Origin of the sequence: Marivita lacus (genome assembly GCF_014637725.1) — a bacterium.
Lineage (GTDB): Bacteria > Pseudomonadota > Alphaproteobacteria > Rhodobacterales > Rhodobacteraceae > Marivita > Marivita lacus.
Genome location: NZ_BMFC01000008.1, coordinates 1 through 114,883 on the forward strand (window position 1 = coordinate 1; position 114,883 = coordinate 114,883).

The 114,883-nt window shown below is 59.7% G+C and carries 109 protein-coding genes, 4 pseudogenes and 1 riboswitch (1 of these 114 cut by a window edge); of the genes and pseudogenes, 63 read left to right on the plus strand and 50 right to left on the minus strand.

Features of this window, described 5'->3' with window-relative positions:
- Positions 1-206 precede the first annotated feature (206 nt).
- The gene (locus IEV82_RS14550) at positions 207-482 is read right to left on the minus strand and encodes a hypothetical protein (RefSeq protein ID WP_229747823.1); all 276 of its coding nucleotides are present in this window, start codon (positions 480-482) and stop codon (positions 207-209) included.
- A gap of 519 nt (positions 483-1,001) precedes the next feature.
- On the opposite strand from IEV82_RS14550, the gene IEV82_RS14555 reads away from it, so the two are divergent.
- The 3 genes from IEV82_RS14555 (at position 1,002) to IEV82_RS14565 (ending at position 6,179) form a co-directional block, all read left to right on the plus strand.
- Positions 1,002-1,952, plus strand: a complete 951-nt coding sequence (locus tag IEV82_RS14555; RefSeq protein WP_188482771.1) for an extracellular catalytic domain type 1 short-chain-length polyhydroxyalkanoate depolymerase — start codon at positions 1,002-1,004, stop codon at positions 1,950-1,952.
- 992 nt (positions 1,953-2,944) lie between these two features.
- Positions 2,945-4,279, plus strand: coding sequence for a DUF2254 domain-containing protein (locus tag IEV82_RS14560; protein WP_229747824.1), 1,335 nt, complete (start codon positions 2,945-2,947; stop codon positions 4,277-4,279).
- Positions 4,280-4,916: 637 nt separating this feature from the next.
- Positions 4,917-6,179, plus strand: coding sequence for a cation:proton antiporter (locus tag IEV82_RS14565; RefSeq protein ID WP_188482773.1), 1,263 nt, complete (start codon positions 4,917-4,919; stop codon positions 6,177-6,179).
- A gap of 75 nt (positions 6,180-6,254) precedes the next feature.
- On the opposite strand, the gene IEV82_RS24035 is transcribed toward IEV82_RS14565, so the two are convergent.
- On the minus strand, positions 6,255-6,539 hold the full coding sequence (locus tag IEV82_RS24035; RefSeq protein ID WP_188482774.1) for a hypothetical protein: 285 nt from the start codon (positions 6,537-6,539) through the stop codon (positions 6,255-6,257).
- Positions 6,540-6,713: 174 nt separating this feature from the next.
- Here IEV82_RS24035 and IEV82_RS24040 point away from each other — a divergent pair, with 174 nt between their 5' ends.
- Complete coding sequence (locus IEV82_RS24040) at positions 6,714-6,989, plus strand: PRC-barrel domain-containing protein (RefSeq protein WP_373285236.1); 276 nt, start codon at positions 6,714-6,716, stop codon at positions 6,987-6,989.
- Here IEV82_RS24040 and IEV82_RS14580 read toward each other — a convergent pair.
- The 4 genes from IEV82_RS14580 to IEV82_RS14595 form a co-directional block, all read right to left on the minus strand.
- Positions 6,911-8,158 (minus strand): IS256 family transposase, encoded by a 1,248-nt coding sequence (locus IEV82_RS14580; RefSeq protein WP_188482776.1) that lies wholly within the window; start codon positions 8,156-8,158, stop codon positions 6,911-6,913. The two genes, IEV82_RS24040 and IEV82_RS14580, sit on opposite strands and share 79 nt — an antisense overlap.
- Before the next feature lie 668 nt (positions 8,159-8,826).
- Positions 8,827-9,558, minus strand: coding sequence for a Crp/Fnr family transcriptional regulator (locus tag IEV82_RS14585; protein ID WP_188482777.1), 732 nt, complete (start codon positions 9,556-9,558; stop codon positions 8,827-8,829).
- A 329-nt stretch (positions 9,559-9,887) separates the two neighbouring features.
- The gene (locus IEV82_RS14590) at positions 9,888-10,079 is read right to left on the minus strand and encodes a hypothetical protein (RefSeq protein ID WP_229747826.1); all 192 of its coding nucleotides are present in this window, start codon (positions 10,077-10,079) and stop codon (positions 9,888-9,890) included.
- 181 nt (positions 10,080-10,260) lie between these two features.
- Complete coding sequence (locus IEV82_RS14595) at positions 10,261-10,953, minus strand: L,D-transpeptidase (protein WP_308420442.1); 693 nt, start codon at positions 10,951-10,953, stop codon at positions 10,261-10,263.
- 527 nt (positions 10,954-11,480) lie between these two features.
- Here IEV82_RS14595 and IEV82_RS14600 point away from each other — a divergent pair.
- Positions 11,481-11,939 (plus strand): PIN domain-containing protein, encoded by a 459-nt coding sequence (locus tag IEV82_RS14600; protein ID WP_188482779.1) that lies wholly within the window; start codon positions 11,481-11,483, stop codon positions 11,937-11,939.
- A gap of 211 nt (positions 11,940-12,150) precedes the next feature.
- Here the strand turns inward: IEV82_RS14600 and IEV82_RS14605 are convergent, their stop codons facing one another.
- Entirely contained in the window at positions 12,151-12,564 is a 414-nt protein-coding gene (locus IEV82_RS14605) for a BLUF domain-containing protein (protein ID WP_188482780.1), read from the minus strand.
- A gap of 722 nt (positions 12,565-13,286) precedes the next feature.
- On the opposite strand from IEV82_RS14605, the gene IEV82_RS14610 reads away from it, so the two are divergent.
- Positions 13,287-14,108 carry a cobalamin B12-binding domain-containing protein gene (locus IEV82_RS14610; protein ID WP_188482781.1) on the plus strand — a complete coding sequence of 274 codons (822 nt, stop codon included), beginning with the start codon at positions 13,287-13,289 and terminating at the stop codon, positions 14,106-14,108.
- 250 nt (positions 14,109-14,358) lie between these two features.
- On the opposite strand, the gene IEV82_RS23920 is transcribed toward IEV82_RS14610, so the two are convergent.
- The 3 genes from IEV82_RS23920 to IEV82_RS14620 form a co-directional block, all read right to left on the minus strand.
- Positions 14,359-14,493: a hypothetical protein gene (locus IEV82_RS23920; protein ID WP_268236123.1), complete on the minus strand. Its 135-nt coding sequence runs from the start codon at positions 14,491-14,493 to the stop codon at positions 14,359-14,361.
- Between the two features lie 94 nt (positions 14,494-14,587).
- Positions 14,588-15,193, minus strand: a complete 606-nt coding sequence (locus IEV82_RS14615; RefSeq protein ID WP_229747827.1) for a hypothetical protein — start codon at positions 15,191-15,193, stop codon at positions 14,588-14,590.
- A gap of 197 nt (positions 15,194-15,390) precedes the next feature.
- Positions 15,391-16,389, minus strand: coding sequence for a sensor histidine kinase (locus IEV82_RS14620; protein WP_229747828.1), 999 nt, complete (start codon positions 16,387-16,389; stop codon positions 15,391-15,393).
- A gap of 219 nt (positions 16,390-16,608) precedes the next feature.
- Between IEV82_RS14620 and IEV82_RS14625 the strand changes: the two genes are divergently transcribed.
- Positions 16,609-16,977, plus strand: a complete 369-nt coding sequence (locus tag IEV82_RS14625; RefSeq protein WP_188482782.1) for a response regulator — start codon at positions 16,609-16,611, stop codon at positions 16,975-16,977.
- A gap of 85 nt (positions 16,978-17,062) precedes the next feature.
- Positions 17,063-17,326: pseudogene (locus IEV82_RS23640) on the plus strand (IS66 family transposase); the annotation flags it as partial.
- Positions 17,327-17,776: 450 nt separating this feature from the next.
- Here IEV82_RS23640 and IEV82_RS14635 read toward each other — a convergent pair.
- On the minus strand, positions 17,777-18,916 hold the full coding sequence (locus IEV82_RS14635; protein ID WP_188482783.1) for a helix-turn-helix transcriptional regulator: 1,140 nt from the start codon (positions 18,914-18,916) through the stop codon (positions 17,777-17,779).
- Positions 18,917-19,026: 110 nt separating this feature from the next.
- Between IEV82_RS14635 and IEV82_RS14640 the strand changes: the two genes are divergently transcribed.
- Entirely contained in the window at positions 19,027-19,341 is a 315-nt protein-coding gene (locus IEV82_RS14640; protein WP_188482784.1) for a DUF3303 domain-containing protein, read from the plus strand.
- Positions 19,342-19,667: 326 nt separating this feature from the next.
- Positions 19,668-21,512, plus strand: coding sequence for an SLC13 family permease (locus tag IEV82_RS14645; RefSeq protein ID WP_188482785.1), 1,845 nt, complete (start codon positions 19,668-19,670; stop codon positions 21,510-21,512).
- Between the two features lie 60 nt (positions 21,513-21,572).
- On the opposite strand, the pseudogene IEV82_RS14650 reads toward IEV82_RS14645, so the two are convergent.
- Both IEV82_RS14650 and IEV82_RS14655 read right to left on the minus strand, forming a co-directional pair.
- Positions 21,573-21,737: pseudogene (locus IEV82_RS14650) on the minus strand (transposase); the annotation flags it as partial.
- A 22-nt stretch (positions 21,738-21,759) separates the two neighbouring features.
- The gene (locus tag IEV82_RS14655; protein ID WP_188482786.1) at positions 21,760-22,446 is read right to left on the minus strand and encodes a TDT family transporter; all 687 of its coding nucleotides are present in this window, start codon (positions 22,444-22,446) and stop codon (positions 21,760-21,762) included.
- Positions 22,447-22,537: 91 nt separating this feature from the next.
- On the opposite strand from IEV82_RS14655, the gene IEV82_RS14660 reads away from it, so the two are divergent.
- The 4 genes from IEV82_RS14660 (at position 22,538) to IEV82_RS14675 (ending at position 24,443) form a co-directional block, all read left to right on the plus strand.
- On the plus strand, positions 22,538-22,741 hold the full coding sequence (locus IEV82_RS14660; RefSeq protein ID WP_188482787.1) for a hypothetical protein: 204 nt from the start codon (positions 22,538-22,540) through the stop codon (positions 22,739-22,741).
- 156 nt (positions 22,742-22,897) lie between these two features.
- Entirely contained in the window at positions 22,898-23,422 is a 525-nt protein-coding gene (locus IEV82_RS14665) for a molybdopterin cofactor-binding domain-containing protein (RefSeq protein ID WP_229747829.1), read from the plus strand.
- 100 nt (positions 23,423-23,522) lie between these two features.
- Positions 23,523-23,732, plus strand: a complete 210-nt coding sequence (locus IEV82_RS14670; RefSeq protein WP_188482789.1) for a hypothetical protein — start codon at positions 23,523-23,525, stop codon at positions 23,730-23,732.
- A 75-nt stretch (positions 23,733-23,807) separates the two neighbouring features.
- Positions 23,808-24,443 carry a helix-turn-helix transcriptional regulator gene (locus tag IEV82_RS14675; RefSeq protein WP_188482790.1) on the plus strand — a complete coding sequence of 212 codons (636 nt, stop codon included), beginning with the start codon at positions 23,808-23,810 and terminating at the stop codon, positions 24,441-24,443.
- Positions 24,444-24,840: 397 nt separating this feature from the next.
- Here the strand turns inward: IEV82_RS14675 and IEV82_RS14680 are convergent, their stop codons facing one another.
- The gene (locus tag IEV82_RS14680; protein WP_188482791.1) at positions 24,841-26,274 is read right to left on the minus strand and encodes an alkaline phosphatase D family protein; all 1,434 of its coding nucleotides are present in this window, start codon (positions 26,272-26,274) and stop codon (positions 24,841-24,843) included.
- A gap of 225 nt (positions 26,275-26,499) precedes the next feature.
- On the opposite strand from IEV82_RS14680, the gene IEV82_RS14685 reads away from it, so the two are divergent.
- A complete protein-coding gene (locus IEV82_RS14685; protein WP_188482792.1) occupies positions 26,500-27,336 on the plus strand; it encodes a DUF6635 family protein in 837 nt (278 codons plus the stop codon).
- A gap of 38 nt (positions 27,337-27,374) precedes the next feature.
- On the opposite strand, the gene IEV82_RS14690 is transcribed toward IEV82_RS14685, so the two are convergent.
- Complete coding sequence (locus IEV82_RS14690; RefSeq protein ID WP_188482793.1) at positions 27,375-28,334, minus strand: calcium/sodium antiporter; 960 nt, start codon at positions 28,332-28,334, stop codon at positions 27,375-27,377.
- 192 nt (positions 28,335-28,526) lie between these two features.
- Here IEV82_RS14690 and IEV82_RS14695 point away from each other — a divergent pair, with 192 nt between their 5' ends.
- The 10 genes from IEV82_RS14695 (at position 28,527) to IEV82_RS14740 (ending at position 39,682) form a co-directional block, all read left to right on the plus strand.
- On the plus strand, positions 28,527-28,832 hold the full coding sequence (locus tag IEV82_RS14695) for an exopolysaccharide biosynthesis protein (RefSeq protein ID WP_229747830.1): 306 nt from the start codon (positions 28,527-28,529) through the stop codon (positions 28,830-28,832).
- Positions 28,833-29,120: 288 nt separating this feature from the next.
- A complete protein-coding gene (locus IEV82_RS14700) occupies positions 29,121-29,348 on the plus strand; it encodes a hypothetical protein (protein WP_229747831.1) in 228 nt (75 codons plus the stop codon).
- A 407-nt stretch (positions 29,349-29,755) separates the two neighbouring features.
- Positions 29,756-30,163, plus strand: coding sequence for a hypothetical protein (locus IEV82_RS14705; protein ID WP_188482795.1), 408 nt, complete (start codon positions 29,756-29,758; stop codon positions 30,161-30,163).
- A gap of 159 nt (positions 30,164-30,322) precedes the next feature.
- Positions 30,323-32,677 carry an efflux RND transporter periplasmic adaptor subunit gene (locus IEV82_RS14710; RefSeq protein WP_308420443.1) on the plus strand — a complete coding sequence of 785 codons (2,355 nt, stop codon included), beginning with the start codon at positions 30,323-30,325 and terminating at the stop codon, positions 32,675-32,677.
- A complete protein-coding gene (locus IEV82_RS14715) occupies positions 32,674-35,865 on the plus strand; it encodes an efflux RND transporter permease subunit (protein WP_188482797.1) in 3,192 nt (1,063 codons plus the stop codon). The genes IEV82_RS14710 and IEV82_RS14715 overlap by 4 nt, the downstream gene beginning before the upstream one ends.
- Before the next feature lie 35 nt (positions 35,866-35,900).
- Positions 35,901-36,245 carry a copper-binding protein gene (locus IEV82_RS14720; RefSeq protein WP_188482798.1) on the plus strand — a complete coding sequence of 115 codons (345 nt, stop codon included), beginning with the start codon at positions 35,901-35,903 and terminating at the stop codon, positions 36,243-36,245.
- Between the two features lie 223 nt (positions 36,246-36,468).
- Entirely contained in the window at positions 36,469-36,756 is a 288-nt protein-coding gene (locus IEV82_RS14725) for a c-type cytochrome (RefSeq protein WP_444543191.1), read from the plus strand.
- A gap of 23 nt (positions 36,757-36,779) precedes the next feature.
- Positions 36,780-37,139 (plus strand): copper resistance CopC family protein, encoded by a 360-nt coding sequence (locus tag IEV82_RS14730; protein ID WP_188482799.1) that lies wholly within the window; start codon positions 36,780-36,782, stop codon positions 37,137-37,139.
- Between the two features lie 9 nt (positions 37,140-37,148).
- A complete protein-coding gene (locus tag IEV82_RS14735; RefSeq protein WP_229747832.1) occupies positions 37,149-38,024 on the plus strand; it encodes a CopD family protein in 876 nt (291 codons plus the stop codon).
- A 293-nt stretch (positions 38,025-38,317) separates the two neighbouring features.
- Positions 38,318-39,682 (plus strand): multicopper oxidase family protein, encoded by a 1,365-nt coding sequence (locus tag IEV82_RS14740; protein WP_229747833.1) that lies wholly within the window; start codon positions 38,318-38,320, stop codon positions 39,680-39,682.
- Positions 39,683-39,881: 199 nt separating this feature from the next.
- On the opposite strand, the gene IEV82_RS14745 is transcribed toward IEV82_RS14740, so the two are convergent.
- Positions 39,882-41,201, minus strand: coding sequence for an MFS transporter (locus IEV82_RS14745; RefSeq protein WP_188482802.1), 1,320 nt, complete (start codon positions 41,199-41,201; stop codon positions 39,882-39,884).
- 8 nt (positions 41,202-41,209) lie between these two features.
- On the minus strand, positions 41,210-41,470 hold the full coding sequence (locus IEV82_RS14750) for a metal-sensing transcriptional repressor (RefSeq protein WP_188482803.1): 261 nt from the start codon (positions 41,468-41,470) through the stop codon (positions 41,210-41,212).
- A gap of 74 nt (positions 41,471-41,544) precedes the next feature.
- Here IEV82_RS14750 and IEV82_RS14755 point away from each other — a divergent pair, with 74 nt between their 5' ends.
- The 3 genes from IEV82_RS14755 to IEV82_RS14765 all read left to right on the plus strand — a co-directional run bounded on the left by IEV82_RS14755 (position 41,545) and on the right by IEV82_RS14765 (position 43,321).
- Positions 41,545-41,901 (plus strand): hypothetical protein, encoded by a 357-nt coding sequence (locus tag IEV82_RS14755; RefSeq protein WP_188482804.1) that lies wholly within the window; start codon positions 41,545-41,547, stop codon positions 41,899-41,901.
- 61 nt (positions 41,902-41,962) lie between these two features.
- Complete coding sequence (locus tag IEV82_RS14760) at positions 41,963-42,691, plus strand: HupE/UreJ family protein (RefSeq protein WP_188482805.1); 729 nt, start codon at positions 41,963-41,965, stop codon at positions 42,689-42,691.
- 18 nt (positions 42,692-42,709) lie between these two features.
- Positions 42,710-43,321 carry a transmembrane anchor protein gene (locus IEV82_RS14765; protein WP_188482806.1) on the plus strand — a complete coding sequence of 204 codons (612 nt, stop codon included), beginning with the start codon at positions 42,710-42,712 and terminating at the stop codon, positions 43,319-43,321.
- An 812-nt stretch (positions 43,322-44,133) separates the two neighbouring features.
- Here the strand turns inward: IEV82_RS14765 and IEV82_RS14770 are convergent.
- From IEV82_RS14770 to IEV82_RS14795, 6 genes are read right to left on the minus strand one after another with little or no spacing between them, the layout of a single operon-like run.
- Entirely contained in the window at positions 44,134-44,313 is a 180-nt protein-coding gene (locus IEV82_RS14770; protein ID WP_188482807.1) for a hypothetical protein, read from the minus strand.
- Positions 44,313-45,224 (minus strand): MBL fold metallo-hydrolase, encoded by a 912-nt coding sequence (locus tag IEV82_RS14775; protein WP_188482808.1) that lies wholly within the window; start codon positions 45,222-45,224, stop codon positions 44,313-44,315. The genes IEV82_RS14770 and IEV82_RS14775 overlap by 1 nt, the downstream gene beginning before the upstream one ends.
- A complete protein-coding gene (locus tag IEV82_RS14780) occupies positions 45,221-45,457 on the minus strand; it encodes a thioredoxin family protein (RefSeq protein ID WP_188482809.1) in 237 nt (78 codons plus the stop codon). Before IEV82_RS14780 ends, IEV82_RS14775 begins: the two co-directional genes overlap by 4 nt.
- Positions 45,454-46,086, minus strand: coding sequence for a class I SAM-dependent methyltransferase (locus tag IEV82_RS14785; protein WP_188482810.1), 633 nt, complete (start codon positions 46,084-46,086; stop codon positions 45,454-45,456). Before IEV82_RS14785 ends, IEV82_RS14780 begins: the two co-directional genes overlap by 4 nt.
- A 19-nt stretch (positions 46,087-46,105) precedes the next feature.
- The gene (locus IEV82_RS14790; protein ID WP_188482811.1) at positions 46,106-47,164 is read right to left on the minus strand and encodes a permease; all 1,059 of its coding nucleotides are present in this window, start codon (positions 47,162-47,164) and stop codon (positions 46,106-46,108) included.
- Positions 47,161-47,448 carry an ArsR/SmtB family transcription factor gene (locus tag IEV82_RS14795; protein WP_188482812.1) on the minus strand — a complete coding sequence of 96 codons (288 nt, stop codon included), beginning with the start codon at positions 47,446-47,448 and terminating at the stop codon, positions 47,161-47,163. Before IEV82_RS14795 ends, IEV82_RS14790 begins: the two co-directional genes overlap by 4 nt.
- Positions 47,449-47,529: 81 nt before the next feature.
- Here IEV82_RS14795 and IEV82_RS23645 point away from each other — a divergent pair.
- Positions 47,530-48,021: pseudogene (locus tag IEV82_RS23645) on the plus strand (transposase); the annotation flags it as partial.
- Positions 48,022-48,532: 511 nt separating this feature from the next.
- Here IEV82_RS23645 and IEV82_RS14810 read toward each other — a convergent pair.
- Entirely contained in the window at positions 48,533-49,372 is an 840-nt protein-coding gene (locus IEV82_RS14810; RefSeq protein WP_308420444.1) for an ABC transporter permease, read from the minus strand.
- Between IEV82_RS14810 and IEV82_RS14815 the strand changes: the two genes are divergently transcribed.
- Entirely contained in the window at positions 49,371-51,482 is a 2,112-nt protein-coding gene (locus IEV82_RS14815) for a 4Fe-4S binding protein (RefSeq protein ID WP_188482814.1), read from the plus strand. The two genes, IEV82_RS14810 and IEV82_RS14815, sit on opposite strands and share 2 nt — an antisense overlap.
- Positions 51,479-52,351, plus strand: a complete 873-nt coding sequence (locus IEV82_RS14820) for an FAD:protein FMN transferase (protein ID WP_188482815.1) — start codon at positions 51,479-51,481, stop codon at positions 52,349-52,351. The genes IEV82_RS14815 and IEV82_RS14820 overlap by 4 nt, the downstream gene beginning before the upstream one ends.
- 233 nt (positions 52,352-52,584) lie before the next feature.
- On the opposite strand, the gene IEV82_RS14825 is transcribed toward IEV82_RS14820, so the two are convergent.
- Together IEV82_RS14825 and pedF are read right to left on the minus strand one after the other, a co-directional pair.
- Positions 52,585-53,481 (minus strand): substrate-binding periplasmic protein, encoded by an 897-nt coding sequence (locus IEV82_RS14825; RefSeq protein ID WP_229747835.1) that lies wholly within the window; start codon positions 53,479-53,481, stop codon positions 52,585-52,587.
- A gap of 5 nt (positions 53,482-53,486) precedes the next feature.
- The gene (gene pedF, locus IEV82_RS14830; RefSeq protein ID WP_188482816.1) at positions 53,487-54,185 is read right to left on the minus strand and encodes a cytochrome c-550 PedF; all 699 of its coding nucleotides are present in this window, start codon (positions 54,183-54,185) and stop codon (positions 53,487-53,489) included.
- Positions 54,186-54,362: 177 nt separating this feature from the next.
- On the opposite strand from pedF, the gene pedA1 reads away from it, so the two are divergent.
- The 6 genes from pedA1 (at position 54,363) to IEV82_RS14860 (ending at position 59,366) form a co-directional block, all read left to right on the plus strand.
- Positions 54,363-55,541 (plus strand): lanthanide ABC transporter ABC transporter substrate-binding protein PedA1, encoded by a 1,179-nt coding sequence (pedA1, locus tag IEV82_RS14835; RefSeq protein WP_188482817.1) that lies wholly within the window; start codon positions 54,363-54,365, stop codon positions 55,539-55,541.
- A 79-nt stretch (positions 55,542-55,620) separates the two neighbouring features.
- Positions 55,621-56,589, plus strand: coding sequence for a YVTN family beta-propeller repeat protein (locus tag IEV82_RS14840; protein ID WP_188482818.1), 969 nt, complete (start codon positions 55,621-55,623; stop codon positions 56,587-56,589).
- A gap of 66 nt (positions 56,590-56,655) precedes the next feature.
- Positions 56,656-57,102, plus strand: a complete 447-nt coding sequence (locus tag IEV82_RS14845) for a hypothetical protein (RefSeq protein WP_188482819.1) — start codon at positions 56,656-56,658, stop codon at positions 57,100-57,102.
- Between the two features lie 142 nt (positions 57,103-57,244).
- Positions 57,245-57,961 carry a lanthanide ABC transporter ATP-binding protein PedB/LutE gene (gene pedB, locus IEV82_RS14850; RefSeq protein ID WP_188482820.1) on the plus strand — a complete coding sequence of 239 codons (717 nt, stop codon included), beginning with the start codon at positions 57,245-57,247 and terminating at the stop codon, positions 57,959-57,961.
- Positions 57,958-58,758, plus strand: coding sequence for a lanthanide ABC transporter permease protein PedC (pedC, locus tag IEV82_RS14855; RefSeq protein ID WP_188482821.1), 801 nt, complete (start codon positions 57,958-57,960; stop codon positions 58,756-58,758). The genes pedB and pedC overlap by 4 nt, the downstream gene beginning before the upstream one ends.
- 53 nt (positions 58,759-58,811) lie before the next feature.
- The gene (locus tag IEV82_RS14860; RefSeq protein ID WP_188482822.1) at positions 58,812-59,366 is read left to right on the plus strand and encodes a tetratricopeptide repeat protein; all 555 of its coding nucleotides are present in this window, start codon (positions 58,812-58,814) and stop codon (positions 59,364-59,366) included.
- On the opposite strand, the gene IEV82_RS14865 is transcribed toward IEV82_RS14860, so the two are convergent.
- The gene (locus IEV82_RS14865) at positions 59,363-60,004 is read right to left on the minus strand and encodes an ABC transporter ATP-binding protein (protein WP_229747836.1); all 642 of its coding nucleotides are present in this window, start codon (positions 60,002-60,004) and stop codon (positions 59,363-59,365) included. The two genes, IEV82_RS14860 and IEV82_RS14865, sit on opposite strands and share 4 nt — an antisense overlap.
- 28 nt (positions 60,005-60,032) lie before the next feature.
- Entirely contained in the window at positions 60,033-61,010 is a 978-nt protein-coding gene (locus tag IEV82_RS14870) for an ABC transporter substrate-binding protein (protein WP_229747837.1), read from the minus strand.
- A gap of 154 nt (positions 61,011-61,164) precedes the next feature.
- Here IEV82_RS14870 and IEV82_RS23650 point away from each other — a divergent pair, with 154 nt between their 5' ends.
- The 3 genes from IEV82_RS23650 to IEV82_RS24175 all read left to right on the plus strand — a co-directional run bounded on the left by IEV82_RS23650 (position 61,165) and on the right by IEV82_RS24175 (position 64,442).
- Positions 61,165-61,377, plus strand: a complete 213-nt coding sequence (locus IEV82_RS23650; RefSeq protein WP_229747838.1) for a c-type cytochrome — start codon at positions 61,165-61,167, stop codon at positions 61,375-61,377.
- 457 nt (positions 61,378-61,834) lie between these two features.
- Positions 61,835-63,604 (plus strand): PQQ-dependent methanol/ethanol family dehydrogenase, encoded by a 1,770-nt coding sequence (locus IEV82_RS14880; protein ID WP_188482824.1) that lies wholly within the window; start codon positions 61,835-61,837, stop codon positions 63,602-63,604.
- Positions 63,605-64,307: 703 nt separating this feature from the next.
- Entirely contained in the window at positions 64,308-64,442 is a 135-nt protein-coding gene (locus IEV82_RS24175; RefSeq protein ID WP_444543190.1) for a hypothetical protein, read from the plus strand.
- A 177-nt stretch (positions 64,443-64,619) separates the two neighbouring features.
- Here the strand turns inward: IEV82_RS24175 and IEV82_RS14890 are convergent, their stop codons facing one another.
- From IEV82_RS14890 to IEV82_RS14900, 3 genes are read right to left on the minus strand one after another with little or no spacing between them, the layout of a single operon-like run.
- Complete coding sequence (locus IEV82_RS14890) at positions 64,620-65,480, minus strand: 3-oxoadipate:acetyl-CoA acetyltransferase (RefSeq protein ID WP_188482825.1); 861 nt, start codon at positions 65,478-65,480, stop codon at positions 64,620-64,622.
- Between the two features lie 2 nt (positions 65,481-65,482).
- Positions 65,483-66,340: an alpha/beta fold hydrolase gene (locus IEV82_RS14895; protein ID WP_188482826.1), complete on the minus strand. Its 858-nt coding sequence runs from the start codon at positions 66,338-66,340 to the stop codon at positions 65,483-65,485.
- Entirely contained in the window at positions 66,337-66,759 is a 423-nt protein-coding gene (locus IEV82_RS14900; RefSeq protein WP_373285237.1) for a hypothetical protein, read from the minus strand. Before IEV82_RS14900 ends, IEV82_RS14895 begins: the two co-directional genes overlap by 4 nt.
- A 244-nt stretch (positions 66,760-67,003) precedes the next feature.
- On the opposite strand from IEV82_RS14900, the gene IEV82_RS14905 reads away from it, so the two are divergent.
- Positions 67,004-67,879, plus strand: coding sequence for a dioxygenase family protein (locus IEV82_RS14905; protein ID WP_188482927.1), 876 nt, complete (start codon positions 67,004-67,006; stop codon positions 67,877-67,879).
- A 98-nt stretch (positions 67,880-67,977) separates the two neighbouring features.
- Entirely contained in the window at positions 67,978-68,868 is an 891-nt protein-coding gene (locus IEV82_RS14910) for a LysR family transcriptional regulator (RefSeq protein ID WP_188482828.1), read from the plus strand.
- 30 nt (positions 68,869-68,898) lie between these two features.
- Here the strand turns inward: IEV82_RS14910 and IEV82_RS14915 are convergent, their stop codons facing one another.
- The 12 genes from IEV82_RS14915 to IEV82_RS14970 form a co-directional block, all read right to left on the minus strand.
- Positions 68,899-69,597: an ABC transporter ATP-binding protein gene (locus tag IEV82_RS14915; RefSeq protein ID WP_188482829.1), complete on the minus strand. Its 699-nt coding sequence runs from the start codon at positions 69,595-69,597 to the stop codon at positions 68,899-68,901.
- Positions 69,590-70,333: an ABC transporter ATP-binding protein gene (locus IEV82_RS14920; RefSeq protein ID WP_188482830.1), complete on the minus strand. Its 744-nt coding sequence runs from the start codon at positions 70,331-70,333 to the stop codon at positions 69,590-69,592. Before IEV82_RS14920 ends, IEV82_RS14915 begins: the two co-directional genes overlap by 8 nt.
- Complete coding sequence (locus tag IEV82_RS14925; RefSeq protein WP_188482831.1) at positions 70,326-71,330, minus strand: branched-chain amino acid ABC transporter permease; 1,005 nt, start codon at positions 71,328-71,330, stop codon at positions 70,326-70,328. Before IEV82_RS14925 ends, IEV82_RS14920 begins: the two co-directional genes overlap by 8 nt.
- Positions 71,331-71,334: 4 nt before the next feature.
- Complete coding sequence (locus tag IEV82_RS14930) at positions 71,335-72,204, minus strand: branched-chain amino acid ABC transporter permease (protein WP_188482832.1); 870 nt, start codon at positions 72,202-72,204, stop codon at positions 71,335-71,337.
- A gap of 56 nt (positions 72,205-72,260) precedes the next feature.
- On the minus strand, positions 72,261-73,433 hold the full coding sequence (locus IEV82_RS14935; RefSeq protein WP_188482833.1) for an ABC transporter substrate-binding protein: 1,173 nt from the start codon (positions 73,431-73,433) through the stop codon (positions 72,261-72,263).
- Between the two features lie 42 nt (positions 73,434-73,475).
- The gene (benD, locus tag IEV82_RS14940) at positions 73,476-74,255 is read right to left on the minus strand and encodes a benzoate diol dehydrogenase BenD (protein ID WP_188482834.1); all 780 of its coding nucleotides are present in this window, start codon (positions 74,253-74,255) and stop codon (positions 73,476-73,478) included.
- Positions 74,252-75,274, minus strand: a complete 1,023-nt coding sequence (gene benC, locus IEV82_RS14945) for a benzoate 1,2-dioxygenase electron transfer component BenC (protein WP_188482835.1) — start codon at positions 75,272-75,274, stop codon at positions 74,252-74,254. Before benC ends, benD begins: the two co-directional genes overlap by 4 nt.
- Positions 75,275-75,343: 69 nt before the next feature.
- The gene (gene benB, locus IEV82_RS14950; RefSeq protein ID WP_188482836.1) at positions 75,344-75,871 is read right to left on the minus strand and encodes a benzoate 1,2-dioxygenase small subunit; all 528 of its coding nucleotides are present in this window, start codon (positions 75,869-75,871) and stop codon (positions 75,344-75,346) included.
- A 12-nt stretch (positions 75,872-75,883) separates the two neighbouring features.
- On the minus strand, positions 75,884-77,272 hold the full coding sequence (benA, locus tag IEV82_RS14955; protein ID WP_188482837.1) for a benzoate 1,2-dioxygenase large subunit: 1,389 nt from the start codon (positions 77,270-77,272) through the stop codon (positions 75,884-75,886).
- A 64-nt stretch (positions 77,273-77,336) separates the two neighbouring features.
- Complete coding sequence (locus IEV82_RS14960; protein ID WP_308420445.1) at positions 77,337-78,485, minus strand: muconate cycloisomerase family protein; 1,149 nt, start codon at positions 78,483-78,485, stop codon at positions 77,337-77,339.
- A gap of 185 nt (positions 78,486-78,670) precedes the next feature.
- Positions 78,671-79,954, minus strand: a complete 1,284-nt coding sequence (locus IEV82_RS14965; protein ID WP_188482839.1) for a D-amino acid dehydrogenase — start codon at positions 79,952-79,954, stop codon at positions 78,671-78,673.
- A gap of 100 nt (positions 79,955-80,054) precedes the next feature.
- Positions 80,055-80,140, minus strand: a riboswitch (glycine riboswitch).
- A 50-nt stretch (positions 80,141-80,190) separates the two neighbouring features.
- Positions 80,191-80,673: a MarR family winged helix-turn-helix transcriptional regulator gene (locus tag IEV82_RS14970; RefSeq protein WP_188482840.1), complete on the minus strand. Its 483-nt coding sequence runs from the start codon at positions 80,671-80,673 to the stop codon at positions 80,191-80,193.
- Positions 80,674-80,826: 153 nt separating this feature from the next.
- Here IEV82_RS14970 and IEV82_RS14975 point away from each other — a divergent pair, with 153 nt between their 5' ends.
- The 6 genes and pseudogenes from IEV82_RS14975 (at position 80,827) to IEV82_RS15000 (ending at position 86,302) form a co-directional block, all read left to right on the plus strand.
- A complete protein-coding gene (locus tag IEV82_RS14975; RefSeq protein WP_188482841.1) occupies positions 80,827-82,017 on the plus strand; it encodes an amidohydrolase in 1,191 nt (396 codons plus the stop codon).
- A 29-nt stretch (positions 82,018-82,046) separates the two neighbouring features.
- Positions 82,047-83,105, plus strand: a complete 1,059-nt coding sequence (locus tag IEV82_RS14980; protein WP_188482842.1) for a TRAP transporter substrate-binding protein — start codon at positions 82,047-82,049, stop codon at positions 83,103-83,105.
- Between the two features lie 56 nt (positions 83,106-83,161).
- Positions 83,162-83,662, plus strand: a complete 501-nt coding sequence (locus tag IEV82_RS14985) for a TRAP transporter small permease (protein WP_188482843.1) — start codon at positions 83,162-83,164, stop codon at positions 83,660-83,662.
- Positions 83,659-84,951 (plus strand): TRAP transporter large permease, encoded by a 1,293-nt coding sequence (locus IEV82_RS14990; protein ID WP_188482844.1) that lies wholly within the window; start codon positions 83,659-83,661, stop codon positions 84,949-84,951. The genes IEV82_RS14985 and IEV82_RS14990 overlap by 4 nt, the downstream gene beginning before the upstream one ends.
- A gap of 192 nt (positions 84,952-85,143) precedes the next feature.
- A pseudogene (locus IEV82_RS14995) lies at positions 85,144-85,668 on the plus strand (type II toxin-antitoxin system HipA family toxin); the annotation flags it as partial.
- 304 nt (positions 85,669-85,972) lie between these two features.
- Complete coding sequence (locus tag IEV82_RS15000) at positions 85,973-86,302, plus strand: M14 family metallopeptidase (protein ID WP_229747840.1); 330 nt, start codon at positions 85,973-85,975, stop codon at positions 86,300-86,302.
- 336 nt (positions 86,303-86,638) lie between these two features.
- Here IEV82_RS15000 and IEV82_RS15005 read toward each other — a convergent pair whose 3' ends face one another.
- On the minus strand, positions 86,639-86,794 hold the full coding sequence (locus tag IEV82_RS15005; RefSeq protein ID WP_188482933.1) for a hypothetical protein: 156 nt from the start codon (positions 86,792-86,794) through the stop codon (positions 86,639-86,641).
- Positions 86,795-86,970: 176 nt separating this feature from the next.
- The gene (locus IEV82_RS15010; RefSeq protein WP_188482845.1) at positions 86,971-87,225 is read right to left on the minus strand and encodes a hypothetical protein; all 255 of its coding nucleotides are present in this window, start codon (positions 87,223-87,225) and stop codon (positions 86,971-86,973) included.
- Between the two features lie 781 nt (positions 87,226-88,006).
- Between IEV82_RS15010 and IEV82_RS15015 the strand changes: the two genes are divergently transcribed.
- Positions 88,007-88,882, plus strand: coding sequence for a hypothetical protein (locus IEV82_RS15015; protein WP_188482846.1), 876 nt, complete (start codon positions 88,007-88,009; stop codon positions 88,880-88,882).
- Positions 88,883-89,039: 157 nt separating this feature from the next.
- On the opposite strand, the gene IEV82_RS15020 is transcribed toward IEV82_RS15015, so the two are convergent.
- Positions 89,040-89,348 carry a hypothetical protein gene (locus tag IEV82_RS15020; RefSeq protein WP_188482847.1) on the minus strand — a complete coding sequence of 103 codons (309 nt, stop codon included), beginning with the start codon at positions 89,346-89,348 and terminating at the stop codon, positions 89,040-89,042.
- A 789-nt stretch (positions 89,349-90,137) separates the two neighbouring features.
- Positions 90,138-92,663 carry a calcium-binding protein gene (locus IEV82_RS15025; protein WP_188482848.1) on the minus strand — a complete coding sequence of 842 codons (2,526 nt, stop codon included), beginning with the start codon at positions 92,661-92,663 and terminating at the stop codon, positions 90,138-90,140.
- A 1,025-nt stretch (positions 92,664-93,688) separates the two neighbouring features.
- Between IEV82_RS15025 and IEV82_RS15030 the strand changes: the two genes are divergently transcribed.
- From IEV82_RS15030 to IEV82_RS15090, 13 genes are all read left to right on the plus strand, one after another.
- The gene (locus tag IEV82_RS15030; protein ID WP_229747860.1) at positions 93,689-94,378 is read left to right on the plus strand and encodes a response regulator transcription factor; all 690 of its coding nucleotides are present in this window, start codon (positions 93,689-93,691) and stop codon (positions 94,376-94,378) included.
- A 193-nt stretch (positions 94,379-94,571) separates the two neighbouring features.
- Positions 94,572-95,891: a nucleotide sugar dehydrogenase gene (locus tag IEV82_RS15035; RefSeq protein WP_188482850.1), complete on the plus strand. Its 1,320-nt coding sequence runs from the start codon at positions 94,572-94,574 to the stop codon at positions 95,889-95,891.
- Position 95,892: 1 nt separating this feature from the next.
- Positions 95,893-97,356 carry a glycosyltransferase gene (locus IEV82_RS15040; protein ID WP_229747841.1) on the plus strand — a complete coding sequence of 488 codons (1,464 nt, stop codon included), beginning with the start codon at positions 95,893-95,895 and terminating at the stop codon, positions 97,354-97,356.
- A gap of 96 nt (positions 97,357-97,452) precedes the next feature.
- Positions 97,453-98,532 carry a hypothetical protein gene (locus IEV82_RS15045; RefSeq protein WP_188482851.1) on the plus strand — a complete coding sequence of 360 codons (1,080 nt, stop codon included), beginning with the start codon at positions 97,453-97,455 and terminating at the stop codon, positions 98,530-98,532.
- A gap of 4 nt (positions 98,533-98,536) precedes the next feature.
- Positions 98,537-99,973 (plus strand): mannose-1-phosphate guanylyltransferase, encoded by a 1,437-nt coding sequence (locus tag IEV82_RS15050; protein ID WP_268236126.1) that lies wholly within the window; start codon positions 98,537-98,539, stop codon positions 99,971-99,973.
- On the plus strand, positions 99,966-101,459 hold the full coding sequence (locus IEV82_RS15055) for a right-handed parallel beta-helix repeat-containing protein (RefSeq protein WP_188482853.1): 1,494 nt from the start codon (positions 99,966-99,968) through the stop codon (positions 101,457-101,459). Before IEV82_RS15050 ends, IEV82_RS15055 begins: the two co-directional genes overlap by 8 nt.
- Positions 101,459-102,880, plus strand: a complete 1,422-nt coding sequence (locus IEV82_RS15060) for an MBOAT family O-acyltransferase (protein ID WP_188482854.1) — start codon at positions 101,459-101,461, stop codon at positions 102,878-102,880. Before IEV82_RS15055 ends, IEV82_RS15060 begins: the two co-directional genes overlap by 1 nt.
- Positions 102,881-102,888: 8 nt before the next feature.
- On the plus strand, positions 102,889-103,995 hold the full coding sequence (locus IEV82_RS15065; RefSeq protein WP_188482855.1) for an alginate O-acetyltransferase AlgX-related protein: 1,107 nt from the start codon (positions 102,889-102,891) through the stop codon (positions 103,993-103,995).
- Positions 103,988-104,764 carry a hypothetical protein gene (locus IEV82_RS15070; protein ID WP_188482856.1) on the plus strand — a complete coding sequence of 259 codons (777 nt, stop codon included), beginning with the start codon at positions 103,988-103,990 and terminating at the stop codon, positions 104,762-104,764. The genes IEV82_RS15065 and IEV82_RS15070 overlap by 8 nt, the downstream gene beginning before the upstream one ends.
- The gene (locus tag IEV82_RS15075) at positions 104,761-106,068 is read left to right on the plus strand and encodes an alginate O-acetyltransferase AlgX-related protein (RefSeq protein WP_188482857.1); all 1,308 of its coding nucleotides are present in this window, start codon (positions 104,761-104,763) and stop codon (positions 106,066-106,068) included. Before IEV82_RS15070 ends, IEV82_RS15075 begins: the two co-directional genes overlap by 4 nt.
- A 14-nt stretch (positions 106,069-106,082) precedes the next feature.
- Positions 106,083-106,706, plus strand: a complete 624-nt coding sequence (locus IEV82_RS15080; RefSeq protein WP_188482858.1) for an alginate O-acetyltransferase AlgF — start codon at positions 106,083-106,085, stop codon at positions 106,704-106,706.
- Between the two features lie 19 nt (positions 106,707-106,725).
- Positions 106,726-109,470, plus strand: a complete 2,745-nt coding sequence (locus IEV82_RS15085; RefSeq protein WP_188482859.1) for an SEL1-like repeat protein — start codon at positions 106,726-106,728, stop codon at positions 109,468-109,470.
- On the plus strand, positions 109,470-110,501 hold the full coding sequence (locus tag IEV82_RS15090; protein ID WP_188482860.1) for an alginate lyase family protein: 1,032 nt from the start codon (positions 109,470-109,472) through the stop codon (positions 110,499-110,501). Before IEV82_RS15085 ends, IEV82_RS15090 begins: the two co-directional genes overlap by 1 nt.
- Before the next feature lie 166 nt (positions 110,502-110,667).
- Here IEV82_RS15090 and IEV82_RS15095 read toward each other — a convergent pair whose 3' ends face one another.
- The gene (locus IEV82_RS15095; protein ID WP_188482861.1) at positions 110,668-111,048 is read right to left on the minus strand and encodes a hypothetical protein; all 381 of its coding nucleotides are present in this window, start codon (positions 111,046-111,048) and stop codon (positions 110,668-110,670) included.
- A 157-nt stretch (positions 111,049-111,205) separates the two neighbouring features.
- The gene (locus IEV82_RS15100; RefSeq protein WP_188482862.1) at positions 111,206-111,970 is read right to left on the minus strand and encodes a YciE/YciF ferroxidase family protein; all 765 of its coding nucleotides are present in this window, start codon (positions 111,968-111,970) and stop codon (positions 111,206-111,208) included.
- Between the two features lie 498 nt (positions 111,971-112,468).
- Between IEV82_RS15100 and IEV82_RS15105 the strand changes: the two genes are divergently transcribed.
- The gene (locus IEV82_RS15105) at positions 112,469-114,157 is read left to right on the plus strand and encodes a mechanosensitive ion channel family protein (protein ID WP_188482863.1); all 1,689 of its coding nucleotides are present in this window, start codon (positions 112,469-112,471) and stop codon (positions 114,155-114,157) included.
- A gap of 276 nt (positions 114,158-114,433) precedes the next feature.
- On the opposite strand, the gene ctaD is transcribed toward IEV82_RS15105, so the two are convergent.
- On the minus strand, positions 114,434-114,883 hold the 3' end of the coding sequence (ctaD, locus tag IEV82_RS15110) for a cytochrome c oxidase subunit I (RefSeq protein WP_188482864.1). 2,061 nt of this gene lie beyond the right edge of the window; only the last 450 of its 2,511 coding nucleotides appear in the window; its start codon lies beyond the right edge, outside the window; the stop codon is at positions 114,434-114,436.

Sequence of the window (114,883 nt, forward strand, 5' to 3'; positions counted from 1 at the left end):
TGCCGACGGCGAACGCCATCGGCGGCAGAGAGAACTTCGATTTGAGGTCGGTGGATGAAATCGGACATAAGGTCGGACTTATCATCGGATCGTAGCCAAAGTCAGACGGCCCCCACCGTAGCCTTACAGAGAGGACCGGGTTCAGAACGAAACGGCGAGATCAAGGGGACGCTACCCGCGTTCGGGTACCATCGGCTGGTCAAGCTTTATGGTCGTCGTACCGAATTGCCACCATCGATGATCCGGTTGATCAGGTCGGCGACCGCCGAATGCAGCTCCCTCTGCCCGTCTTCGCCCGGATCGTTTGAATGAGCCGCCGCTGCATCGCGCAGGACACCGACGATCTGGTGCTCGGGCAAGATGTCTCGATCATTTAGAGCGAGCAAAAGAGATTCGCAGATTGTGAGCGCGGCGACCGCCGTCACTTCTGCTCCAGGCGGTGTTCCCAAAGTCACTGGATTTACAGGTATTTGCGTTGTCATGGAGTGTTTCTTTCTGGTTGTGGCCGAGGCATGTTCAGTCCCGGAGAACTTGATCACAACTGTCGCACATCGCGCGTGCTGTGAACTGATCCACGGCAGGATTGCCGGCAGTGATGCTCGATAATCGAGAATTGTCAGAACCTGTCCCCGTCGTGGGACTGGCCGTCCTGGGCAAGGAGGATCGGTCACGCGTGAAGCGATGTTTGGTCATTTTTTCCTGTGCAGGAAGGGTAAAGATACGATGGTTGCAACCGTCAGGTGTCTGGCTGCACATGAAAGGTCCTGCATTTATGGGTGCCGGGACTAACCTGCATCGGTGCAAGTGGACCGGAAAGCCTGCAAGATGCAGCCTGATCACCGAGACTTTTGGCGCATCCGCATGATGGATCTCGTCTGCCGCGGCCGACAGAAGTCTCTTCGTGTCCACCTTGAACCGTGGACAGTCATATCGCGCCCGGCCCGGAAATTCGGGTCTGAGCGTCTTACGTGGCCAGTACCGGCTCACTCAAAAAGGTTAATATGCCAGCATTTTCAACTATCGCCAATCGTCTCTCCGCTCTGGAGGAATTCGGGACTGACCCCGGGTCGCTGAGCGCGGACATCTATATTCCGGAGAATTTCCCGAAGAACGGCCCTCTTGTCGTCGTGCTGCATGGCAGCACCCAATCGGCAGAGAGCTACGACACCGGATCAGGCTGGTCCACTCTTGCTGACGAATGCGGGATTGCACTCCTGTTCCCGGGACAGAAGAAGGCCAACAATCTCATCGGGAGCTTCAACTGGTTCCAGACCGGCGACAGCCAACGTGGCGGCGGCGAACCGCTCTCTATTCGGCAGATGATCACACGGGTCGTTGACGATCACGCAATCGACCCGTCGCAAGTCTTCATCACGGGGATGTCCTCGGGTGGTGCCATGACATCCGTGATGCTGGCGACCTATCCGGACGTGTTTGCAGGAGGGGCGATCATCGCGGGGCTGCCCTATCGCAGCGCGGACAACATGATGGAGGCGATCATACGGATGAACGGCTATGGCAGTCCTTCGGACAGCCAACTCGACGCGCTTGTGCGTGGAGCCTCCAAATTCTCGGGTCCATGGCCGACAATCTCGGTCTGGCATGGCGACAGAGATACAACCGTCGACAATTCCAACGCCAGCTCGATCGTCCGGCAGTGGCAGAAGATCCACAAGGTCGAAGGGCCGCCGACACGTGTCGAGATGGTTGACGGCGTCCCTCGGGAAGTCTGGTGCAACCCTGACGGGCAGGTGGTGATCGAGCAGTATATCATCAGTGAGATGGGCCACGGCACGCCGATCAGTGCCGAGGGCGACGAGGGCTTGGGTCAAGCAGGCGAGTACATGCTGGAGGTTGGCATCTCCTCCACCCGCCATATCGCGGATTTCTGGGGTTTGACGCGGTCCGGCTCAGCGCACCGGGCAGATCAGCAAACGGCTGCAGCTTCCTGACGCAGTCGGGCGGAATCTTGTAAAGATACCCCTGCTCCCGCTGGCTCCCCTCAGACGAAGGGGGGTGCCAAGAACAGGCTCCCCAACACTTTCGCGGCCCAAGGCAAATTAAAGGTTTCTGGGCTGCTCCAGGTTAGGGCGCGCGTGTGTATTCGGGCGCAATGTGAGGCAAGTGTCGATCGTGCGAGACGCATTGCTCATCCCGAGCTGCGGTTGCCGCGAAAGCACTTATTGGAGACTTTCATGGATGTGACCACAATCCTCATCATAGTTCTTGTCGTTGCCCTGCTCGGCGGAGGCGGTTGGTATGGCCGCGGGCGTTGGTTCTGATCGCGAGCTGCAGCGTTCAGATTGCGACGGGCCGGTAAACGCCGGCCCCGCCTTTTTGCAGTATCCTGGCATCGCGCAGCAGAGATGCCTGCAAGAGATTCCGCAATAGAAGGAAGACACCTTTGCATGCAGATCGACCACCATTGATCAGAATGCCAAAGCCAGCCTTGGACAAACCGGCCTAGCTGATTGCGCGCCGAGACAAGCGCTGCGTAGGACCGGTTTTCGCAATGGCGTCCGGGTGGCACTGGCGCTCGAAAAAGGAACGAAGAGGGTCATATTCCCATGCTTGCCGGGGATCGGTTCCAGATGCCCTGCGCCGCAGCTTTCTGTGTTTCATTTTAGCCGTGCTTGGTTTGATGGGGATGGCCTTCTGGCTCGGTGGTCTCTGGCGACCCGGGCGGTGCTCTGGGTGTGTTCATCCTCACAGGGGCACCCTGCCCGCCATGGTCAAGTGATCGGGTCGGGATTGACGCGCGCAACACCGGTTTGAGTGGTCGCGCTCCGTGCGCATCTCGGACTCTCTGCGAAACGGGAGGCATGGGTTGGCACGGCAGTGGCGACAATCTGCGCGATGCCGCCTTTGCATTCGCAACTGGCATCGTCGCCGAATGGAAACTTTTTGCAAGCCCCGGACTGCTTGTGACGGAATGGAGCAATATTTGGCGAAGTCAATTTCTATCACGCGCGTTTCCGCGTCCTGGGGACGCCTGAACTCGAGTTTCTGGTTTGTGCCCACCATGATGTGCGCGGTTGCAGTCGGCCTATCGTTCCTGCTGATCGAGGTTGATACCCGGCTTGGCGTCGGGACTGTGAGCGATTTCGGCTTGCTCTATACGTTCGGACCTGAAGGTGCCCGGGCAATCCTGTCGGTCATCGCGAGTTCGATGATCACGGTGGCAAGCCTGATCTTCTCTATCACGATGCTTTCACTACAACTCGCCTCCTCCCAGTTCGGGCCGCGGGTTCTTGAAAACTTCATGCGTGACCGCAGCAACCAGATCGTGCTTGGAACTTTCGTCTCAACGTTCCTGTATTGCCTGGTCGTTCTGCGTGCGGTTAGGGGTACGGAGGATTCCATCTTCGTTCCACATCTGACGGTCGCATTTGCGGTGGTTCTCGCCGCTGTGGGTGTCGCGGTTCTTATCTATTTCATCCATCATATCGCCACTTCAATCCGCATCGAAACGCTGCTCGCGCAACTGGCTGCCGACGGATGCACCTCCGTCGATCGGCTCTTTCCGGAGCGGCTCGACCTCGACCTTGGTCCCTTGCATTGCAAGGACAAACCTGCTGCGCATTGGCTCCCAAATGACTTTGAGGCAGGCTCCAAGCGGGTCAGTGCCGATGCGAGCGGATACGTGCAGAATGTCGGTATTGAAGCTCTGATGCGAATTGCCAAAAGACATGATGTCGTCTTGCGGATCGAGACCCCACCCGGTCGTTTTGTCACCGCAGGGGAATGCGTGATCACGGCCTATCCGCGTGACCGGGTGTCGGACGAGATTGCCGACAGCCTGCGCGGCGCGCTCGTTATCGGCCGAGATCGGTCAGTCAATCAGGATCTCGAGTTTGCGATCCGGCGGATTGTCGAACTGGCACAGCGATCCTTGTCGCCTGGCCTGAACGACCCCACAACCGCACTTTACTGCATCGACCGGCTGGGAGAGGTGTTCGGTCGATTGTCCGGCCGGGAACTCCCATCGCCCATCCGCTACGACGAGAAAGGGCAGTTGCGCATTCTGACTGAAGTCCTCGTCATCGAGGAACTGGCACGAAGCGCCTTTTCGTCGATCGCCCGCTATGGCACCTCCGATGTCGATGTCGTCACGCGGCTGGTCGACACAATGGGCAAGTTGAGCCGATCATTTCCGCCCGCTGCGCGTGACGCCATGCTGACGCTGACCGAACAGGTGCTCATCGCGAGCGAGCACAACGCGTCATTGAGTTTTGATCGGAAAGCGCTTCAAGAATTGCTGAGGGGTCAGACCGTTTGATGCGCTGTCGTCGGTGGCATTCCTTGGGTTATGCCCTCGATACAAGGCAATGCAGTCTTGTCTGATCAAGAAGGAACAGACTGGCTTTGCATTGCAAGGCGATCTCAAATCCCCGTTCGACCCAGCTGGAACAATGCCTGATCAGGGACCACCGCACACCAGCGCGTGGTACCCGCGGCTGTACTGGAGGTGCGGCGGTCATCTCCCGAGGCAGCCGACTTCAGACGAGGTCGTCGCGCAGGCGCTCCGCCAGGTCGTCGCGAGACCGAGCGCGACGTGCTGCCTGCGACCACCCCTTGGTTTGCATTGGTCGCTATCACTCCCATGCCTGACAGCCCCAGTCGCAGAATCCCGGTGGACATCTGGGATACCTTGATGGAGGCTTCACAGCGCGCGGATGCCGAAAGTGCCATAGTCCGCGCAGCGACGAAGCCAGCAGCGATCACATCGTCAGTACCGGCTCAGTGCAAAATCAGGCCGTGTTCTCAGTTATGTCGATTGGCTCCAGCCTTCGATTGCACATTTCAAATGTATCGAGGCGGCCGCCAGATCTGCAGCCGCTGATTAACGAGTTCTGGTTGTTCGAACGCAAAACTAGGTCGATGGCTCCATTCCATGACCATAGAGAGAGGTCACGATGTCTGAAGCCGAGCCATTCTTCGGGTTGTCCCCGACACATGTTCTGATGGCCGCGATCGGCGGAGCGGTGTTCATCGCCTATCTCTTGCCAAGGTTTGCCATCCTGCGCGCGACATCTTCTTCGGCAATCCTCATGATCCTCGGCTTGTTGACCTTCGCCTTTGTTCCGGGGATGCCGGCGGCACTCGACCCGACGACTTCACCGCGCATCTGGGAGATCACGAGTGAGATCGCTGTGATCGTGGTGTTGTTCGCCACCGGCCTCAGGATCGACGATGTCAGCAGCTGGAGCCGTTGGCGTCCCACAGTGCGCTTGCTGCTGATCGCGATGCCGCTGACGATTGCAGCACTTGCGCTTCTGAGCTGGGCCTTGGCAGGCATGACGATCGCCGGCGCGATCCTTCTGGGCGCAGTGCTGTCGCCCACTGATCCAGTTTTGGCCGGGGACGTGCAGGTCGGACCACCGCTTGAGGGAAACGAACATCCCGTCCGCTTTACGCTGACTGCAGAGGCTGGGCTGAACGACGGCCTTGCCTTTCCTTTCGTCTACCTCGGTCTGATCATAGCCGCGCAGGGGACCGATCCATCTGCCTGGCTTGTCGAATGGGTGCTGCGCGACGTTCTATACCGTATCGCGGTTGGCGCGGCAGTCGGTGCGCTTATCGGCTGGCTCCTCGGTCGCAGCCTTTTTTCCACGTGGGGCAGCAGCGCGATCGAGAAGAGCGGACCCGGCGTCATCGCCCTCGGGGCGGTTCTTCTGTGCTACGGTATGGTGGAGCTTGCCGAAGGCTACGGCTTCATCGGCGCGTTTACCGCCGGCCTCATCTGCCGCCGTGTGCAGGAGACGCACCACTTCCACAAGCGCCTGCATGCCTTCAGCGAAGCTGTCGAGCATGCACTTACGGCGATCCTGTTGGTGCTGTTGGGCGGCGTCCTGCCTGCTCTGTGGCCCGTACTGGACTGGAAGCACACGCTGATCGGCTTCGGGCTGCTTTTGGTCATTCGGCCGCTGGTCGGCTGGCTGTCGCTGCTGCGCACCGGGATGACGTCACGCGACCGACTGATCGTTGGATTTTTCGGCGTGCGCGGGATCGGTTCGATCTATTACGTCGGCTATGCGTCGGGACACATGGAGTTTGTCAACGAAGAGCAGATATGGGCGTTGGTCGCCTACACCATTTTCGCGTCCGCCCTGATCCATGGGGCGACGAGCATCCTGATCGACCGCTTCACATCTCCTTGGACAGAGCATGGTCCGTAGGACCGCGTTGCCCGCCAAGGGATGCCCAGCCAGACGCTGATTAATCTCCCGGTAACAGGTTCCATCGGAGGGCCGTCACATCATGCGGCGCGGTTCAAATGCGTTTTCCGGCCATCGGGTTGCTGGAGGGTTCGTTGCAGGCATGCGGTCATAGGCGGGTGCATCCCTCAGCATCTCCGGCGAACCGTTCAATATAACGAACATCTGCGACCGGTCGTCGACGTCCTGTTCGCCCATGCCCAGGAAACCGAAGACGCCGATCACGAGCGCACGGGCCTGCCCGTCACCGGACAACACGATCTCTTTGATCTGGCCAATGTTGTCCATCTGTTCCAGATCGACTCGGTTGATCATCACCATCTCACGCTGTCCGAGCCCAGCCTCCGGAGCGTTGGTTGCTTCGGTGCGGGCCGTACATCGGCTGCAGTCAGTGTTGAAACCCTTGCCGAGAACCGCAGGACCTTTGCAGCCCCCGAGATGGAGCGTGAAGGCTACAACAGGGTCAAAATGACAGATGTGTCGACCGAGATCCTGATGGGAAAAACTGTCCACGACACGAAAAACAGTGACGTCGGTACGGTCACGGACATTCTGCTCGATGGGGATGGCCAGATCACGGATGTCATCATCGATTTTGATTGCTTCCTCGGAGTTGGCAGCAACCCAGCTTCGCTCGAATACGAGGAACTGACATTTTGGAGTTATTGTCAAATCTGGTGTCCAAGCGATCATCATGCGGCGGTTAGCTGCTGGTTTATTGGCTTGATGCCGTTGACGAAATCGACGCCCTGGATGACGTCGGCGAGATGAACGAAGCCGCGCAGCTTGCGCCAGCTTTGCTCAGCGCATTGTCCGAGTTTGAACATCATGTGAAGCATGCCGTCCCGGCTGAGACAGCCTTTGGTGCGCTTGGTCCGGTGCCGGATCGTGGCGAACGCGCTTTCGATCGGGTTTGACGTCCGGATGCTCTGCCAATGCTGGGCTGGGAAGTCGTAGAATGTCAGCAGTTCATCCCGATCCTTGATCAGGCATTCGGTCGCCTTCGGATATTTCGCCTCGAAGGTTTCGATGAACAGATCGAACGCAGCATGGGCATCCTCGCGGGTCTCGGCCTGCCAGATGTCGTGAAGCATCTTCTTAGCCTTGGGCTGGGTGCGCTTGGGGAGGTAATTGAGCACATTGCCCGTTTTATGCATCCAGCAGCGCTGTTGGCGCGTGGTTGGAAGAACCTCTTCCAATGCCGCCCAGAACCCCATGGCCCCGTCACCGGTGGCCAGCTTCGGAGCAGCGAGCCCACGGGCTTTGAGGCCGAGAAGCACCTCGCGCCAGCTTTGCGTGCTTTCCCGGACGCCATCTTCAATGGCCAGAAAGTGCTTCTCGCCACGGGCGTTGACCCCGATCACAACGAGCACGCAGAGCCGATCATCAGTGTCACGGAGCCCGCTGTAGATGCCGTCCGCCCAGATATAGACCCACTCGTCACGGCTCAGATCGGCCTTGCGCCAATCATTGTATTCCGCCGCCCACTGGCCTTTCAAACGTGAAATTGTCTTGGCAGAGAAACCGGTTGCCTCCGGGCCCAAGAGCATCTTCAGAGCCGCGCCCATTTCGCCTGTCGAGATACCCTTGAGATAGAGCCAGGGCAGCGCGGCTTCGATAGTTTTGGCCTTTCGGACGTAGGGCGGCACAAGCGCCGAGCGGAATGTCACGGGCTTGCCGTCCTTCGCCCGTACCTTCGGCACTTTCACCGCGACCGGCCCGATCCCCGTCTGCACCGCGCGCTCTGGATGATATCCGCTGCGAACAACCGCAGCACGGCCTTCTGCTGTCCGGCGTTCAGCAAACGCGGCGAGAAAGGCGTCTCTCTCAGCTTCAACAGCGGCCTGAAGCAATTCCCGGGCTCCTTTTCGCAGAAGGTCTGTCAGCGGGTCCGTGATGGCGTCTCGACCCGCAAAATCAATGATGGTAGCGTCGTCCATGATGGTGGTGCTCCTTTGGATGGTGGCTTGTGTCGCAACAACAAACCAACCAGATGCACCGCCGTCATTCAAACCGCCCAGACACCAGATTCAGCCATAACTCCGATTTTGGCGACCGGGGATTACGCGGATTTGCGCATCTATGTTGATGCGTCAAAGGAACAGATCCAGAAACTGCCGCGCTACATGCCGTTGAAATGAAGTCAGGGCAGTTTCGGCATGAACATTTCCGCGCCGCAGCATCGACATGCCCGTCACCACCCGAAACGAGATCCGCAACAACAGGCTGCAGAAGTGATTCTACAGCCTTCTGTTGCGGGCAATCTGTCTTGATCACTTTGTGATGCAGCATCGCCTCGCATATTTATTTTCTGGCTTCAAGATGCACACGCAGGTCGGTTCCTTCGGCTTCGCGTAGATCGGTCAGCGCGCTGAACGACAACAGCACGGAATGTTCCCTAAACCCTAATCCGGCCATCAGACTGCAATGGACCGCTTAACGCAGACCGAAATATCCAAGACCGAAGAGGACGATGACAACGAGTCCGACAAGGTAGATGATTTGGTTCATGGGGGGCGTCTTTTGGATGACCCGCAAATGGTCATCTCTGCGATGGACGTAAACGGGTGAGCAATCTCTTCTACGGCAGATGGTGCCTTGAATGACCTCAGCGCAGGAGCGGTCCGTCCTGATCGAGATAGGCTTCGTCGAATTGCGCGAGCTCCGTGAGTCGTCTGAAATTTTCGAAGCAAACGCGCCCCTTCTGGAAGGTGACCAGCCTCTCTTCGCGCAGATGGCGCAAGACCCGGTTCACATGAACCGCGCTCAATCCAAGAGCATCGGCGAGGTGATACTGAGTCAACGGACAATCGTATCCCGTCCTGTCGCCCAACTCCAAATGGGCTAGTCGTGCGCCGAGTTCCAGCAGGCAATGAGCCACACGTTCCTCGGCTGAGCGGCAGCCGAGATTGACCAGATGCTCTACCACCATGGCCTCATCTCGCGAAGCCGCCCAAAGGACAGCTGTCGCGAGACGCGGCGCCTGCGCAAAGGACTTGAGAATGTCCGAGGTCAGCACCTCGGAAGCCTCGATGCGGGTTATCGCCTCAATACTGTGGTCGGAGGTGCGGAAAAGAACACTGCGCAAGCCGAGGAAATCGCCGGGGAGATGGAACCCCACGATCTGTCGCTCGCCGTCGGGGAGCAGTTTGTAGGAAAAGGCCCAGCCTTTTGCAAGTACGAAGGCCGATGAGCCTGACTGGCCTTCATGGATCATTTGATGCCCCGGCGTAAAGCTCCGGCGGCGTAGGTCAAAGCGAGTCAGTGTTGCGACGTCAGCGTCGGACAAGGCGACGAACGCCGAGAGCTTGCGCGTGAGCGGGCTCAGCTCAGTCAACATAGGTATTCCAATCGGGACGTTGGGCGGCGGCTAAAAATACCAAGATATCGGGAAAAGAGTTTTGCAATGCCGCTCTGTTCAAGTTCTGTAGAACGATAAACGCACGTGATTGCGAATTGTTCCGACTGACGTTCAGGGGGATTTCATTCCTCAACGCGAGGGCACGGTTGATGATTTATTGATGGCGTGGATACTCCTTTCGAGAGAGCAGCGCACTGTCCCAAGGTCGATGTGTGTTGCAGACATCACGGAAGGAGATGGCATCCCTGCCATCAACAATCTTGGTCAAATATCGTCAAAGCTCAATCGGCCAAGAAATTCACGACAGCTCAAAAAGGTGACCAGTGAACATCCTGCTCCCCGACCACGATCACATCCGGGTCCATTTCGAACCTGCCATCCATCGGATTGCCACGTAAGCCGTCATGCGCGTCTTTGGACCCCATGAACGCAACGGTCGTCGCTTTCGGAGCTTTTGGCAAAGAGGGAAGATTCTGGGCCTGCGCTGCCAGTGCAAGCATGAAGTGGGTTGCAGATGACATCGAAGCCGGGTTTCGTTTTGTAAAGCCGCATGTCTATTTGAGCGCTTCTTGCCGTTTCTCGGAAGCGCGGATGGGCCCAAGCGTTACGGAAGATTGGCCAAAACAGGCGTTCCGGCGTCATCACCCCCGTCCGGATCGAAAGATGAGAGCCACCGCGCCGCTAGCCTTGAGTATAGGTGTCAGCAGCCGTCTTGGGATAAAGGAAAACCGTGGAGTCCATTGGAACGCGGTCATAGAGATGACGGATATGGTCGTTGGTCAGACCTGCGCAACCGTTTGACACGGCGCGCCCGATGGTCGCGGGGTCGTTCGTACCGTGGATCCTGAGGAAGGTGTCGCCCCTTCCCTCCTGAAACAGATAGAGGGCCCGCGCGCCGAGCGGATTGTTCAGGCCGCCTTCCATCCCGTCCTTGTGCTGTTCATACTTTTCCGGCTCGCGCGCAATCATGTCCGGGGTCGGGGTCCAGGACGGCCATTCCTTCTTTGCCCCAATGTAAAATCTACCGGATTCATAAAGTCCTTCCCGGCCGACGCGAATCTTGTACAGCCAAGCCTGCGCACCCGGCAGTGTCCAGTAAAGCTCGAAACGGTCTGGGACGACATGGATCTCGCCTGGCGGCACTTCCACATCCATTGGCACGAGTCTGGGCTCCATCGGTAAAGGCAGGGTCTCAGGCGGTGCGACGTCGCGCTCATGAGCCGCACCCGCATCCGCCATCCCTAGACCCAGCGCCGACGCGCCAAGGATCAGGGCATGGCGGCGAGTCAACATCGGAGCTGCCGCGCCCGGGACGCGCCACGAAGGAAGTACGGTCGGCATATTGGAGATGGGTCGGGTGTTCGTTCTGGACATCAGAATTCTCCGTTCGTGAGGGGTGAATGAATAAAGAGTAATTCCAAGCGCCTTAAGTGCGCCGGAATAAGCACTTTCCGTTTCCATTGAACGGGGGTCGGGCAGTCAGGTTCTAATGTGCGCAACTTCGGCTCCGGGTTGATCTCATCGTGATCTGTCATCCTGTCCGAGTGCCACGCGCCTTTCAGGCACAAGCACACGGCTCGATACAAATACAACCACGTGAGATGGGAAATGGATCCTTGTCGCGGTTGACAACATAAAGTGAAGTCGTGCCTTCGACGGTCCCTCACGACACGGCTGGCTCCGGCAACAACCACGCAGACCACTTCGATCCACCCAACCCTGAACCCAAACATGCGGCCCCTCCCGGCGACCGCGAATACACCCCTGCCAGAGCCTCACGTAGCCTCCTGCTCCACCGGATTGGCCCGTCTTCACAGGCGTATTCATAGGCGTAAAGGATCGTTGTGGATCGAATTCGCCTTGGGACGCATAAGCTCTTCGATCACCATCCGGGTCTTTGCATGGAACTCTCGCAGCGCGACCTTCAGAAAGGGCTCCGGCTCGATCCCAAGAGTCTATGCAAGGGCCGGAATGCGCGCGATCGGAACCTTGCATTCGCCGGTTTTCATCATCGACAGCACATTCGGGTGGGCCAGGCCCGCGTCCCGGGCGATCTCTTTCTGGGTCTTGTGGCTTTGCTCGATGGTATTTCGCAGAAATGCGGATCTCGGGGAAACGGGAGTGGGCTTGGCGTCGGGGCACCATACACCTTGGAAATGGCCGCCCTGTCCGGTGAGATGGACTGGTCCCACAAGCACCTGTTCGACCGGATGATCGCAGCGACGGCGGTAAAGCTTGCTTGTCCGCTGATTTCCAAAAATCCTGCCTTTGATCAGCTTGCAGGCTCTCCCGGCTGGGTCGGACGTATCTGGAGCGAGGTGCCTCCGGATGCATCATCGCGAAACGTTGGAAATCCATGAAACGCGCCAAAATCCGCGCGTGTTGTCCATAACCCCGATAAGCCGCATCAGGAATTCGCCACTGTCCTGGTTAAGAGCCTGCTGGTAGTCGGCGTCGATCACAGCCACGGCCTGCCCCGGGCCTTGCGGGTCCTGCGCGCTCTTGGGCACGTGATCGCGAACCGGGGCATCTTGCGTTTTGACAAAAGCTCGCTGCGGAGCAAGGGAGATGTCATTCAGGGTCGGGCGCGTTGCTGGCTGTGCGGAGCTGTGTGAAAAACGCCGTGACCTCTTGTGCCGTCGCGCGCTCGACCGCATGTGCGGCAACCTCGTCCCGTGACCAGATCCAGGTCGCGGCGGGATCGTGAAGCATGGCCCAATGCGCGAACACGCGTTCTGTCGCGGGCTCTGCCACGTGCAGTGTCACCTCCACATGGCGGTCGTCGCGCGAAATGCGGGCAAGGGTGTTCCCGACCTGCGCCTCCGGACCTTCGAGCCACTGCAGGTAGATGTCGGCACGACAGATCAGGGCGCCGGTGATGTCGTCCCTGAGATTTGCGCGACGGGCATCCATGAGAATGCCGTTCAGCATCCCCGCGTCAAAGCCGAATGGGCGCGAACTGTAGATGGCCCGGAACAGACCCATGATATCATCCTTTTCCGTTTGGCCCCCTGAGGGACCCTGTGTGAGGCATATGCCGTGAGCGCGTCTGGTCAGGTCCGGTATGCGATCAGACGCCGCTTGGACAGACACCAAGTCGCTGTGGTTTGCATTTCAGCCTTTGGGGATCGACCCGCAGAACTCAAGTTACCGTAATACGTGTAGAAAATCCCGAAAAACCGGGTTTCGTGTTTCATATTGTTGTTAAATTGTTAAAGGACCTTGCACGACGGGCAGCATGGCGACTGAAGAAATCTGCCGTCTGGCACTGCCACGACCCTGCAAGTTTGGTTTTGCGCGGGGCTGGGCAAGGGCAAACGTCGCAGCCAGCCAAGCCCATCCGTGTATGGGCCAGAGCGCCGGGTCTACACGACCCTTCGAGGACGCAGGTCTCCCGGTGACGCTCATTTCCATGCACGACCGCAGGACGTCCGGTGGCTCTGTGCTCGCCCCCTCGTCAGAGGTGGCTGCGTCGATGACCCGCACACCACCCCTACATGGCTATGCCCGGAGACGCCCACAGCCTCCCGCTGAGCGCGTTGATCAACATTTACTGGGGGAGAGAGTTGCAACCAAGAGTATCAACGGCGCTCACGGCGGCGTTTGACACCACCGGGGGCCGGATGTCGATGTCACCACCCCAGAACACCGACACCCTTGACTAAACGGTATGCAGTAGCATTCTTTGCGTCAGGGGGACCAAATCGATGGATAGACTGCACGTTTCGTTCGACCCGGAGATATTTTCACGCACTGCAACGCTATTCGCATCGAAACGCAATGCCCTTGCCACGGGTGCCGTCGAAGCTCTTGCAAGTGACATCGTGCAACGGCTTTCGGGCAGGAGAGCGTCCGGGCCCAGATTTGACGCCGCCGATATCAGCGAAGACAGCATCGCCGACTTTTGTGACGTCTTGGTCCAGACAAAGCCAGAAGCTGCCCTGCGCTTCATCGAGGACCGCCGCGCCGAGGGCGTGACGCGCCACGGTGTATACCTCGGCTACATCACCGGCGCCGCACGTCAGCTTGGCGCCAGTTGGGACGCAAATCACCTTTCTCTCGCCCAGGTAGCGATTGGCACAGGCCATCTCTATGCCCTTATGCGGGCCCTGCGAGCCGAAGACCTTCCATCCACCGGCGCCTTCGACCGGCGCCGCTACGCCCTCTTCGCAACGGTTCCAGGCGAAGATCACGGCATAGGCATCACTATTGCAGCCGACATGTTCAGGGATGAAGGCTGGGAAATAGACTTGCAGGTGGGAACCAATCACGACCGCCTTGTTGCCCGTGTTGAAAATACTGAGCCACAAATCATCGGTCTGTCGCTCAGCACCGAGCAGCGCCTCGAGGCTTTGGTCAGACTGGTTGTCGCCATGCGCATCATGGTGCCACACGCGATCATCGGTGTTGCCCCGGCATCAGACGTCGACCCCAAACACCTCCGCAACCTTGTGGACATCGACCTGGTTTTCGATGACGCCCGCTCTGCATGTCGCGAGCTGGATCGCCTGATCGCAATCCGGGCGTGACACAGCGACCGTGCGTATCTCATTCAGAAGGGGATTTGGGCAAAACTGTCTTGAATGCTCAGCAAGAGCCCTGTGAGCATCCCAGGCTGCGATCTCGGGGCTTCGTCATGAGGGAGCTCAAAACAAACACGCCCATGTAGAGCTTCGACAACCGCGATCGGTCTTTCCAAGCCTGCCCTGCCCTCGAAAAGCCCGTACATGCGTCGATGCCCGGCCTGTAGCGCTTGTTCGTCGTCATATACTTGTGTGTCTAGCCGACATCCTCAATGGAGAAACTCGCTGCGACTTCGGGTCGGTTCATGGTAACGGCCACTGGCTCGCGAAGCGCAGCCTCAAGAACCTGTCCGAAGGAGTTCTTCGCCTCGACAGCGGTCATGGTCTTCATCATCCGGCTCCCGCATCGACGTTCATCACAGACAATCCCACAAATCCAAGGTTCATCGACGGGTGTTTCGGTGTGTTATGCTCACCGGAATCGGTCAGAGCGGCTTGATCGAGTAGGTAGCGACGTGTCCGAAGGTCAGGTTCGGGATATAGAACTGCGTCCCACCGCCCGGAAGCTTCGTACTGCCACTCGCCTCGACAGCAACGTCTCGTTTGCTCGGCCCTCCGCTTGAGCGACTCATCCCCTTGAAACCGCCGAACCATCCATAGACCTCGCAGGACAGCTCAATCTCGAGGATGAAAGCAAGCGAGTTCCACTCTTCCTTTATGACGGAGGTCAGTCGCCCCCATTCGCGGGCAGATACTCCGTTGGCCTTGGCGATCTTCAGCTTTTGGATCAGGCCGCCATCGTGCTTGTAGGGAAGCGAAGGTGTCCACCATGGGCTCATCGGCAAATCCACTGGTGGGATACCACTATCCGGCATCAATTTCGCATAGCTGTTGAATTTGTAAAGCTTCATGCCCTTTGGGAGCAACTCCTTCGTCGGCGGTCCAAACATCAATTGAAAGGCATCCGCAACTTTCGCACGCGAGACTGTATCAGTCACGATCGCACCAACCTTGGTCCAATCAAGATCGCCATTCAAAGCCATTTTCAGCACACTTTCTTTGTTGACACCGGTGAGATCTGTAGGAGTCACATCCGGCTCGATGAGTTTCGATCAATTTGGAACGGAAACAAGTAAACGCAAAGGTAAAGTTTAACCGACATTCCCCAAATTGGCTGACGTAGGAAACCAAGATTGTCTCAAACGACTGACAGCGTTAGAATTATCGAGAATCAAAGATCGGCAGCTGCGTCTTCGAGCGTTCTTCCAAAACGGCTTCATGGGTCCCGTTATTCGTGCGGAAAGCTCAGTGTCACGACCAAGCCATCGGGCTTGTAATCTTGCTCCAAGCGACCGCCAAGTTCCTGCTCAACCGTGAACTTAATCAGACGCGTGCCGAAGCCATTCGCGGCTGATGGGGTGACTTCGGGTCCGTTGCTTTCCCGCCAGCGCAGGTTCACTGTTGAAGTTCCGCGCCCTTCATCGTCGATGGTCCAGACAATTGTGACCCGCCCATCAGGTACCGACAGAGCGCCGTATTTGACAGCGTTCGTCGCAAGTTCGTGCAGCATCATGCCAAGGCCCATAGCCTGGCTGGTCGACAGCGATACCATCGGTCCCTTTTCAAGAACCACCGGTCCGTCATCCCCGATGTAGGGCTCCAGCACCTTGTGCACCAGCGCGGGCAACTCCGCTTTTTCTTCGTTGGTCGTCACTTCCAAGGCTTTGCCAAGTGCATTGAGGCGCGCGAGAAGATCATCGCGGTATTCTTTCGCCGTGCGACCTTCGGTCTTGGTTTGCCTGGCCAGTGATTGCGCAACAGCCAGGATGTTCTTGATGCGATGGTCAAGCTCGCCAATCAGGACATCCTTCCTGTCCGACTCCTGACATCGTTCAGTTGCATCCGCGATTGTCAGCACCAACAAGCGGCTCCCACTGTCGGGTTGCAGAATGCGCTGCGCGTTGAGCAGCATGGTCCGGTGTCCGATCACGGGAAAGTCCGCCGTGATCTCGTAGTCACTGACCGAGGCGGCCCTCGGGATCACCTGTTCAAAAAGATGACGCAGGTCATCGATATTCCACTGCCCATCACCCAACTCATGAAACGGTCGGTCGATGGTGTCGTCCCGACTGGTCTTGAATGTCGTGAAAAAAGCGAGGTTGGCATCGACGATGGTGAGATCGCTGTCGAGCACCAGAAGGGGGACCGGGATTGTATCCAGCACGCCCTGTGCCTGAACATGTGACGTTCGCAGAAGACGGTAGAGACCACCGAGGTCCAACGGCATAATGCAACTCCATCGGCTATTTCCATCTCTATGGTGCACGCCTCATGTCGAATATGCAAGAAGCGGCCCCTTTTCATGAAAGGCAGCGACGTGAACCAAGTCCGCGTGACGCCGATCATACTGACGAATCTGGTCATGCAGGAGCCGTGAACACATTGGGGCATGCAAGGGAACAAGGGCGGGTCATGCTTGGTTGACTACCAGAGGATGACTTTCGAAATGAACGCCAAAACTGTCGCCATCATTGAAGACGAGCCCATCATTGCGCTCGAACTTGAATCCATCTGCATGGAAGCGGGTCTTCAGGTGGCAGGGTTTGCCGCGACGGCCAGCAAGGCTTGGGAGAAGTTCTCCGACCTGCGTCCGGACGTGGTGATCTCCGACATGGAACTGGCCGATGGATCTGACGGCGTGGAGGCGGTCTTGAGGCTCCGGGAACTCCGACCCGATATGGTTGTCATCTTCGTCACGGCGGCGACGACGTCGGACACATTGGGTCGCATTGCAAAGAGCAAACCGGATCATGTGTTGAACAAGCCATTCGATGTTGCTGAACTCCGCAAGGCTCTTGCCGAAACAGTGTCGTAGCCGCTTCCAGTTCTGATGGCACTGTTCGCTATCTGGATGCTTTCGGCGGCAACGATGGCGGGTAGCGTCCGTCAGGCCGAGCCGTGATCACCTTCCGCGCTATCGTCAGTCCGAAATCTATGCCCCTGAAAAGGTCGACCTGCACCGTTCCATGCTGACCGATTGGGTGGGACGATCAACGGCACTTCTAGAACAACTGACGGCTCGTATCGGCAAACTGGTCCGGGCAGGGTCAGCCCTGTTCGCCGATGACACGCCCGTCAAGATGCAGGCCAAAGGCAAGGCGTAAACAGCGCGCCGGTGGAGTTATGTGCGCGATGAGCGTCCGTGGTGCGTGCAAGCCCCGCCCTGAGTCTGTTATCAGTTCAGTGTGGACCGGAAAGGCGAACACCCTTCATACCACCTTGTCTTATGACTTCAGAGGCTCCCGCGTCAGCAGGGAACCGCAGCCCGGCAGCTCAAATATGCCGTGGAGAAAGAAGCGCGCCATCAACCCATTGATGCGCGTTGTCCTGCGACAGGCACATCGGGCGGAAGTGACCAGATAAGAAATTTACGATCCACATTCGCGCCTGAGGACGGCCGGTATATCTACCTTTTTGAAGGCAAGGACGCCGAGCAGGTTCGGCGGCTGAATGATACGGCGGAGCTCCCCTATATCCGAGTGGGAGAGGCAATGGACCTGACGCCCTGATAGCCAGTGTGTTTGCTGTCGAGGCGTCCCTTGTCGAGCTGGTTTTGATCTCGTCAGCCAGGACCCGTCATCGCAAAGTTACTCCAAGAAGACGCGCACAATGGATCATCGGGTCACGATACGAAGAAGCGGGTTGGCCCTGATCTCCGCGACCAAGTCCACCTGTCGGCTGAAGCCGGTCCGGGAGAAGATCGAGGCAAGCTGGGTCTTGGCCGTGTTGACACTGACGCCGACCTCGGCTGCGGCTTGGGTCAGGGTTTTACCCTCGGCGAGAATGCGGGCAAGGCGTCCCTCGGCGGGGCTCAGACCATAGGCGGCAGAGATCATGTTTTCCGGTGCACTGTTCTGTCTGGCCGGGTCGTGAAACAAGATGGCCGCCGTCGGATGGCTGTTGCCCCAAGCCTCATCGTGGTTCCGGAACGGCGAGATCAGGATTGGTAGGACGGCGCCTTCAATGTCCCGGAGGCGCAGCACTGTTCCCGTATCGAGCCCGCGCCCAGCACCCGTCCTCGCCGCGGCCGCGATCCGCCACGAGAGGACGCCGAGGCTGCCGTAATGAACCGTACGCAACCGGCCGCCCACGACGGTAAGCCAGCGACGAAGTCCCAGAATGCGCGCTGCGACCGCATTTGCCTGAATTATCTTGCGATCCTCCGTCACAAGGATCACGCCAAGGTTCAGCGCCTCCACGATGTCGGCACTAATGGTGGACGCCGTGGCGTGAAGGCCCAGGTCCATCGACACGCCCACCGCCCGCGCGAAGTGCTCCATGAGAAGTGCGTAGAGGCGCTTGTCCCCATCAGAGAAAGACCCCTGTCGGCGAGAGCGGTGAACCCCACTGCCGCCAACGAGACCGTGCCCCAGCGGGTAGGTGCAGCCGATCATGTGGAAGATTTCGACCCGCGAACACCAATCGGCGCAGAACTCGGTCTTGAGGAAGTCCTCCGGGTCGATCAGCTCCTCACCGAGCCGGACGATAGGTGGGGGTTGCGGAAGCGCACGCTCGAACCAGACGTTACGGGCGTGGTAATAATCGGCATAATCACGCCGCGCGTCATCGTCGAAGTTTTCCGAAGCCGATAGCAGACGGGTCATCTTTCCACCGTGCGCTTCCGAGACGAAATGAATGGAGCTTCCGATCCCGAGCGCCTCTTCAATGACTTGTCCTGCGATAGCCGCACGGGCCGGATCGAGAACGCGGGCGTAGATCTCTCCGATCGCGGTGTGAAGTTGCGCTTCCTCCATCGCACCCCTGCCAAGGTCTCAAAACATGTCCATCATCACCCGAACGGGTGATTTCGGTCAATCTGCTGCTGCGCATACTCTCCTCACCAAGATCAGGAGAACGATAGGAAATGAAATACGTACTCATCTGGCGCGAGCGCCCCTATGGAAGCGCCGCGGATGCCGAGGCCGCGCAGGAACGCGTACTTGAGATAATGCAGCTCTGGCAGGCACCAGAGACGGTCGCCATACACCATTTCCTTGTCAGGGTCGGGGAGTACGGTGGCTTCGCAGTCATCGAAACTGACGATTTAGAGGCACTGCACCAAATGACCTCGACCTTCGCGGTCTTTGAGTTCGTTGTTCATCCGGTCATCGACGTCGGCTCGGCTCTCGCCGCCGAAGGCGCGGCGGTCGCATGGCGCCAGAGCATGGGTGCAGATTGACCAGTCGCTGTCGAAGCTGGCCTCTTGAATGACCCGGGTCTGCCCGGCAAGGTATTTCCGAGGGCACCCATCGTGCAGGAAACACTTCAGCGTGGCGCTCAGAGGCTCTGGGGAACGATCCAAATCTCGTCTTGCCCAACGGTGCAGGGCGTGTGCATCAGCGCAGCATTCACGTAACCGGCCGTTCGAGCCTTGCGCAGCGTTTTCACGGGCTTGATGACCGCAGGTACGCATGGGACATTCGCTGGGACAATAAATTAGTGCTTGTTCTTGTGTATAGCGTGTTTGACAAGCGCGACATGTTTCAGTCCACAGGTTGGAGAGCGATGACCACCGACCAGCTTTTGATTTTCTGTATTTTGGTCGCGACGATGGGGCTGTTTCTTTGGGCGCGGTTTCGACACGATGTCGTGGCCTTGGCAGCCCTTATTGCATGCGTGATCGCGGGTCTGATCCCGGCAGCCGATGCCTTTCTGGGGTTCGGTCATCCGGCGGTCATCACCGTGGCTTGCGTTCTCATCCTGAGCCAGGGCTTGCAGAATACCGGTGCCGTTGACTGGCTCGCGCGCAGTGTCTTACCGCGTGATGCTGGACGAGTGACAAGCATGGTCGCGCTGATGGGGTTGGGTGCGGTACTGTCAGGGTTCATGAACAATGTCGGCGCTATGGCACTGTTGATGCCAATCGCGGTGCAACTGTCGGACCGATTGGACCTGACACCGGGACAAGTGCTGATGCCACTGGCGTTTGGCACCATTCTGGGGGGAATGACAACGCTGATCGGCACCCCTCCAAACCTGATTGTTTCGGGCTTTCGGGCCGAGGCGGGGTTTGGCCATTTTGCGATCTTCGATTTTGCACCTGTCGGTGCGGCTGTCGCGATTGTCGGGGTGCTTTTCGTGGCAGCGATCGGCTGGACGCTGGTGCCGGTGCGCAAATCGGTAATGGCGGATGGTTTTGATACAGGCGCCTATTTCACGGAACTGCGCGTTCCTGAATCCAGCAAGGCCGTCGGTCTGACCTTGCGCGCCTTCGAGCGCGAGATAGAAAACAGCGATGTTCAGATCGTAGGTCTTGTTCGTAATGACGTTCGCCTGACCGCACCACACGGGGGGCGACGCATCCGCGCTGACGATGTCCTTGTGCTCGAGGCGGATGTGGATGCACTGGCAGAGGCGCTTTCCGTTTTCGACATAAAGCTCGAACAATCCATCGTTGCGCCCGATCAGGTTGATGACACCGGAGCTGATGATGCCCAAGTCGACGCAGAGGATGACGCCGATGGCGAGGAGGACACCGAGCAAAAGACCAAGAGCGATATCGTGCTGCGTGAACTTGCGGTGCTTCCGGGGTCAAGCCTCGTCGGGCGTTCGGCCCACGAGATGCATCTGCGCGCGCGCTATGGCCTGAACCTGCTTGCCGTGTCGCGGGAAGGGCATCCGCCCCGATCCGGATTGAGAAAAATAAAACTGAACTCTGGCGACCTACTTCTCGTTCAGGGTCCTGTGGATGCTGTGACCGAGTTCATCAATGACACAGGCTGCGTCCCCTTGGGCGCGCGCGAATTGCGTATCCCCGACAAGCGTATGGCCATTATCGCCGCCGCGATCATGCTGGGCGCGATTGGTCTGGTGACACTGGGCTTGCTTCCGGCCGCTGTTGCGTTTGCGCTTGGCGTTCTGATGTCGATGGTGTTGTGCACGGTGCCTCTGCAACAGGTATATACATCCATCGACTGGCCGGTGATCGTCTTGCTGGCGGCGCTGATCCCGGTCGCAGGCGCGATGCAAAGTACCGGCGCCGCCGAAATGCTGGCGCGGTTCCTGGTCGACACCGTTGCTCAGGGCAATGCGGTCGCGGCGCTCGTCGTGGTTCTGGTCACAACCATGTTCCTGTCTGACGTAATGAACAACGCGGCCACCGCAGCGGTTCTGTGCCCGATCGCGCTTGGCATCTCCTCAACACTGGGCGTCAACCCCGACAGTTTCCTGATGGCTGTTGCAATCGGGGCGTCCTGTGCCTTTCTCACGCCAATCGGCCATCAGAACAACACCCTGATCCTGGGGCCGGGCGGGTTCCGCTTTGGCGATTACTGGAAGCTCGGCCTGCCGTTGGAAGTGATTGTGGTTGTCGTCAGCGTGCCGTTGCTGCTGCTTGTCTGGCCTTTGTGACAATTCGGGACATCACGTGCCGAATGCGTTTGAGGCACCACCGAAAACCGGTTTGGTCTCTCACATGTAATCGTCCCCGTTCAACCGCTGTGCTAGGACGTACAGCCGCACGAACAACATCCTCAGATAGCGGCTGCCGCGTTTGGTGATCCTGCCGAAAATGGTGCGACCGCCGGTGCTGAATTGTCGGGGCACGAGATCAACCCATGCCGCGAAATCGCGACCGTCGCCATCGAAATCATCGGCCCTAGGCTGACTTGTCGTTCGAAATGGGGGCCAGCTGTCCCGTTATCCACTGCCGGAACACCAGGACGAGGATGAGCGGTATTACCAGGGTTGCCCCGATCAGCACCCCCAAGCCCGCGATCTCAAAAATCTTGCGTCCGTCCTGCACCAGCAGTGCCGATGCGCTCGCCGCCAACGGAAACGTGAAGGCGCTCCAGAGTGGTGAAAAACCGGTTGCAGTAAGCCAAGGGCCAGCAATGAGAAAACTCGTCAGGAGCGCCAAGGTCAGAACTGCAAAGCCGGTGGCGAACACCTGCAGCCCTGTCGCCGCCGCAACGATCGCAAAGAGCGCGGCTGGCGCAAGGTGCATCGCCAATAGCGGTCGCAATGACGGGGGCAACGTCGCGCGTCTGAGCTGCCTGGCAGATAGCACCCAGATCGCGACAGCCACGGGAACCATCGCAACGAAAAGCCCCCGCGCAAGACCCGTCATGTCCAGCGCTGCGGCCGGTGTCGCTGCCATGATAAACCCAACGAATGTCACATGCCAGGAAGGCGTAGGCTGCATACCCTCGGGTTGTCCACCACGAAGAATGTAGATCACGATCAGGGCAAACGCCGTGTGAAGTGCAAGCCCAACCAGCAAAAGCGCTATTGCAAGCGATCTCGAATACGGCACGGCAATCATCGCCAACAGGAAGATCGACAAGGACCCGACCGCCAGTCCCGCGCGGCCAGCCAGTGTCTTAAGGTCCTCCCCCAAACAGGTCGCCTGCACCGAGCTCGGGGCCCACTGGGACGTGGTTGATGTGGTGCTGCACGCAACCGACATGCCGCGCGTCAAGGCGACGGTTGGCAGTGAATCGGCAATGCTTTTCTCCGAGCCCCTGGCACAGGCCTGCGCCGCCCTGCGCGATGCCTTGGCAGCGGGACAGATCGCGGGTCAGGTCCGCGTCACCCCCGTCCTCCTTTGGAGTTGCGCAGCCTTCGCACCGCTGGCCTGATCGGGTCCAGCCCTGCAATCGTCCAAGGGCGAGGGATCGTCACCGGCGCGCCGCTTTACGCCGCCGATGTGCGCCTGCCTCGCATGCTTTACGGTCGCGTGCTGCGGGCCCCCACCTCTGTCGAGGGACAGACCCGTCCCTTGCGCTGGAAACTGGATGCCGCGCGCGGTGCCGGGTTTTGTCGCCCTGAGGGAGATTGCATCTTGGGGCCGACCGCCTTCGCCCGTCGATGGCCTGCGGCTGGGGCGCGGTATCGCTTGCGGCACTTACAAAGACACAAGCCATGCGGCCGCCGTGGCCGATGTGGCCGTCGACAGCCAAGGGCGGGTGCGTGTCACGCGGCTGTGGTGTGTGCATGACTGCGGGATCGTCCTCAACCCCGATCAGGTCCGCGCCCAATGCGAAGGCAATCTGGTCTGGAGCCTTGGCATGGTGCTGACCGACAATCTGCCCACGGCAGTCGGGCATGTCACGGCACAGAGCTTTTGCGATGCCCCGATCCCGCGCATGACCGATGTTCCAGCCATCACCGTGGATCTGATCCAGAGCGACCGTCCGCCGCAAGGGGCAGGAGAGACTGCAATGGTCGCCGGTCCCGGCGCCATCGCCAATGCGATCCGTGCGGCGACAGGTCAGCGCACCACGCGCTTTCCAGTTCGGGCCGAGGATCTGAGGGCATGAAGACGCTCCGTCTCGGTCTGGTCATGCAGCGCCGAACCTACGTTTCTTTGAATATTCCGCCAGCTTCAGCCTATGCTGTTTTCCGCAAGGAGCCGAGCACATGACGAGAACATCAGACGAAACCGATTTTGCTTCGACCGCGATGATGCGCCTTGTCGCGGCGGGGCTGTCCCGGCAACGTATCTCCATCCCGGTGCCGACATCCGCGACCGCGCATGTTTCACGCATGGCCAAGCGTGATGTGCTCGGTGATGTTCTGGCACACCATGGCCCGTTGGCCATCCTGTCCATCGCAGACGCCGCACGGTAGATGGCACCAGAGCCTGTCGTGCAGGCCCTCACTTGTGCGAAGGACATCCCTGACCTCATGAACCGGGGGCATCGCTTGGAACGCTTCAGCCATGGACGACATACAATCGCGGTGGAGCAGCTTGGCCCGGACAGTTTTCGCCTGAATCACCGCGCGCGCGACGCGCGACCGCCGCCATCCTTCGTTGAAAGCCTCCTGGTGCTGGGGCTCCTCACGATCCTGGCCGAGATGACCGGATCGACGGATGTGACATTGAAAACTGCAGCGGGCGAGGTCTGGCGTCGTCATGGGAAATGGCACATCCCGGGCCCGTCAAGCAGCATTGCCAGCGTCGTCCTTACGACAGCAACGGTGCGCGGAACGGCTGAGTTGCATGATGCAAATCTGGTTTCTGACCCGGTTTCGGGTCTGCGGAACCGGCTTGTCGCTGACCCGGTGCGCCGCTGGACGGTTGCACACCTGGCCGCCGAATGCAGCACTTCGTCCCGGACATTGCAACGTCGCCTGACCGAAAGATCGCTGTCGTTTTCCCGCCTTGTCACGGACGCGCGGGTCGAAGTCGCGGCAAGCCATCTTTGCAAGGCAAATGGCCCGGCGCTCGCAGAGATTGCCTTCATCGCTGGATATGCAGATCAGGCTCATTTTGCGCGCACATTCAGCCGAGCTGTCGGCAGGACGCCCAGCGGTTACCGTGCAGACTTCGGCCAGTAGCTGATCTTAGATCTGCTCATCTTTCTGTTCTGATCGCCTCTTTGGAGAATCCACCATTCATGGCACGCGCGGTGATTCAAGAAAGCCTTCGCCGCGCAGACATTTATGGCTTTTTTCCAAACCTGGCTTGACCGATGTTCACAGCGCTGGTCTCGAGCTCGTAGGGTGCGGGACTTTGCTTCAGATGGGTTTGCAGACACGACTGCACGCGCGCAGCCCGTCGCGCCCTGACTGAATCCACGAAATGGTCCGAACCTTTAGAAGCACCCATATTTGCTCAATGGGTCGGCTCTGACCGCAAACGGATGAAGAAACCCGTCAAAAGACATCTTTGGGATCATCGGCGCGAGCAGGATCGATGACGTCCCGGAAGTAGGTTTTCTTTTTCAGTCGCTCGTCACAAATCCAACGCTTTGGTCATGCCGCTCGTTTCCAAATCCCACCGAGCCGTCCAGTCCTTGTCGTCCCGCTGGAGGATAAGGTAGTTCCGCTCGGCGATGTACCTGTCGGCTTGCCCTGGCAGTCGCGCCACGCGGATAGGATGTTCGGGCACAGGATCCTCGCCCAGCCAGGACAGTGCGCCAAGGAAACGCGCCCATGCCCTGGGCGGAGCTCGATGCGCGATGCCAGAGGCTACAAGCTGGTTGAGGTGCAGACCACCACCGAGATCCATGACCGCGCGGGTTGCCAGGTGGATTTCGCCCGAGACCGCCGTTATGTCGTGCCCGTCCCGACGCGCAAGGTCCCGGACCAGCCGCAGCATCCGCCGCCACTCGTCGCGGTGTGCGCGGCTTTGCCATTGGTCGCGCAGGTCGTCCTCGTATTTCTGCATCCGCGGTATCACGACCATGAGCGCTTCCAACAGCGACAGCCGGGGGCCGAGCAACGGTACGCTGGACATCAGCAGGGTGTGGCCCCGCACCTGCCTCTGCGTCTCGGCCTCCATCATTGCCCAACCACCCAACCCCATGATCTGGCGACGTGTCCGCTCGGACCGCAGATCGGGGGCAAGAATACGCAGGTCGGGAGCGTGGATGACCCAACCCAGATGCTGCCCAGTTGGATCGGCGAAACGCGCTGGTAGATCGCCATGGGTTGTCGCCTGTTGAAAGACCAGGAAGCTTTCACGCGCGACTTCGAACAGCGTTTGACCGACCGGGGAATAGGTGCGCGATCGGCGCAGAGAACCCCAGCCGTCACAGATGTCGTGATCGTCCCACTGCATCAGTGAGGGCACCCGCGCGCCGAGCCACGCGAATTGCGGCGCAGCGTAGAGAGCAGCGTAGCGTTCGAGGAAGCGCTCGCGCAGGTGATGGCGAAGATCGTCCAGCGCCGCGCGCGATGGATCGCGCGGGATGCGCTCGGGCCAGTCATGGCTGAGGTCGTTTCCCTCCGTCACCTCGTCTGCATAGACTTGGTCGCCGCCGTGCAGCATCAGCGCGAAGGGCCGCCGTCGGTGTTCGCCCCGCAACCGTTCCCACATGGCGTTCCGCTCGGCCTCCTCGCGGTCCATATCCCCCACTTCCTCACCATTGCAGGATACGTAGGCCAACCGCAGATCGCCCGTGAGGTCACCCATGACCTCGTAGGTCGTGCCGTTCCAGCGATATTCCGACGGACGGTCAGCCGGGAGCGTGAACCGCGCGCGCCAGACGGTCGCATCGTTGTAATCGGCCAGCCGCACCGGGTCGACCTTGCCATCCGGCAGTTCGACGGGCGCAACGGCCTCTCTTCTCGCGGCGATGAAGAGGGCGGACAGATGCAACTTCTGATCCACGACAGTGTCGAGAATCAGGATTGGGCCAAGGGTGGAGTTGCACTGGAAGCTCATGGCCTCCAGCTATTGCAGCCATCTTGGCAACGCAATTCTGGAAGCGAGACCTCGAGCGAAAGTATTTTTGGTTCAGCCGTGACCGCAGTGATGATAGGGCTGATTTCCGCGCACGTATCGTGCCACAGCGCCGTCTTGAGCAAGTGACAGGCGCGCCCCATCTGTAGATGGCAACCCGGGCTCGCGGCTCAGGCAGCTTTCAAGTTCACGAGCGAGGCAAGCGACATGTCTGATACGGCCAAACGAAGCGAGCCCTTCGAGAGCAATGACCGGGACGCGGCCCTGGTGCATGCGTTCGTTGAAAGGCACTTCACCTGGCCTGGCACCTTGCGGTTGCATCGCGCCTCTCTGGGGCTCGACCTGCTGCGCGCGCCCGTAAACTTGGCCCTCGCGCCGGTCTTTCTGATCGTCAGGCTCATGGCGCTGGTGCTGATGGGGTTGCGTCTTCGACGGGCCGGCCGTTGGCTGGCGGCGCGCCGCATCCTTCTGCGCTCCGATGCGGCGTGCGTGATCGAGCGTGCCGTCATGGATGAGCTTCTGCGCCAGCGGTCACCCCAAGGCAATCATGACACCGCCAACTGGGCGCAGGTGGTCCAGGACTATGTCGGCATCCGAAATGCTGTTGCCGAGATCGCGACGACTGTACTGGTGCTTGGCGTGGGTTTGATCGCCTTCCGGGCGGCCACGCCCGGCGTGCTGTCGCTTGCGCCGTTCGTGTCCGACCGGACTGCCTTGCACACCGCAGTCGCCCGGTTTCCGCTCGGCGAGACTTTGGGGCATGCCTGGTACGGCTTGTTTCCAGTGGACTTATCGGCCTGGTACATGGCGGGTGTCGGCGTGCTTCTTCTTGTGTCTGCGTCGGTCGTGACAACGTTTGCCGGCATCATTGCCGACCCTTTCCAGGCCGCTCTGGGCATTCATCAACGGCGCCTTTTGCGGCTCCTTGCGCGGATCGATGCGGCAAAGGCACCAGGCACCGAAATCGCCCGCGAACATTTGTTGGCTCGGCTCGCCGATCTGTCGGACGCCGCCTTAGCCTTTCTGCGGATGCTGCGCCCCTGATTTCAGCAAGTGACGAAAACCGAGGGGCGGCAGCCTCTCTACATCCCGTTCGTGAACAGGAAGGTCATGTAACCTGCATAGAAGGTCAGCATGAGAGCGCCCCAAGCGCGCCCGATCTTCTTCGACGCGAACAGCAAGGCGAGCAGCAGGAGCGCCGCACCGAGCATGACCGGCGTGTCGATCGCGCGGAAGCGTGCGCTGACCTCGATCGGCTGGATCACCACCGTCACGCCGAGGATCGCGAGGATGTTGAAGATATTCGAGCCGATCACGTTGCCGAGGACCACATCCGAGTGACGCCGGATGGCGGCGACGATGGCGGTGGCAAGCTCGGGCAGCGAGGTGCCAATGGCCACGAGCGACAGGCCAATCACGGCATCTGGCACACCGAAATCGCGGGCGATGTTCACCGCCCCCTCGACCAGCATGTCAGCCCCGAACACCAGGGCTGCGGTGCCGCCGAGTGCGAGAACCGGTGCGAGCCAGGGTCGCGGCAGGGGAATGTCCTTGAACTCCTCCGCTTCGTGCTGGAACGTTTTCGCGTCGCGATCGCGTTTTTCCAACCAGTAGCTGGAGAAGAGGTACCCCGTAAGGACCACGAGCATCGCGATGCCCTCGATACGCGTGATGATCTCGCCCTGCACCAGCGCGAAAGCCGCGAGAGATACGAGCGTCGCAACAAGCGCCTCTCGCACAGCAGTGCGGTCCCATCCGAGGATCGGCGCGATGATGGCAGCCACACCGACAATCAGCAGGATATTTGCGATGTTGGAGCCAACGACGTTGCCTAGGGCGATTTCAGGCGCGCCGTCGAGCGCCGCGTTGACCGAGACGAGCAGCTCGGGCGTCGAGGTACCGAAACCGACGATGACCAGCCCGATCAGAAGCTTCGATATGCCGAGGCGCTCGGCGATCGCAACGGAACCTCGCACCAGCCCCTCACCGCCGAGGAACAGCAAAACGAGGCCTGCGGCCACGAGGAGGAGATCATGATGCATTCTTGTTCCTGTCCAAAAGTTCCAGCCGCAAATGCACAGCCGCCGCTGGCAGATAGTGCGACCTATCGCGAAAAGGAACAGCCGGTACTGAATTGCGTTTCTGTTTTGAAAATTTCACCGGTTTGCAGGACCTGCGATTGCAATGACCCTCCGTCGATCTGATATCCACGGCGCGCAACGCAAGAGGATCAGATGCAACGCGAGACCGCAAAAAGGCGAAGACCTTCGCTGTCGTTGCCCATCCTTCGGACATCCCGAAACCAGCACAGGGCCGGGACGCTGATCCTCGGCAACCTTTTGACTGCGCTCGGCGAGGCATCTTTTGGCTGGACGATCGTGGTCTTTTCGTTGCTCACCTTGCTGCCGTTGCCGCCCGGATCGTCCCTGATCACAGCCCTGCCGCTTCTGGTAACGACCAGTCAGATGGTGCTTGGCTATCCGCATGTGAACCTGCCCGGACCGCTTGCGCGGTTGCCGCGTGACGCATCCAAGCTGTGACGATTTCGGGACAGTCCGCAATCCGATCCCGTTTTGACCTCGAGGACCTGGAGCCCCAATAGCCCGTGCATCGCTGCGTGACTGTTAAGGGGGGTCGGTTTACCAGACAGAAAGACCGTTCGGGCGGTTCCCGTTCCCCAGCAAATGATGACAGTCATGGAGATTGCTTCACGGTTTGCTCTCGAAGTCTTTCAATGAAACGCCTATTTCCCGAGCATGTTGCAGCTAAGAACCCTCTGGCGGGGCGATTACGCCCTTTCCGACGCCTTCTGGACATGGGCACTCACCGTGGGCCTTCTGGTCAACGTCGTGACGAGCGTACTCTTCCTGTTCCTGATCACGCAGGATCTGGCATGGGCCGCGTTGCTCGTCGGGTATGGGGTTTCACTCCCCTACAATGTCGTTGCGGTAATCGGTGTATGGCGCGCCGCGGCACGGTACGATGGACCGACCATCCATGCCGATCTCGCCCGTGGCGCGACGGTGGTGCTGATGACGGTATTGAGCCTAACCTGAAGGTGCAGGCAGATGGCATGTTCATGTCCATCTTGGATCAGGCGCAGATCGACTTCTGCTCACATCGTCGAGGAATGTTCCTGCCTCCGCCAGGCAAGCTTGCGCAGGGTTTTCGGTCGGCGATGCGGGTCTGGAGATCGGCTCGGTCAGCGAGGCTCAGGTAAAGGCGGATCTCCTGGCGTCTCATGCCCCGACACTGACACGGCTGGCCGTTAGATCGGAATCCTCCGTCGGGTGCAGGCCACGGGCTTCTAGATGCCATGACAGCGGTAGACTTGGCTGCCCAACTCAAAGCTGGACGTCTCATATGAGGCGCCAGAAACACACACACCGCTACCGCGGCTCGTTTTGATGCGAATCACACGTATTTGATATTTGTTCCCAAATTTCCCCGCTAATTCTTTCTGATGATCGGTCGGAAAGCACGATTCGCCTCTTTGGCGACGATACGCATTGTGGGGGCACTGCTCCTGCTCACTGCTTTCGCGTTTCAGTCGCTGAGTTATGCGTCCGGTCCTGCTGATCTGCTGACGCAGGAACAGCATCACGAACAAGATCATGCATTGGCTGATCACCCGATCGAGTGCCCGATGGCGGCACAAGACATGATCGCTTCAGCGCTTGTCGATCAATGCCCAGATCATTTTGCATCTGGACATTGCTCTGTCACACAATGGTGTTTGCAAATCACCGGCGGTTTGACAAAAATAGACTTCCACGGAGTTCTGACGGCTCAAAGCCTCCGCTTCGAAGACGAACGCGCCTTGAAATCGCGCCCCTCCAGTCCCCAAGACCGCCCTCCCCGCCTCGTCTGATCGTTCTTCGATGAGCTGTTGCACCTCTGCTTCAGCCCGCTTTGACCGTTTGGAAATGACCCGCCTTTGCGCTGGTCCAGACCGAGGCATACCATGCGTGGACGATATTCAGCCCTGAGCATTCTTGCGCTAGCCGCAGGTGTTGCTGGGGGCATCTACTTGGAACGATTGTATTTGAACCCGGAAGACATGTCCGACGATGACGGGCCAGAGGTGCTCTACTGGGTGGCTCCGATGGATCCGAATTTCCGCCAACCCGGTCCGGGAAAATCTCCAATGGGGATGGATCTGATCCCGGTCTATGCGGGGCAGGAACCCTCTGGGGATCCCGCCGAGGTGACGCTGTCAGCCGCCGAGATCAACGCCATCGGAGTCCGCACGGCCCTGGCGCAGGTTTCGGAGATTTCACACCGCATCGAGACGGTTGGGTTTGTAGGCTACGACGAACATCTGACCAGTCACGTCCACACCCGTGTCGATGGGTGGATCGAAGTCCTGAACGTACGTGCGGTGGGCGACCAGGTCCGCAAGGGCGACGTGCTTTTCGAATTGTTCTCTCCCGAGTTCGGCATTGCAAGTTTTGACTTCCTTCGAGCCAGCAAAGAAGGGATCGGCATTTCCCTCGAAGCGGCGCGCAACAAATTGCGCAGCCATGGTGCGACGGACAGTCAGATCGCAGAGATCGAGGAGACCGGTGAAATGGCGCGGCGCATCCGTGTCGAAGCTCCGCGCGATGGCGTGGTGATCGGCCTTGCTGCAGCGGACGGCATGTTTCTGCAGCCAGGCACTCAAGCTGTCTCGATCACCGACCTCAGCGAAGTTTGGCTGATCGTCGATGTGTTTGAACGCGACATTGCTCGCATGACAGACGACATGCGCGCCATCGCACGGTTCGAGCATTTGCCGGGGCGGACCTTTGAAGGTGAGATCGATTATGTTTATCCCGAGCTTGACCCGCAGACCCGAACACTCCCGGTGCGCCTGAGTTTCGACAACACGGAAGGTCTCTTGAGGCCCAACATGTTCGGCACCGTCAGTCTTGTTCCGGGCCACTCCCGGACCGCTCTCACCGTGCCGACAGAAGCGATCATCCGTACGGGGACAGCGGAACGCGTGATCCTGAAAAGCGGCGAAGGCACGTTCATGCCGCGCCTGATCACAACCGGACTGCGCGACAATTTTGGTGAAGGTGGGCGCACGGAAGTGGTCCAGGGACTCGCGCCGGGTGAGGAGGTGGTTGCCTCGGCCCAATTCCTGATCGACAGCGAAAGCGCGCTCAGCGCCGGACTGATGCGCATGGCTCCAACCGATGAAGCGCCTGCGCGCGGCACCGGCGAACTTATTGCTTTGGACCACTCGGCACGTATGGCGACCATTCAGCATGGCGAGCTCGAGAGTCTCGATTGGCCTGCCATGACGTCTCGCTTTCCGGTTCGTTCAGATGTGTCGCTGGATCGCATTGCGCCGGGCATGCAGGTCGCTTTTCGCGCAGCGCGTGGAGCGGATGGGCTACTTGGCTTGCTGGATCTCGGGAGCGATGATGGCATTGCAGCGACCGGCAACGGGAAAATCTTGGCGGTCACGGCAGATGGCACGCTGACACTGACACACGACCCAATCCCGGAACTGGGTTGGCCCGCGATGCAGATGGATATGCCCGTCATTGGGTTCGATCCGTCCACAGTGCCGCTGGATGCTCCTGTCGAATTCGACCTCAGCAAGGGTGACGATGGTCTCTTTACCATTGTTGCCGTCCGCGCCGACGGAATGACGACAGCAGAGGCGGGGGCAGAGGTGGCATCGATGGCCACCGAAGCGCCACCGATCATGGTATCGGGCATCATCGATGTGCTGAACCAGACTGCGGGCACAGCAACCATTTCGCATGGTCCGATTTCCGAGATCGGGATGCCCGGCATGACCATGGACTTTGCAATCGCGGACACGGTGGACCTGTCGGCCCTTCCTGTTGGTTCTGAAACCATGCTGACCTTCGCTCGTCCTGACGGGATGACGATGGTCCTCGCAGCAGCTGAACCTGTCGCTCCGCCGATTGTCGTGTCGGGAACGATCGATGCGATTGATGCGGAGGTCCGCCAGGCGACCATCAGCCATGGTCCGATTGTCGAGATCGGAATGCCTGGAATGACCATGGACTTTGCCATCGACGAGGCGCTCGACCCGACGGCACTGCCTATCGGTATCGAGGTCGAAATGACTTTTGCACGACCAGACGGGATGACCATGATCCTCCGGCAGGCTGAACCGATGGCGGCCCCGATGGAAGTCCGTGGTACCATCAACGCTGTCGATCTTGACACGGGCATGGCCAACATCAGTCACGGCCCGATGACCGAGATCGGGATGCCCGGCATGACCATGGACTTTGCCCTCGATGCTGCACTTGATCCCGGTTCCCTTCCCGTGGGGAACGAGATCGTGCTTCAGCTGCATCGCAACGCGGACTTCTCGATGACGCTGGTCGGCACACGCGCACAGGAGGTCATTCAATGATCCCTGCCATCATTCGCGCTTCCATCGCCAACCGGGTCATCGTCGTTGCGCTGGCAATCATGATGGGCGTTGTCGGTATCTGGGCGATCCGAGAAACTCCCGTGGATGCGATCCCGGATTTGTCCGACGTGCAGGTGATCGTTCGCACACCTTTTGCAGGCCAAGCACCCCAGGTGGTCGAAGACCAGGTAACCTATCCTATCGCAACCGCCATGCTGGCCGTTCCCGGTGCCAGCGATGTCCGCGGGTTCTCGTTTTTTGGCGACAGCTACGTTTATGTCGTGTTCGAGGACGGCACGGATCTCTACTGGGCCCGGACGCGTGTCTTGGAATATCTCGGCCAGATCACGGCAAACCTGCCGGAAGGTGTGTCGCCCCAGCTTGGGCCGGATGCCACGGGTGTGGGCTGGATCTATCAATACGCCCTGATCGACCGCACCGGCGGTCATGATCTGGCGCAGCTGCGCACGCTACAGGACTGGTTCCTGAAATATGAATTGCAGACCGTCGACGGCGTGTCCGAAGTCGCCACCATCGGCGGCATGGTCAAGCAGTACCAGGTGGTCGTCGATCCGAACAAGCTGCGCGCCTTTGACGTGACCCTGGCGCAGATCCGGACTGCCATCCAGAATGCCAACCGCGAAACCGGCGGATCGGTGATCGAGATGGGCGAGGCTGAATTCATGGTCCGCTCCACCGGCTATGTCAACGATCTTGCCGATCTGGCCAAGGCGCCCCTCATGGTGAACCAGCGGGGCGCGGCACTGACGCTGGGAGATGTGGCCGACATCCGTCTTGGTCCCGAGATGCGGCGCGGCGTTGGGGAATTGAATGGCGAGGGTGACGCCGTTGGAGGCGTCGTGATCCTGCGTTGGGGTGGCAATGCATTGGCAACCATCCAGGCGGTCGAGACCCGGATCGAGGAATTGCGCGCATCTCTTCCCGAGGGCGTCGAGATCGTCACCACCTATAATCGTGCGGGAGTGATCGAGCGCGCAATCGAGAACCTGCAGAAGAAACTGACCGAGGAATTCATCGTTGTCATCCTGGTCTGCGCGGCTTTTCTTCTACACATCCGGTCTTCCCTGGTGATCCTGCTGTCGCTTCCCTTGGGCATCTTTGCAGCCTTCATCATCATGAAATTCCAAGGCGTGAATGCCAACATCATGTCCTTGGGCGGCATTGCCATCGCGATCGGGGCGATGGTGGATGCGGCTATCGTGATGATCGAAGCGATGCACCGACGGTTGGAAGAGGAAAAACTGAACAATGAGAACCGGTGGCGCATCGTCACCGAATGCGCAACAGAGGTCGGACCTGCGCTGTTCTTTTCGCTGGCGATCATCACGGTCAGCTTCCTGCCCGTCTTCGTGCTGGAAAGCCAGGAAGGGCGCCTTTTCAAGCCGCTGGCCTTTACCAAGACATACGCGATGGCAGCGGCCGCCATGCTGTCGATCACACTTGTGCCGGTCCTGATGGGATATTTCGTGCGGGGACGAATCCTGCCGGAACGGAAGAACCCGCTGAACCGGATCGTGATCTGGATTTACCGTCCGTTCCTGGATGCCGCCGTCGCCTGGCCTTGGGCGACCACCCTGCTGGCTGGTGTCCTCGTGGCCTCCATGTGGTGGCCTCTGCAGCGCATCGGAACGGAGTTCATGCCCGAACTCAACGAGGGTGATTTCCTCTATATGCCGACCCTCTATCCCGGTGTGTCCATCGGCAAGGCGCGCGAAGTCCTGCAGCAATCCGACAGGCTGATCGCGACAGTACCGGAGGTGTTGACCGTCCATGGCAAGCTTGGTCGTGCGGAGACTGCCACCGACCCGGCACCACTGACCATGATCGAGACGACCATCCAGTTGCGCCCAGAAGAGGAATGGCGCGACGGCATGACCATGGAGATGATCCGCAACGAACTGGACCGTGTCGTGCAGATCCCTGGTGTGACGAACGTCTGGATCCAGCCGATCAAGAACCGCATCGACATGCTGGCGACCGGCATCAAGACCCCCGTGGGCGTCAAGATATCGGGTGCGGATTTGAGCGTGATCGAGCAAATCGGGATCGAGGTCGAGCGTGTCGTGGCGGGCATCGAGGGCACATCGTCGGCTTATGCGGAGCGCCCCATTGGGGGTCGCTTTGTCGAAATCGACGTCAACCGCGATGCCGCCGCCCGTTACATGATGACCGTGCGCGACGTGCAGGACGTGGTACAGACCGCCATCGGAGGCATGCAGGTCTCGGAGTCGGTTGAGGGGTTGGAGCGTTTCCCGATCAACCTGCGTTATCCTCAGGAATGGCGCAACAGTCCGGAGCGCTTGCGCGATCTGCCCGTGGTGACGCCATCGGGTGCTCATATCCCTCTGGGAGCGATGGCAGAGATCAAGGTGGTTGACGGTCCGGGAATGATCCGGTCGGAAAACGCACGTCGCACGGGGTTCGTATTCATCGACATTTCTGGACGCGATCTGGGTGGATACGTCACGGAAGCACGCGAGGTCGTCGCCCGCGAAGTGACCCTTCCACCCGGATACTCCATCGCGTGGTCTGGGCAGTACGAATACATCGAGCGCATGCAGGAGCGACTAAAGCTCGTCGCTCCCGCAACCTTGCTGATCATTACGCTGATGCTCTTCATGGCCTTCAATCGAGTGATCGAGGTGGGCATCATCCTTGCCGCCCTGCCGGTGGCTTTGGCAGGCGGCGTCTGGTTTCTGTGGTATCTGAACTTTGACATTTCTGTCGCGGTCCTGGTCGGATTCATCGCTCTGGCTGGCGTGGCGGTGGAGACCGCCATCGTGATGCTGCTCTACCTCAACCTCGCCTGGGAGAAACGAAAGAAGCTGGTAATCGCAGAGGCACGCAAGATGACATCCCAGGATGTGGAGGACGTCGTGTTCGAGGGCGCTCTGCTCCGGGTGCGGCCCAAGGTGATGACCGTCGCAACGATCTTCGCCGGTCTGATCCCGATCATGTATGGCACAGGTACTGGATCGGAAATCATGCAGCGTATTGCAGCCCCAATGGTCGGTGGCATGGCCACAGCGACCCTTCTGACCCTTTTCGTGATCCCCTCGATCTTCGTGATCTGGAAACGGCTCGCGTTGAAACGAGTCAATCGTGAATTGCAACAGTCCGCCATCACGAGGCCGCCATCTCCTCCCAGCGCGGTTCCCGCGGAATGACTTCGAAAGCTTTACCTCAACCAGAAAGGCAACACATGAACCACCTGACTTTGATCACAGCTGCAGTCTTGCTCACGGCACCTGCGGCGTTTGCCCAAATGAACCATGGCAACATGGACCATTCCAACATGCCGATGACAGGCGCACAGATGGAAGGTGCGGTGCATACCAAGGCCGTCGTGAATTCTATTGCGGACGGTACTGCCAACGTCAGCCATGATCCGATCCCGGAAATCGGTTGGCCGGCCATGACCATGGACCTCGCTCTGGCTCCGGAGGCACAGATGATGGGTGAGGTCTCTGCGGGTGACAGCGTTACCCTGATGCTGATCAAGGGTGATGACGGCATGTACATGATCGGCGCGATGATGCCCGAGTGATCTGGCTCGATGAAAAACGCATCACAGGCAATGTCATCCAGACTTTGCCTGTGACTGACGAAGGGAAGGAAAATTCTTGCGAAAGAGCTTCATACTTGGCGCGCTTGGCCTTGCCGTTCTGTTGGCCCTCGGATGGAACGCGTTCATTGAAGCGCCCGAACAACGGGCCGCAACGACAGGTGGCATCGGTGACGCATTGGTTGCCGTCTCTCTCCCTGACGCCTTGACTGGCAAGCAACAAATCGGTGCCCGGGCATTCGAGACCAATTGTGCCACGTGTCACGGTGTCAACGCGGCTGGGCGCTATGGCATTGGCCCGCCCCTTGTGCACATCATTTACGAGCCCAGCCACCATGGTGATCAGTCTTTTCACCTTGCCGTCATGAATGGTGTGCGAAGTCATCACTGGCCATACGGCAACATGCCCCCTGTTGACGGTCTGACAACAGGCGACGTGGATATGATCGTGGACTATGTTCGCGCGTTGCAACGGTCCAACGGTATCAACTGAAGCAGTCTCAACAGGAAGTCGTCATGGCTCTTTCTCACCGCACATTCCTCGCAGCTTTTTTTGCCATTGCACTGGTGTCGCAAGCAGCAGTTGCACATTCGACAAAAGAAGGCACAACTCCGCCCGATGGCGAAGTCCTGTCCACATCACCCGAAACCATCGGCATGACCTTCGACATGCCCATGCGCGTCACGATGATCTCGCTCACGGATCAGGACGGCGCAGAACACGGGTTGACGCGGCAAGACAATATGCAGCCGGTAACGGTGTTCGATGCAAAGCCGCCAGTCCTTGCTGGCGGAAAATACAAGGTTCAGTGGCGCGGGTTGGCTGAGGATGGACATCCGATGCAGGGAACGTTTTCTTTTGAAGTGACTGACTAAGCGGCCATGATGGCAGCGCTGGCATCAGCAGATGCAGTCACTTGGCTGTCCATCTGTATCAAGGCGATGGTCTATGCGACCACGCTGCTGGCTGCAGGCTTGGTATTGATTTTGCTTTCCGTGCGGACGCTTCCAGAGGATGAAGATCGGCGTCTGAGGCGTATCGCGGTTCTGATGGCCATCGCTTCGGCCGTTTTTTCGGTTCTACGGCTGCCCATCAGGGCAAGTTTCCTTATGGGTGGTACATGGGCTGGTGCTCTGGACCCAATGATCTTCGGCATTGTCTTGGAAAGCCCTTTGGGCACCGCCGTCGCACTACGTCTCGTCGGACTGGGCCTGATCCTCGGAATCGTGTCGCGCAACCGGTTTGGGCGGAATTCCGCAGCGCTCGGAACGATTTTCGTCGCTGCGTCCTTTGCCATGCGCGGCCATGCCCTGGAAGACCCCCGGTTTCTTCTTGGGGTGTTGGTGACCGTTCACATGCTAGGGCTGGCCTTCTGGCTCGGAGCGGTCTTGGCGCTTCTGCGTCTTTCTTGGTACTCCAGTCCGCAGGCCACTGGCGCTTTTGCTGCAGAATTTGGACGCAAGGCGCTGTTGGTCGTGCCCGTATTGGTCTTGGCGGGGGTTGTAACCCTTTTGGTTCTCACTGGGTGGGGTGTTGCGCTGCTCTCCTCGGCTTACTCCCAGTTCTTCGCCTTCAAACTTGCGCTGGTCGCTGGCATCCTGGGATTTGCGGCATGGAACAAGCTGCGACTGACACCTGCATTGCATAGCGGCGCGCCCGCAGCGGCAGCACAGATGCGTGTCTCGTTGCAGATTGAGGCTGGACTGATTGCCGCTGTTCTGATGGTCACGGCAGCGCTCAGCACCGTCAGCGCACCCTAGCGCGTACCGATGCGAATGCTGTTAATGACTTTCACCTCGGCGATGACCTCCGCCGCGTATCACAAATGCAGGGTCGCTCCAACTCTACCCTTCAATCCGCTCGCCACCGCGCGCTGTCTGCCGCACGCGATCCACTTTGAAATAAGGGCCATAATGCATAGTCTCATGGCATGTGCTTTGTGGACACCCACCACCACACCTTCGGAAACCCCGTGAAGAGGAAAGCAATCATGCGCGCATTGTCCCGACGTTCTGTTTTGAAGGGGGCAGTGGCTCTCGGAGGTTCGGCCTTTGTGGCACCACCTGTTTTTGGCGATCAGAGCTTCCCGGTCTTGCGAGCGTCTCCCGCCTCGGCCCAACTCGCGCCTTTGGGGTACCCTGCGACACCCGTCTGGGCCTATTCAACCGACAAGGCCGGCACCGTGCCCGGCCCTGAAATCCGGCTCACCGCCGGAGAGCGTGTCCGCTATCGATTTGTGAACGACCTGCCGCAACCAACCGCCGTTCACTGGCACGGCATCCGGATTGAAAATGCGATGGATGGTGCCGCCCCTCTGACTCAGGCCGTTGTGCCGCCTGGCGAGAGCTTTGACTATGATTTCGTCGCCCCTGATCCCGGCACCTATTGGTATCATTCTCACAACAGGAGCTGGGAACAGGTCGCGCGTGGTCTCGCTGGCCCGCTGATCGTGGAAGATCGAGAGCCTTGGCTTGGTGAAGACGGGGCTGCGACGCGTGAGATGGTGCTCGTTCTTGACGACTGGCTGCTGAATGCCGATGCGGCCCTTGTCGAAGGAAGATGGGACGATCTGCACGCGGCTTCCCATGGCGGTCGCATGGGCAACAGTGTCACGGTGAACGGTTCAGCCTATCCCGATCTCGATATCCGACCCGGCGAACGCGTGCGCTTGCGGATCATCAACGTTGCAACCGACCGGATCATGCCAATTGCACTGCCGGGCATGTCGTCGCGACTGATTGCACTGGACGGCCACCCAGTGGCCCCTCGCGAAATTGAAACACTCGTTCTTGGCCCGGCGCAGAGGGCGGACGTGGTGATCGACGGGCAGCTGGACGGCGAAAAACGCGCCAGCCTGCTGCTGGATCCCGGCAATCGGGAATGGGTGGAAATTGCCGCATTCGTCCATTCCGGAGAGCCCATGACCGCATCAGGACCAGACGTGCGACCACTGCCGGCTTGGAACTCGTTGAAGGCACCAGAGCTCTTGGATCCACAACGCGAAACATTGGTGATGGATGGCGGCGCAATGCGTGGCATGAGTGAGGCCGTTTTCAAAGGCCGAACCATGGACTTCCGGGAACTGGCCTCGAACGGAATGGTCTGGGCCTTCAATGGGGTTGCCCACAAGATGGACAGCCCGATGTTCCGCACCGATCTTGGCCGGACGGTGCATCTGGAAATGTCCAACCACTCGATGTTTCCGCATGCCATTCATCTGCATGGTCATCATTTCGAAGTTCTGACGCGCAGCGGCACATTGAACCGAAGAGGTGATGTTCGTGATACAGTCGTGATCGGAGCTGACGAAACCATCGAGATCGCTTTCGTTGCCGACAATCCAGGCGTCTGGATGCTCCATTGCCACATGCTGTCCCACCAGAAATCAGGAATGATGGGCTGGTTCGAAGTCGCCTGATATCTTTGCATGCATAAAGGACTTTGAACGCTCCAAGACCTGGCTGATCCCGCTCTCGCTTGTTCGACATTGGCTGTTCCGCTCGGAACCTCACGGCGTTTTTTTCACCCAAGACAAGATGATGGCGTATATTCCAAATTTGTTTCAGACAGATTCTGCCGTCTGTGCCGGGCCTTCTACCGAGATGCCGGATGGCTCTTTAGAGCTGTGACGCCCATCGGGGGTGTTCGTCATCCACGACGAAAGCGTGCGCATGATGCCGCTCGCCCTTGAGATGCGGGTGATCGAGCGGCAGGTTTTCGTGGGTGTGCTCGAGAACCTCCGGGTCTTCTTTTGGCCAAAGTCGCAGGGCCGTCAGCGCCCCGAAGCAAGCCAGCGCCGCCAGCACACCGAGGGCCATCACAGGGCCAAACCGGGTCATCAGCCAGCCCGAGAGCGGATAGGTCGCAAGCCAGCAGGCATGGGAGAGCGCGAACTGGGCGGCAAACAGCGCAGGTCGGTCCTCGACATGGGCAGAGCGGCGCAGGAGGCGACCAGACGGTGTCAGCACTGCTGAATAGCCCAAACCCACCAGAAGCCATGCGCCCAGAAGGAACAACCAGTCCAGACCGAGCATGGCAATCTCTGCGGCCAGCGCCAACAGAACAATCACCATGAGCGCCGCACCTGCAACCATGACCGGTCGATCGGCCATGCGGTCAAGCACTTTCGGCAGCACCAGCGCCGCCAGCATCGAGCCTGCGCCGAAGGCGAACATGGTCCAGGCAAGTGCGGCCTCATTCAGTCCCAGCGTGCCACGCACCAGCACAACCGAGTTGACCAGCACCATCGCACCGGCCGCCGCGGCGGCAAGGTTCAGTGCCAGAAGCCCGCGCAGGCGCGGCGTGGCGAGATAAATGCGGATGCCCCGCGTGGTCCGGTCATATATGCCGCGTGGTGCGGAGGCCTTGGGGCTTGGCAGCAACACGGACACGACCAGAAGCGCTGAGGCCGCGAAGCCCACAACTGTCCCGAGAAACAGAGACTGGTAGCTCATCACCGCCAGAAACAGCGCGGCAAGGGTCGGGCTGACGATATTCTCCAGATCATAGGCCAGTCGTGACAGAGAGAGTGCGCGGGTATAGCGGGCCTCCTCGGGCAGGATATCCGGAATGGTTGCCTGAAAGGTCGGCGTGAAGGCGGCCGAGGCTGATTGGAGCAAGAAGATCAGCACATAGACCTGCCATATCTCGGTGACAAACGGCAGGCAGAGCGCTGCCCCCGCCCGAACGACATCCAGCCCCACCAGAAATGCGCGTCGGTTCACGCGCAGAGCGAAGGCGCCGGCGATCGGCGCGATGCCGACATAGGCAACCATCTTGATGGTGAAGACAGTGCCAAGCACCATCCCCGCATCGTCACCCGCCAGATCATAAGCCAGAAGCCCGAGCGCAACGGTTGCAAGCCCCGTGCCCAGCAGGGCCACGACCTGTGCGAGGAACAGGTGGCGATAGGTACGGTCGGCGAGAATGCTAAGCATGTCAGACCCTATAGGTAACGGGCGATGCTCTTGAGGTCGGACCGATCCTCGGGCACATGTTCTGTATCGAGACAGTGATCCATGTGGTCGTGAATCAGGGCGCGCTTGGCGTTGACCACGGCCTTTTCGACCGCATAGAGTTGCTGCGCGATCTGCAGGCAGGGCTTGCCGTCCTCGATCATGGCGATGACAGAGCGCAGGTGCCCGTCGGCCCGTTTCAGCCGAGCAACCAAAGCCGGATGGCTTGCGTGGATATGCGGTTTTGTCATAGAACAACGGTATCCTCCCCTGGGGGATAAAGCAAGACGACCTCGCTTTGGATCGCAGGAACGGGCAGGCAAGAATGATGAAAGCCTTGGCGACATTTGGACGGCAGGCGTTTGCGACCCTGCTCTGCCTGTCGCTGATCGTCTGGTCGGTTCTGCCAGCCGCGACCCATGCTCCAGCAGTCCTGGAGACGATCGAGGATCATCTCGAGGTGATCGTCGTGCATGGCCATTCGCATGGTTTTGCAGAGGATCTGGCATGGGTGTTGCACGGCCACAGCCACGACTCGGCCGATCACGATCACAATCAGCCTTTCCTCGCCACTGACTCTGGTTCGGATGCCGCGACCATCGAGCGGTCTTCGTGGCGGTTGTGGGTGTCGCTCGGCGGTCCCGCCCAGAGCTTCAGGATCGACCGACCTCCACGTGCGTGACCGGTGCCACACCCCTGAGTGGCCTCACCGATCTTCCAATTGCACATAACGGAGACCATCCATGACCTCGATCTCACGGGGCTTGAACGCGCTGGCATCACGCCGCGCGACGGCCCTGACACTCACGGTGCTTGCCCTTTATGCCTCAAGCGTGGCGCAAGCGCTGGCCCACAACGTTACCCCGGGTGACGCGGGCTACATTCAGGAAATATGGGGAGTGCATATCATTCCCTTCATTTATCTCGGCGCCAAGCACATGGTGACGGGCTACGACCACATCCTGTTCCTCTTTGGCGTCGTCTTCTTCCTTTACCGGATGAAGGATGTGGCCGTTTATGTCAGCATCTTCGCCATCGGACATTCGGTCACGATGCTGCTGGGCGTCTGGTATGGCTGGGGCATCAACGCCTATATCATTGACGCGATCATCGGCCTGTCGGTGGTTTACAAGGCGCTGGACAACCTTGGGGCCTATCAGAAATGGTTCGGGTTTCAGCCTGATACCAAGGCTGCGACGCTGATCTTCGGACTGTTCCATGGCACGGGTCTGGCCACCAAGATTCTCGAATACCAGATCGCCGAAGACGGGTTGCTTGCCAACTTGCTGGCTTTCAACGTCGGTGTCGAGATCGGCCAGCTTCTCGCCCTTTCGGTCATCCTGATCGTGATGGGCTATTGGCGGCGCAGCCCCAACTTCATGCGGCAGGCCACCGTCGCCAACATCATCATGATCGTCCTCGGCGTTATCCTGACTGGACAGCAAATCGCCGGTTACATCGCCTCGACATGACATCTCGGAGAAAAACAAATGCATAATGCCCCCGACCCCCGCCTCGAAGACCTGCCCAGCAAGGCGCAACTCTTCCGCTCCTCCATCCTTGCGGCCATTGGCGCCGCGGTGATCCTCGTCACTGCCTACCTGCCCGCCGAACACGCGATCGACCCGACGGGCGTGGGTCGCGTTCTGGGCTTGACCGAGATGGGCGAGATCAAGCGCGAACTGGCCGAAGAAGCCGCACACGATGCCGAGATCCACGCAGAGGGATCGTCGAGCGTCATCGACGATATCTTTGGCCTCTTCGTCGGCATGGCCAACGCGCAAGGCGTCTGGACCGATACCGTGACATTCACTCTGGCCCCCGACGCCTCGGCCGAGATCAAGCTGGTGATGGCTGAGGGGGATGTCGCGGAATACATGTGGGTCGCGTCAGGCGGCCGGATCAACTTTGACCTGCACGCCCATGGTGACGGCCAGTCAATCGACTGCGACCGGGGCCGCGGGGCAACCGACGGAGAGGGCCTGATCGAGGCGCCTTTCGCGGGTGAACACGGCTGGTTCTGGCGCAACCGCGACGGCACGGACATCACCGTGACTTTGCAAGTGCGGGGCAGTTACAGCGACCTGAAGCAAACCAACTGACAACACAGCAGCCATTCGTGCCTTGTGCGGCGAATGGTTGCTTTCCTGAACGTTTTTCGATGCACCTTGCGGCGTGACGGTTGCTGCCACGAGACGCCGGCTCGCCTTGCAAACTTTCAGGAACTCAGACCGTTTTCTGCCAGTTCGTGATGTTATTTTCGCTGGCGCAGAGCCCCGGGCGATGAGGGGAAGGTTGAGCTTCATCCCAGGTGGATCAGTGCGGCAAGTATGTCTGATCGGTGGACCAGCCCCAAAACGTTACCCCTGCGGCACACCTTTTTGTTTTTGTTGTAATAATCTACGAGGCGGTGGGACTTTTTTCTTTCACCATGTTTATTGGATTTTTTCGGATTTGGGTCCCACTTTTCCGGAGGGGATTGAGGCCGGAAAGCACCGCTTGCTTCGGTGACGCATCGCCCCGGTGCCTGAACATGCCAGCGGCGATCCTTACCTATGGTCTCTATAAAATGGATCAATCTGAAAGAGTGTGACTGACCCGCGCCTCACCTGCCCGATCTGCATGCACGTGAGGCCGGATTGATCCCCTCCCCTCGGCATGTGTCCACGTGGGATGACCTGACCGGCCCGGAACAGATGACGATGTTGGCCGAAGTGAGCGCTGCATTGGGTCGTGGCACGGCTGGTTTCGTTGCCTCATCCGATCACGGCCATTTCCGCCTGCGGGAAGCCTGTGGCGCACGTCTGACAACTGGCGGTCGAGATCCGCTCTTGCCGCTGCTCGCCGAGCGGCTGGAAAAGCCCGGTCGCCTTCGAACGGAAAGTGGCTTAAACGAGCACTTGGGGCGGCACAATTACGCGACAGGTCCATCAGTGAGTGTGTTCGAAATCGTGCCGTATTTGCGGAGGTTGCGGTGCAGCAGGTCAAGTCGTTGGTCGGTTTCATCGGTGTTCAGAACGATCCTCGCCGCCTTGGCACTGGCCTCTGATCCATGGCTGTCGATGCGACGGGCGGTGACATGGTATTCCAGCATCACTCCCATTCCATTTCTTCATAGGCCGCCTGTGCGTTGCGGCCTGCAAGGCTGTCGAACTGTTCCAGATAGCTCCAGGCCGATTGGTCAATCGCGGGGGCATCCATGATGTCTCCACCCTCGTCGATCAGCGCGCCGATCTGCGTGCGCAGGTTGACAAGGTAGTCGTGTGTGTCGCGCGTGGCTGTGGCCAGATCGGTGGCGCGGCCGTGGCCCGGCACGATATGTGTGGGCTCAAAGGCAGCCATTTCCGAGAACACCGCGATCCAGCTTTTGACATTGCGCGCGGGGCCGTTGCCCAGAATGCGGTCGACATAGACGATATCGCCGGTGAACATTACATCGCGCTCCTCCAGCCAGACAAAGCTGTCGCCGGGCGTGTGGGCCGGGCCGCGGTGCATGATCTCGAAACTGAAGCCCCCGAAGTCGAGCGTATGATCCGTTGCAAAGGTCACGTGTGCATAAGCGGGTTCGGTTCCGTCCAGCCCACCGCCCAGAAACTGCGCAAGCGCGCTCATGTGCTGGGATGCGCGGTCCCTGTGATCCGTCACGGCAGCCTCGCTTGCGATCACCACAGCGCCCTGCGCCTGCCAGTAGCCGTTACCGAGCCAGCGATGATCCTGCCCACCGGTATTGATCACATAGACCACCGGCTGATCGGTGACCGTGCGCACCGCGTCATGCAGCATCTCGGCGCCCTTGTACGATCCGCCCGGGTCCATCAGCACCGCGCCCTCGGGCGTGACGACCAGACCGAACGTGGCGTTGTTGGCCAGATTGGCCTCGCTGCGTTGCTCGGTCTCGCCAACGATGGCCCAGACATTGTCTGTCACCGGCTGAACCTCCAGCATTTGCGCCTGCGCAAGCACTGGCACCACCATCAACACCGCTGCAATACCCGCGCGGATCATGTGGTGATCCAAGCCTCAAGCTTTGCCGCATCAGGCAAGCCACCCGTGTGCACCAGCTTGCCGTCCACCGAGATGCCCGGCGTCGACATGACACCCGCCATGGCAATGGATTTTGCGTCGGTGATCTTTTCAACGGTTACCTCGACACCCAGCCTGGTTGCGGCGTCCTTGACCATTTGTTCGGTGGTGGCGCAGCGCGCACAGCCGGGGCCGTAGACCTTGACGTTTTTCATGATGTCTGTTCCTTCTTTCTGAAAACCGAGATCTGGAAATCCTGCACCGCCCCTTTCGGCGTTTGGTGCGCCAGCAGTTCGGACTGCACTGGTGCCAGCAGGCCAGGGGCAAGCTCTTCCAAGGTGTCCGCCAGTTCAGACGGTGCATAGCGTTGCACTTGCAGGCCCGAGCAGGTGCTGGGGCCCGTTGAAGCGAAGGTGGCAATGATCGCCACGCCGCCGGCGCGCAGCGCCGCATCAAGCGTATGCAGATAGCGCTGGCGATCTTCCATATCTGTCAGGAAATGGAATGCGGCGCGGTCGTGCCACAGATCATAGGATCGGTCTGGCGTCCAATCGCGCACATCGCCCACGATCAGGTTTGCGCTGTCCGCGCGATTGCCCAGCCGAGCGCGGGTGATGGCCAGTGCCTCTGCGGACAGATCCAGAACGGTGACCGGCCCGATCCCCTCGTCAAGGCAATGGTCAACCAATGCAGAAGATCCCCCGCCGATATCGACCAGCGCCCCGCCTGCATGCATGCACTGACGCACAAGCCGGATCGAGGCTTCGGGCGTTGCTTCGAACCACGTCAGTGCGGTTGCATCGCGGGCGGTATAGGCCCGATCCCAATGTTGGTTGCTGGACATGATTCAGAACCTTTCAGGATCACAAAATGGCATTGAACAGAAACCCGGTGGCGAGGATGCCCCCGGCGACGACCCCGATGAAGATCGCGATCAGCCGTCCTGTCAGCACCTGCTTGAGGATGATCATCTCGGGCAGCGACAGCGCGATCACCGACATCATGAAGGCCAGCGTCGTGCCAAGCGCCGCCCCTTTGCCCAGCAGCGCTTCGACGATCGGGATCACGCCTGCCGCATTGGTGTACATCGGCACGCCCACAACGACCGCTGCCGGGACCGACCACCACGCCTCGCCGCCCATGATCCGCAGCATCATCTCTTCTGGGACGTAGCCGTGGATCAGCGCACCGATACCGATGCCGACGAGCACCCAGATCCAGATCTTGCCGACGATCTCGCGCACCTGTTCCGCGCCGATCTTCAGCCGGTCGACAAGGGTCTGCCGTTCCTCCGGCAGATCGCCCACGGGGCCAGCGTTCAGTTCGCGCACCCAGTCCTGCAAATACCGCTCCAGCCCCATGCGTCCGAGGACAAATCCCGCAACCGTGGCGATTGTGAAACCAAAGACGAGGTAGATCGTGGCGATCTGCCAGCCAACGAGCCCGTAGAGCAGGCCGAGCCCCACCGGCCCCACCATCGGCCCGGCAATCAGAAAGGAAAACGTGACGCCCAGCGGGATGCCCGCCGAGACGAAGCCGATGAAGAGCGGCACCGAGGAGCACGAGCAGAACGGTGTCAGCACACCCAGAAGCGAGGCCAGAGGGTAGCCCCAGATCTGGTTCTTGCCCGCCAGCATCGCGCGGGTCTTCTCCGGGCTGAACCAGCTGCGCAACACGCCGGTGACAAAGACAATTCCGGTCAAAAGCAGCAGCACCTTGGGCACGTCATAGACGAAAAAGGCGATCGCCTCACCGGTATGGCTGTCGCGTGCCACCGGAAACAGCGCCGTCACCCATTCCGAGATCGGGATCAGCTGACCATACAGGAGGTAGAGGACCGCACCCATGGCGGGCACGCCGATATACCAAGCCCAGTCGGGTGTATCGCGATGTGGGACGGGATCATGAGTTTGAACCGTCATGCGACTTCCTCTCGAGCTCGGTATTCGGCGGCCAGAACCGCGTCGATGACGGCGGCATATTCGGGTGCAAGATCAGTGTTCTGGCGATAGCGCACCCATTGTGCGTCCCGCCGTGCAACCACCAGCCCGGCCTGCGACAGGATTTTCATGTGCCGCGACATTCTGCTTTGGCTGGCGTCAAGCCGTGCCATCAATTCGCAAACGCAATGCTCACCCCCGTCCCAAAGAAGGGCGAGAGCTGCGCGGCGGGTCGGGTCGCAAAGGGCGGTCAGGATATTCTGCATATAAGACTTGCTATGCGTTCCGACGCATATGCGCATTGATCCATATCAATATGATCAGACGATGAATCAAATGTCGCTCGATCCGCCCTCCATGCCGCACTTTGTGGGTTGTTTGCAGCACGTGAAGCCATTCTGGCGGCCGTTGCTGCAATTGATGGTGATATCAAGAAGATGACCCCGAGATCCAAAGTCTGTCAGCGCCTGATGACAATACCTGGCGCCGGTCCGATCACGGCATTGGCCTTTGCCGCAGCAATTGATGATCCGCATCGATTTTGAAAATCTCGCGATGTGGCGGCCTCTCTCGGGCTGGTGCCATAACGACATCAATCTGGCGAGATCGACTACACTGGGAGAATCTCGAAACGAGGTGATGTCAAAGTTCGGACGCTCCATTGCGAGGCAGCAAATGTCATGCTGACCAGATGTGCCGCGCCGCTCTCGGTGAAATCATGGGCGCTGGCAATCGCTGCCCGGTCTACGATGCGAAAGGCGCGCGTGGCTTTGGCCAGACGTCCCGCAATCATTCTTCATGCCATCATGCGAGACCAGACGAACTTCAAAGCGGGCTGAAATTGCAAAGTTCAAAGCGAGGATTCCAAACACCGGTTCCCAGCGGGACCGATGCCCGAGGGAGGGCGCAGGACACGGCGTGTATTCTGTAGCAGCGGCTTCGGCCAGTTGCGGTTTCAACCTTGCCGACCCATCGCCAGCCGACCCCATCCTAAGCCCCCGAGATCAAAGAGAACGAAGGCAACCTCAGACATCGACAGCAATTGGAAAAGCGCATTGACAGATCAGAGAACAAAATATGATCCCTCCGGATCACATCCGTGATCACCTCGGAAACCGAGCTTGTGCGGCCAACGACAGGAAGGTTCGCACAGCTGACTTTTCGGTGACGAAACCGCCCCCGCAGATTTCTGCAAGGGCGTTCGCCTATTGAGCGCCGTCTTTCGCTCGGGTCATGCGTGGTTCTACAAGACATTCGGTAAGGGGCTTGAACCTGCCAAGAGCAGCCTTTTCCCAACGGCAGTCGCGTTTACGCACAGAATTAGGGGGCTTCATTCTGCGAGGTCTCGGATCACGCCCGCCGCCATGCGCAGGACCGCCTCTCCCACCGTTGCACAAGCCCGTACTCGATGCTGAGCATCACGCCGGTGAAGGCCAGCGCGTAGGCCATGACACTCGCAGTGTCGAAAAGCTGGAAATAGAGGTGGATCTGGAAGCCAACGCCATTGGAGCGCCCTAGAAACTCGACCACCAGCACAATTTTCCAGATCACGGCAAGCCCGTTGCGGGTGCTGGTGGCCACGAATGGCCCAAGCTGTGGCCAGATCACGTGGCGAAGGCGGGTCATCGGACTGAGCCTATAGACCTGTGCCATGTCGCGGACGCTCCGGTCCAGCGTGCGGACGCCTTCGCGGATCGTGACGGTGACCATGGCGGTCTTGTTGAGTGCAACGGCGATTATGGCCGCGACCTCGTTCAGCCCGATCCAGAGGTAGCAGAGCACGATGATCACCAGCGCGGGCAGGTTCAGAAAGACCGTGACCCAAGGGTCGAGCCACATGTTGAGCCGCTCGGACCGGCCCATGAGGATGCCGAGGGTCGTGCCCACGGTCATCGCAAGGGTGAAGGCCAGTGCCACGCGGCGCAGGGTGCTGGCCATGTGATACCAGAGTGCGCCTGACGCACTTTCTTCGGCGATCTCGTGCCAGACGGCAAGCGGCGTGGGCAGGATGTCCGCATCCTGCATGACCCAGGCACCGAGCGTCCAGGCGGCGATCAGCAGAGCAAGCGAGATCAGGGTGACATGGGGCGGTGCGCGCATGGTTGCACCATAGGGGATGTCGGGCCTGCGTGGCTCTTGGACGAAGGTCCAATAGGGCGGCGCGGGTGGTGCTTTTACTATCGCAGTCATGGCAGGTCTTCGTTTCATTTTCGCCGCGGTTTTGTGGTGTGTGAGCGCAGTTAGCGCAGTGGGGGAGGTTTTAGCCGAGGAGGAGCTCGCAGCCCGGATTTTCGCGCCGATGAGCCTGGGGGAGTTGATTTCCGAGAACGGGGTTTATGAGCTGCTGAATTCGGGCGGGGCGCATGCCGGTTACGTATTCCAGACTGAGCCGATGGCCCCTCTGCCCGGCTTTTCCGGCGCACCGGTGAATGTGTTGGTGGTGCTGGATCTGGACGGTCGGTTCCTCGATGTGCAGCTGCTCGATCATAACGAGCCGATCTTCGTGTCGGGGCTGGGTCAGGCGCCGTTCCACGCATTCTTCGAGCAGTATCGTGGGCATTCGATCAGTGATTCCCTCGTCGTCGGCTCGCCATATGGTGCGGCAGATGGCGGTGGGCAGCTGATCTATCTCGACGGGGTGACCAAGGCGACGGCCTCGGTGCGGATCGCGCACGAGTCGGTGCTGGCGGCGGCGTTGCAGGTGGCGCGCGAAAAGATGCAGGGGATCGCGTCTGGGCCACCGGCCTACCCGGATCCTGCCTATACCGAAGTGCTGACCTGGGATGATCTGGTGACACAGGGCTTGATCACACGGCGCGTGGCAAGCAATGCCGAAGTGCAGGCACTGTTCGCGGGCACCGTTTGGGAGGATGACGACGCCGACGCGTTGGATGATCCTGATGCGCCCTATCTTGACCTGTGGATCGCAGATGTCGGGCCAAAGTCGATCGCGCGCGTGCTCTTGGACGAGGACACGATCGAGGAACTGGACAGGTTCATGTCGATCTCGACCTTCGATGAGCCGATCCTCGTGATCGACAGCGGTAGACACGGGTTGGTGTCGGAGACGTTCGTGCGCAACACTGCGCCCGACTGGATCGGGGCAGAACAGGGAGGGTTCCCTGTTGCCCTGCGCGATGCGGATCTCTTTGTTGAATTGAGCGACACGGTGCCGGACGCTCTGCATCACGGGGTGGCAATGATCCTGCGCACCGACCGACGGCTGGGCTTCGATCCGACACGCGAGTGGACCTTGATCGTCGAGGCGGTTCGCGAGCATGGCATGTTCCAGCCGGAGATCGGGTCAGTGCAATTGGCCGCAACCCATGTGACGGACGAAAGGTTCTTTGCTCGGCCGGTGAAGGTGGAGAAGCTGCCCCCCTGGAAAGAGGCGATCTACAACCGGCAAAACGATCTCACCGTGCTGGCGGTATTTCTGACGGTGCTCGTGGCGGTGCTTTGGGGCGCGCAGAGCCGGCTGGCCGGGCTCGCCGCATTCACGCCGGTGCGGCTGGGCATACTTGCCGTGGTGCTGGGATTCATCGGCTGGTGGGGACAGGGGCAGCTCTCCATCGTCACGCCTCTGGCCGGGCTCCAGACGGCAATGGCGGGCGGGTCATTTGCGTTCCTGCTCTACGATCCCTTCTCCCTGCTGATCTGGGGTGTGGCGCTCCTTGGCTTCGTGCTGTGGGGGCGCGGCCTCTTCTGTGGTTGGCTCTGCCCGTTCGGCGCGATGCAGGAATTTGCGCATCACCTGGGGCGGCTCTTGCGATTGCCCAAGATCGAGCCAAGCGCGCGCTGGGATGCCCAGCTGAAATCGCTGAAATACGTGGCGCTCGCCGGGCTGGTTGCGGTGACTATCTTTGCCCCATCCTACATGGACAAGGCCGCCGAGATCGAACCGTTCAAGACCGCGATCACCACGTTTTTCGTGCGGGAATGGTACTATGCTGCCTATGCCGCGCTTTGGCTGGTGCTTGGTATGGTTGTCTTCAAGGGCTTCTGTCGCTACCTCTGTCCCTTGGGAGCGCTGATGGCGATTGGCGGCGCGCTGCGCCTGCGGAGGTGGATTCCACGCCGGATAGAATGCGGATCGCCCTGCCAGCTTTGCAAGGTCAATTGCAGTTATGGAGCGATCACAAATAAAGGTGCGATCCAGTATTCCGAATGCTTTCAATGCCTTGATTGCGTGACCATTCATGACGATGCGGATCAATGCGTACCGCTTATCCTCAAGGCGCGCGCCGGACGGCGCGCACCACGCGAACTGGGTCACCCAAACACGGTGCCTGCCGAATGAACCGACGCCGCTTCCTGACCCTGTCTGCCGCCTTTGCCTGTGCCCCTGCCTTTGCGCGTGCCGACACATGGTCGGGCCAGGCGCTGGGAGCGGATGTGACGGTCACTCTTTATGGCCCGCGAGAGTTGACGGAGCCCGCCTTGCTGGATGTGCCAAAGGTGCTGGACAAGGTGGAGCAAACATTCAGCCTGTTTCGAGATACCTCTGATCTGTCACTGCTGAACCGCACGGGGAGGCTTCGCACACCGAATGCGCTGATGCTGAACCTGATGGCGCAGGTGGAGATCGCGCATCGCCTGTCGAACGGGCTCTTTGATCCCACGATCCAGCCACTGTGGCGCGCTTTGGCCCTTGAACGTGATCCGGAGCCTGCACGCAGAGCAATGGGCTGGCACAGGCTGCGCTGGTCGAACCGGATGATCGAATTGCAAAAGGATCAGGCGCTCACCTTCAACGGCATCGCCCAAGGGTTCGCAACGGACGCGATGCGCGAAATGCTTGTTCGGCATGGAGCCACACAAGCGCTGTTGAACATCGGAGAACAGGTGGCGATCGGTGGACCGTTCACACTTGGGTTCGAAGACCCGACCCTCGGCCATCTTGGAAGCCGCCAACTGCGCGATATGGCAATTGCCACCTCCAGCCCTGCGGCGATGGTGTTGGGCAATCAAACCCACATCCTTGGCCCGCGCGGGGAAATGCCGATCTGGTCTACTGTCAGCATCGAGGCGCAGTCAGCCACGATGGCGGATGCCTTGTCAACGGCGGCGGTTTTCATGGACCGCGACGCACTTGAGCAGCTGAAAAACGCGGCGCATCTGCACCGCATCACCGTGGTCGATGCGTATGGGAACATCAGGTCCATCTGATTGTCCTCATGCTCAAGACAGGTCCGACAGGGTGCTGCCATCATCACCAACTCGAAAAAAGGTATGCGCGAGGACCATGTACAGACCAGCAATCCCGTTTCCAAGACCGGAGTTTTGCGCCTGGCCATCTTTGGCCTTGGCGCATCGGCGGGGTCACCTTGGTTCTGTTCAGGACACTCGATCATGTCCTGAAAGATATTGAGGAACTATGCGACCGGGAGCCTGAGCAAAGGCTATCTTTCCGGGTTGTGATGGGTCAGCCCGTAGCTTTCAAAAATCGCCTCGATCCGGCCGTCGGACAGGGCAGCAAAGATGGCATCGTCCACCGTGTAACTTAAGCCGCGATAGGCGTAATGGCTGCCGGTACCAAGGGTCCATTTCGATTTGGCAAAGCCGGGCAACGGCGGTTGATGCACGGCGATCCCTTCAGCCGCACCGAATTCAAGCTGGGCCAAAGGTCCCATCGCAGCCATCACGTCTCCGCTTGCAAGCGCCTCCATTGCAGCCTGCATGCTCGGATACCGACGGATGCCAGCCGACAGCTGACCTCCTGCAAAACTGGTCAGGTAGAAATCGGCAATCGAGTCATTTTCGACGGCAACCGTGTCAAAACGGAAATAGGCCGGGACCGGACCGCCATCGGGATACGTGTCCTGAACATATGCGATAGCGATGCTTTCGGTCATGTATTGACCCGTGAACACAACCTGTTCAACGCGACAGCTGAAGGCGCTGTCATAGGGCACGCGCATCATGACGTTCGAAACCGCACCGCCGATCACCGGCCCCTGCCAGATGTTGTTGCGCAAATCCGCTTCAAGATTTTCGCCCGCATTGACGAACTTGAACCGCGCCTCAACGCCGATGTCTTCGGCGATGATCCGTGCGATGTCTATATCGATGCCCCGCGGTTTTCCTGCCTCTGTCCAACTGTAAGGCGGATAATCGTCATAGACCGCAAAGGTCATGAATCCCCGGTCCATGATCTGGTCGATATCCTGCCCGACAATATCCCGGCTCGCGTTCTGCGGTTTGGGTTGCGGAATGAAATCGGCGCAAGGATCGCTGGCCAGCACAGGACTGGAGCCGGCCAGCGCGAGAACGATGAGGGTCGCACGAACATGCATCATTGGGCTCAGTTTGCAGCAGACAGACCGATCGTCAGGGCCTCGGCGGCACGGGCATAGGCCTCTTGCGTGCCATCGATCAGATTGGCGGCGCGATAGGCTGCGCTGTCGGCAACCGGTGCACCTGACACCGTCTCGATACCGGCGGCAATCTCGGACAGGCGGGACTTGAGCGCATCGGCATCAGCCGCAGAAGGGTCCCCGGCATAGCCCACGATCTGATCCCGCAGCTCTTTGAGTTCCTCAGCCACTTCTTCCAACGAGGCGTCATCGGGGCGGGTTTCGATATAGGTGCGGATCGCCCAGGCGGCTTCCTGCCCCAGCAAATCGCCGAATTCCGGCATCTTGGTGATGCCGTTCTGGGTGTAGCCGAACCGGAAGCGTTCCATGTACCATTCATCACCGTATTCTTCGGCTTCGAGGAAGCGTACATCGGGCGCCAGACCACCCGAAATCGCCTCGAGCCCGTGGCAGCGCGCACAGTTCTGGTTGTACCCCGAAGCGCCGATTTCGACCGCGCGCGCCCAGACCTCTTCACCGACGAGTTCGGCGCGATACGGATTCTCGGTCAACCATTCATCACCAACTGCAGGCAACCCGGTGGTGTCTACCGCTTGCGGGGCAACATCGCCATGCGCGTATACAAGGCTTGCAGCGGCAGTGAGCGCCAGCGCGGCACATGTAGATTTGATAAATGTCGCAGTCATGGGGTCCTCCTCAGGCACAATCCGTGTCTCGCCATATGTGTACCGGCAGGCGAGGGGGTGCGGGTATTGGACTTTCGTGTAGCGGAGCGACGTTTTGAGGCCGTTCGATACGGGACAATGGTCGTATTTTCCGATCTTTCGCACTGCGACTACCGTACCCATGGGAGGATCGAGTCAATGAGATCAGTGCGTTTTGTGTGTGTTTTTGCGTCCGTGGTCGCTTTTGGTCTCACAACCAGCGCCAACGCGCAGATCGAGATCGACATTCAGTACATCAAGCAGCTTGTTGACGCTCCGCCAACCCTGTCCAATCTCGACCCTATCCCCGAAGACCTTGGAACGCACGGCGCCGAACTGGGTCTGCAGGACAACGCCACGACCGGGCGGTTCCTCGGGCAAACCTACAGCCTGACCGTGACCGAAGTTGACGTGGGTGGGGATTTCGCAGAAGCCGTACGCTCTGCCTTGAGCAGCAGCGACTTGCTCGTGCTGGATGCACCGCAAGAGCAGGTTCTGATGGCAGCCGATATGCCCGAAACGGCAGGCGCGCTTTTGTTCAACACGCGTGCAGCCGATGTCGCGCTGCGCAGCGATGCGTGTCGGGCAAATTTGCTACACACCTTGCCCTCCTACGCAATGAAGGCGGATGCGCTGATGCAGTTCTTCGTGCAACGGCGCTGGGAAGACATCGCATTGATCGCCGGAGAGCGCCCCGATGACCAGGCCTGGGCGGATACGCTGGAAAACTCGGCGCGCAAGTTCGGGCTGAAATTCGGTGCGCGCAAGACATGGGTCTTTGATGCCGACATGCGACGCAACGCGTCCCAGGAAGTACCGCTTTTCACTCAGGAGCTTGGCGATTACGACGTGCTTCTTGTGGCCGACGCTGCGGATGATTTCGCGCGCTACATTCCGTACAACACGTGGCGACCGCGCCCGGTGGCCGGCTCTGCAGGGTTGCGCCCGGTGACGTGGCACCGCGTGGTAGAACAATGGGGCGCGGCACAGCTTCAGTCGCGTTTCGATACGCTGGCCGACCGCCCTATGCAGGACCGCGACTATGCCGCTTGGGCAGCGGTGCGCGCGATCGGCGAAGCGGTGACCCGCACCGGTGCCGCGGATGCCGAAACGCTGCGGGCCTTCATGTTGTCGCAAGAGTTCGAACTGGCCGGCTTCAAGGGCGCGCCCCTCACATTCCGAACATGGAACGGCCAACTGCGCCAACCGATCCCGATTGTCCACGAACGCGCGCTGGTGGCACAGGCACCACTTGAAGGCTTCCTGCACCAGCGCACCGAGTTGGACACGCTTGGCCTCGATCAGCCTGAGAGCCGTTGTACAGCCTTCGATAACTGACCTTCATCTTGCTCCGTATGCATCCTGTGAACCAGAGCAGCGCCCCCCGTTCCAATTCCACCAGAAAGGACCGACATCGATGAAACTGCCGATCCTCACCGCCCTGACTGCCGCCTTGTTGTCGACCACGGCACTGGCAGACGAGATCTGGGTGACCAATGAAAAAGACGATACGATCAGCGTGATCGACGTTGAAACGCTGGACGTCATCCGCACGATCGAGACAGGGGAGCGCCCCCGCGGGATCACCTTCTCCAAGGATTTCTCGGTGGTTTATATCTGCGCCTCCGACAGCGATGCGGTGCAGGTCATGGACCCGAACACCGGCGAGATCCTCCATGATCTTCCGTCGGGTGAAGACCCCGAACAGTTCGTGCTGCATCCGGACAACCGGCATCTCTACATCGCCAACGAGGACGATGCGATCACCACCGTGGTGGATACCGAAACCCGTACCGTGGTGGCCCAGATCGATGTGGGGATTGAACCCGAGGGCATGGCGGTCTCGCCCGATGGCAAAATCGCCATCACCACGTCCGAGACCACCAACATGGCGCATTGGATCGACACCGAAACCCAGCAGCTCTTCGCCAACACGCTGGTCGACTCGCGCCCGCGGCATGCCGAGTTCATCAAGGAGGGTACCGAGCTTTGGGTCAGCGCCGAAATTGGCGGCACGATTTCCGTATTTGACGTGGCAACCCAGACCGAAAAGACAAAGATCGACTTCGAGTTGCCCAATATCCATCCAGACAGGGTGCAACCCGTGGGCTTCGAGTTCACCACTGGCGACCGCCATGCCTTCGTGGCGCTGGGGCCGTCGAACCATGTGGCGGTGGTGAATGCCGAGACCTATGAGGTCGAGGAGTACATCCTTGTCGGTCGCCGGGTCTGGCACATGGATTTCAACCGGGATCGGACGCTGCTTTTCACCACGAACGGAGTGTCCGGCGATGTCACCGTGATCGATGTGGCCAGCCGCAAGGCGATCAAGAGCATCAAGGTGGGCCGCTTTCCGTGGGGGGCCGCATTCCGGCCCACGGACTGACCCTCAGGGTATACCCGCCTCTCACGCGGTTCCCTTAATCAGGTTTTCCAAATAATGGAGTTTTCGATGAAAAAAACTGTGACCGCAATTGCCTTTGCCCTGCTGTCCCCCACGCTTGCGCTTGCCGATGGCGCACCCCGCGAAGACTGGGGACGCGCCGGAATCCTGTCCTCGGCCAACAAGGCCGAGTTGCCGCCAATCACCCTCAGCTCTGGCATGCCTTTGGCGGAAGCCCCTTGGGTTCTTACCTCGGGCACGTATTACGAATTCGAGATCGAAGGTGACGGCTCGGCGGAACTGGCGCTGGAGGGATCGGAGTTCTTTCGCGCCATCTGGATTGACGAAATCGTGGTGAACGATCTGGAAATCCGGCCTCTCGGTTTGAACTCGATCGAGTTCGATGACGCCGGGACGATGGAGATCGGCTTCGTGGCGATCAAGCCGGGTGCATATTTCCTGCGCATCCCGGGCTCGAGCGGCGAGACGCAGCGGATAGAGATCATCATTGAATAGCCAGTTGCTTGTTGCCGTGCAGCCACGATGCGTCGACGCATCGTTGATTTACCGGTAACCAAAAACCTGGGCGCGCTGCCGCCGCGCTATTGGCGCCTCCGCGAGATGAGTTTGAACCAGAGAAGCAGGCAGAACAGCGCGGATGAGTTTGCAGGTCACTGATTTGTCGTTTTCCTACGGGGCGAAGACGGCGCTGGAGCGCGTATCCTTCGGCGTGGAGCGCGGCCGGTTTGCGGCGCTCCTTGGTCCAAATGGAGCGGGCAAATCAACCTTGTTTTCGCTGATGACACGTCTTTTCGGAACACAGGGTGGGTCGATTTCGATCGCCGGGCATGATCTTCGGGTCGCCCCTCTGGCGGCGATGGCGGATCTGGGGGTGGTGTTTCAGCAGACGACTCTCGATCTGGACCTGACGGTACAGCAAAACTTGCGCTATTTTGCGGCTTTGCACGGGATTTCTGGACGCGCGGCGGACAGGCGGATCGACGTGGCGTTGGATCGGCTTGGAATGGCCGAGCGCGCAGGAGAAAAGGCGCGCGGGTTGAATGGCGGACACAAGCGGAGGACCGAGATCGCACGGGCTTTGTTGCATGAACCCAAGGTCTTGTTGCTGGACGAGCCTACAGTGGGGTTGGATGCGGTGACGCGCACAGGGCTGACGCGGCACATTCATGACCTGTGTCTTGAAACCGGTGTGACGGTGTTGTGGGCCACACATCTGACGGACGAGGTGTCAGACGCGGATCAGGTGATCCTGCTGCATCGTGGACGCCTTCTGGCGGATGGGCGCTGTGGGGACCTTCGGGGCTCAGCTTCCTTGTCGGAGTATTTCGCGCAGATGACGGGGGTTTCGGAATGAGTGGCCTTGGCCACGCGCTGATCGCAATGCGCGCCATCGTCACCCGAGAAGCCTTGCGCTTTGTGCATCAACGCGAGCGGTTCATTGCAGCGTTGGTGCGCCCGCTTGTTTGGCTTTTGGTCTTTGCCGCGGGATTCCGGGCCGCATTGGGTCTGTCGATCACTCCGCCCTACCAGACCTACATCACCTACGAGACGTATATCGTGCCCGGGCTGTGCGGGATGATCCTGCTGTTCAACGGAATGCAATCGTCGCTCAGCCTGGTCTATGACCGCGAGATGGGATCGATGCGCTTGTTGTTGACAGCACCCCTGTCACGGGCGTGGCTCTTGTTCAGCAAGCTTCTGGGCAGCACGATCATTTCGATCTTTCAGGTCTACGCGTTCTTGCTGGTGGCATGGCTGTTCGATATCACCTTGCCGCCACTGGGCTACGTTGCCGCCCTACCCGCTCTGGTGCTTGCGGGGTTGATGCTGGGGGCGTTGGGGTTGGCGTTGTCGAGTTTCATCAAGCAGTTGGAAAATTTTGCCGGCGTCATGAATTTCGTCATCTTCCCGATGTTTTTCCTGTCCTCCGCACTCTACCCATTGTGGAAAATGGCGGAAAGCTCGGAGCTCTTGCACGACATTTGTGCGGCCAATCCGTTCACCCATGCGGTCGAGTTGATCCGCTTTGCGCTATACGTCGATTTCAATGGCACGGCGCTGGTCTGGACGGGCCTCGCAACACTGGTGTTCATGGGGTTCGCTGTTTGGGGATACGACCCGGCACGCGGGATGATGACGCGCAAGGGGTGATCTACGACCATAGCAAGGGTGATTTGCCGCGCGTTTTGCGGTACGCCTGTGGGATGAGACATTTTCTGATCCCCTTAAGCTGCGCTGTTGCGCTGAACGCCACCGCCCTGTGGGCCGAACCGGAAGATGATGATCCCGGAGGCGTGCTGAATCCCGACGAGATGACCTGGCAATCCATGCTGGACCGGGCCGAAAAAGGCGAGACCGGAATGGTGCTGTGTTCCACCGGCTACATGATGACCAAGTCGGGTGATCATGCAACGGCACGGGCGTTGTTCAAGAATTGCGCCGAGGCAGGCTATACCGGGGCGATGACCTGGATGAGCCAATTGGACAACAACGGGCTTGGCGGCGAATACGACCCCGACGCAAGTGCGGCATGGGATCAACAGGCTGCCGAGCTTGGTGACCGGGTCGGCAAGTTCAACCACGGTCTGAACCTGATGCGCGGGCATGGCATTGCCAAGGACGAGGCTTTGGGCCGCCGATATGTCGATGAGGCTGCCGCCGAAGGCTTGCCCGTGGCCAAGCGCTTGCAGGGCGCGGACTATGATCTCGACGAGGTCACCCCTGATGCCGACAACTGGAAATACGCGCCGGTGTTCTAGGAACCGCGCGGTTTGAGTTGCGCGGGCTGGCCCGACAATTCAAGGATACGTGTGGCAAGACGCTCGGCCTCGGGGATGGCGTGGGTGACCATGAGCGTGGCGACGGGGTGATTATCGCGAAGGCGCTCAAAAAGGGTCATCATCTCGTCGCTGAGTTGGGCGTCGAGGCTGACGAAGGGTTCGTCCATCAACAGCAGTTGAGGTTTTCCAGCAAAGGCACGGGCCAGGGACAGGCGGCGTTGTTGGCCCAGCGAGAGTTGATCGGGAAAGGCGCTGCCTCGGCCGACAAGGCCCACCTCCTCGAGCGCGATCTCGATCTGTGGCAAGGTGAGGCCAAGAGTTATGGCAAGATTTTCGGCAACGGTGCGCCATCGCATGAGCGTGGGTTCCTGAAACACCATTGCCAACTTTTCTGGGCGCCGCACATGGCCAAGAAAGCGATGCTCCAAACCGGCGATGATGCGCATCAGGGTGGTCTTTCCGACACCTGACGGGCCGGTGATAGCGACGGTTTCGCGCGGCGCCAGCTTCAGGTCGATCGCCCCGAGCACCGTCTTGTCACCAAAGTGCATCGCGTCCAGCGAGACAGTGAGAACCGGCAGACCCACCGCCGGTTCTCGCGTGATCTCAGCGCTCACCAATTTGAGTTTCGGTGTCGCTGTCACATCAACTTCCAGGTTGGACAAACACACCGTCGGGCAGTGTCGTCGCCGCGCCGATCAGATCTTTCCCACCAAGATCGGCCATCAAGGCCAACATGCGCGCAGCTGCATCGATATCGACGGGTTGATCGGCGGGAATACCTTCGATGAAGCCGGCCTTCAGAGCCACGAACTCGGCGTCGGAATTGGCGTTCATGATGGGACGCAAGCGGTCCCATGCCGCATCCGAACTGGCCAGCAGGTCTTTGGTGGCGCGGCTGGCTGCGGCCAGGCCCTTCACCAGATCAGGGTGATCGCGCAGCATTTCACCACGCAGCACGTAACCCAGTAGCGGCGTTTCGGGATCTAGGCCCAGTTCACGTGCAGCGTCATCCACGGTGATGAGGGGTGTCATGCCGCCCGCTTCCATCTTGGCGAGGAAATGCCAGAAGTTGATCGCGCCGTCCAATTCCCCCTGAAGCCCGGTCTTGTAGATCAGGGGCGGCGCGCCGAAGATCTGTTCGGTCTCGGTCACGAGATCCAGACCGTGCATCTTTTCAGCATAGGCGCGCAGGATCAGCCAGCTCTTGTCGAGCGGACCTCCGGCAATGCCGATCTTGCCGCCCCTGAGGTCGGCCAACGATTTGGCAGTGCTGCCTTCAGGGACAAGAAGTGCGCCCACGGCCTTGGAATAGGGGATGAAGATATAATCTCTGCCCTCGGCCCGTTGGCGGGCGACCCAGAGCCAGTCGGAGACGATGACATCGACCTCTTCGCCCTGGAACGCAACTTGCGCAGCAGAGCCACTAGCCACCCCCAGCAAAGACAGTTCAAAGCCGTTTGCCGTGTCGAAGCCGTTGTGTTTGAGCGTGTCCAGTTCCCAGTTCACGGTCCCCGTCTGAAGCACGGCAGCTCGCAGCACAGGGGTCTCGGCACTGGCTGCACCGGCGCAGACCAGCAGCGCCGCAGAGGCCGCACGGATGGTGGAGATAAAGCTCATCATGTCCTCCCAGAATGGCTGTCCTCACAGTAACAGCGGCTTTTCTTGCGAAAATACGACCAAAGGATGTGGCCATTGGTCGTATGTGTTGATGTGGAGCCAATTGGCGGGTCTGTCGCGTTCCTAAGTTGGTGTTCATTTGCAGGAGACGTTCCTCATGACACGCTTTGCCCTGATTGCCGCAGTCAGGTTCCGCGCCGTTCCCGCCATTGCCAGCACCACCATGTTCCAGAAGGTCAAAATCGAAGCAGGACAAGCCCTGTTCGAGACCGCGTGCCGACGCTGTCATGCAGTGGAGGCGACGGATGCCTCATACGATCCGCCGCTTGAGAACGTCGTCGGTCTCAGGACGGGAACATACGAGACCTAAGACTGTTCCATCGCCTTGGAAGCATCGGTCGTCGTCTGGGCGCCGGCAGCCTTGTGCGCGTGGATGGTGGATAATGACGGGTTCATGCCCGGCACCAAGATACGCCAAGTCGGCATCGAGGACCGAACGGTCCAGGACTTTGGTCCCGCCCAACTCGCGTCGATGCCCACGCAGGACGAGTCGGTGATGTCGAAGGGATCGAGCATCACATAGGCAACAGGGAAGTCGACGCGTAAGGCCGAACCGGGCTCGGGTCTCCTGCACAAGGGCAAGCCGTTGCCCATCATATGCGAATCGGTGGTGCTTTGAGCATAATGAGCAGCTGTCAACCTCCCAAAGGTCTTACGACCCAAGTCTCGTACAACAAAATTTCGTCATGCCTATACTGCTCGGTAATTTCCATTTGCGCCGGTGTGCAACTGGAGTTCTGCAACTGAAGTTCATGGGAGGAATACGGATGAACAGATTTGTTGCCACCGTCACAGCCAGCATACTCGCCGCGACAGGCGCGTTTGCCCAAGGTGTGACCGAGGAGATGCTGGCCAATGACCAGACGATGACCCATCAGGTTGTCACCAACGGAATGGGGCGGCATTTGCAGCGCTATTCGCCGCTGGACATCGTAAACAAGGACAACGTCAAGAATCTCGTTCCGGCCTGGGCATTCAGCCTTGGCGGAGAGAAGCAGCGTGGGCAAGAGACCCAGCCGCTGATTTATGACGGGATCATGTATATCACCGGGTCGTATTCGCGGCTCTACGCGCTGGACGTAAACACCGGTAGAGAGCTTTGGCAGTACGACGCCCGTCTGCCAGAAGGCATCCTGCCGTGCTGTGACGTGATCAACCGTGGCGCCGCCCTGGCAGGCGACAAGGTAATTTTCGGCACGCTGGACGCGCGGATCGTGGCTCTTGACGCCAAGACCGGGGATGTTGTCTGGCGTGACCAGATCGACGATTACAAAGCGGGATATTCCTACACGGCGGCGCCGCTGGTCGTGGGCGATCTGGTCATTACCGGCAATTCGGGTGGTGAATTCGGGATCGTCGGCACGGTGCAGGCACGCAATGTCGACAACGGTGATCTTGTCTGGGAACGCCCGGTGATCGAAGGCCACATGGGCATGCTCAATGGCGAAGAAAGCACCATGACCGGCACGCTGAACGCAACTTGGCCGGGCGACATGTGGAAGACCGGCGGCGGAGCCACTTGGCTGGGCGGATCATATGACGCGGACACCGACACGCTGGTCTTCGGCACCGGCAATCCGGCGCCGTGGAACAGCCACCTGCGCAATGCGGGCGCCCCGACTGAGGGCAATACCGGCGACAACCTTTATGCCGCAAGCCGTATCGGCATCGACCCGGCCACTGGAGAGATCAAGTGGCACTACCAAACCACGCCGCGCGAAGGCTGGGATTATGACGGCGTCAACGAAGTGGTCTCCTATACCGACCGGGCTGGCAACATGCGTTACGCCACGGCTGATCGCAACGGCTTCTTCTATGTTCTGAACCGTGAAGACGGAGCGTTCGTCGATGCCTACCCGTTCGTCAAGGACATCTCCTGGGCGTCTGATATCGACGACAATGGGCGACCGATCTTTGTCGAAGAGAACCGCCCCGGTGATCCTACAGCCTCTACGGATGGCAAGAAAGGTGATGTGGTGTTCTCATCACCCGGCTTCCTTGGTGGCAAGAACTGGATGCCAATGGCGTTTTCGCAGCGGACCGGCAATTTCTACGTGCCGTCCAACGAATGGGGCATGGACATCTGGAACGAGCCGATCACCTACAAGAAAGGTGCTGCGTACCTCGGGTCCGGCTTTACGATAAAGCCAAACTACGAGGACCATATCGGGTCACTCAAGGCGATCGACCCCGACACTGGTGAATGGAAGTGGGAATACAAGAACGAAGCCCCACTCTGGTCAGGTGTCATGACCACGGCAGGTGGACTTGTGTTTTTCGGCACGCCCGAAGGTGAGTTCCTTGCGCTGGATGACGAGACCGGCGAGGTTCTCTGGTCGTTCCAGACCGGATCGGGCATCGTGGGCCAGCCGATCACGTGGGATCAGGATGGCGAGCAGTATGTCTCGGTCATCTCGGGCTGGGGTGGAGCGGTCCCGCTCTGGGGTGGTGAAGTGGCCAAGAAGGTCAGCTACCTGAACCAGGGTGGATTGCTCTGGACTTTCCGACTGCCCAAGGAACTTGCTTCCGCCAACTGAAACTGACCGCAAGAAATATAAAGGAGCGGCGCGCGGTATGGTGCGCCGTTTCCGTTTGATGATACAGCATGCAATCAAATGTGCTCATCTTTTCGGGATTTGCCTCAACCTGTAGGGCGCACCTATCCTGAAACTGGAAAATTCAGGCGGGCTAGCCGTGCATTCGAAGAAGCACCGCGCGCCCGGGAGCCATGTTTCAGCTCAAAGCGTTGAGCAAGCGATACCGGCGGGTGGCTTGTATCACGCGCTCTGACAAAGAGCGCATCTGCCCGGACTGTCGGTTGCATTCTCCAAGCCGTCACCGATGGTGGCATCGGCGGCTGCAGGATTTTCCCGCGCATGGAGACGGTGTGACAGTGGCACTCCAGGTTTGCCGCTGCCAATGTTGGTGTCCGCTTGCCCGCACCGGACGTTTTCAGTTGGTCAGCAGGGACCGTTGCGGCCTTTATGCAAAGGCCGCTCACGAAGGCGCGCCGCAGGCTCTGCAAGCCGCTGACAGGGTCCGTCTTGTGCAAGATCTGCGACATGCCATCGAAGAACAGATGAACCTGCATGGCCGCGCAGCCGGCTGCGCGCTTCTGTCAGACTCGAGCCCGTGCGGAATCCGCAAACGGGCCATACCATATCGCCCGTCATAACGGCGGCTCGCTGTATCAAACCACGAGTTGCACTGACATCAGACCCGGGCCGAAAGGTAGACACGTTGAAGACCGGATCACCCGGCTTTGCCACGATGCGGAGCCTCGCGATGCGCTTCAAGGGCATCCTGAGCGGGCGACAGTCTGACCCGCTGGACGAATTGATCGACAACGGTACGTATCGAACACCCTCCCGATGATGCGCTTTGTCCGAACGCTGAACAATGCCATCAAACTGCCCTGGAGCAATGGCCAGGCCGAGATACAGGTCAACCGGCTGAAGACCCTCAAGCGCACGATGTATGGTGAGCCGGTCCGGAGCTGCTCAGGGCCCGAATGCTGTCTCTCTGCCACACGGATTGAGGCAGAACCCTTTTTCATGCGGCTTGTCCTTTTGTCGAGGTCTCTGGCATTCGCAGCCCAAGGATACGGCGTGCCTCTTGCCAGGTTGCGACCGAACGGTTGTTCTGTTCACAGATGTCGACAGTACGGCGCACCAGCGCGGCGTTGCTGGGGGCCAGCCTGTCACGGTCAAGACGGACATTGTCCTCAAGCCCCGTGCGCGCGTGGCCTCCGGCGGCAATGGCCCATTCGTTCAGCGTCAGCTGGTTCGATCCGATGCCCGCCGCACACCATGGGGCGTCCTCACCGAACAGGCGCTTTACCGTGTGGATGTAGTAATCGAACACGTCCCGGTCGACGGGCATCGCGTTCTTCACCCCCATCACGAACTGGATATACGGCGTGCCCACCAACTGGCCCTTGTCGGCCATGTCCTTGGCCTTGAGGATGTGGCTCAGGTCGAACGCCTCGATCTCGGGCTTGATGTTGTAGGTCAGCATTTCCGAAGCCAGCCAATCCACCAGATCGGGCGGATTCTCGTAGACACGGGTCGGAAAGTTGTTCGACCCCACCGAAAGCGATGCCATGTCCGGCCGCAGCGGCAGCATCCCGCCGCGCGTCTCGCCCGCGCCGGAACGCCCCCCGGTCGAGAACTGGAGGATCATGCCGGGGCAGTGTTTTTCGATCCCTTTTTTCAGCGCCGCGAATTTTTCGAAGTCCGAAGACGGGGTCTCATCGTCATTGCGCACATGGGCGTGCACGATGCTGGCACCCGCTTCAAAGGCTTCGTGGGTGGACTCGATCTGTTCTGAAATAGTGATCGGAACTGCCGGATTGTTCTCTTTTCTAGGAAGACTTCCGGTGATCGCCACGCAGATGATGCAAGGAGTGGTCATGGTCATGCGGCCTTTGCTGCGGTGACGGGCATCCGCGCCAACGCGTCTGCAAAGAAAGGCCGGAAGCCGTCGGGATGTTCGCTCATCGGGAAATGGCCAAGCTCGTCCATCACGGCAAGCGTGGCACCGGGAATGGCATCAGCCGTCCGTTTCGCGTCTTCAGGCGTACAGGTCAGATCATAGGCCCCGACTATGATGTGCACCGGTGTCTTGCTTGTGTCGATGTTTGGCAACCGCGCGATCAGGCTGTCGTCCTTGGTGTAGAAACTCAGATCGCCCCGGAACACGCCGGGGCCGCTTTGCATGAACATCCACAGGGTGTTCCAACGCTCGGCATTTGGCGCATAGGGCGAGATATTGGCCGAAACCAGCGCCGCCCCCATCTCTCCGCCATGGGCGTCGGGGCGGTGGAACCAGTCGATATCGTACCACGCGGGCTGAAAATCAGATGCCTCGATGGCGATGAAGCCGCTGAACTTGTGGCCATGCAGCGCCGCGAGTTGCAGCGCGATCCGCCCGCCCATGGAGCACCCCGCCAAAACGGGACGATCCAGTCCAAGCCCGTCGATGACCGCCAGAACGGTCTCGATATAGGCCTCGGTGGTCAACAGATATTCTTCGGTCTCGAACCCTTCGGGCGGCAGGGATTTGCCGTGCCACGGCATGTCAAAGGCAATCAGGCGGTTCGAGGCGGTGATCTCGGCGTCATTCAGAAGGTGCCGCCACTGACGCGTGTCGGCGCCAGCAGTGTGCAGGCAGAGGACCGGACGCCCTTGGCCTGCTTCCTCGAAATAGACGCGGCGCGGGGTGCCTTGGACTGTGACGGTCAGGTAGCGACCCGTGATCGGTTCGATGCTCATGCGGCTACCTCCTCATTTGCGCGGGCAAGTCCCATGACCTCTTTGAAGAACCTCAGGTTCTTGACGAGGCTCAGGATGTCCCCGTCGATCCGGCCGCGCCCGATTTTCACCAGTCCAAAAATGTCGTGGAACCCCGGCTCGGGTCGTGCCTGCCAGAATTTCTCGAGCGCCTCGGCATCCGTGCGCAGGGCAAACCGCCAGGGGATCTTGCGACTGGGTCCTTCAGCAAGGTTGACAAGGTGGCCTTTGTCGAAGGTCAGGTAATATTCATGGCGATCCACTTGGATCAGAACCGTTTCCGCAAACAGGCGGCCAAGCCGCAACAAATGCGGTGTCGATTCCAGTGTGAATTGGATGTGCTTGAATGTCTCGATCACACGAGCCTCCCCTGCATTACTGTGATATCTCCCTGCTGCCATGAGTGTCCGTGCCTGGGCTATGCCACCTTTGGTATGAGGCAATACTCTTGGCGTGATGCAGCAATCCTGACCGCACGCGGCCCGCATGTTTTAAAGTCAAACCCCGTGAAGAGAGGACATGGTATCACCCGATACCGCTCGAGGCATTGGGCTGAGCGACAGTTTCGAGGAAGTCTGGCGGTCGATGGGGGACGGTGGAGCGCCCCTTGCAACAACCACAGACTGCCAGGAGGAGGATTTACCCATGGGCATCGTCAACCAAGATAACATCACCGACGTCGTGATCGCGAGCCTCGGCAAGCACGGTGACATCACCAACCGCGAGCGCGAAATCGCAACCGGCCTGATCACGCACCTGCACGCTTTCATCAAAGACGTGAAACTTCAGCACAGCGAATTTCTGGCCGCCTGCACCTACCTCGCGCGGGCCGGCAAGCTCTGCAATGAGAACCGCCAAGAGTTCATCCTGCTTGGAGACATTCTCGGCGTCGAAGTTCTGGTCGACATGATGACCAACCCGATTGAAGGCAACGAGAGCGAATCCACCGTGCTTGGCCCATTCTACCGCGAGAACCCGCCGGTTCTGCCCAAGGGGGCCTCGACCATCCAGAAGCATTTCGACAACGAGGAAACCGCTTATTTCGAAGGCTACATCAAGGACGATGCTGGCCGTGGCATCGCCGGTGTGATACTGGATGTGTGGGAAGACGCGCCGAACGGCATCTACGAGAATCTCGATCCAGATCAGCCGGAATACAATCTTCGCGGCCGGTTCGAGACCGACGAGAACGGCCATTATGCCTTCGTCGCCGTGCGCCCCGTGCCCTACCCTATCCCCGACGATGAAACCGCAGGCGAGCTGCTGCGCTTCATGGGTCATCACCCGAACCGTCCGGGCCACATGCACTTCATCATCTCCAAGGACGGCTACCGTCCGCTGATCAGCCAGATTTATGACGCCGACAGCGCATGGCTTGAAGAGGACAGCGTGTTCGCCGTCAAGGAAAGCCTGATCGGCAAGTTCAAACCGGCAGCCGCCGATCTGGGCACCGACCTGCATTTCGAGTTCGACTTCACACTCAAGGCGCAAGCCGCAGTTCAGGCTGTCGCGGCCGAGTGACCCTCTACGACCTCCCTGATGACTGGCCCCCCTCTTTTGGGGGGCTTTTTTTGTGTCGCGCGATCCCCTAGCCTGAGCTACCGGTGGAAGGGTTAAAGATGAATTTCAGACAATTGACCTATTTCATTGCCGTTGCGGAAGAAATGCACTTCGGCCGCGCGGCCGAACGGCTCGACATGGCGCAACCGCCGCTCAGCCGCCAGATCAAGCAGCTCGAGGAGGAACTTGGCGCAACGCTGTTCAATCGTGGGCGCAATGCGATCACACTGACGCAAGCGGGGGAACGGTTGCTGGAGCGGGGTAAAACAATCCTGTCGCAACTTGAGGATACACGTCTGGAGTTGCGCCGCCTGGGCCAGGGTGCAGAAGGACGCCTGCGGGTCGGCTTCGTGGGCTCGGCCACATTCGGAATCCTGCCCAACATCATCCGGTCGTACCGCGCAAATTACCCGGAGGTGAACCTTAGCCTCATTCCAATGAACAATGCTGACCTGCACCGGGCCCTGGTGTCGCGAGAGCTGGATGTGGTCTTCGCCCGCCCGACACTCAAGGATCCGGAATTCCTGTCAAAACATCTGGTTGAGGAGAAACTCATTCTCGCCCTGCCCGATATCGTCGACACCGGCGGGCGCACCGTTGCCAAACTGGAACGGCTGATGACGCACAACCTCATCCTCTATCCAGAGCGACCCAGACCCAGCTTTGCGGACATGGTTCTCAAGGCAGTCCATGATGCTGGTTTCGAGGCGCCGCTTCGCATCTGGTGCATGGATTTGCAAACGGCGCTCAGTCTGGTGGCTGTTGGTGAAGGGGTGTGCATCGTGCCTGAATCCGTCGCCAACGCGCCGCGCAAAGGCATGAAGTTTCTCAAGATCGACCCGGAAATCGCCCGGACAGAGCTGTCACTGAATTACCGCCTTGATGAGCAAGGCGTGCATGTGAAGAACTTTGTCACCATCGCCCAGAAGGTGGCACGCAAGATGTTCTAGGTGGATCGACCCGGAGTCCGGGCCGATCCGTCACACGCCAAGCCAGGTGTGCTGCGCGTCCTCGTCGGCTTTGATGTCATCGGCGCTGCCGGTCCAGACGACCTGACCCTTGCCGACCACCACCACGTCATCGGCAAGCGACGTGGCAAAGCCGAAATTCTGTTCGACAATGATCATCGACAGGCCTGCTTCCTTGAGGTCCTGCAACTTGTCATGGATCAACTTGACGATGATCGGGGCAAGCCCCTCGGTCGGTTCATCCAGGATCAGCAGCTTGGGATTCATCAACAAGCCCCGCGCTATGGCCAGCATCTGCTGTTCGCCGCCCGACAATTGCGTGCCGCCATTGTCCATGCGTTCCCCCAGACGCGGGAAGAGATCAAGCACCCGCTCCATCGTCCAGTCGGCCCCATCGCGGGAAAACCGTTTCGCCGCGATTTCAAGGTTCTCGCGTACGGTCAGCGACGGAAAGACGTCCCGCGTTTCCGGCACATAGGCGATGCCGCTTTTGGCGATATCAAAGGGCTGTGCGGCAATCCGTTTGCCCTCGAACAGGATTTCACCGGATTTGAGCGGCAAAAGCCCCATGATCGTCTTGAGCGTCGTCGATTTGCCTGCGCCGTTGCGGCCAAGGATGGCCAGCACCCGGCCCGCCTGTGCCTCGAGCGACAGGCCATATAGCACCTGCGTTTCGCCATAGCCGGATTCGATTGCATTCAGTTCAAGCATCTTCCCAGCTCCCCAGATAGATTTCCTTGAGCAGCTTCGATCCGCGTGCCGCGTCCGGCAGGCCATCGAAGACCACTTCGCCGTAGTTCAGGACAGTGATCGTGTCGGCCACGTCAAAGGCCAGATCCATGTCATGCTCGATGATCAGCATGGTCAGATCACGTGGCAGGTTGTTCAGAAGGTCGTGAAACCCCTTGGACATTTCCGGCCCGACCCCGCTGGTCGGTTCGTCCATCAGCAGCACCAAAGGCCGTGTGGCCAAGGCAACACCAACCTCCAGCTGACGCCGCACGCCGTAGCTGATTTCGGACACTTTCGCGTGGATGTAAGGCATCAGGTTCACCTGCTCGGCCACCTCGTCCACGATCTCGCGCACTTCGGGTTTGACAAGGCTGTCGGACCAAAGCTTGGTCGCGTTGCCGGTGTGAACGGCAGCAGCCAGTCCAAGGTTTTCCTCGACCGTCAGACCATCGAACAGCGTGTTCTTCTGGTAGCTGCGCGACAACCCGCAGCGGGCGCGTTTGGCGACCGGCAGCGCGGTGACGTCGGCGCCTGCCAGATGCACCGATCCGCTGTTCGGTGTCAGTTCTCCGACGAGCAGGTTGAACAGCGTCGTCTTGCCCGCCCCGTTCGGCCCAAGGATGACCCTACGTTCGCCGCGCTCGAGCTTCAGCGACACGTTGCGCGTGACGTGGACGGCGCCAAAGCTCTTGTCCAGATTGCGGGTCTCAAGCATCGGTCATTACCTCCTTAGGTTGGTGTTTGCCTGTGGCATCGGCAAGACGACGGTCGATCCGCGCGCCCCAGCGGGCCTCACACCAGCCAAAGATCCCGTTGGCGCGGCTCATGACGACGGCGATCAGGATGACGCCCACGACAAGGTGCCAATAGGTTGTGACCGCGCTCAATTCGTGTTTCAGCATGACAAAGGCCGCAGCCCCCACCAGCGGGCCGACAAGCGTACCCAGACCGCCAAGGATGACGACGACAAGCGCCTCACCGGATACAGTCCAGCTCAGCAATCCCGGCGAGATGTAAAGGATGTGCTGCGCCGCCAAAGCGCCCGCCAGACCCGCGATCATGCCGGACAGACCGAACACATCTGCCTTGACGCGCCACACTGTCAGACCAAGCGCGCGCATCCGCTGTTCGTTATGCATGACACCTGACAAGGACCGTCCCAGACCGGACCGCAGGATCAGGACCGACGCGCCATAGACCGCGCCCAGAATGGCAAGGCAGAACAGCGCAAAGCTCCGGCTGTCATTCAGGTCTACGCCGATGATGCTCAGATCAAGGCGCGAAATGCCGCCCAACCCGTCATCCCCGCCGAAGGCCGGCGCCTCGAACACATAGGAATAGGCCATCTGCCCAAAGGCCAAGGTCGCCATGATGAAATAGATGCCGTGGCTGCGCGAACAGATCGCGCCGATGACCCATGACGCGGCCCCGGTCAATGCAATGGCGCCCAGCATGGCCACGGATGGCGCGATGCCCACTTTGGTCGACAGCATCGCATAGGTATAGGCGCCCACCCCCATCAGCGCGCCATGGCAGAGCGACACCATGCCGCCAAAGCCTGCAACGATATCGAGCGCCAGAACAAGCATGGCAAGGATCAGGATCTCGGTCAGGATTTCCAGCCCGAAATACTCGGCAGTGAACGCCTGGAACAGCGCGGCCGAGGCCAGCAGAACCAGAACGGTATAGCGAAGTGCGGTATGACGAAACATGCGCTTATCCTTTCGCCGGGAAAAGGCCCACGGGCTTGATCACGAGGACCACAGCCAGCAAGGCATAGATGAGAACCGAGGCCAGTTGCGGGGCCAGCACCGCGCCGAAGGTCTGCACGACGCCATAGATCAGCGATCCAGCGACAGCCCCCTTGAGAGATCCAAGCCCGCCGATCACGATGACGATCAGGGTCGGGATCAGGATTTGCAGTCCCATATCCGGCGTCACGCTCAGAAGCGGCGCGGCAACTGCCCCCGCGAGACCTGCAAGCGCGCAGCCGACACAGAAGACGACGAAGAAAAGTCGTTCGACATTGATGCCAAGGCACGCCGCCATCGCATCATTGTCGACGCCGGCACGGATCATCGCGCCGATCTGGGTGCGGCCGAGCACGAAGGCCAGCGCAGCAAGGATCATAAGACCCAACGCGATGATGAACAGTCGGTACGTCGGGTATTCGACGCCCAGAAACGCCAGTCGGCCCTCCAGCAGCGCGGGCACTTCGATGGCCAGCGCAAGATCGCCCCAGAAGATGCGTGTCAGGTCAAGCATCACGAAGATCAGCCCGAAGGTGACCAGAACCTGCGCCATCGGGCCGGATTTGCGCATCCGCTTGATGAGGCCGGAATAGAGCAGGATGCCGACCCCAGCCACTGCGACAGGCGCCAGAAAGAAGCCCATCCAGTAACCGCCGACTGCCGCCAGGGAGGCTGCGAAATACGCACCGAGCGCATAGAGCGACCCATGTGCAAGATTGACGAAATGCATCAGCCCGAAGATGACCGTCAGGCCGATGGAAAGAAGAAACAGAAGCATGGACAATTGCAGCGCGTTCAATGCCTGAAGTGTCCAGAAGCCAAGATCATGTGCCATGGGTAGTCCTCCTCGGAATGAAAACCCGGCCCCCAGAGGGGGCCGGGTCAGCAGGATCAGTTGGAGACAGGCGCCATTTCGCAACCATTGACCGGATCAGCTTCGGCAGGAAGCTGGGCCAGAACCGTCTGCGTCAAGCTGTTTTCGCCCGCAACGGTCTCGTAGACATAGATTGGCTGCACGACGTTGTTCGTCGCCGGGTCGATCGACAGCGTGCCGCGCGGACCTTCGAACTTGACCTCCCGCAGCGCGGTTGCCAGCGATGCGCGATCCGAAGCACCGGTCTTCGTCGCTTCGATCAATGCACGGGCTGCATCATACCCCTGAACCGCAAATTCCGAAGGCACACGACCGTTTGCCGCCGTAAAGGCTTCAGTAAAGGTGGCGTTGGCCGGGGTGTCGATGGTCGGGACGTAATGCAGCGCGGTGATCACACCTTCCGCGGCTGGGCCTTGAGCATTCACATAAAGCTGCGATGTCAGGAAACCGGAGCCATAGAGCGGCAAGTCAGCCTTCAGGCCAAAGCTGTCATATTGCTTGACGAAGGAAATCGCTTCGCCCCCCGCGTAGAAGACGTAGACCGCATCCGCGCCGCTTGCCTTGGCTTGCGCAAGGTACGGACCAAAATCCTTCGTTTTCTGGAAGGGGGTGAACTCCTGTCCAACCACTTCGCCACCGGCAGCGGTAAAGCTTGCAGTGAAGGCGTCAATCATTTGGCGACCAGCAGCATAATCAGGGGCAAGCGTGTAGACCTTGCCAATGCCCTGCTCGTGCATCCAGCTGCCCATCGGGCGGTTGACCTGGCTGTTCGAGAAGGACATGCGCGTAATGAAGGGCGAACAATCAGCTCCGGTCGCTTCGTCATTGCCGGCATTGGCCACGATCAGCGGCACGCCTGCATCATGTACCATGTCGCGCACCGCGCCAAGCACGCCAGAACTGACGATACCGGCGATGACATCGACGTCATCTTGAAGGATCAGCTTCTTGGCCTTGCCAAGAGCGACCGGCGGTTTGACCTCGGTGTCTTCGCGGATGATTTCAAAGGTGGCGTCGGTCTCACCGGCGAACTGTTCAAGGGCGAGGTTGAAGCCCGCCTCGATCTCGTTGCCAAGGGCAGCATAGACGCCCGAGAACGGAAGCAGCAAACCGACTTTGATGTCTTCGGCAGCGGCAGGCATGGCAAAGCTGGTGGCGAGCCCGAGGGCCGCCAGGATTGCGCGTTTCATGTTTGGATCTCCTCCAGTTGGTTGATGACCCCTCCTCAGGGCCTAGCCTAGATCGCCCCCACCCACCGGCACGGTCACGCCGGTGATGTAGGAGGCTTCGTCCGACGCAAGGAACAGGATCGGTCGTGCCTGCTCGTCGAGCGTTCCGTAACGTTTCATGAGCGAGGACTGGATCGTCTGGTCGACGATGGTCTGGTACCAGTCTTGGCGTTGTTCTTCGGCCGCATTGGGGTTGCGCGGTGTGACACGCGGCGGGGCCTCGGTGCCGCCGGGGGCTGTGGCGACCACGCGAATGCCGCGTTCGGCCACTTCCCACGCCAGACTTGCCGTGATCGCGTTCACACCGCCCTTGGCCGCCGCGTAAGGCACCCGGTTCAGGCCCCGCGTGGCGATGGAGGACACGTTGACGATCACGCCGCTTTGGCGCGGCAGCATCCGTTCGATGGCAGCCCGACAGCAATAGAGCGTCGGAAAGAGCGACCGGCGCACCTCAGCGTCGATCTGCTTCGGCTCGTAATGCTCGAACGGTTTGGCCCAGATCGTGCCACCGACGTTGTTGATCAAGATGTCGATGCAGCCCCACATATCAACGGCCGTCTTCATCGCAGCTTCGCAGCCATCCCAGGTTTCAAGGTCGACAGACAGCGCGTCAGCCACACCACCCGTCGCGCGAATGGCACCGACAACCTCTTCCCGGGCATCAGAGCGATCCACGATCAGCACCTTTGCGCCTTCGGACGCGGCGCGTTCGGCCACGCGACGTCCGATACCCTGCGCGGCACCGGTCACCACCATCACCTTGTTTTCGAAGCGGCGGGTCATGCGGCTTCGGCCTTTTCTTCTGTCGGGTTGAATTTCTCGTAGTGGAAATTCGCAGGCTCAACGCCCAGCTTGGCGAAATGCACGCGCACCGCGTCCACCATCGGCGGCGGGCCGCACAGATAGACATCGCAATCGCCGTCGTTCAGGTCTTCGGCGGTGACGTGATCGGTGACAAAGCCCTTGCGGTCATGCGCGTCGTCTTCGGCGGCAAGGATGGTGATGACCGTGACATTGCCGATCTTTTCAGCCATCGCGTTCACGCGGTCCAATTCCACAAGATCAGCGGCGCGGGTCACGGCATAGTAAAGCGTGATCGGATGATCCGACCCCTGCTTGGTCACCTGTTCCAGCATCGACAGGAACGGGGCAAGGCCCGTGCCCCCGGCGAGCCAAAGCTGCGGGCGCTCTATGGGGCGCAGGTAGAACGCACCCATCGGGCCGGTGAGCGTCACCGCGTCGCCCGGTTGCGCCCGGTCACCGAGGTAGCTGCTCATCACGCCGCCGGGCAGGTTGCGGATGAGGAAAGTCGCCTCGTCAGTACCCGGCGCCGAGGAAAACGAATAAGAGCGATGCGCGCCGGTGCCCGGAACGGTGACGTTCACATACTGCCCGGGCAGAAAGCCCATTGGCTTGGAGAGCCTCACGCGCAGGCCGAAGGATGTCCCAGACAGACGATCCACACCCAGAACTGCACCGTCAATTGCCTCCGGTGCCGTCTTGCAGACCGCCGAAGATGCCGGAACCCGCAGCACGCAGTCGCTTTCGGGGATCATCTGGCAAGTGAGGACATAGCCCTGTTCGGCTTCCTCATCGCTCATGGACTCGTCCATGTAGAATTCCAGCTCGTATGCGCCTTTCTCGGCGAAACACTTGCAGGTGCCGCAGACGCCATCGCGGCAATCCATCGGGAGGTTGATCTTCTGGCGGAAGGCGGCATCTGTCACCTTCTCGTCGTCATCACACTGGATGACGCGGGTGACGCCATCTTCGAAATTCAGGGCGATATTGTAGGTCGTCATGGCATGCTCCTCCCTTGGCCGCGCACCTGACCCGGTGCGTGGAGGTTTCTTTGGTCCCTTGTCCTGGGATCAGATGTGGTAGACGTCGATCACGTGGTGAATGTGATCGTTCTTGAGAACCACCTTCTTGTCGGTGATCAGCGGCTTCGGACCGCTTGTGTCGATCGTGTAGAACGACGTGCCCCAATGCTGGTCGGTCTTGGCATAGCGATAGCTCAGCGTCTGCCAGTTGAAGCGCAGCTTGATCTCGTGGCCGTCACGGCTCAGCACTTCGATACCCGACAGATAGTGATTGGTGCGCGGTTCCGGCAACGACGTGGCCGAAGACCGGTCGGTCTTGATGCGGAACACGCGATCCTCGATCCCCTGCTTGTTCGGGTAGAACATCAGGGACATCTCGTTCTGCGGGTCTTCGGTCAGGGTGTCGTAATCGTCCCAGGCCGGCATCCAGAACGGGCAGTCCTTGTGATAGAAGGTCAGCCACGTGTCCCAGTCACGATCATCCAATGCGCGGGCCTCGGCGAAGAGGAAGGCCTGTAGTTGTTCGAAGCCCATCGTGGTTGCGGTTTCGGGGCGTTCAAGCGTTGCAATGGTCATTTTTGTTCCTCCTCATTCGGCCGCGACAGCGGCATTCGGGGCCGTTTCGCGTTCTTTGGCGATGGCGGCAGCCATGCGCTCGGACCAGTTGGTGTGCTGGATGACGAACAGGCCTTCATCCTCGGTGCGGGCACCGGACAGAACCGGGTTGATCCCCAGCGCCTTGGCATCCTCGTCCGGACCTTCAATCCACTGGGTCGCACCCCGTGTCAGGTCATTCCATTTGACGTGCGCCGCCCCTGCATAGCCGCGCTGGGTTGCCCGGAATTCCTCGGTGTCGTCCGGCGTCGCCATGCCGGAGGCGTTGAAGAAATCCTCGTACTGGCGGATGCGGCGCGCGCGGGCTTCCTGGCTCTCGCCTTTGGGGGCAATGCAGTAGATCGTCACTTCGGTCTGATCGACGCTGATCGGACGGAACACGCGGATCTGGCTCGAGAACTGGTCCATCAGGAACACGTTGGGGTAAAGGCAGAGGTTGCGCAGAACACCGACCATCCAATCGGCTTTGGTCTTGCCGTGCTGCTCGGTCCATTCCGCAAGGCGTGGATAGTTCGGGCGGTTGGTCGGGTCGGCCCATTCGGTCCAGAGCAGGATGTGACCGTTATCATAGGCATGGAAGCCACCACGCTGCTTGGCCCATTTTGAGGCATCCGTCGCCTTGATGTCGTCTTCCTTGCCATCATCGGTCCGGTGCGCCGTGGTGGCGACGTAGTTCCAGTGCACGGCGGACACGTGGTAGCCATCCGCGCCATTCTCGGCCTGGAGCTTCCAGTTGCCGTCATAGGTGTAGGTGGACGATCCGCGCAGCACTTCCAGCCCCTCGTCAGCCTGATCGACGATCATGTCGATCATGTGCTTCGCCTCGCCCAGATACTCCTCCAGCGGCTTCACATCGGCGCTCAGCGATCCGAACAGAAACCCACGGTAATTCTCGAACTTGGCAACCTTGGTCAGGTCGTGGCTGCCGTCCTTGTTGAACTGCTCGGGATACCCCGCACCTTTGGGGTCCTTCACCTTGAGCAGCTTGCCGGTGTTGGAAAACGTCCAGCCGTGGAACGGGCAGGTAAAGGTCTTCTGGTTGCGTCGCTTGAAGCGGCAGAGCTGCGCGCCGCGGTGCGAACAGGCGTTGACCAGCGCGTTCAGTTCACCATCCTTGTCGCGTGTGATGACAACAGGTGTGCGACCCATGGTCAGAGTGAAGTAATCGCCTGGGTTTGGGATCTGGCTTTCATGCGCCATGTAGATCCAGTTGCCTTCGAACACGTGCTTGATCTCGAGCTCGAACAGTTCTTCATCGGTAAAGATGTCCCGGCGGCACCGGAACACACCGTTTTCGGGATCGTCCTGAATGGCGCCGTCGACGCGGGCCTCGACTGCGTCGAGATGGGATTGGGTGAACATCGGTCGTCCTCCTCCTGACTACCGCAACTTTGCGTCACGGCTTGGTTTGATGTCGTGTCGCGGGTTATTCGCCAGCGACGGCTGTGATGGTTCTGCCGGTGTCACGGCGAAAGAATGCGATCTTGTCGGGGTCGAGCGCCGCACCGATGCCAACGCCTTTGGGGATCTGAACACAGAAATCGTGATAGGTGATCGGCTCCGCCAGAATGTCTTCGGTCAGCAGCAATGGGCCAAAGAACTCTGTGCCCCAGTCGAGTGTCTCGACAGTTGCGAAAAGTTGCAGCGCCGCAGCCGTGCCAAGCCCGGTTTCGAGCATTGTGCCCCCATAGAGGCCCAACCCGGCGGCTTCGGCGATGGCGACAACCTCAGACGCCCGCTTGAGGCCGCCCGATTGTGCCACTTTCACGGCGAACACATCTGCAGCGCGGGCCTTGGTCACGGCCAGCGCATCTTCCGGGCCGTTCAGTGCTTCGTCAGCCATCACGGCAATTTCGTAGCCGCTGGTCAATTCCGCCATCGCCCGGCGATAGCGCGCCGGAACCGGCTGTTCGACCAGCTCGCATCCAGCGTCCTGAAGCCCTTTCAGACCCCAGCGCGCCTCCTGCAGCGACCAGGCGGTATTCACATCGACCCGCACGCTGGCGGCATCGCCTACGGCCTGCTTGATCCGGGCGACATGCGCCACGTCATCGCGCACCGACCGCTTGCCGATCTTCAGTTTGAAGATGTTGTGGCGGCGGATGTCGATCATCTGCTGCGCTTCGGCGATGTCGGTTTCGGAGTTGCCAGACGCCAGTGTCCACGCAACCGGCAGCTTGTCATGCACGGCACCGCCGAACAGATGTGCCACGGACACGCCCAGCCGCTTGCCCAACCCGTCCCAAAGTGCGATTTCGACGGCGGTCTTGGCGATGCGGTTTCCCTTGACCAGCTTGTCGATCAGCTGGATCGCACCGTTCAGATTGTCCGCGTCCCGGCCCACCAGAGCAGGCGCGATATAGGTGTCGATGGCAGACTTGATGCCTTCGGGGCTTTCCGGCCCATAGCTCAGACCGCCGATTGTCGTGCCCTCGCCAATGCCGTCCGAGCCGTCGGAAAACCGGACGATGACCAGCACGGCAGTTTGCGTCCGCATTGTCGCCATGGAGAGCACATGTCCCCGGATGGTCGGAATATCGAGGATCATGGTTTCGATCTGGTCGATCTTGGTCACGGGGCTGTTCCACATCTTGCAATTTCGTTGAGATGCAGACTGCCCGTTGGAAGCAGTTCCTGTCGATGATGGCCCAGGTCTTGGGTGATACCCTGACGACGCACCACCGGTGTCGCCTGACAAAGAAAAAGGCGCCGCGAGCTGCGACGCCTTTTTTGCCAAGCGGTAAAATCCTGTTTTCAGGGTTATGCAGCCTTTGCTGCGCGCATCTCCGAAGGTTTGGGCATCGGGTGCACAGCTCCCCCGTTCACCACATGCGACGCGGTGACGGTGTCGCTCACCATCTCGGCCGTCACCGCAGAAAGGGTCCAGCCCAGATGCCCGTGTCCGGTGTTGTAGAACACGCGGTCCCGTACCCCCTGCCCGACCTTGGGCATCATATTCGGCATCATCGGGCGCAGTCCGGCCCACGGGATCGCATGTTCTGTGCTGACATCGGGGAAGAACCGTTCGCACCATTTGACCAGCGGACGGATCCGGTCATCGCGAATGTCGAGGTTGTAGCCATTGAATTCCGCCATGCCCGCGATGCGGAACCGGTCCTTGCCAAGACGGCTTGTCACAACTTTGGCCTCGTCATCCAGCAGGCTGATCCAGGGGGCGGCGCGTTGGCTGACTTCGTCGTCGAGGCGCACCGTGATCGAATAGCCCTTGACCGGATAGACATTCACCCGGTCACCCAGCTGCGCGCCGATCCGGCGGCTTTCCACACCTGCACAAACGACAATCGCGTCAAAGGTCTCGATCTGGCATTCGTTGTTGCGGCTCCACGTGATGCGCAAACCGTCCTGATCGACGCGGAGCGCCTCGACATCCGTTCCGAAACGCAAGATAGCGCCTCCAGCTTCAATGGATTTGGCAAGCCCCGTTGTGTAGCGGTGAATGTCGCCAGTGAAATCGCTTTCGGTGTAGTACCCACCGTAAAACTTCCCCCGCAGCGCAGGTTCGATCGCGCGCACCTCATCTGGGGACACGGCGCGGCGGTGCAACCCACCTTCTTTCAAGAGAGCGTTGACCTCGGTGGCGTGATCGAACTCGGCCTTGTTGGTATGGATATGCAGGATGCCCCGGTTCTCGCAGTCGAAATCAAACCCGTGCCGTTCCGCCTTTTCGCGCAGCAGACCGCGCGCGGCGATGGCCATGCGCGTTGTCTCGATGGTGTTTGCGCGGTATTGCGGGATCGACGCCACGAATTCGGCCATCCAGCTGTATTTATGCCAGCTTGGCTTGGGATTGACGAGCAAGGGCGCGCCCCGTGTCATCATCCACTTCATGCCTTTGAACACCGTGGCCCAGCGGTTCCACGTTTCGGCATTGGACGCGGACAATTGCCCGCCATTGGCAAAGGATGTCTGCATCGCTGCATAACGGTTGCGGTCGAACAAAGTGACGTCATAGCCCCGATCCATCAAGCTAGACGCAGTGGTCACGTCGGTGATTCCGGCGCCGAGTACGGCAATTCTGGTCATGGTATCCTCCCGCGACCCAAGGTTTCGTCCTGCCGGATGACAGGACCAATCCCCTCTGTCGCGAACTTCGAACCGGGTCCGCAGTGCACTTCAGATCGCCGCGCTGGTCACAGTCCTTTTGCCTGAGAGGTTCCGGGGGGTTGCTCCTTCGGCGCCGAGATGATCGGCCTCTCCTGTGTCAACTGGGTAGGCTGCCTAAAGGGCTATGAAGATTTCAATCTCACGTCAAGACTATTTTAGTGTGCATCTTTATTCGCTTCTTGATCAAGAGCCTGTTTGTAGTCTTCCGACGTGACCCAACTGCCCAGACGCTCCAGAATTTCGTTGAAAGCCCTTAGTTCCTGCGCCGATAGTGGATCGGTCAGGATGACCTCCAGCCTGTCCGACAAACGCCGCGCCACCTGGCGCACCTCCTTGCCCCTCGCGGTTGTGAAGAGCAGGAACACCCGCGCATCCTCGGTAGAGTTTTCGCGGGTGATCAGCCCAGACCCGATCAGGTTCTGAAGAATTCGCGACGTCAAACTGCGTTCAAAACCAGTTATTTTCGCTATTTCTGCAAAGGTTGTCCCCGGCGTGTCGTCGATCAGGCGCAAAACGCGCAGGTCCCGGATGTGGCACCCTGTTTCCCGAAAGAAGATTGCGTCATTCACGGTGATCGCCTGCTGCGCCACGATGTTGAGCTTGTAGGTCAACCGCTCGTTCTTGAAGGTTTTGTCCATCTGCTCCTCGTCATGTTCGGGAAGGCCCATACCGAAAAGGTATCACCTGTTACCTAAATCCTGGCAAGAAACAGTCTTAACAAACAACCATTCCGAGGTACAAGCATCAAACCAAGATAATCTTACAATACAACTAAATGGGATGTTACCGGAATGTTTGCCAAATGGTACAATTCACATCGCATGACGTCCCATGCCTGGCTGCACTCTCTGCACCGGCATCCGGAGATCGGTTTCGAAGAAACCCGCACCGCCGCCTTTGTCGCCGAACGGCTGACCGGGTTCGGGTACGACGTGGCAACCGGAATCGGTGGCACGGGTGTCATCGGCACGCTGCACGGTCCCGCCGCATCCAGGAACGCCCCGGGCCGCATTGTCGCATTTCGCGCCGAACTCGATGCGCTGCCGATGCAAGAGGCGACCACGCTGCCCTATGCCTCGAAGGACGCGACGCGGTTTCACGGCTGCGGGCATGACGGGCACATGGTGACCGCGCTGACCGCGGCCGCGTATCTGGCGGACCACCGCGATTTCGACGGCACGGTCCGGTTCGTCTTTCAGCCCGCCGAAGAGCTGCTGACCGGAGCGCGCGCCATGCTGGCCGATGGCCTGTTCGACCGCTTCCCCTGCGACGAGATTTATGCCCTGCACACTTCCCCCGACCTGCCGACCGGTCAGGTTGGCGTACCATCAACCACCGCGCTGTCTTCAGCCGACAACATCGACATCACCATTCGCGCCAATGGCGCACATGGATCCATGCCCCACACGGGCGAGGATGCCGTCGTCGCTGCGGCGCACCTGATCACATCCGTGCAGCAAGCCGCCTCACGGCTGGTCGATGCACGCGACGCCGGGGTGATTTCCTTTGGCCTTCTGCATGGCGGAACCGCGCGCAACATCCTGCCCGACACCGTACGGATCGAAGGCACGATGCGGACAACTGCCAACACAGTGCATGACCGGCTGACCAACCTGTTGCAGGACGCGGCACGCGCCAGCGAACTGCTCTTCGGCGTGCTGATCGACATCGACATCGAGAAAGTCGCGCCTGTCACGCTGAACGATCCGGCCTGCGTCACCGCCACCGTATCTGCCGCCACACGTGTTGTCGGTTCAGACCGCGTGACCGAAAACGCCCGCAGCCTGATGGCGTCCGAGGATTTCGCGGAACTCTCGGCCCGCGTGCCGGGCGCCTATTTCTTCATCGGGCAGGATGGCCCTGCCCCGCATCACCCTGAATTCGTCTTCGACACGGACATCATCCCGGTCGGAGCCGCCATCTTTGCCGATCTGGCAAAGCACCGCACGAGCCGCGCGCTCAATGCTCATCACCTGACCTGACTTCAGACATCATCCAAGGGAGGATACCCATGTCGTTCTGTTCCACCACAGCACTCAGAGGCGCCGTTGCCGCCAGCGCCCTGATCGCCGCCTCTGCCCAGCTTGCCAGCGCCGAGATGCTGACCCTGTCGTCCTGGGTTCCGCCAACCCATTTCTTGCACACAGATTTCCTTGTCCCGTTCACCGAAAAGGTTGCCGAGGTCACCGAAGGCCGCGTGACCGTCACCATCCTTCCCGCCCCGCTTGCCAGCCCGCCCCAGCATTGGGAACTGGCGCGCAATGGCGTGGCCGACATCACATGGGGCAACTTCACCTATGAGCCCGAGCGTTTCGTGTCGCTTTGGTTCGCCGAATTCCCCAACGCTGGCACCCATGCCGAGGCACAAAGCGTGGCACTGCGGCAGACCTTTGACACCTATCTCGCGAACAACGCAGCCTTTGAGGGCGTCAAGATGCTGGGCGTCGGCATGTTTGGCGGTGGCCAGCTGCATCACGGGTCCAAAGCCGTCACCACACCCGAGGACATGGCCAACACCAAGTTCCGCATGGGCGGCCCGATCCAGGAAAAACTGCTTTCGTCGCTCGGCGCGGTTCCAGTCGCGGCTCCTGCCACCAAGGCTTACGAGATGCTGGAAAGCGGCGTCATCGACGGATCGCTCCATACGATGGAGTCGGTGGTCAACTTCCGTCTCGAAGAGAGCCTGAAGCATCACACGATTTTCCCGAACGGCTTCTACGACGCGACCTTCTTCGTGGTGATGAATGGAGCCAAGTGGGATAGCCTGAGCGACGAGGATCAGGCCGCGATCGAAAGCATCAGCGGTGAGGCCCTGTCAGCCGCTTGGGGCCGCAACTTCGATGCGCAAAACCCGGCTGCCGTCGAAAGACTTAGCGCTGCCGGTCACGAGATCGTCGAAGCCTCGCCCGAATTGATCGTGGCCGTCGATGTCATCTATGGCGACATGGTGGGCGACTGGATCGACGCGGCCAAGGCGGCGGGCGTCGCAGACCCGCAGGCCATGCTCGACTTCTACGGCGAAACCTACCGGACGCTTGCTGCGCAATCCGCTGCACCCGTGTCTCAGTAAGCAGCTTTGCGGGGGTCAGCATCTGGCCCCCGCAGTTTCAGGGGAGGAGACCCATAATGCTGCCTTTGGCATGGAAAATCCGCCGTGGCGTGGAAACGGTGATGGCACTGTTCCTGCTTGCCATGGTGGCGCTGACATTTGCAGACGTCATCGGACGGCGTCTGGTTGGAAAGCCGATCTACGGCGCAAATGACATCACAGAACACCTCATGGCCCTTGTGGTCTTTGCCGGTCTACCGCTGGTCACGGCCGCAGGAGCACATCTGACCATCGACCTGCTGGACAAGCTGGTGAGCCAGCCATGGATGGCGTGGTGGCGGGTTTTGGCTTCGGTTCTGGTAACCCTGGTTCTGGCCGTCATAGCGTGGCTGTTCATCAAACACGGGTTGAACGCGTCGCGGATTTCAGAGGTGAGCCAGGCGCTTCGCCTGCCCCGCGCCCCCCTTTATTTCGTCATGGCGCTGAGCTGTGCCCTGTCGGCACTGGCGGCCCTGATCGTCACCCTCACCGGCCCGATGATCGACCCCGAAGACACCCACGAGGAGGAAGCGCTATGATCGTCGGGTCAATCGCCATGATTTCGGCAATTCTACTGGCCTTTCTGCGCGTCCCGCTGGCCTTTTCGCTGCTGGCCGTCTCGGTTGCAGGCATCGGGTTCGCGATCAACTGGAACATCGCATTGCAACTGTTGCCGCTGACGATTTCCGATGCGGTGCTGTCCTATGATCTGGCCGTGGTGCCGATGTTCATCCTGATGGGTAACGTGATTTCCAAGACCGGAATCGCGCATGATCTTTTCCGCGCGGCCTATGCGTTTGTCGGCCATGTCCGGGGCGGGTTGGCACTGTCCACGATGGTGGCCTGTTCCGGCTTTTCGGCGGTCTGCGGATCGAGCTACGCCACAGCCGCGACAATGGCCAAGGTCGCCTATCCCAGCATGAAGAAATACAACTACTCCGACGAACTGGCGTCGGGGACCATCGCGGCGGGCGGTACGCTTGGGATACTGATCCCGCCGTCGATCATCATGGTGGTCTACGGCATCCTGAACCAGACGAATATCGGCGATCTTTTCATTGCGGGAGTCATTCCGGGCCTTTTGGGCCTTGCCTTTTACATGATTGCGATCCGTATCATCGCGACCCGAAAACCCGAACATGCGCCGAAAGGAGAGCTGACGGCGTGGCCCGAACGGGTGAAAGCGCTGTCAGGCATCTGGCCCTTCGTGCTGCTCTTTGGACTGATCATCGGAGGGCTCTATGCCAAGCTCTTTACTCCGACCGAAGCGGCGGGAATGGGTGCGGGCCTTGCGATCCTGATCGCGACGCTCCACGGGCGCCTGACCTGGAAAGGCTTGCGCAGCGTGATCATCGACACAGCTTATACCTCCATTTCCCTTTACTCGGTTCTGTTCGGCGCACTGATGCTGTCCAAGCTGCTGACGCTGTCGGGGCTTGCGACAGGGGTTCTGGCGCTGGTGCAAGCCACCGGCCTTGAGGGCTATGCCCTGATCTTTGCGATCATGCTGGTGTTTCTGGTGCTCGGCTGCGTCATGGATTCGATGGCGATCATCCTGATCTTCGTACCCCTCTTTGCCCCCATCGTTGTTGCGCAGGGGTTCGATCTGGTCTGGTTCGGCATCATCGTGATCGTCGTGACCGAGATTGCGCTGGTGACACCTCCTGTGGGTATGAACGTGTTTGTGTTGAAGGCCGTTCTGCCTGACGTGCCAGTGATCCGGATCTTCAAGGGCTTGGTGCCGTTCATCACAGTCGACGTCGTGCGGCTTGCATTGCTGGTTGCGTTTCCTGCGATCACCCTTTGGCTAGGCTCGACGGTCAATTAGCGAACCGTAACCAAGGCCGTTTCATCTCTTGGTCAGAGGCAAAATGCTTTCTCCAAGGCGGCCTGTTCAAACCGAGGCAAACAGAGAAGACCACCTATAACCGCGCATCTGGTCGATCCGAGCCTGTCAAGTGAAACAATCCCGCGCATGGAGCGTTGAAACCAGTCATTCACGCAATGGCAAGAGGAAGAAGCCTACGCGAGGATGGCGCGGGCGGCCGGTATTGCCATGCCCTGGGCCATGGTACTGCGCTCCAGGCGCGGCGATACTTTCTTTGCCGTTGAGCGATTCGACCGCCGCGGCGCAGAACGGGTGCATATGCACACTGCCGCACACCTGCTCGACCTCGACTTCCGCCAACCGTCCATCGACAACGAGAACCTCCTGAAGCTGGTGCGCTGGACCACCCGGCACGCTGAAGACCAAGACGAAATGTTCCGCAGGATGACCTTCAACGTCCTCACCCACAACCGGGATGATCATCTGAAGAACCATTCCTTCCTGATGGACGCTGAGGGCAGTTGGAGCTTGTCGCCAGCCTACGACGTCAGCTTCTCCGACGGTCCCGGCGGCGAGCACCATCTCGCGATCGCCGGAGAGGGGCGCCGGCGTTCCATCCGGTCGCCGCACATGCATTTGCCGAACGCGCTTTTCTATCCCGCAGCATTTGCGGAAAATGCTTTCGGGCCAGCACGCCCCGTGTCACCGATGCCATGAGGGTCCCGCTCCACTGCTGGATGGGAACCCTCATCCGAAAAGTTTGCTCGAAGGGACGCGGTCGCGGACCGCCAGAAAAGCAAACTCCAACGACTCCTTTCGACGCGCACCATGGACGGCGCACCCCACAGACGGAATGCGTCACGGCGATGTCGCTTTCTTTGGTAGATAAGCCAGTTCGATTTGGTGGCCGACAGAATTTCAACCGCGCCTTTCCCCAGTCGGCGCCGAGGAGAACACAACCCAGCCTGCCAACCAACGACTGAAGTCAACGCGTCTTGCGCTCGCGAGCAAGGCGGACATCGTGCTTGACCTGCACTGTGATCACGACGGGTCGCGCTACCTCTATCTCCATGAACGTCTGCTTGACGCCGGACGCCAGCTGGCCCAGGCCTTGCACGCGGCCGCAATCCTGACCGACGCTGGCACCGACCCGTTTTCTTTCGTTCTGAAAGTCGACGAGCGCTGGACAGAGGAATGTCTTGAGAACGACACCCGCTTTTCCGCGACCGTGGAAATGCGCGGCATGATCGACGTGACAGCCGACCTGGCAGAACATGATGCCCAAGCGCTTTATCGGTATCTCGTTGATATTGGGACGGTACGCGACTCATTCGCGCGCGCCTGCGAATGAGCAAATTGTTGGCGACATCGACGCAGCAGAGTTCATTCTGACACCTGCACCGGGGGCCCTGTTGCTGGACGCCGAAATTGGCGAATGGGTGACGCCCTGCTCGTTGCAAAGAAGATCGCAACCCTCATTCTGACAACTGACCAGGCTCACGGCGCCGGAGGTCACTTTGATGGTTTTGGAAACCAGCGGTTCGCGGGCTGCTTGGTTGGCAACTCCGCTCTGAATCCCCGCACACGACACTTCCGCCCGGGAGGCAGCTTAGCCACGTCATGCATGACGACGGCACGAACCCGGGCGGGTAATTTTTAAATCGAGATAGTGCGCTTCGTTTTCCGCTCAGCCTTGCTTTTGCGCCTTGGCCCAGTGATTGCTTCTCGCGCAAAGCGTTGACCGCTTGTGCGACGGGTCTTCCTTCAGCTTTTCAGTTGCGCGGGCTGCAATGTAGGCGAAGACCGTGACAAACCCGAGTGTTCCAAAGGCGAGCACTGTCATTAACGTTCCCATATCAAACTCCATTAGTGTCTATGTTGCTGCTTATGGTTCTGATACGCTGGGAGGTGCCTAGTGGATCGAAATTGTCTTGCAATTTCAATAGTATGCAAAGGTATGCCGGGAAAAGCTCGGTTAATTCATAAGCTTGGACATGCTGTGTCAAGCTGACGCACGCTCTAGTGGAACAGCACAATCACCGCAAAGAAATAAACCCCGAGACCCAGCCATCCAAAGCTTGCCGCGAAGAGGGCCAGTCCGAAAATGGCCGCCATAGTCAGGGCGATTTCAGCGAAGCTTCGGCGCTTTGACTGACATTGCAGGCGCTCCAGCTCACCTTGGAGATCGCGGCGAAACAGACGCGAAAAAATATAGGACGTCACCAGAAAGAGCGTCTTCTCGATGGTCTCAATATTGGGCCTGAGCGTATTCATGAGCTGAGGTTAGCAATTTCTGTTCAAAGCTCCAACGTGATAATGACTAACATGGATCGGGTTCGGGTTCGGGCCCTTTGCAGAGACGCCCATCAGGCGAACGTGTTGCAGCGACAAGCGGTGCGATATCTGGTTGTTATGTATCTTGTTCTTATCTCGGTTGAGTTTGCACGAAGCGGCTGATGCGGCGGTTGCTCGATGCGTTTAATCCAACATTCCCAAAGTTGCGTACCGTTTGATCGCAGGGTGGACGAACAAGGCCAAGTCATCGACCAGTTCTTGTCTTGGGCTGTGTCTTCAGCATGGGAAATAGGATCGATCGGTCGGATGTGGCCGTGTGTTCGAAACTTGTGGCGCGACGGTCCTGTTCTTTACCACCCTGTTAGACGCTCGCAAATCAAGAACCTTGCCGACAGACATGCTTTCGTGCGGAAGTCGCGTCAGCGGGTGCAGTTTGCCTGCACTGCCTTGCCGCCACCAAGTTTGGTCAGGCCAACACGCACTTCCGCGGACAAGTCCGGCAGAACGACCAGCGCGGGTCTGAACTTTTGGTCGAAATCATCATCGGCACCGGGATTCTGACAGACGGCTTCCACAGAAGGAATACTGGCCTGCTGCGCTCTATTTGAAGCCGCTTGATATTGCCGTCAGTCTTGGCAAGAGTGGCGGTGAACAGCGCCCCTTCGAGGAATGTCTGATCGCCCGGGGTATGGGGTTTATGGGCACTCATGTCCGGCAAACCGCATCGCCCGATCGCGCTCTTCTTCCCCAAGGTTGATCCATGTTCAGACATCTTTTCGGACCCGCCCTTTCGATCCTCGCGCTTGGGATGTCCCCCGCGCCCGCAGCGGCTGAGGTACTCAAGGGCTCCAGTGCCACCGCGATGGCGATCACCGGCAATGTCGAGCTGTCCGAGGAGGCGCTCGCCTTCGAGGATGGCACAGTTTTCAACTTTGCCGATCTTGAGGCACACAGCATACAGGTCGGCGGCAAGTCGGTACCGGCAGATCTGTACCGGGCCGAAGTGGCGTCGGACCCGGTTTTCACCAATGGCAATGCCTGGTGCGGCAAGGGGGACGTGACATTCGTGGCGGCCTGGGACGGACCCACCGCCGGCGAAGTCACCATCGCGGTCTTCACAACGCAGGACAGACCGCAAGCGGCCGAAGAGATGTGTGCCTCCTACAGCTATGTCTCGGCGCAAGCGCAAGTGGATGCCGCCGAAAACGCAATGGCGGCCGTCTGGGACGACGCCGATCTGCATTTCATCGAAGCCCTGTTCGTGACGGAACCGGCGATGCAATACGGCGCTTATACACCCCGCGACAACGACGTGTTCGTCTCCGGCGAGACGCTTCTGGTCTATCTCGAACCGCGCGCTTTTGGCTATGGCGACAAAGGCGATTACTGGACCGTCGACGTGGCCCTGGACCTGTTCATCTTTGACGCGGCGGGCGAGCTTGTCTTCGAGCAATATGATTTCGGGGCGATCGCGCTCGAGAGCCGTGTCAGGAATAGAGAAATCATGTTCATGGCCAGCGTCGATCTCGAGGGTCTTCCTGCCGGAACCTATCAGCTCGACATCGAGATGCGCGATCTGAACAAGGGACAGAGCGACATCGTCGGATTGCCGTTCACGATGGCGCCGCCAAGCTGAGGTCTCTGACGTCGAAGGCTGCGCAAGCCGCGGATTTATTGCACGACGCGAGGGTGGCATCGCTTGCAGGAATGTGGGCACAATCATATGCTGTGAAAAATGCAGAGTGACCAACGAGGCGCTTTGCATACCCCCGCGATCACCGCCCTGACACATGTCAGGCAACCTTGATTTCAGCGAGGAACGGCCCTTCTCGCATGTCGCGGGCGGGGATTTCAACCTGCGAGAACATGATGGGTAAAGGCGACAACAAGCGCGGCAACAAGGAAGCGAAGAAACCAAAGCAGGAAAAGCCGAAGGTTCTGGCCACGGCGAATTCCGGTGCACTCAAACCCGTTTCCCTGGGTGCCAAGAAAGCGAAGTGAACCACATCAGGGCGAGTGTCTTGCACTCGCTCTTCCTTGTTCTCGAAGTCCCGGACCCCGACATCACGGCCCCATGCGGCAGTCATCCCGGTGACCGACATCAGGGGGTCTGTCGGAATTCAGTAAAACATCTGCAATGCATGCGCGTTTCGCAGGATCCTGCACGGCTATTTCATCTGGCCGCGGGCGCTGCCGCCTTCACGGAACGCTGCCGGATTGGTCTCGCCCATAGTGCCAAACATTCAGATGCGGCGGCCACAGCTTGGGACAGCTTTCGATCATCAGGGATATTATGGGTCTCAATGAGTGGAACGTCCCGATCGGATCGGGTTTTCCGCCAGCTACCTGTTTCTTGATCTGTCCAACCCGTCTTGATGGGTTAGACGCAGGTTGCGGTGCATGTACGTTGCATGCCTGGTTCATTTGAGCTGCCATGTGCAGCGCCGCTGATGGTGTACACCCCACTCCAGATTGGCCAAGGCGTCACCCAGCGAGAAAAAGTTTTGGTAAGCTTGCAGCAAGGGCTGCGACAATGGCGCGTCCCATGCTTTGAGTAGGAACTATAGGAGGATGACTTGGACATGAAAAGAACAGTGATCGCAGGCACGCTTTCGGTGTTGGCAACCGCCGCACTCGCTCCACACATGGCCGGAACCGAAGAAGGCCAAGATTATGCAGCCCAACTCTGAGCCGCCATGGTTGAGGCTGATCTCGCCGGAGAGAGCCGCATCCGCCGATCTGCGGGTCCATGTCGACATGACCAAGGAAAGGCTGAAAGCGATGCCGCAGCACGATACGTCAGCCGAATGGATTCGAAAACTCTGCCCAAAAAGAGGCCGCACGATCGCTTAGTACGGCCTCTCGAAAGTCGGTGCGAGTTTTCATAGCCTTCAGAGCATCAGGTCCTGCGCCACGATCATCACGCCAAGCAGGTTGATCGACATATCGGCTGAGCCATCGCCGTTGATATCACCGAGCAAGAACCCGTCGCTCTGCCAGAGGGCCGCCGCGCCGACACCATTCCACTGAAATGCCTGATGACCGTCTCGGCTGCTGTCAGCGTCGATCAGCGACAGCTCGACGGTGTCGGTTCCGCTGACAAAATCCGAGATGGAATCCGACGCCTGAACGGTGCTGTCCGTGACATGTTCAAATCGGAAGATATCCGCTCCATTGCCGCCGTTAAGGTCGTCGGCGCCACCGCCTCCGACGATCACGTCATCGCCGTCGCGGGCCCAGATGCGGTCCTCACCTTCGTTTCCGCGAATGACATTGTCCGCATCGTTCCCAAGGATGAGATCCGCTGATCCGCTTCCGATCGCGTCGATCTCCCCGGTGCCCATGAGTTCAAGTTTCTCGACATCGTCGAGCATGGTGAAATCAACCGACGACTTAACAACATCCCAGTTTTTCCCACCGTGCACGATGGTGTTGGCGACGGATACTTCGAAGGTATCCTTACCATCAGTTCCGTGCAGCACCGGGGCGTTCGCAGGGGACTCGTCACTCTGGTCCGGTACCAGCACGGTGTCCGGCTGGTCCTCGACATCAGCGGGTTTGGGTTCTGCCACCGCAGACGTCCCGGCCGCCGGTACGTAAACCCCAGCCCCTCCAAAGAGCCCCTCGACCGCGGACAGATCGAGGAACGCCATGTCGGACATCCGCAAGGCGCCATCGTCAAAAACGGCCCACTCCACGTCGACTGCGTCACGGGACTGGGACCCGGCGCGGTCGTCCAGTTGGATCAAGCCGCCTCCCAGATCGGTGATCCGGAAATCCGAGAAGTTGCCAGTGTAAATTGCCATGTCTTCACCCGCGCCTCCGGTCAGAAGATCACGCCCATCACCACCGATCAGCACGTCGTTGCTCGAACCACCCGTCAGAGTGTCGTTCCCGCCCCGGCCATCAAGCCAGGAGCCATTGTCGTAGCCCTGCACCTCGTCGCCCAGCCGGGTCCCGATAACCTTGCCGAAGCGCGTTTGATTTGCATCGGCATCGGTAACAGAGCCGTAATGTGTTCCAAACTCATTTAGGAACAGGGTTGGCGCGATGATGTCGGAATTCGCGTCTCGAACGGATTCGTCAACCCACACGGTGTTGCCGTGGTCACGCCCGCCGTGGAAGTTGATGTCACGATCCGTCCGCGTCACATGCACAAGATTGTCCGCCGCCGAGCGCCACGAGGCGAATACGACCGAATGGCGCATGTCCATATCCCAGAGGTTGACGAAGGAGCTGTCATAGACATCGCGGATCTGCAGCGCGTAGCCATTACCGCCGCTCCCCTTGTTATGGGCCCCCGTCATGGTCAGTCCATCGGCGGCCACATATGTGCTGAGAGCAACGTTCACACCCAGCGACGGAATGTCCTTTGCCACGATGTCGAAGAGGTTCAATTGCGAGGTGCCTTCCACCTGAATGACCGCATCGCGGTTGTAACCCGAAAGCCTGTTGTCAAAGGCGGATGGATCGGCATGGCCCAGGCCATAGTCGATCTCGAACCCGCCAAGGGTCACATTTTGCGCCATGTCGATTTCCTGGACGCGCGTCTCGGACGTCGTGAAATCGAAATGCACGCCGTCCTTGAGCGTCACGGTGTTGCCGGTCACTGAGCTCACCTCGGCGATCGACGTGCGTAAGGCGACATCGGTGTTTCGCCACGTCTCGTCGCCAATAGAATCGTAGAACGCTTCCGTGCTTTCCCGTGCGAGATAGATGAAATCACCGGCAACAAAGCTGTGAGCGGCGTTCAGTTCAAGGATTTTGTAGCCTTGTACCACGTTGGACGCGAGGGTGAAGTCGCCGGTTCTGGCGCCGTCGCCGATGTCGAACGCCTCCTTATTCAGGTTGGAGGGCAGCTCGATCCGGGTCTGACCCGAGCCTGCGCCGATCAGGGCGACATCGCTGCGGTCGATGTCGATCGTTGCGTCAAAGCGATAGGTACCAGCTTCGAGTTGAAAGACAGTGCCGGCATCGACATTGCGGATCATTGCCTCGAGCGCCTGTGCAGAAATATCTGTGTGTACCGAAACGGTTGGACCGTCCAGAGCCGGCTGTGTCGGAGCCGGGTCGGTCGGGTCTTGTTCAACAGGCTCCGTCTCGTCAGGTGTGGGCGCGACCGGGTTGGGTTCTGCCGTGACTTCGGCGAGGTTCAGGTCCGGTTTTCCCTCACCCTTGAACGAAATGCGCGCTGTTTCCCCGGGCAAAATCTCTTGGTCAGCAAAGTTGATACGGTACATGCCGTTGTCGAGTTCGGTCGCGTCACCGCCCCACAGGTCCACGATCCGCGCAGTGCCGACAAGGTCGACGAACGGGGCGATTACCGTCTCGGGCCCTGCGTTCGTCAGGGTCAGCTCCATGATGAAGCCATTTTTCCAGACATTGGTCGTGGAGAGTTGCAGACTGTAATTGGACATGATGTTTTCCTCGGGCAATTGCCCGTTCTGCGGATTTCCATACTTTGATTTGACTGGATACTTGTGGGCATGCCCTTGGGCATCAAACCTAGCGATCACAAGGATTTTGCCCCGAGCCGCCAGACCGTACACAAAAAGGCTTGTCTGCTTCGGACGCAATGACTGGATTGCGTTCGAACTTTCTATGGAACTTAAACCTCTGTCACCTGTTGACGTTTTGTCGGGGCCGGTTTGCTATCCACAAAAACCGGGGTGTCGGGGACAGGTTTGATTGTTGTCCATGCTCTGGATCCGTCACGTCTCCCTCTTGAAATATTCCAATCTGAACGGGAACCGAGTAGATTTGGCATCGCCCGGTCGTTGCTCCGACTATGTGAGCATGAAGGCAATGGATCGAGCGCGCGAGCGTTGATCATCAGCGAATGGCCAGTCGCGCCGCAAAAAGGCGCTTTTTTGCCGAGACCTGCTGTGCTGTCTGCGCCTATGAGGATTTAGAGTCATTGTCCTTCCCATCTTTTGCCGTGTCCCCGTGCGCCACTTGAAGACCCGGGTAACGATGACCGACTGCCAGCGTGTGACCTCCTTGGACACAGTGCACCGATGATGCCTGCAAGACCACTCGCCGTGATGGCCTAGCCATATGGGCAATCCAAGCCGCGATCGATGGTCGAAAAAAAACGAAAAATACGATCACGCACAGATTATGCATCAGAACGAAGCTGTTCACCGAGGGTGCTGCGGCGTTCACGTTCATGACGTGGACGTGTCCGCACCGTCGCAACAGGAGCGTGCCGACAACATGAGTATATTCCGATACTTTTCTCTCATATTTAGATAGATTATACGTATATTCCGATGCTTTCGCTGGCATGTCTGAAAATCCAGTATGAGGATCGAAGCGTTATGGGCGAATGACATGACGCACGGCTGAAATGCTGGCTCCTATCTGGGGCGGGACCTACCACTGTTTTGAAAGTCCCATGATCAAATCGTGAAATTTGCGGCGGAGTGAATCCTTGGACGTTATGCAGTTTGAATTGAAAAACGCCCCCGAAAATTGTGGCGTTCGAACGTCGTTTCGGCAGACGATTGCAATATCTGACACCAATCCGGTACTGTCCGAAAGTATCCGTCAAATATTCCTCAGGGATTCCCATTTGTCTGAGTATGTCATTATTTCGGACACATCCTGCGATTTGCAAAGATTGCAAACGATATCGCCAGACATCTTGATTCTGGATCCGTGGCAATACATTTATTCTCAAGATCTCATATCCAAGACGTTTTTCTGTCTGACGTCGAAAACTTCCGTGATCGGCTATTGCCCTGAAATCTCTGCAGAGGATGCACGTACACTCAGTCTTGCAGGATTTCGAGCAATCTTGCCCAAAACCGTTTCAGGCGAGGAACTTGTGCGAATCGTTTGTGCGGTTGCCTTCGGCGGCGTCTATCTGCACGAAAGCTATGCGATTTATCCCGTAGAACTTGATGCAAAAACTGAAAAATCTCAGGAAATTCATTCAGGCCTGACCGACCGGGAAATCGACGTTCTGAGGCATGTTGCACTCGGATGTTCGATGAAGGAAATCGCGGCACTGCTGAAAATCAGCACGAAGACTGTTGATACCTATAAAAATAGAGCCAACAGAAAACTGAATCTGAGATCCAAAACTGACATCGTCAAATATGCCATAAAATCTGGCTGGCTGAACTAAGATCAGGGCTTCGTCAATTCTCAATTATTTGATGCCCAGATTAAGCGTTTTGATGCTGAAACTTCCAATTTTCCTGACATGATTTCCAGTTTTCCTGACAATGCTGCAGCTGCATAAGCTGATACTACACAAAATTGAAACATTGGGCTTCTGATTCCTGGAAGTCATGGGTTTGAAAATTGGAGAAGTCTGTATGGCCAATATATCGGTCTTTGGAATAGGTTATGTGGGTGTCGTTTCGGCGGCTTGTCTTGCAAGGGACGGGCATTCCGTAATCGCTGTCGATATATCACCCGATCGCGTCGATATCTTGAATGCGGGACGTTCGCCCATCGTGGAAAACGGGCTGGACGAGGTGATCGCCGACACCGTGTCGCGCGGTCTTCTGACTGCCACCCTCGATGCGGAAAGGGCAGTCGAAGACACCTCCGCAAGCCTTGTCTGCGTCGGGACGCCCAGCAACCCGGATGGGTCTGTCGGCTTGGCCCACATAAAGCAAGTGTGCAGCATCATCGGGGCCGCGATCGCGCGGAAAACGGGATTTCACTCCGTCATCATCCGCTCAACCATCGTGCCCGGCACGATGGAGTCGGTGTGCATCCCCGCGCTCGAAGCGGCATCCGGGCTGACCGCGGGGCTGGATTTCGGGGTTGGGTATTATCCCGAATTTCTCCGCGAAAGCACGGCGATCGAGGATTACGACAATCCCGGCATGATCGTCTTTGGTGCGTTGGACAAACAGACCTTCGCGATCCTGAACCTGCTCAACAAGGACATGCCCTGCGACATTCACGAGGTCGGCCTGCGCACCGCGGAGATGGTCAAGTACACCTCGAACAGTTGGCGCGCGCTCAAGGTGACCTTTGCCAACGAGATCGGCAATATCGCCAAGGCCTGCGGGCTGGACGGACAACTGGTGATGCAGCTGCTGTGTTCGGACGACAAGGTGAACATGTCGCCGTATTTTATGCGACCGGGATTCGCCTTTGGCGGATCTTGCCTGCCAAAGGATGTGCGCGCGCTTCAGCAACTCGCCAAGGCGCGGGATGTCAAAGCGCCGCTGTTGGCGGCGGTCCTTTCGGCCAATGATGCCCAGATCGAACGTGCCGCCCAGATGGTGACCGGATCGGGCAAGAAGGTGGTGGGCATGGTCGGTATCAGCTTCAAACCCGGCACGGATGACCTGCGCGAAAGCCCCCTTGCAGAGCTTGCATCGCGCCTGATCGCCAGCGGACATGACGTCAAGGTCTATGACCCCAATGTGAGCACCGGATTTGCCCGTGATCTGGCTCAAGCAGGCCGGGGCAATGATGTCGTGCCCGATCTGCGTGACAGGATGGTTCCCACGATCGAGGCGCTGATTGGAACATCGGACATGATCCTCGTTGGCAACAGGTATGACGAGATTGTCGAACCCCTGAACGACGCCATGAAGCATCAGACCATCGTCGATCTGGCGCGCCTGCGCCCAGGGCTTGTCTCTGGCGACGGCTATCAGGGCATTTGCTGGTAAGATGCAGATCCTCGGTCATACTCTGTATCTACTGGTGCTCGGCATACTGGTCGCCAGCTTTCCTGCGGGCGGGCTGCGCGGTGCCGAAGGCGCAATCCTCGTCCTGGGCGCGATCGGGCTGTGGCGGTATTCCTGGGCGGCAATCAACTTTGCCCGCGGTGCCTGGTATCAGGCTTTCGTCTATCCCCGCCTCCGCCGCACAGCAGAAACGGCCTATGCAGGCCGTCCTGCCCCAGCGCATGCCTATTTCCTTGCCACCAGCTACAAGATCGATCCCGAGATCACGACGCGGGTCTACCAGTCGATCTTTGCCGCAGCGGCGCAATCCGCGGGTGGCGCCACCGTGGTCGCCTCGGTCGTGGATGGCGCGGACCTTAGGTTGGTGCGGTCGGTTTTCGCATTGATGAAATCGGACATGGCGCGTGTGCACCTGATCGTCGATCAGGTGCCCGGCACCGGCAAGCGGGACGCGTTGGCCAAGTCCCTGCGCATCATCACGAGGCATGCACCGTCATGGCGCGACATCGTGATCTTTGTCGATGGCGACAGCTGTGTGCCCGTCGACATCGTCTCCCGCTCGGCGCCTTTCTTCTGCGATCCGGCCGTGGGTGCGCTGACCACGGATGAAACTGTCGAGATCGACGACGCACCGATGTTCCGCGACTGGTTCGCGCTGCGCTTTACCCAGCGGCAGATGATGATGTCGTCGATGGGGCTCAGCCGGCGCGTGCTGACGCTGACGGGCCGGATGTCGGTGTTCCGCGCCGATCTGGCAACCGATCCCGGCTTCATCCGGCAAGTGCAGAGCGACTATCTGGACCACTGGCGCCTCGGACGTATCGACTTCCTGACAGGTGACGACAAATCAACATGGTTCTGGCTGCTCAAGAACGGCTACCAGATGCTGTATCTGCCCGATGTCCGCACGGTGTCGATGGAACGCCAGCCTCTGCCCGGCTTCGTCGATTCTGCCGTCACGCTGATGGTGCGCTGGTTCGGCAACATGATGCGCACCAACGGACGCGCGCTGGCCCTGCCGGCATCGCGGATCGGGGCCTTCACCTGGTGGTCGCTGCTGGACCAGAGGGTCTCCGTCTGGACAACGCTTGCTGGCCCCCTCGGTGTCCTGCTGACGGCTGTTCTGGTCAATCCGGTGATCCTCCCCGCCTACCTCGCCTGGCTGATGGCAACGCGATACGTGTTCTGCATCGCTCTGTCGCTGTTTCGCGGCGGAGGCTTTCCGATCAGCTACCCGTTCCTGCTGTATTTCGGCCAGATCGTCGGGGCCGCAGTGAAAAGTTTCATCATGTTTCGCCTCGACCGGCAGCGCTGGACCCGGCAATCGTCAAGCTCCGGACCACGCCCTGCTGCGGCGCGCTTGGGCAACATCCTCTCCTCCTACGTCCACGTCCTGACGCTCGGTTGGCTCACGCTCGGTGTGCTCTTCGTTGCGGGCTTGGTCTGACCGCTTTCCAGAAAGGCAATCTACATGGAATCCGCATATCTTTCTTCTGCGAATCGCGTCCCAATCGGCCTGTCGTCTGGAAACGATCACCCGATCTTGGCTCTGCCATTTACCGCTTCGATCGACGGCCGGCAGTTTCATGGGCGAGGCCTGTCGCTGGTCGCGGCCTTTGTCGCAGGATTGATGGACCCATCGGCGCTGAACCAGATACGGATGGTGCGGCTGACCTTTCAGTTCGACGGGTTTACCGTGACGCTGGTGGTGGATGCCGAGGTGCGCGAAAACGCCTTTGACTCCGGCGAAGCCGAACTGATCTTCGTCCATCCCACCGGGCCGCACCTGCCACAGCTCCGGCATATCCTGAATGCCTTTATCGCGGGCGATCTCATCGGATTGGGCCAGACGATCAGCGTGGCCGGAACTGCCGCCGCCAAGGGGCCGAAAGCCGATACGGCGCGGGAAAGCCGCCTGTCGCTGCGGCGCATGGCCGGAGGTCTGGGCGTCGGCCTGTTGTCGCTGGGCTTGATCGCTGTGGCAGGGACGCTGATCTACCAGCGGGCCTATGTCACGCTGCTGCCCACCCCTGGCACGGTTGTCTCAACGGCCGAAACGTTGCGCGCCACGACAACCGGTCAGGTCGTCTTTCTCGACCTGACCGCCGGTCAAGGCGACGTTGCCATCGCCATACAATCCGCGTCCGGTGACGTGCAAAGCCTGATCCTGCCCTGTGAGTGCAGCGTGACATCGGATGGACTGCGCGAAGGGTCCACGGTTCTGATGGGCGAAGCCGTGTTGCGACTTGCACAAGAGAGCGACATGCGTCTGGTCGCGGCGGACATTCCTCCCGAGATGCTGTTCGACCTTGCCGGTGCGGACCGGATCACGCTGACCCTGCCGAACGGGGAAACAGCATCTGCCACCATCGACCCGCTCCGGCGCGCCATCAATGAAACCCAGGCAAACACAGTATACCTGAGACCGGATGCACCGCTCGGGTCGGACCGCCTCGGCGACCCGGTCGAGGTGCGCATCCTGCGGGATACGGGAGCTTTGGGGCAGTTCGCCGAGACCACCGGTCGCCGTCTGACGGCGTGGGCACACGCCATACCCAGCCATCTCGCGGGATGGGCCAAAGCTGCCAGCATGCAACTTGCAAATTTTTTCCAGGGGGTTTGAAATAATGGTGTCAATTTATCCGCTCATTCTGTGTGGAGGCATGGGGTCACGCCTGTGGCCGATGTCACGCATTGACCAACCAAAGCAGTTTCAACCGACCGATGGTCCAGACAGCCTGACCTATTTTCAGACAACCGTGCAACGGCATCGCGGCGCGTTGTTCCACGATCCGATCATCGTGACGAACGCCGCGCAGGCCGAACTGGTCACGCAGCAACTGAGCGAGATCCAGGTTTCGGGCCGCATCATCGGTGAACCTGTCGGACGGAACACCGGTCCGGCGGTCCTAGCCGCGGCACTGTCGATCCTGCAGGATGATCCCGACGCAGTCCTTCTTGTTCTGCCGTCTGACCACATCATTGTCGGCGATCTGAACACGACTGTCGGCACCATGCGCGCTGCTGCTGCCAAAGGCCAGATCATCGTCTTTGGCATCGCACCCCTCTATGCCGAGACGGGTTATGGCTACATTATCGACGGCGGCGCAGTCGCGGGTCATGACGGTTTGCATTCCGTCGCACGCTTTATCGAGAAGCCGCCGGTCGATGTCGCGGAGGATCTGATCCACCAAGGCACCGCCTATTGGGCGTCAGGCATCAGCATGTTTCGCGCCGATGTGATCAGTGCGGAATTCCAACGTCTCGATCCGCAGACCCACGCAGCCGTAAGCGGATCGGTGACAGCTGCGAAAAAGACGCGCACGGGCATCACCCTGAACGAGCCGGAATTCCGCCAAGCCCGGGATGAACCGACGGAACGCGCGATCTTTGAAAAGACCCCGGCGATCGCGCTCGCGATGCTCGACGTGAAGTGGGATGACGTCGGGGCGTGGTCCTCGGTCTATGACGTCAACACCAAGTGCACAGACGGCAATGTCACCAACGGCGACGTGATGACGCTGGACACCACCAATTCGCTGATCCGCAGCGATGGACGGCTCGTCGTGGTAATCGGAATGGACGATCTGATCCTCGTCGATACCACGGACGCGCTTCTCGTGACGAACCGCAAACATGCCCAACATGTCAAAACGGTCGTGGAAAAACTCAAGTCCGGCAGCCGAGCCGAAGTCGTCAGCCATCCATTCCGCAAGCAGGTCTGGGGCGTGATCGAGGCGCTCGCGACAGAACCGGGATATCGGCTCGACATGATCCTGCTGCGCCCCGGCTCGACGATGGAGATCAATGGGCACGGGCTTGGGTCAAGCTTCCTGTCTGTCGTGTCCGGGCAGGGAAGCTATACCGATGAACGAACAGAGGAACCTCGGGACCTTGCGCTTGGCAGCATGCTGACCATCGACCGTGACACCGAGGTCAGCCTGACGAACACGGCCAAGGGTGACATGCGGGCCTTCCTGCTCTCGACCACGACCGAAACCATGCAGGATTCCTTCGAGACCGAAGAGGCCGCACCGCTGCGGCGCGCGCTTGCCCATGGATAAGTCGATCCCGATCCTGAGCCTTTCCATACTGACGCTGTTGCCCATCGGCGCGGGCGCTCAACAGTTCGACTACCTGGCCCATCAGAGGATGGAAAACGCGGTCGCGCGACTGTCCGACCCGCAGACCGCGGATGACCTGGCGGTAGACGCAGATGCGATCATGGCAACGCTCGGACTGGCATGGAGCGCAGCAATTCCGGCCGACAGCCCCGACAGGAGCTTTGAACCCGAAGCGGGCGCGGTGATCGAGTTGGTGGATATCCGCCTGCTGCTGACGCAGATCGCGATTCAGGCGGGTGCGCGCGACCATCACGCGCTTTTACGAGCACAAGGCGAGCGCGAACGCAACGTTATCCTGCTTCGTGGAGGCGCTGTCGCGCTGCCTGAGCTTTTCCGCCTGTCACGGGACACCCCGGCGCAGGATTTCGTCATCGAAACACCTGAAGGAATTCGCCTCACGCGTCCGCTGGCCATCTGGTCGGATGCCGGGCTGTCGCTTGATGCCAAAGATCATCTGGTTCTGGATCAGGCAAGCGGCAGCTTTGTCGCCAATCTAGGCCGGCTTGACGTGCAAGGTGGCACGATCTCCGGCAACACTGGAGAAAACATTGGCGAACCGGGATTCCGGCCGTTCGTACTGACCGCTGGTCGGGGTGGGTTCACGGCGAAAAAGGCCCGGTTCCGCCATCTTGGCTTTGGCAAATCGCCGGTCTTCGGCGGCATCACCGTGGTGAACAATGGTCTTGTGGTGCCAGAGGTTTCCTCGATCATCGCAGACAGCTCAGTGGATGACGTGGCGACCTTGGCGCTGATCGGCACGACCGATGCTGCGGTGTTCGGCAACCGCATATCCAACTCGACCGCCGCGGCCATCCTGATCTCCAACGCGCAAGGAAGCTTCGTTTCCGACAACCACCTGATCGCACTGACCGGGCCACAGGCCATCCGGATCACCGCAGGATCATCGGATGTACGGGTCCGCAGCAACCTGCTGTCCGGCGCCTCCCGCATGGGCATCTTGGTCGACCCCGACAGTTACGACGTCACCATCTCCGGCAACCTTGTCACCGGCAGTGAGTTCACCGGCGTCAGTGTGGACGGGGCGCGCTGCATCCTGCTCACTGACAACCTCGTGGCAGGAAACAGCGGCGCCGGGATCAGCCTGAAGGCCTCCGACGAGATCATCGCCGCAAACAATGCCATCCTGTTCAACCACGGGTCAGGCGTCCTGGTACGCGACCAGGTGACCAACGCTCTGGTCCAACTGAGCGGCAATGTCCTGATGGCCAACCGTGACGGCTTGCGCGGCGCAACGCCGGGCAATGTCTTGCTGCAAGGAAACGATCTCGAGCGGCAAATGCCGCGCGTCTTTGCAGGTGATCTTGCTGCACTGAACGTGAACTGGCTGCGAAACCGCCGCCACGCGACTCCCGTATCGGTCCAATCCCCAACACGCGCAGGCTGCGCTCCGCAAGGAAACGGCTGATGGTATTTTCCTCCGAAACCTTCCTGTTTATGTTCCTGCCGCTGTTCCTCGCGCTGTATTACCTGACGCCTGCGCGGTTCCGGTCAGTCACGATCCTGATCGGGTCCTATGCCTTTTACGGTTGGTGGCGGATCGACTTTCTGGGCCTGCTGTTCCTGACGACGCTCTGGACCTATTTCTTTGGTCGCCGCATCGGGGCCGCCACCAACCGGCGCGCCGCGAGAACCTATCTGATCCTCGGGCTTGCCGGGTGTCTGGCCGTGCTGGGAGTGTTCAAGTACCTGAACTTCTTCATCGACAGCCTTGCTACGCTCTGGGGTACCGATGCTGACGGGCTGGGCGTACATTGGCGGCTGATCCTGCCGATCGGCGTGTCGTTCTACGTCTTTCAGGCGGTCAGCTATCTGGTTGATGTCTATCGCAAGGACGCGGTCGCAACGGCCCGGTTTTTCGACTTTGCCGCCTTTATCGCCCTGTTCCCGCAACTGATCGCGGGGCCGATCCTGCGATTCAAGGATCTGACCGGACAGTTTGCCGATCGGACCCATTCGCTCGACCTGTTCCTTGCCGGTCTGACGGTGTTCGCCCTCGGTCTTGCAAAAAAGGTGCTTCTGGCCGACACGGTCGCGCCCCTTGCCAACCTGGCGTTCGACACGCCGGACCCGACGTTGCTGCTGGCCTGGGTCGGGGCCGTTGCCTACATGATCCAGCTCTATTTCGATTTTTCGGGCTACAGCGACATGGCCATCGGTCTTGGCCTGATGATGGGATTCCACTTCATCCGCAATTTCGACACGCCCTATATCAGCGCGTCGATCACCGAATTCTGGCGGCGCTGGCACGTCAGCCTGTCCGTCTGGCTGCGCGACTACCTGTACATCCCGCTGGGCGGCAACCGGCGCGGCACGGCGCGGACCTATGTGAACCTGATGCTGGTCATGTGTCTCGGTGGGCTCTGGCACGGGGCCAACTGGACCTTTGTTCTCTGGGGTTTTTGGCACGGCAGTTGGCTGGCGCTGGAGCGTGCCACCGGGCGGGACAAGGGCACGCACCTCTTGGCAGTCGGATCAACCCTGATGATCGTGCTGCTGGGCTGGGTCATGTTCCGTGCCGCGTCCGTCCCGGACGCATTCGGCGTCTATGCCGGGATGATTGGACTGAACGGGGTTACAACCGCGCCCGACGTGGCGCTGGCGATCACCAACGAAGCCTTGTTCTTCCTGATGCTGGGAATCGCCGTCGCTGCCGCAGAGCCGCGCCTGAACCGGGCAGCCGCAACCACGCTGCGACCGATGCCGAACGGCAGTCTGACAGCGCTCAACACCATGGTGCCGTCGATGCTGATGCTCGGCCTGGGCACCTTCACGGTCATGAAACTCGCGGAACAGAGCTTTTCTCCGTTCCTGTACTTCCAGTTCTAGGAGGCTTGATGCCCAAATTCCTGCACGCCGCCCGCATGGCCCTGCCGACCCTGTTCTTCGGCTATGCGCTTTTGGCCAATCTGTCTCTGGCGACGGGGCAAAACCCGGCTGTGGATTTACCTGAGGGCGAGTTGCTGTCCGGCGGACTGACCCGCGACCTCGACAGCCTCTACAAGTCGGACCTGCCTCATAGAGACCTGTCTTTCAACCTGATCGGAGCCGCGCGCTATACGGTGCTGGGCGAGGCGCGGCAGGGCGCGATCGTGGGGCAAGGCGGCTGGCTCTTCACCGCCGAAGAACTGCGTCCACAGCCCTCTGAGCCGCAACTGGACGGGGTCGTCAGTACCGTGCGGGACATTGCGACGCAGTTGCGGGCGCAGGGCACAGATCTGGTGGTCGTACCCCTTCCAGCCAAGATCGACATTTACCGCGACAAAAGCCCTGATCGCGTGTTCGGACAGGCGCTTGAGACATTGTATGCCCGGTTTAGCGACCAACTTGCCGTGCAAAGCGTTGGGGTGGTGGATGCCCGCGACGCGCTCACCAATCCGGCAGCGCCGGTGTTCTTTGCCACCGATACCCACTGGACGCCGCATGGCGCCAAGCTGGTGGCGACGGCGGTCGCGGCCTCCGGCACAATCGACCGCGGCGCACTGGAGTATGACCTCGTTCGACGGGATGCCAAGGCGCTGACCGGCGATCTAATCAGATTTGTCACCAGCAATGATTTTGCCCCCCGTATCGGACTGCCTCCGGAAACCATCGTTCAGCGGGTTCAGACGCCGGTCGATGCTGGCTCCGACATCTTCGGAGATGCGGATCACGACATCGTTCTGGTCGGAACAAGCTATAGCGCCAATGACGACTGGGGCTTTGCCGATGCGCTGATGCGGACCCTCGGCCGCGATGTCGTCAACGTGGCGCAGCAGGGTCTGGGGCCATTGCAGCCGATGCGTGATTATCTGGAAGGGCCCGACTTCCGCAATACGCCCCCTGCCGTCGTGATCTGGGAAATTCCGATCCGCTACCTGACAGATGAAACACTCTGGCCGGCAGCTTCCGAGCCCGCGTCAGAGCTTGTGGCACTCTCAACAAAGGAGCCTGCTGATGGGTAATGCCGTCCTTCCTGCGATCCTCGCCATAAGCATGGCCACCGGGCTATCGGCGCAGCCGGTCCCGCTCAATCCGGAAGGGCCGGAAACCATGTCGCAAACAGATGTGGTCGTCGTCGATTTTGTCTTCGAAAACAGGGTCCGAAAGACCAACAATCTCCCCACGGCCGCGCTCAGGTCTGCCCGGCGCCAGATGCTGGGCGGCGGATACATCAGTCTGGACAAGCTGCGCGCCCTCGCGGATGCGGGTGACGGTCTGGCGGCCTTTCGCTATGCCAAGGCGCTGCAGGAACGGGACACACCCGATCCGACCGGGGCAATCGCGCATTACTACGCGATAGCCGCCTATACCGGACGGGACTTTGCAGTCCGTCCACTGGTACGCCTGCTGAAATCTGACGGCACAGGATACAGCGCCTCCCGTCTGAGACATGCTCTCAATGCCATGAAGGTGCAGGCGCTCAGCGGCAATACGGATGCCGCGGTGCTTTTGGGACAGATGTATGCCGATGGTGTGCCGTTCGGTCAGGATCTGGCGTTGGCGCAAACCTATCTCACCGAGAGCCCGGACGGGCCCAAGCCTCGTGCGATCCTGCAACTGGCCGTTGCCATGATGTCTGATCCCGACGATGCGTCCGATGGACATCCGGGAGCCCGCTCTGCCCTGATGCTGGCCGCATCGACCGACGATCTGTCGGTGCGCGTCACCGCGGAAAACCTGCTGCGCCTGCTTGACACGACGTCCATTTTCCAAACCGAGGTGACACAATGACCCCGCGCTTCCTCTGTCCTGTCGCCGTCCTTGTGGCGCTGTCCGCCAGCCCGACACTGGCTGCAACAACTGAATACCAGTGTCGCAATCTGGATGCCGCTGCCGCCTTGGCGTCAATCGAAGGTCATGACGGGGTGTTCTATCGCATTCTGGCCGATCTGCGCATGCGCCATCCGATGGAAGACGCAGTGGTGGAACAGATGGGTGTCCTGTCCGACACCCTTGCGGCCGAAGGCACGACGCTGATCTATGTGACAGTCCCGACCAAGAGCCAGGCAATGCCGCAATTCTTGCCGCCCTCTGCCGCCGACTACACCTTTGACAGCACGACGGCGACGCTGGTCTACGAGGACATCATCACGCGCCTGACGGCCCAAGGGGTTTTGGCACCCGACATTCTTGCCGCGCTGTCTGACCCAGAGCCCGGCAGTTTGCCGTTTTTCAAGGCCGATTTCCACTGGACCCCGGAAGGTGCCCGCCTCGCGGCCAAGGCAACGGGCGCGATGATGATGGCCCAGCCATTCTATGACGATCTGATCGTCTCCGAATATCGCACGACCGAGCTTGCCCAGACATCGGCCTTTTCGACGATGCGGCGGGCCCTGCAGGCATATTGCATCAATGAACTGCCTCGGGTCGAAGCCGTCGCCTACAAGACCGAAATGGTCGCCGGACAGGACGAAAAAGTGTCCGACATCTTTGCCGACGGCGATGATCCGGAGCAGGTGGTGCTGGTGGGCACGTCCTTTTCGGACGCACCGCTAAGCAATTTTGCAGGTTTTCTGTCGGAATATTCCAGTCTTGATGTCGTCAATTATGCCATCACCGGTGGCAACCAGTTCGGAGCGATGACATCGTACCTCACATCGCGCGATTTTGCCGACAATCCACCGCGCTTCCTGATCTGGGAAAACCCGATTTACAGCAATCTGGCCCAGTATGGCCCCGATCCGATGCAAGAGCTTGTCGCGGCGGCCGGTCAGACCTGTACTGTGCCGCTGAACGCCTCGCAGACCAGCAGCAACAGCATTGAGGCCGACCTGACCGGCGTTCAGATTGGGCAAAACGACGTGTTCCTTGCCGATCTTGGGGCCGAGGGTCCGCGAAGCGCGGCGTTCACGCTCTCCATGGCCTCCGGCATCACTCGCAGCGCGCTGATGCGGCGCAGCGACAGGATGCTGGCTTCGGGGCGATTCTTCAAACCATTGGGCAGCATCTGGCACCCCGATCCGGTCACCCTGACCGTGACCTTCGACAGACCCGTCAGCGATGCCTCAACCCTCACCCTTTGTCTCTCTCCCTGAAAGGAAGAAATGTCATGAAATGTCACGCCCGCTCCATCGTCCTTGCTCTGGCGGTGTGCGCTGCGCCCGCAGCTGCGCAGGACAACCAGCTTTACGAAGAACCCGCCGATCCGAATGCGTCCTTTGTCCGCGTTGTGGCACCGGGGGAAACCGTTGCAGTTGTGGGAAATGAAACCTTCGAAAACGTGGTTGGAGGTGTCACGCCCTACGTGATGACGACCAAGGGGACGATTTCCGTCGCGTTGGGCAACATGGTAGGCGACGGAGAGATCCCGCCAACCTCGTTCTTCACGTTCGTCGAAGGAAACGATGGAACCCTGCACCTTTTGCGGGACAACATCGAGAACAGTCCGGCCAAGGCGGATCTGGTGTTCTACAACCTGTCCGACCTGTCATCGGTGGATTTGTTCGTGCCCCGCGTGGGGGCGATGGCTCTGGACAATGTTGCGCAGCACACCTCGCGTCAGGTGGCGCTCAAGGCACCACTGACTCTCGATTTCGAGGTGCGCGAGGGTGACGCGGTTCTCGCGACCCTGCCGGCGGTCAGGATGCGCCGCCGCGCCGGTGTCACCGTCGTCTTCAGTGGCGTGTCCGGTGATTACACCGCCTTCAGCACCGAGAACCTGTATTTCAACTGACCCGCGAAAGGCCCGTTCCATGACCAATACCCGACCCGGCGTCACAGCTGTCACAGCCCTTGCCTTGCTTCTCGCAGGCTCTGCCGGACTGCGTGCGCAATCCGTCACGCTCGACTTTGCGCCCCCTGACATGGTCGTCACGCCAATCTGCGTTGCACGGGTGCCGGATTCCGAACTGCTTGCCGAATGGGGGGCATGGGACGGCAAGGCCTTGCCTGACCGTGACATCGGGTTGATCAACCGCGATCTGCGCCGCCTTGCCGAAATCGACCCGGTGGCGTGGGACCCGACGATCCAGAGGATCATAGAACTGCTGCCTGACTTCTCGCCCAGTTTCACCGAAGACAACGTGCTTCTGGCTCAGATCAACCAGATGATCGAACTTGGGCAACTCCAGGAACTGAGAGCAACCGGGCTGGTTCAGCAACTCCTGGACCGGGGTGAGGAAAATTCACCTCGCATGTTGAGTGCTCTTTCCGAATTCTTGACCGAAGGGATCGGGATCGACCGTGACCGGGCTCTCGGTACCGAGTTGCTCATGTCGGCAGGGTATGGTGGCAACGCGAATGCCCTGCTCACGCTGTCGCATCTCGCCGTAGCCGGAAACGCGCCAGACGGGTGGGATGTTCATCCAGAACTGGCTGTCACGATGGCTTTCGGCTCTCTTGTTGGCCAGATCGACCCGCTGATCTGCGACCGGATTGCACGCATTGCGCGCGAGTTTTCCAACGGAGGGGTGGTCAGTGTCGATCACGACATGGCCGTCCGGTGGTATCGGTTCGCCGCCGATCTGGGCGATCCAATCTCGGCATGGCGGGTGGCGGAATACGAACTGCAATCCGAACTTGTGACCAAGGACAACGACCTTCTTCTGACCTACCTGAAAAAGGCATCCGACGGGCAACTGCCCTATGCACAAGTGGCGCTGGGTCGCGTTTATGAAGCAGGCGCATTGCTTGGCGTCGATCTGGAGCGTGCCCAGAACCTGTACGAGGCTGCAGCTGATGCGGGTGACAGGGCCGGCCTGATCCGGCTTTCAGGCTTCCTCGAGGCGCAACTGCCCCGGCGACCCACACTGAAATCCACGTTCATGGACACGCTGGTTCGGCTGGAAAATCTTGAAAACCCGCCGCCTTGGGTCTTTGCAAAACGGGCCGCGCTCATTCTGGATGAGCAAGGTCGATGGAGCGGCCAAACTGAGGCACGTCCGCTTCTGGAACGCGGCGCCGCCATGGGCGATCCGGCAGCAACTTTCATGCTCGCACGGTTGGACATGGCTGACGCACGCACCGAAGGGGAATTTTACGAGGTCATCGATATCCTGATCCAAGCGGTCATCGCCGAAGGCGATGCAGCACCAACCGCCAATTTGCAGGCCGCCTTTGTCTGCAAGGCTCCAGATGCTCCTTTGCTGGATCAGGCTTCCTATTGGGCCAAGGCAGAAGCGGCGATCGGATCGTTGTCTTTCGAATTCACCGATGTGGCCCTGAAAGAAATGGCCGAGAACCCTGATCCGCTTGAAATGGCCGCCTTGCAGACACAAGCGCTCTATGGGCGGGCGACGCCGTTGGCAAACCTTCTGGCGGTGTTGGAACGTGACGGCTCACCGGCTTCGGAGATCGCGTTCTGGACAGCACTTGCCGAGCAGTCCCCTCCCGTGGCCACCGCACGCGCAGAGCTTGCCCTGGCCGATGCGGCAACTCCGGCTGCCCGCGAGGCCGCGCTTGACCAGTTCCGGGCCGCCTTCGCTGCAGGCGATAAAGGCGCTGCGCTGAAATTGTCCAAGGCGCTGCTGACGGACCCTGTCGAAGCAGCGATGACCGAAGCAGCGACGCTTCTTGTCACGCTTGCCCGGCAAGGCAACGGCGAGGCGATGGCACTTTTGCCGGATGCCGATCCGGCGACCTATCCAAACCCCCGCGCGGTGTTCGAGGCCTTCTCTGGTCAGATCGACACGCGCGGCGATTTCATGGCGCTGATGCTGGCCATGCCTTTCCTGCCCGATGCCACCACCCGCGACGTCTATCACAAACGGGCCATCGCTGTGATGAGTTGCACCTTTTCCGAAGCCTTGGCCTTTGCCCATGTCATGCGAAAAGCGGACGACAGGGACGCGGCACGAGGTTGGTTGGCGATTGCCGAACATCTGGCCGCCGATGTCGGCTGGCAGATCGTCAAGCTGGGCGACGGCTACCGTACGCTTTCGGATGACGACAGCGATGCTCAGGCTCTGGCGCTCTACGAAAAAGCCTTTGAGCTTGGAGACCGGACCTCTGTGTATCGCCTGCTGCGCGTCCATGGCGACCCCAAGCAGCCTGCATATGATCAGGACCGGATCGTGTCGCTGTACGGCGATCTCGTGTCGCGCAGCACGGCCAACGAGATCCCCGCGGTGCTCAGCCAGATCGCCGGCAAGGACGCGCCCCTGCGCCGCGCCATAGAAGCGCGGCTGGATATCGATCAGCTTTATGCCGATGCAGCGGCAGCCGGCAATCCTGCCGCCATGCGCGAACATGCCCGACGGTTGCGCGGCAGCGCTGTCAGCCGCGCGGAAATCGAAACGTCGACAGATTGGTTGGTCAAGGCCTCGAACAACGGCGACGTGCCTGCAATGGTCATGCTTGCGCAGTCTTACGCGATGGGCGTGGGCGTTCCTGCGTCCAATGAAAGAGCGCGGGACTGGCTCATCAAGGCAGCCGAGGCCGGCGATCCGGCGGCCATTGACATGGTCAAACTCTTCACCTTCGACACTGGAACAAATTGATGAAACATCTCTCAATGACACTCTGCGCATGCACGCTTGCAGCCGCATCCACCGCCCGGGCACAGGATACCGCAACAGACCTGTTTGCCTGTGTCGCCCCGCCAGAACCCGTGGTCGCCCTCGATCACGGCAGCCGCTATGTCGACGCCGACAAGAGCCGGTCAGAATTCGATCAAACCTCGAACGCCGATGTGAACGCGCAACTGGAACCGGTCGACACCTTCATCAGCGATCTGGTCGGTGTGTCAAACCGCGCAATCTCAACCCCGGCCGATCGGCCGGTCGCCGCGGAATGTGTGGTGTCGGCTCTGGCCGTCTGGGCCCGCGCCGACGCGCTCAGCGATCTTGCCACGATGAATGCCAACCTCTCTGCCCCGGCCCGGATCGGAGGCCTCGCCTTTGCCTATGCGCAGGTCAGACCGTACCTGCCCGAGTCCGAGGAAACCGCATTGGTCGAACGCTGGCTGTCCGACCGGGCACGCCAGACCATGACGTATTTCGACGAAGACGCGCCGACGATGGCCAGCCAGAACAACTTGCGCGCGTGGGCTGGCCTTGCCGTCGCCCGTATCGGGATCACGGTTGACGATGCAACCATGACGGATTGGGCCGGTGATACGGTCCAGCTGGTCGCCTGCCAGGCAAACCCCGACGGCAGCCTGCCATTCGAAATGACCCGAAAGGAAAGAGCGCTGCACTATCAGATCCATGCCGTCACGCCCCTCGTGGTGGCTGCGGCATTGCTCGAAGATCGCGATCACGACCTGTTCCGCGCTTGCGACATGGCGATTCACCGAACGGTTTATTTCGTCGTCAACGCGTTCAATGATCCGACCCTCGTGGAAGACATCAGCGGGTCCGTGCAGACCTATTTCAACGGCGACGATGAACTGCGCAGCTTTGAACTCGCTTGGGCAGAGGCCTATCTTTCGCTGTTCTACGCGCCGCAAATAAGGAGTTTTGTCGACGAATACGGAACGCTTGGAAATTCCAAGCTCGGCGGGCAACAGTCCTTGCTCTGGGGCATCTGACTGCGCATCGCAGGCCTGATGGATGGAACATTGCCTCTCTCAGGGCCAGTTTTCCGCCGATCTGATTTTGCTCTATTTCACAGCTGGGTGGACGTCGCCGTTCACCACGTTCATGGAAGACGGCAAGACAGGCACCGCCCTTATGCTGAGGCATCCCGCCATGTCGTCATCCTGAATACTCTTGCATGAAGGCGGGCTTACACGCGTACGATTGTTTCATTTCGGGGCACGGTCGGATTTTACCAGCCAAAACCAGCTTTTTTGGTTCGATGACGTCCAACGCTTCGAAGTCGTGTGCCGATCCGCCCTGGTCGGCATCGTGGTTTTCCCCAAGATCTGGATCGGCGTGATTTTCCCTCGCGAGTTTAGGTTCATTCAGGATTTTCGTCATCCGTTTGTGGGTCGCGCGGCTCTTGTCCAGGTTGCTTTTGCGATCGTTTGGGGCCGGCATCGTCGGGATCGACCGGAAACTTTTCGGCCGGATCGAACTTTCGATGGAGCCTTTCGATCCTGGCGTTTTTTTGCTCTTGCGCGTCCGTTGGTCCATTTTTCGAATTCATAGCATGCTCCTCCCTTCAGGAAGCGCACCGAAATACGGACACTTTCCTGGTCCCAATGCTGATTGGTGCCAACGCGTGGGTTTCAATGAACGCACAGGCCGTCTCGCAGCGCTGCATTTAGGTCTCTTTGGCAACGACCCACAGTCAGGTTCGATCAGGTCGGAGGGAGGCGGCGGCGGCACTTGCCGGCACATCCGTCGGGGTGGGACGCATGGTGTCCGAGCGCTGGATCGTCGCGGCGGGGGCATCCTTGTCTCGGCTCTTGTGTGCCGTGGACGTCGAATCGGTGCCGGGTTTGTTGCCTGTATCGAGTTGCTGCCACAGGGTTCCTGACATTTGACTGTCCGCGGTCGGGGACACATCGTTTTCCGCCTGTTTGACCCTTTCTTTCTCGACGGCCGCCTCACGACCCTCCGTCGCCTTCAGTTCGACGAACCGCCGCGTGATCGCCTCGAGGTTGTCTTCGAACCACGCTGCCATCGCCTCCTCTTCCTGCAAGGTCTCTTCCAGTCGATGACGAAGATCGGGCTTGCCCGCCTCGTCGGCCAGCACGAGCAAGACGCGGTACGTCGCGATTTCCAGATGTTCCTGCATGAGATCGGCCGTCACGGCCTTCAGCTCGGCCTGATCGCCAAAGCTCTGAACTGAGGATTGCCCCAGCCCCATCGCACTCATCATAGCGTCCTTGACCATCGACGCAGAGTCGCTGCACGCTTCCAGCCCGGCCTCGAGCCGTCGTGCCTGATCTCTGGTCGACACGATGTGTTCTGTGACCCGCGCGTGAAGGTCAGGGTAGTCCTGGAAGAGGTCCAGATGCGCCTCGAGAACCTGGATCTGCTGTTTTTCAAGCGCGTGGGTGTCGCGCATGCTGGCGACCAGCGCCTTGTGCGCAGTCGCTTCGCGGGTCATCGGTGCTGGCGTGGTGTCACTGGGCATTGAAACGTCTCCTTTGTTACACCCTTTGTGAACGCGCAGAACGATCGGGCGTTCCGGGTCTCCTTTGCGCGCTAGATCGCGCATTTTGCGGGGAAACCGCGCCGGGCGAGATGTTCGACGTCGCCCAAGGCCCGCGGCAACTTTATACCGACCGGAACACCGGAAAAGCGGAGGAACTCCCGCGATCGGCAGGCGTTACATGACAACTGATACAACTCCGGTCGGGGTCGCAGCGCTTTGGCGACACCGGTGGCACATGACAGGCACCGATTGCCACGCAAGATTTCACAATCGACGAGGCCGCGCACAGGAGGCAGGCCATGGGTTTCGTGAAGAAGGCGCCCTACCGGGAGGAGCGCGCGTCCGGACCCCTCATCGAGGATTTACCATGGGGCGAACCGAACGGCAGAACAGGTGGGAAAAAACATTAATGACGCAAGCTGTCATCGTCTGCCAATTCGGTCAGGTTCAATGAGCGCTTTCTACAAGCGGGTCAAGCGCGGTATCTTGCTCGTCGCTGTGTGCCTTGCCGCCTTATTTGCGATCAGCATCCAAGTCTCGGCACAGGATGAACCGGCGCTCTGGTACGAGGTGGAGGCGATCAACCCTGGCCTCGACACGCCGCCAAGCGAAATCGACCGGAGTTCGCCACGCGCGACACTCAGAAGCTTTGTCAATCTTGCCGAAGCGGGCGATCATTGCACCGCCGCGCATGTCCTGAATCTTTCGCAACTGCCGCAAGACGAACAGAGGGCGCGTGGATCGGAACTCGCGGCCAGACTGGCGTCGGTCATCGACCGCAAACTACGGATCGACTGGGCGGGCCTTCCTGCCGAACAGGATGCCCGGACCACGGTAAGCGTGAACGACGAGGAGGGCTCGGTGCGTCAGCGGGACTACCTCCTCGAAGAGTTCGACGTGGACGGTCAGATCTATGCCATTCGTCTCACCCGCTACGCCGAGGAAACAGCGGTCGACGAAGCTGCCGACCCTGTCTGGCTCTTCTCGCGTGACACGGTCGACAATATCGATGTCCTTTACGACGCATTCGGTCCACGCGCCTTCGAGGCCCATATCCCGGACGGGATGAAGGTCAGGGTGGGCTGGTTACAGCTTTGGGAATGGATCGCCTTGCCCTTGGTGATTGGGGTTCTGGTCCTTGTTGGCAAGCTGACGTCAAGATTGGTCCGGCTGGGCAGGTATATCTCCGACAATCGCGTGGCGCGTCGCACATTCGATCGCGCGGCGCTGCCCCTGTCGCTCGTGGCTGCTGCGGGCGCGGCGCACGCGCTTCTGGGAATCATCGTGTCGCTGTCGGGGCCTGCCAACGCCATCATCACACCTGCGCTGGTGATGCTGGCCGTTGGCGGTCTCAGTCTTGCCGCCCTGCGCGCCGTTGACGCCCTGCTGGACCATGTGACCCGTCGGCATCTGGGTGACACCTACGACACACCGACCTCGTCCGAACGCGAGTTCTACACGTCGATGTATGCTCTGCGACGGATCATCCTGGTGGTCACGGTCGGCTTCGCGATCGTTTTCGTGCTGATGCAGTTCGACATCTTCGCCGACATGGGCCTGACCTTGCTTGCCTCCGCCGGTGTCCTGACGGTGATCCTCGGCATCGCGGGGCAGGTCACGCTTGGCAACATGGTAGCGTCCCTGCAGATCGCGATTGCGAAGCCTGTGCGCATCGGCGACAACATTCACTACGAAGGTGGCTGGTGCATCGTCGAAGCGATCTACTTCACCTTCATCCAGCTGCGCACATGGGATGACAGGCGGCTTATCGTGCCTGTCAAGTATTTCCTCTCCTATCCCTTCAAGAACTGGTCGGTCATCGATGAACGCATGCTCATCACCGTCCGGCTTGTCCTCGATCCGATGGCCGAGGTGACGGTCCTGCGCGACAAATTCAGTGCCGCCGCCAAGGCCGATCCCGATGTTGTCGAGCATGACAAGCTGTGTACCGCAATAACCGACCATTCGGCGCAGGGGATGACTGTCGAATTCTACGCAATGGCGCCGGACCCCTGGACAGCCTGGTTGGTCGAGATGCGACTGCGCGAGGAACTGGTGAATTTCGTGCGTATCGAACACCCCGGCTGGTGGTGGCGCGATCGGGTCACGATAGAAGCACAAGCACCCGGCAGCAGGTGAAGGGCGGAAATCGCCAGGCATCCCACATGGACTCCCGGCGACATCGCCAAGGATTGCCGGGTATTCGATCGCGGTGACACTGTCATCGGCAGCCGTCGTCTCATCATCTTCGGTACCGGCATCTTCAACAGTGGTCGTTTCGGCGTCTTCCATGTGCCGGCGGCCTGTCGCGTGGTGGTCGGATTGCTTTGCCAGAAGGCGCCATGACCAGTTCAGATGGTCGCGTCGCGGTGATCCACCCAGCGGAGGCGTCATCACTCTGTTGAAGGCAGTTGTTCAACCGGTCATCATCCGTGGCAGGATCAGGACAACACCCACTGCGACGACGCCGCTGATCGCGGTGAAATCCTGCCAGGCCGTTGTCAGGCGCAGATCGTGGTTGCGGCGCGGGCCGATAAAGCCGGCGCGCAGGCGGGTTGCGTTGCTCAACACGAACAGAGCCGCCACCCCAAGATGCAAACAGACATAGGCCAGAAGCGCAAAGCTGGCCGCCGCATAGCCATGGCTTTGCGGATCGGGTAAAGCGCCCGAGATCAGTGCAACCACAGCGGCAAGGGCTGTCAGCAAGGCCACGGCCTGCACACCTAGCCACGGCATCACCGCGCCCTGCCTGCGGAGCGCGACAGTTGCTGCGCGAGCCGCGATGGGTCCTGCGAACAGGCAGGTCACCACGACAAGCGGCAAGGTCAAACCGGCCTCGATCACCTCGACCGGGGGCCAGTTGGG

Coding starts and splice junctions, on each gene's coding strand:
- IEV82_RS14550 (WP_229747823.1), bottom strand. CDS start 482: ATGACAACGCAAATACCTGTAAATCCAGTGACTTTGGGAACACCGCCT.
- IEV82_RS14555 (WP_188482771.1), top strand. CDS start 1,002: ATGCCAGCATTTTCAACTATCGCCAATCGTCTCTCCGCTCTGGAGGAA.
- IEV82_RS14565 (WP_188482773.1), top strand. CDS start 4,917: ATGTCTGAAGCCGAGCCATTCTTCGGGTTGTCCCCGACACATGTTCTG.
- IEV82_RS24035 (WP_188482774.1), bottom strand. CDS start 6,539: ATGGTGATGATCAACCGAGTCGATCTGGAACAGATGGACAACATTGGC.
- IEV82_RS24040 (WP_373285236.1), top strand. CDS start 6,714: ATGGGAAAAACTGTCCACGACACGAAAAACAGTGACGTCGGTACGGTC.
- IEV82_RS14580 (WP_188482776.1), bottom strand. CDS start 8,158: ATGGACGACGCTACCATCATTGATTTTGCGGGTCGAGACGCCATCACG.
- IEV82_RS14585 (WP_188482777.1), bottom strand. CDS start 9,558: ATGTTGACTGAGCTGAGCCCGCTCACGCGCAAGCTCTCGGCGTTCGTC.
- IEV82_RS14590 (WP_229747826.1), bottom strand. CDS start 10,079: ATGCTTGCACTGGCAGCGCAGGCCCAGAATCTTCCCTCTTTGCCAAAA.
- IEV82_RS14595 (WP_308420442.1), bottom strand. CDS start 10,953: ATGTCCAGAACGAACACCCGACCCATCTCCAATATGCCGACCGTACTT.
- IEV82_RS14600 (WP_188482779.1), top strand. CDS start 11,481: ATGGAACTCTCGCAGCGCGACCTTCAGAAAGGGCTCCGGCTCGATCCC.
- IEV82_RS14605 (WP_188482780.1), bottom strand. CDS start 12,564: ATGGGTCTGTTCCGGGCCATCTACAGTTCGCGCCCATTCGGCTTTGAC.
- IEV82_RS14610 (WP_188482781.1), top strand. CDS start 13,287: ATGGATAGACTGCACGTTTCGTTCGACCCGGAGATATTTTCACGCACT.
- IEV82_RS23920 (WP_268236123.1), bottom strand. CDS start 14,493: ATGAAGACCATGACCGCTGTCGAGGCGAAGAACTCCTTCGGACAGGTT.
- IEV82_RS14620 (WP_229747828.1), bottom strand. CDS start 16,389: ATGCCGTTGGACCTCGGTGGTCTCTACCGTCTTCTGCGAACGTCACAT.
- IEV82_RS14625 (WP_188482782.1), top strand. CDS start 16,609: ATGAACGCCAAAACTGTCGCCATCATTGAAGACGAGCCCATCATTGCG.
- IEV82_RS14635 (WP_188482783.1), bottom strand. CDS start 18,916: ATGGAGGAAGCGCAACTTCACACCGCGATCGGAGAGATCTACGCCCGC.
- IEV82_RS14640 (WP_188482784.1), top strand. CDS start 19,027: ATGAAATACGTACTCATCTGGCGCGAGCGCCCCTATGGAAGCGCCGCG.
- IEV82_RS14645 (WP_188482785.1), top strand. CDS start 19,668: ATGACCACCGACCAGCTTTTGATTTTCTGTATTTTGGTCGCGACGATG.
- IEV82_RS14665 (WP_229747829.1), top strand. CDS start 22,898: ATGCCGCGCGCGGTGCCGGGTTTTGTCGCCCTGAGGGAGATTGCATCT.
- IEV82_RS14670 (WP_188482789.1), top strand. CDS start 23,523: ATGACGAGAACATCAGACGAAACCGATTTTGCTTCGACCGCGATGATG.
- IEV82_RS14680 (WP_188482791.1), bottom strand. CDS start 26,274: ATGAGCTTCCAGTGCAACTCCACCCTTGGCCCAATCCTGATTCTCGAC.
- IEV82_RS14685 (WP_188482792.1), top strand. CDS start 26,500: ATGTCTGATACGGCCAAACGAAGCGAGCCCTTCGAGAGCAATGACCGG.
- IEV82_RS14690 (WP_188482793.1), bottom strand. CDS start 28,334: ATGCATCATGATCTCCTCCTCGTGGCCGCAGGCCTCGTTTTGCTGTTC.
- IEV82_RS14695 (WP_229747830.1), top strand. CDS start 28,527: ATGCAACGCGAGACCGCAAAAAGGCGAAGACCTTCGCTGTCGTTGCCC.
- IEV82_RS14705 (WP_188482795.1), top strand. CDS start 29,756: ATGATCGGTCGGAAAGCACGATTCGCCTCTTTGGCGACGATACGCATT.
- IEV82_RS14715 (WP_188482797.1), top strand. CDS start 32,674: ATGATCCCTGCCATCATTCGCGCTTCCATCGCCAACCGGGTCATCGTC.
- IEV82_RS14720 (WP_188482798.1), top strand. CDS start 35,901: ATGAACCACCTGACTTTGATCACAGCTGCAGTCTTGCTCACGGCACCT.
- IEV82_RS14730 (WP_188482799.1), top strand. CDS start 36,780: ATGGCTCTTTCTCACCGCACATTCCTCGCAGCTTTTTTTGCCATTGCA.
- IEV82_RS14735 (WP_229747832.1), top strand. CDS start 37,149: ATGGCAGCGCTGGCATCAGCAGATGCAGTCACTTGGCTGTCCATCTGT.
- IEV82_RS14745 (WP_188482802.1), bottom strand. CDS start 41,201: ATGCTTAGCATTCTCGCCGACCGTACCTATCGCCACCTGTTCCTCGCA.
- IEV82_RS14750 (WP_188482803.1), bottom strand. CDS start 41,470: ATGACAAAACCGCATATCCACGCAAGCCATCCGGCTTTGGTTGCTCGG.
- IEV82_RS14755 (WP_188482804.1), top strand. CDS start 41,545: ATGATGAAAGCCTTGGCGACATTTGGACGGCAGGCGTTTGCGACCCTG.
- IEV82_RS14760 (WP_188482805.1), top strand. CDS start 41,963: ATGACCTCGATCTCACGGGGCTTGAACGCGCTGGCATCACGCCGCGCG.
- IEV82_RS14765 (WP_188482806.1), top strand. CDS start 42,710: ATGCATAATGCCCCCGACCCCCGCCTCGAAGACCTGCCCAGCAAGGCG.
- IEV82_RS14770 (WP_188482807.1), bottom strand. CDS start 44,313: ATGCTGGAATACCATGTCACCGCCCGTCGCATCGACAGCCATGGATCA.
- IEV82_RS14775 (WP_188482808.1), bottom strand. CDS start 45,224: ATGATCCGCGCGGGTATTGCAGCGGTGTTGATGGTGGTGCCAGTGCTT.
- IEV82_RS14780 (WP_188482809.1), bottom strand. CDS start 45,457: ATGAAAAACGTCAAGGTCTACGGCCCCGGCTGTGCGCGCTGCGCCACC.
- IEV82_RS14785 (WP_188482810.1), bottom strand. CDS start 46,086: ATGTCCAGCAACCAACATTGGGATCGGGCCTATACCGCCCGCGATGCA.
- IEV82_RS14790 (WP_188482811.1), bottom strand. CDS start 47,164: ATGACGGTTCAAACTCATGATCCCGTCCCACATCGCGATACACCCGAC.
- IEV82_RS14795 (WP_188482812.1), bottom strand. CDS start 47,448: ATGCAGAATATCCTGACCGCCCTTTGCGACCCGACCCGCCGCGCAGCT.
- IEV82_RS14815 (WP_188482814.1), top strand. CDS start 49,371: ATGGCAGGTCTTCGTTTCATTTTCGCCGCGGTTTTGTGGTGTGTGAGC.
- IEV82_RS14810 (WP_308420444.1), bottom strand. CDS start 49,372: ATGACTGCGATAGTAAAAGCACCACCCGCGCCGCCCTATTGGACCTTC.
- IEV82_RS14820 (WP_188482815.1), top strand. CDS start 51,479: ATGAACCGACGCCGCTTCCTGACCCTGTCTGCCGCCTTTGCCTGTGCC.
- IEV82_RS14825 (WP_229747835.1), bottom strand. CDS start 53,481: ATGATGCATGTTCGTGCGACCCTCATCGTTCTCGCGCTGGCCGGCTCC.
- pedF (WP_188482816.1), bottom strand. CDS start 54,185: ATGACTGCGACATTTATCAAATCTACATGTGCCGCGCTGGCGCTCACT.
- pedA1 (WP_188482817.1), top strand. CDS start 54,363: ATGAGATCAGTGCGTTTTGTGTGTGTTTTTGCGTCCGTGGTCGCTTTT.
- IEV82_RS14840 (WP_188482818.1), top strand. CDS start 55,621: ATGAAACTGCCGATCCTCACCGCCCTGACTGCCGCCTTGTTGTCGACC.
- IEV82_RS14845 (WP_188482819.1), top strand. CDS start 56,656: ATGAAAAAAACTGTGACCGCAATTGCCTTTGCCCTGCTGTCCCCCACG.
- pedB (WP_188482820.1), top strand. CDS start 57,245: ATGAGTTTGCAGGTCACTGATTTGTCGTTTTCCTACGGGGCGAAGACG.
- pedC (WP_188482821.1), top strand. CDS start 57,958: ATGAGTGGCCTTGGCCACGCGCTGATCGCAATGCGCGCCATCGTCACC.
- IEV82_RS14860 (WP_188482822.1), top strand. CDS start 58,812: ATGAGACATTTTCTGATCCCCTTAAGCTGCGCTGTTGCGCTGAACGCC.
- IEV82_RS14870 (WP_229747837.1), bottom strand. CDS start 61,010: ATGATGAGCTTTATCTCCACCATCCGTGCGGCCTCTGCGGCGCTGCTG.
- IEV82_RS23650 (WP_229747838.1), top strand. CDS start 61,165: ATGACACGCTTTGCCCTGATTGCCGCAGTCAGGTTCCGCGCCGTTCCC.
- IEV82_RS14880 (WP_188482824.1), top strand. CDS start 61,835: ATGAACAGATTTGTTGCCACCGTCACAGCCAGCATACTCGCCGCGACA.
- IEV82_RS14890 (WP_188482825.1), bottom strand. CDS start 65,480: ATGACCACTCCTTGCATCATCTGCGTGGCGATCACCGGAAGTCTTCCT.
- IEV82_RS14895 (WP_188482826.1), bottom strand. CDS start 66,340: ATGAGCATCGAACCGATCACGGGTCGCTACCTGACCGTCACAGTCCAA.
- IEV82_RS14900 (WP_373285237.1), bottom strand. CDS start 66,759: ATGGCAGCAGGGAGATATCACAGTAATGCAGGGGAGGCTCGTGTGATC.
- IEV82_RS14905 (WP_188482927.1), top strand. CDS start 67,004: ATGGGCATCGTCAACCAAGATAACATCACCGACGTCGTGATCGCGAGC.
- IEV82_RS14910 (WP_188482828.1), top strand. CDS start 67,978: ATGAATTTCAGACAATTGACCTATTTCATTGCCGTTGCGGAAGAAATG.
- IEV82_RS14915 (WP_188482829.1), bottom strand. CDS start 69,597: ATGCTTGAACTGAATGCAATCGAATCCGGCTATGGCGAAACGCAGGTG.
- IEV82_RS14920 (WP_188482830.1), bottom strand. CDS start 70,333: ATGCTTGAGACCCGCAATCTGGACAAGAGCTTTGGCGCCGTCCACGTC.
- IEV82_RS14925 (WP_188482831.1), bottom strand. CDS start 71,330: ATGTTTCGTCATACCGCACTTCGCTATACCGTTCTGGTTCTGCTGGCC.
- IEV82_RS14930 (WP_188482832.1), bottom strand. CDS start 72,204: ATGGCACATGATCTTGGCTTCTGGACACTTCAGGCATTGAACGCGCTG.
- IEV82_RS14935 (WP_188482833.1), bottom strand. CDS start 73,433: ATGAAACGCGCAATCCTGGCGGCCCTCGGGCTCGCCACCAGCTTTGCC.
- benD (WP_188482834.1), bottom strand. CDS start 74,255: ATGACCCGCCGCTTCGAAAACAAGGTGATGGTGGTGACCGGTGCCGCG.
- benC (WP_188482835.1), bottom strand. CDS start 75,274: ATGACGACCTACAATATCGCCCTGAATTTCGAAGATGGCGTCACCCGC.
- benB (WP_188482836.1), bottom strand. CDS start 75,871: ATGACCATTGCAACGCTTGAACGCCCCGAAACCGCAACCACGATGGGC.
- benA (WP_188482837.1), bottom strand. CDS start 77,272: ATGTTCACCCAATCCCATCTCGACGCAGTCGAGGCCCGCGTCGACGGC.
- IEV82_RS14965 (WP_188482839.1), bottom strand. CDS start 79,954: ATGACCAGAATTGCCGTACTCGGCGCCGGAATCACCGACGTGACCACT.
- IEV82_RS14970 (WP_188482840.1), bottom strand. CDS start 80,673: ATGGACAAAACCTTCAAGAACGAGCGGTTGACCTACAAGCTCAACATC.
- IEV82_RS14975 (WP_188482841.1), top strand. CDS start 80,827: ATGTTTGCCAAATGGTACAATTCACATCGCATGACGTCCCATGCCTGG.
- IEV82_RS14980 (WP_188482842.1), top strand. CDS start 82,047: ATGTCGTTCTGTTCCACCACAGCACTCAGAGGCGCCGTTGCCGCCAGC.
- IEV82_RS14985 (WP_188482843.1), top strand. CDS start 83,162: ATGCTGCCTTTGGCATGGAAAATCCGCCGTGGCGTGGAAACGGTGATG.
- IEV82_RS14990 (WP_188482844.1), top strand. CDS start 83,659: ATGATCGTCGGGTCAATCGCCATGATTTCGGCAATTCTACTGGCCTTT.
- IEV82_RS15005 (WP_188482933.1), bottom strand. CDS start 86,794: ATGACAGTGCTCGCCTTTGGAACACTCGGGTTTGTCACGGTCTTCGCC.
- IEV82_RS15010 (WP_188482845.1), bottom strand. CDS start 87,225: ATGAATACGCTCAGGCCCAATATTGAGACCATCGAGAAGACGCTCTTT.
- IEV82_RS15015 (WP_188482846.1), top strand. CDS start 88,007: ATGTTCAGACATCTTTTCGGACCCGCCCTTTCGATCCTCGCGCTTGGG.
- IEV82_RS15020 (WP_188482847.1), bottom strand. CDS start 89,348: ATGTCGGTCACCGGGATGACTGCCGCATGGGGCCGTGATGTCGGGGTC.
- IEV82_RS15025 (WP_188482848.1), bottom strand. CDS start 92,663: ATGTCCAATTACAGTCTGCAACTCTCCACGACCAATGTCTGGAAAAAT.
- IEV82_RS15030 (WP_229747860.1), top strand. CDS start 93,689: ATGCAGTTTGAATTGAAAAACGCCCCCGAAAATTGTGGCGTTCGAACG.
- IEV82_RS15035 (WP_188482850.1), top strand. CDS start 94,572: ATGGCCAATATATCGGTCTTTGGAATAGGTTATGTGGGTGTCGTTTCG.
- IEV82_RS15040 (WP_229747841.1), top strand. CDS start 95,893: ATGCAGATCCTCGGTCATACTCTGTATCTACTGGTGCTCGGCATACTG.
- IEV82_RS15050 (WP_268236126.1), top strand. CDS start 98,537: ATGGTGTCAATTTATCCGCTCATTCTGTGTGGAGGCATGGGGTCACGC.
- IEV82_RS15055 (WP_188482853.1), top strand. CDS start 99,966: ATGGATAAGTCGATCCCGATCCTGAGCCTTTCCATACTGACGCTGTTG.
- IEV82_RS15060 (WP_188482854.1), top strand. CDS start 101,459: ATGGTATTTTCCTCCGAAACCTTCCTGTTTATGTTCCTGCCGCTGTTC.
- IEV82_RS15065 (WP_188482855.1), top strand. CDS start 102,889: ATGCCCAAATTCCTGCACGCCGCCCGCATGGCCCTGCCGACCCTGTTC.
- IEV82_RS15070 (WP_188482856.1), top strand. CDS start 103,988: ATGGGTAATGCCGTCCTTCCTGCGATCCTCGCCATAAGCATGGCCACC.
- IEV82_RS15075 (WP_188482857.1), top strand. CDS start 104,761: ATGACCCCGCGCTTCCTCTGTCCTGTCGCCGTCCTTGTGGCGCTGTCC.
- IEV82_RS15080 (WP_188482858.1), top strand. CDS start 106,083: ATGAAATGTCACGCCCGCTCCATCGTCCTTGCTCTGGCGGTGTGCGCT.
- IEV82_RS15085 (WP_188482859.1), top strand. CDS start 106,726: ATGACCAATACCCGACCCGGCGTCACAGCTGTCACAGCCCTTGCCTTG.
- IEV82_RS15090 (WP_188482860.1), top strand. CDS start 109,470: ATGAAACATCTCTCAATGACACTCTGCGCATGCACGCTTGCAGCCGCA.
- IEV82_RS15095 (WP_188482861.1), bottom strand. CDS start 111,048: ATGGACCAACGGACGCGCAAGAGCAAAAAAACGCCAGGATCGAAAGGC.
- IEV82_RS15100 (WP_188482862.1), bottom strand. CDS start 111,970: ATGACCCGCGAAGCGACTGCGCACAAGGCGCTGGTCGCCAGCATGCGC.
- IEV82_RS15105 (WP_188482863.1), top strand. CDS start 112,469: ATGAGCGCTTTCTACAAGCGGGTCAAGCGCGGTATCTTGCTCGTCGCT.